Raw genomic sequence first — 110,950 nt, forward strand, 5'->3', positions numbered from 1 at the left:
GACGATGGCGACCACCATGGTGTCGTCGAGCTCCACGCGCTCGTCGACTTCCTTCTGCTTCATCGCGGCCAGCAGCAGGCGGATGGTGGCCAGGCGCTCCGAGTCCTTGGCGCGCATCGCCGTCTTCATGTCTTCGGTGATCTGTTCTTTGATAGTCATTCGGCAACCTTTCGGAAAAAACAAAGCCGCGGCAGGTTTCCCTGGCGCGGCTGAGGCAACGAGGCGACCGGGCCGACTTTCGTCTGGGGCCCGCCGCCGGGGTGTCGCTTAGTACAGCTTCTTGGGCAGCTGCATGCTGCGCACGCGCTTGTAGTGGCGCTTGACCGCGGCTGCCTTCTTGCGCTTGCGCTCGGCGGTCGGCTTCTCGTAGAACTCGCGGGCACGCAGGTCGGTCAGCAGGCCGAGCTTTTCGATGGTGCGCTTGAAACGGCGCAGTGCGACGTCGAAGGGCTCGTTTTCTTTAACGCGGATGGTGGTCATTGATGAATCGTTGAAATGAATTTGGCCTGGAGAGATCGAGGCCCCAAGCCGGGGTTCCTCAACTGAAAACTTTTGCGGCCGTTGAGGGGAGGCCAGAGTTAGCCCGCGATTATAGCACTCCCCCAGGCGGAAATGGCACTCCCCCAGGCTTCGCGCACTTCGTGTCGCTTCGCCAACCCCCTCGCCGGGGGCGACACCTGAGGCCCGGCAAAGCCGGTTCCTCGGTGTCTCTGAAGGGGGCGAGAAGGTCAGAGGGCCTGGGCGCACGCATGGGCGCTCGCCCAGGCCCACTGGAAGTTGTAACCGCCGAGCCAGCCCGTCACGTCGACCACTTCGCCGATGAAATACAGGCCTGGCTGCTTCGATTCCATGGTCTGCGACGACAGGTCGCGGGTGTCGACGCCGCCGGCCGTGACTTCGGCCTTTTTGTAACCTTCTGTCCCGCTGGGGACGATCTGCCAGCGCGCGATGCGCTCCGAAAGCGCCGCCAGCGCCTTGTCGGCCGCCTCGTTCACCGGCCGCTGCAGGGCAGGGTCCTGCCCGACCCAGGCATCGGCCAGCCGCGAGGGCACCAGCGCGGCCAGCTCGTTGGCGATGCGTTTCTTCGACCGCAGTTTCGCCTCGCCCAGCGCCTCGGCCACGTTCACGCCGGGGGCGAAATCGATGGTCAGCGGGGCGCCTGGCTTCCAGTAGCTCGAAATCTGCAGCACCGCCGGGCCCGACAGGCCCCGGTGGGTGAAGAGCAGGTCTTCGAGGAAGGCTGTCTTTTCCTTCTTCGCGCCGGTCTCGATGCGCACCGGCAGCGCCAAGCCAGCCAGTTCGGCATACGGCGCCCAGGCGTCGCCGCCGAAGGTCAGCGGCACCAGCGCGGGCCGGGGCGTGACCATCCGCAGCCCGAATTGCTCGGCGATGCGGTAGCCGAAGTCGCTGGCGCCGATCTGCGGGATCGACAGGCCGCCGGTGGCGACCACGATCTTCGGCGTCTCGACCGGCCCCCGATTGCTCTCGATTCGATAGCTGCCGGCTCCCGTCCCATCTGCATTACCGGCGAAAAATGCAATTTCGCCGATCCTGCACGGCTGCCAGCGCTCGACCCCGCCCGCCTCGCATTCGGCCAGCAGCATGTCGACGATCTGCTGCGACGAGCCGTCGCAGAAAAGCTGCCCCTTGTGCTTCTCGTGAAAAGCAATGCCGTGCTTCTGCACCAGCTCGATGAACTGCTGCGGCGCATAGCGCGACAGCGCCGAGCGGCAGAAATTCGGGTTGTCGCTGATGAAGTGCCGCTGCGGCGCGCGCACGTCGAGGTCGCGGTTCGTGAAGTTGGCGCGTCCGCCACCCGAGATGCGGATCTTCTCGCCCACCTTCTCGCTGTGGTCCACCAGCAGCACTTTCAGCCCGCGCTGGCCGGCCACGCCGGCGCAGAAGAGGCCCGCGGCCCCGGCGCCGATCACGACGGCGTCGAACTCCGCCGCGCTCAAGGTCCATCGGCCGCGAGCAGCGGCGGCGGGTTGTATTTCAGGTGGCCTACGTAGCGCAGCGGCTGCGTGGCGGCGATGGAGGGCACGTCGCCCTCGCGCATGTGCAGCAGGTCGGCCGGGCTCACCCAGCGCGGGTCGGCGTTGGTGATCGGCATGCCTGCCTGGCGGTAGGCCTCCAGCACGAACTGCGAGCAGAAGAACTGGTCGTCGCGGCTCGCGCCCAGCTGCACCATGGCCAGGCCGCTCATGCAGTAGTGGCTGACGGCGGTGGGCACCAGCGGCAGTTCGCACAGGCGCCGGTTCAGCACGAAGGGCGCGTTCAGCAGCACGCCCACGGTGTTGTAGCTGGTGCCGACCTGCGACAGCGCCCATTCGCGCATGCGCGCGGCGCCGGCGTCGTCCACGCCCGGCACGCGGAAGGCCACGACCATCTGTTCCTCGTCGACCACCTCCGAAAGCGGCCGCGCGCGCACGCCCGTGCCCACGGCCTCGGCGATCTGGCCGTTGCCCAGGTACAGCACCGCGTGGCTCACCGGCGAGAAGGTGCCCAGCCGGATGCCGAAGGAGTTCACCGTGGCGATGGAGGTCAGCAGGATGTCGCCCGGCGCCAGCGCGTCGGCGGCGATGAGCTCGCCGCCGTTGCCCGGCGCGATGACCGAGCTCTGCACGCGCAGGCGCAGGCCGGTGTCCTTGGTCGGCAGGTCGAGCCGTGTGGCGCAGGCCGACAGCAGCAGGGCGGCGCCCGCGGCAACAATGGCCGCGGCGGAACGGAAAGCGATGCGCATCAGCCCTTCCAGACGAACGGGAACTTCAGCTGCTTGAAGAAGCCGTTGGGCACGTAGTCGCCCAGCACGCCGTACTTCTCGGGCCAGAGCTTGGTGCTCTTCACGGCGGTGCCGAAGATGTAGTCGAGAAAGGCGTAGTGCGCCGCGTAGTTCTTGTCGAGCGCCTCCTGGTCCTGGCTGTGGTGCCAGTGGTGGAAGTTGGGCGTCACGATCAGGTAGCGCAGCGGGCCGAGCCGCACGCTCACGTTGCAGTGGTTGAACACCGCCTGGAAGCCCACCACCACGATGTAGGCGTCGATCACGTCCTTGCTGAAGCCCAGCACGTAGATGGGCGCCAGCACCAGCGTGCGCGTGATCAGCAGCTCCAGGATGTGCTGGCGCGAGCCGGCCATCCAGTCCATGCTCTTCACGCTGTGGTGCACCGCGTGCAGGCGCCACAGCACGGGCACCTCGTGGTAGGCGCGGTGCGTCCAGTACTGCACCAGGTCGGCCACCAGGATGATCAGCAGCAGCCCCGCCCAGAAGGGCAGGTTGCTCACCCAGCCCCGGATGCCGTCGTTGGCCGCCCAGCCGAAGAGCTTGTGCACCATCAGGTTGGTGGCCAGCAGCACGAAGCCCACGATCATGTGGTTCACCACGAAATGGTGGAAGTCGGTCTGCCACTCCTCGCGGAACACCGGCTGGTCCTTGCGCAGCGCGAACAGCTTCTCGATGAAGATGAAGATCAGCGAGGAGCCCAGCAGGTCGAGGATGAACCAGTCGAGCCCGATGTAGGGCGTGTTGTCCGCGAAGTCGTGCACCGGCACCTTGTGCCCGCCGAGCAGCGCCGAGGCCGCCACCAGCAGGAACGCGGCCGAGGAGAGCCAGCGCGAGCGGTTGAAGATGATGTTGACCAGCGAGAGCCCGCCCGAGACGACCAGCGCCGCCAGCAGGATCATGCGCATCACGTCGACGTTGTAGCTCTTGCGCAACTCCGGCGTCGTGAGGTACTGCGGGAAGTGGAAGGCCAGCACGCCCAGGAAGCACAGGATGGCCAGGCTCAGTGCGATGGTGCCGGTGACCAGGCCCTGTCCGCGGCGCAGCTCGCCGTGGTTCTGGGTGAATTCGTTGAGCTTGTCGATGTCCAGCATGCCCCGCCTCTCTCTCTTCTTGACTTTTGTGGGTGCGCGATTTTAGAGGCGCGGCGGGAAAATGCTCACCCCCTGCGCACGGAGCGCCGCCTCAGCAGGGCCGCCGTGCCCAGCGCCGCCGCCATCACCAGCAGCGACACCACGGTGGTCACCGTCCCCAGCGCATAGATCGAAGGCGTCGTCACCGTCGACGTCAGCCCCTGCAGTTCGAGCGGCAGGGTGTTCACGTCGCCGATGGCCTGGGAGGTGCGGGCGATCTCGTCCCACGACAGCGTGAAGCCGAACATGCCGATGCCGACGATCGACGGCCCGATCAGCGGCAGCACCACGAAGCGGAAGGTCTGCCAGGGCGTGGCGCCCAGGTCGCGCGCGGCTTCCTCGTAGGCGGGGTCGAAGCGGTTGAACACCGCGAACATGATGAGCAGCCCGAAGGGTAGTGTCCAGGTCAGGTGCGCGCCCAGCGCGGAGCTGAAGAGGCCGAGCGCCGTGCCGTAGCCTTCGAGCATCGAGGTGGCGTCCATCGCCGTCAGCACGCTCTTGATGCCGGTGTCGATCAGCCGGAACTGCAGGCCGATCCCCAGCGAGATGATGATCGACGGCATGATGAGGCTCGCGACCGTCACGAAGAAGAGGGCGTTGCTGCCCGCGAGCTTCTTGCGGAACGCGAGCCCGGCGAGCACCGACAGCACCACGGTGAAGGCCATCACCACTGCGCCCAGCGCCAGCGAGCGCCTGAAGGCCGCGCCGATGTCGACCGTGCCCAGGCCCTCGGCCAGCTTGTGGAACCAGTGCAGCGAGACGCCGCGCAGCGGAAAGGTCAGCCCGCCTTCGGGGCCCTGGAAGCTCAGCACGAAGATCGTGATCATCGGGCCGTAGAGAAACAGCACGAAGAGCCCGAACACGGTGGCCAGCGGCCAGAAGCCGGGGGCGCGCTGGGCGCCGATGGGTGTCTGCATTTCAGAGCTCCTTGCGGATGTCGACCATCCGGGTCAGGCCCCAGATGATCATCAGCACCACGGCCAGCAGGATCATGGCGTTGGCCGCCGCCAGCGGGAACTGCAGGTACGAGGTCTGCACCTGGATGATCTTGCCGATGGAGGCGATCTGCTGCCCGCCCATCACGCCGATGGTGACGAAGTCGCCCATCACGATGGTGATGACGAAGATCGAGCCGATGAGGATGCCGGTGCGCGACAGCGGCACCACCACGTTCCACAGCGTCTGCCAGCCCGAGGCGCCGGCGTCGCTGGCCGCTTCGAGCAGCGAGCGGTCGATGCGCATCATGCTGTTGAAGATCGGCACGATCATGAACATCGTGTACAGGTGCACGAAGGCCAGCACCACCGAGAAGTCGGAGAACAGCAGCCATTCGACCGGCTGGTTCACGAGGCCCATGCCCATCAGCGCCTGGTTGACCAGCCCGTTGCGCCCCAGCAGCGGCACCCACGAGATCATGCGGATCACGTTGGAAGTCCAGAAGGGGACCGTGCACAGCACGAACAGCACCGTCTGCATGGTCGACGAGCGCACGTGGAAGGCCAGGAAGTACGCCACCGAGAAGCCGATCACCAGCGTGATGCCCCACACCAGCAGGCAGAACTTGAAGGTGCTCAGGTAGGTGTTCAGCGTGACGCACAGGTCGCCGTTGTCGGTCAGCCGCGAGCAGCCCTCGAACAGGCTCAGGTAGTTGCGCAGCGTGACGGCAGGTATCAGCTCGTACTCGTTGAAATTCCAAAGGCTGACCATCGCGACCAGCGCCAGCGGAATCAGGAAGAACAGGAGAAACACCAGCGCGAACGGCGCCGCCTGCCACCAGGCCTTCACGGCGTGAACGGGAGCTGTGGCGGCATGGCCGGACGCGATGGGAGTACTCATGGATGGGAGCGAAAGACTGTGTCCAAGGGCGAGCAAAGCGATGCCCGTTCGTGGGACACCGCGGAACCGGCTTTGCCGGGCCGCAGGTGTCGCCCCCTTACAGGGGGTTGGCGAAGCGAAGCGCAGCCTGGGGGTCGAGTTCGTGGACTGCCGTCAGGCAGCCACGAACTCGTTCCACTTCCTCACCATGTATTCGTTCTCGTCCATCACGGCGTTCCAGCACGCGATGCCGCCCATGCGCTGCTCGTAGCTGCCGCCGTCGCGCACCGCGCCGGCCTTGGCGATCACGTCGCCCTGCGGGCTCTTGATGTCCTGGGCTGCGGGCTTGCCTTCCATCCAGTAGGCCCACTCGTACGCTTCCATCTTGGTCTTCGCGGTGTCGAGCACGGCGCTGTAGTAGCCCTGGCGGTTGAGATACGCGCCGGCCCAGCCGTCGAGGAACCAGTTGATGAACTCGTAGGCGCCGTCGAGCTTCTTGCCCGAGAGCGTGGCCGGCAGGCCGAAGCCCGAGGCCCAGGCGCGATAGCCTTCCTTGAGCGGCTGGAAGGTGCAGTCGATGCCCTTGCTGCGCACGGCCGTGACCGCGGGCGACCACATCGACTGGATCACCACCTCGCCCGAGGACATCAGGTTCACCGACTCGTTGAAGTCCTTCCACAGCGCGCGGAACTGGCCGGCCTTCTTGGCCTCGATCAGCGCCTTGATGGTCAGGTCGATCTCGGCCTTGGTCATGTTGCCCTTGTCGGCGTACTTGTGGATGCCCTTGGCCTCCACCACCATCGCGGCGTCCATGATGCCGATCGAGGGAATGTTCAGGATCGCGGCCTTGCCCTTGAACTCCGGGTTCAGCAGCTCCGCCCACGAGCCGATGGGACGCTTGATGAGGTCGGGGCGGATGCCCAGCGTGTCGGCGTTGTAGGTGGTCGGAATGAGCGACATGTACTGCGTGGCCGACTTGGCGAAGGCCTTGCTCTTCTCGCCTTCGAGGTAGATCACCTTCACCGGAGCCGTGCCCTGGTCGCCCACCTTCTTGCCGGCCACTTCGCCCTTGGTGAAGAGCGAGGTGATCTTGTCCGCGTTCTTCACGCGCTTGGTGTCGATGCCCTTCAGGTTGCCCGTGGGCACGATCTTCTTGAGCGAGAAGAACTCGGTGTCGATCAGGTCGAAGCTGTTGGGCGCGGTGACTGCGCGCTTGGTTACGTCGTCGGTGGTCACGGCCACGTACTGGATCTCGATGCCGGTGTCGGCCTTGAATTTCTCGGCGATCGCCTTGTCCTGGTTCACCGCGGTGCCGAGATAGCGCAGCACGACCTTCTCCTGTGCATGCACGAAGGGGGCGATGCCCGTGGCAAGAATGCCGGCGGTGCCTTGCAGCAGGGTGCGGCGCTTGAGGCCGTTGTTGTCGATGGAATCGGTCATGGGCAGGGTCTCCATTGCAGAAAGAAAAGGAAAGTGAAGGGGAACGAACGCGGAGAAAAGCGGGTGGCGGGGGCGCTCAGAAGGGAACGGCGAGCACGGCGGTGTCGTCCTGTCGGGCGGCTTCGGCCCCGGCGGGTGCCGGTGCCCGCTCACTCGGCGGCTTGGCGCCGGGGCCGAGTACACGCGCGTCGGCTTCGGCCCACGAGAGGTGCACTGCCTCGCCGTGCGCATAGGGGCGCGCGAGGAAAGCGGCTTCGCTGAGCAGCACCGAAACGTTCTGGCGTCCGGCGGCGGCGGCACCATCGAGCGCCAGCCCGAGCAGGACGTAGGTGCCCTGGTACTCGACGTCGGTGACAGTGGCTGCGAGGGCTCCATCCGTTGCTGCCTGCGCGGCGGCTGCGATCCGCATGCGGTCGTTGCGCACCGCGATCGGCCCGGCAGGCGTGTCGAACACGTTGTGGCCGCCCATGAAGCGCGCCACGAACTCGCTCGCCGGATGGTTGTAGACCGCGTGCGGCGAGCCGACCTGCTCGATCACGCCGTGGTTCATGACAACCATGGTGTCGGCCAGCGCCATCGCCTCTTCCTGCGAGTGCGTGACGTGGATGAAGGTCAGGCCCAGTTCCTTCTGCCAGCGCCGAAGCTCGGCGCGCATCTGGATGCGCAGGAAGGGATCGAGGGCGGAAAGCGGTTCGTCGAGCAGCAGCACGCGCGGCTCGGTGATGAGCGCGCGCGCCAGCGCCACGCGCTGCTGCTGGCCGCCGGAAAGCTCACCCGGCTTGCGCGCGGCAAGGTGGCCCATCGCGACACGCTCGAGCAGGTCGTTCGCACGCTTGTGGCGCTCGGCCTTGCCCACGCCCTTCATCTTGAGGCTGAAGGCGACGTTGTCGGTGGCCGAAAGGTGCGGGAAGAGCGCGAAGCTCTGGAACATCATCGCCGTGCCGCGCGCGGCGGCGGGCAGGTTCGTGATGTTGCGGTTGTCCAGCAGGATGTCGCCGCTGCTGACCGATTCGTGCCCCGCGATCATGCGCAGCGTGGTGCTCTTGCCGCAGCCCGAAGGCCCCAGCAGGCAGCAGTAGCTGCCGCTGGCGATGCGCAGGTCTATCCGGTCGACGGCGGCCGGCGTACCCGGGGCGTAGCGCTTGGTGAGAGCGACGATCTCGACGGCGGCGGGTTCAGGCGTGGCGGCTGCATTCATTGCCCATCGCTGAGCACGATCCATGCCACGTTGTGGTGCGCGGCGCTCGCGCCGCCTGCACCGGCGCCGCCCTGGTCAGGTGCGGTTCAGGTGCCGAACCTGGTCGCGCCCACCGCTGTCTCGGCCGCTGCCAGCCCGCGCAGCACGTCGCCCACCACGATCACCGCCGGGCTCGCGAGGCCGGCTTCGGCGATGCCGTGCTGCAGGCTGCCCAGCGCGGTCGCGATGTGCTTCTGGTGCGGCAGGCTCGCGTGCTGGATCACCGCCACCGGCGTGTCGGCCGGCAGGCCGTGCAGCAGCTCGCGCTCGATGTGCGCCGCGCCCGACACGCCCATGTAGATCACCAGCGTGAGCCGCGCGTTGTAGGCGGTCGCTGCCAGCGCGCGCCAGTCGGTCGGGTCTTCGGCCGCGCCGGCGCCGGTCTTGGCATGGCCGGTGACGAACACCACGCCCTGCGCATGGTCGCGGTGTGTGAGCGGCACGCCCAGCGTCGTCACGGCCGCGAGGCCTGCGGTGATGCCGTTGACCACCGTGCATTCGATGCCGGCTTCGCGCAGGTGCTCCACCTCCTCGCCGCCACGTCCGAAGATGAACGGGTCGCCGCCCTTCAGGCGCACCACCGTCTCGCCTTCGCGCACGGCGGTGATCATGAGCCGCTCGATGAAGGCCTGCGGCGTGCTCTTGCAGCCGCCGCGCTTGCCCACGTGCACGATGCGCGCCCCGGGCCGTGCGTAGGCCTGCACGATCTGGTCGTTCACGAGGTCGTCGACCAGCAGCACCGTGGCCGCCTGGATCGCCTTCGCGGCCTTGATAGTCAGCAGTTCCGGGTCGCCGGGGCCGGCGCCCACCAGCGTGCATCGGCCGGAGATGAGGGAGGTGGGGTTGTCGTTGTTCATGCGTGGGATGCCAATGCCAGTTGCGTGATGTGCCTGACCTGCGTCGCGATGGCCTCCGGCACGGGAAGCTCGCCGGCCAGCACGCGGCGCGTGTAGTCGGCGGTGGTGGCGACGTCGATTTCCTTCGGCAGCCCAGGCACCTCCGAGGCGGTGCCGGCCTGCTGCGACTGCAGCTCGGTGCGCGCGCCGCGCACGAAGCCGTCGATCTGCGCGGTGCGGCGCGGGTCCGACACCACTTCGCCTTCGAGGCCGCGCGAGAGCAGGGCGGTCATGCCCATGAGCTCGAAGGTCTCGGCCATGACGCGCGCGTATTCGGGGTGCGTGTAGCTGGCCACCACCACGCTCGGGCCCGCGGTGGGCTGCATCAGCTTCACCACGCTGTGGCCGGGGTTGCGCAGGCCGACCACGCGGCGCACGTCGAGCAGGCGCTTGAGCGCGGGATTCAGCAGCTCGGTGGAGGCAAAGGCCGCTTCGCCATTGGCGACGGCGCGGATGGCCGTCATCGGCGCGTGGCCCAGGGCGGCGAGCACGTTCGACGCCAGCACGCGCGATGTTTCGCTGGCGCTGCCGTGCACCAGCACCGGCAGGCCTTCGTGCGCCAGCAGCAGCGCCAGCAGCGGCGTGAGCACCGGCAGCTTGCGCGCGCCGTTGTAGCTGGGCAGCACGATCAGCGGGCGGTCGCCGGCGGGAACCATCCGGAGCCGCGCATGGGTGGCATCGAGAAAACCGGCCATCTCCTCGGGCGTCTCGCCCTTGATGCGCATGGCCAGGCAGAAGCCGCCGATCTCCAGGTCGGTCACGGTGCCGTCCAGCACCTGGCCGAACAGGTCGGTGGCCTGTTCGCGCGTGAGCGGCTTGGCGCCTCGCGCGCCGCGGCCGATTTCCTTGATGTATTGGCTGATTCCCATGGGTAGGCGGATTGTCCTGCAACGCTTATGCCGGAATGCGAGTCGGCTTATGCATTGGGTGTCTTGTCCCCTCTCCCGCTTGCGGGAGAGGGTTAGGGTGAGGGCAGCGGCCTTGCAACATGGCGCGGACGTCATTACCGCTCCCCCTCACCCCAGCCCTCTCCCCGAGGGGAGAGGGAGCAATGCAGACGGCGCATCACGGCAGCGCCTCCGCCTCGGCCGCCGTTGCCCGCACCATCCGCTTGAGCTCCGGAATGCACGAGCCGCAGTTGGTGCCGCATTTCAGCTCCCCCTGTAGCTTCGCCAGCCGCTCGTCCGGCGTGCCGGCACAGCGCGTCAGCTCGGCCTGGATCGCCCCATCCGCCACGTTGAAGCATGTGCACACCGTCTTGCCGCGCGACTGCACCGCCACCGGCGCCTTCGAGCCGGGCGACAGCAGCAGGCGGCCGTAGCTCTGGGCGGGCAGTTCCTCGCGCAGCAGCGTGGCGATCCATGCCTCGGCGCTGGTGTCGCCGCCCAGCAGGAAGGCCTCGAGGCCCGCGCTGCCGTCGGCGCGGCGCGCCAGCCGCGCCGAGCGGCGCTGGCCGCGGCGGCGGTCGGCGTAGCGCAGGGTGTCGGGCGTCTGCAGGCCGAGCAGGGCTTCGATCTTCCCGACCAGCGCGTCGTCGGGCGCGTCGTGCGCGGCGGCGCGAAAGAGCAGGCCGCTGCGTTCACCTCCCTGCGTGTTGCCGGAAAACGGCACGCAGGTTGCAAAAGGAAAGAGCGCCATCATCGGCTGCAGCGCGCGGTGCGCCGCCAGCGCCTCGCCGTCGGGCAGCCAGGCCATGGCCAGCAGCGACCAGGGCAGCTCGGCCTTGAGGATCTTCACCGCCGCGTGCTTCAGCTCGGGCTGCTTCGAGGTCGGGCAGAAGGCCGGCGTGGTGATCGCGTTGATGCCCGCCAGCCGCGTGCCGCTCGACGAGCAGCCGCTCAGGTACTCCTCGCCCCAGTGCATGGCGACGAAGGCCTGGCTCAGCCCCACCTCGGCGCTTGCGCGCGCGGGCAGCATGATCGAGCCCCGCTTCGAGGTCAGGTGCACCAGGTCGCCTTCGCCGATCTGGCGGCGGGCCATGTCCTGCGCGTTCATCTGCACCACCGGCTCGGGCACGTGGCCGAACAGGCGCCCGGCCGTGCCGGTGCGGCTCATGCCATGCCACTGGTCGCGCAGGCGGCCGGTGTTCAGCGAGAAGGGATAGCGGGCCTCGCGCGCCTCGGCCACCGGCTTGTAGGCGGTGTCGACGAAGCGGGCGCGGCCGTCGGGCGTGGGGAAAACGCCGTCTGCGTAGAGGCGCGCGCGGCCGATGCTTTCGCCTTCCTTCAGCGGCCACTGCTGCGGGCCGGCGCTCTCCAGCATCGCGTAGCTCAGCCCGGTGATGTCGAGGTCGCGCCCGCGCGTGGATTCGCGATGCTCGTTCCAGACCGATTCGGCCGTGTCGTAGGGGAAGAGCGAGAGGCCGCTGCCGGCCAGCGCTTCGAGCCGGTGCGCGAAGGCCACCGCGATCGACCAGTCGTTGCGCGCCTCGCCCGGCGCCGCAACGGCCGGGCGCACGCGCGAGATGCGGCGCTCGCTGTTGGTCACGGTGCCTTCCTTCTCGCCCCAGGTGGTCGCTGGCAGCAGCAGGTCGGCGAAAGCGCAGGTGGCGGTGGTGGCGAAGGCTTCCTGCACCACCACGAACTCGGCGCGCTCCAGCGCGCGGCGCACGGTCGCCTGGTCGGGCATCGACTGCGCCGGGTTGGTGCAGGCGATCCACAGCGCGCGGATCTCGCCGTCGGCCGCGGCCTGGAACATCTCCACCGCGGTCTTGCCCGGCTTCTCGGGCACCGAGGGCACGCCCCAGAGCGCGGCCACTTCGGCGCGATGGTCGGGGTTGGCCAGGTCGCGGTGCGCGCTCAGCAGGTTGGCCAGGCCGCCCACCTCGCGCCCACCCATCGCGTTGGGCTGGCCGGTCAGCGAGAAGGGGCCCGCGCCGGCGCGGCCGATCTGGCCGGTGGCCAGGTGCAGGTTGATGAGCGCCGCATTCTTCGCCGTGCCGCTGGACGACTGGTTCAGGCCCTGGCAGTACAGGCTCAGCGTGGCCGGCGAGGTGGCGAACAGCCGCGCGGCCTCGAGCAGGTCGTCCTTCGGGATGCCGCAGACCTGCGCCACCTTGTCGGGCGTGCACTCGCGCACCGTGGCCTTCAGCGCGTCGAAGCCGCTGGTGTGCGCCGCGATGTACTTCGCGTCGGTCCAGCCCTCCCACAGCATCAGGTGCAGCATGCCGTTGAAGAGCATCACGTCGGTGCCGGGCTGGATCGGCAGGAACAGGTCGGCGATCTCGACCGTGTCGGTGCGGCGCGGGTCTGCCACCACGATCTTCAGCGCCGGGTTCGCCGCCTTCGCGTCCTCGATGCGGCGGAAAAGAATCGGATGCGCCCAGGCCGTGTTGCTGCCCACGATGAAGAGGCACTGCGCGTGCTTCAGGTCGTCGTAGCAGGCCGGCGGGGCGTCTGCGCCCAGCGTCTGCTTGTAGCCGGCCACTGCGCTGCTCATGCACAGGCGCGAGTTGGTGTCGATGTTGTTGGTGCCGATCAGGCCCTTGGCCAGCTTGTTGAAGACGTAGTAGTCCTCCGTCAGAAGCTGGCCCGACACGTAGAAGCCGACCGCGTCGGGCCCGTGGTCGCGGACCACCTGCGCGAACTTGCCGGCGGCGTTGTCCAGCGCGGTGTCCCAGCTCACGACCTGGGGGGCCTCGCCGCGCGCGAGGCGCTGCATGGGCTGCAGCAGCCGCGTCTGGCGCGTGACCGTGGCGCTGGCCGTGAGGTGCAGCGTCGAGCCCTTGGTGCACAGCCGCCCGAAGTTGGCGGGGTGCGCCGGGTCGCCGCGCACGCCGGTGATCTGGTCGCCGGTCGACTCGATGATCACGCCGCAGCCGACGCCGCAGTACGGGCAGGTGGACCGGGTCTCCCGCATCATGGGTTTATTCCAGCGGAAGGACCGACAGCACCGCGAAAGGCTTCGGGCCCGCGCTCGGGCGCTCCAGGTCGATGGCGTGCGTCGCCAGCTCGGCCGCGTCCAGGTGCACCACGCCGTCTTGCACCTTCACCGCGAACTTCGGCGTGCAGCCCTCGTCGGGTGCCTTGGCGCAGCCGTCGTCCAGCCCGATGGCCCAGTTGTGCAGCGGGCAGGCCACGCTGGTGCCGAACACGATGCCCTGGCTCAGCGGGCCGCCCTTGTGCGGGCAGCGGTCGAGCAGCGCGAACACCTGATCCTCGGAATTGCGGAACACGGCCACGTCCAGCCCGGCCGGCCGCGTCACGCGGCGCGCGCCGAGCACAGGGATGTCGTCGATGCGGCAGATCACTTTCCAGTCGCTCATGGTGGGGCTCTTCTTTCTTTCGTTCCTTGTTGCGGTTCAGGCGGCCGCCGTCAGCGGCGTGAACTGCCGCACGTCCACCGAGGCCTGCGCCGACTCGAACCACGGATCGGGCTCGCCGTCGAGCGCGAACTGCAGGCGCTCCCACAGCGCCTTGCGGCCCTCGGCGTCGTCGAGGATCTTCTTCTTCACGTAGTCCAGGCCCACGCGGCCGATGTAGTGCACCGTGCGTTCCAGGTACCAGCCTTCCTCGCGGTACAGCTGCAGGAAGGCGCCCGAGTACTCCATCACCTCGGCGGCGGTCTTCACCTTCACCAGGAACTGCGCCACCTCGGTCTTGATGCCGCCGTTGCCGCCCACATAGAGTTCCCAGCCGGAGTCGACGCCGATCACGCCCACGTCCTTGATGCCGGCCTCGGCGCAGTTGCGCGGGCAGCCCGACACGGCCAGCTTGACCTTGTGCGGCGAGTACATGGCCCACAGCGCGCGCTCCAGGTCCTTGCCCATCTGCGTGCTGTCCTGCGTGCCGAAGCGGCACCACTCGCTGCCCACGCAGGTCTTCACCGTGCGCAGCGACTTGGCGTAGGCGAAGCCGCTGGGCATGCCGATGTCCTTCCACACGCCTTCCAGGTCTTCCTTCTTCACGCCCAGCAGGTCGATGCGCTGGCCGCCCGTGACCTTGACGGTCGGGATCTTGTACTTGTCGGCCGCGTCGGCGATGCGGCGCAGCTCGTCGGGCGTGGTGTGGCCGCCCCACATGCGCGGAATGACGGAGTAGGTGCCGTCCTTCTGGATGTTGGCGTGGCTGCGCTCGTTGATGAAGCGGCTCTGCGGATCGTCCTTCGCCTCCTTGGGCCAGGTGCTGATCAGGTAGTAGTTGATGGCCGGGCGGCAGGTGGAGCAGCCGTTGGGCGTGCGCCAGCCGAGGTTGCGGTAGACCTCGTCGTGCGTCAGGTAGTGCTCCTTGCGGATCGCGTCGCGCACGTCCTGGTGGCTCACGTCGGTGCAGCCGCACACCGCCTTCTTCTTGGGCGTGGCCGAGTAGTCGCCGCCCGCAGTGAACATCAAAATCTGCTCCACCAGCCCGGTGCACGAGCCGCAGCTCGCGCTGGCCTTGGTGTGCTTCTTCACCTCGTCGAGCGTGAACAGGCCCTTTTCCTTGATGGCTTTGCAGATGGTGCCCTTGTTCACGCCGTTGCAGCCGCACACCTCGGCGTCGTCAGGCATGGTGGCGGCCTTGTTGTGGCCCTCGTGGCCGGTGTCGCCGATGTTCGATTCGCCGAACATCAGCTTGTCGCGGATGTCATGCACGCTGCGGCCGTCGCGCAGCAGCTTGAAGTACCAGCTGCCGTCCACCGTGTCCCCGTAGAGGCAGGCGCCCACCAGCTTGTCGTCCTTGATGACCAGCTTCTTGTAGACGCCGCCGAAGGGGTCGCTCATGACGATCTCCTCCGTGCCTTCGCCGCCCATGAACTCGCCTGCCGAGAACAGGTCGATGCCCGTCACCTTCAGCTTGGTGGAGGTAAGCGAGCCCAGGTAGCGGCCGATGCCGAACTGCGCCAGGTGGTTGGCCGCCACCTTGGCCTGCTCGAAGAGCGGGGCCACCAGCCCGTAGGCGATGCCGCGGTGCGCCGCGCATTCGCCCACCGAGTAGATGCGCGCGTCGGTCACGGTCTGCATGGTGTCGGTGACGACGATGCCGCGGTTGCAGTGCAGACGCATCTTCTCGGCCAGCTCCACGTTGGGGCGGATGCCCACGGCCATCACCACCAGGTCGGCGGCGGTCTCGGTGCCGTCCTTGAAGCGGATGGCCTTCACGCGGCCATCTTCTCCACCCACCAGCTCCTGCGTCTGCGCGCCCATCATGAACTTCAGGCCGCGGTCTTCCAGCGACTTCTGCAGCAGCTTGCCCGCCACGTCGTCGAGCTGGCGCTCCATCAGCCAGGGCATGACGTGCACCACCGTCACGTTCATGCCGCGCAGCATCAGGCCGTTGGCGGCCTCCAGGCCCAGCAGGCCGCCGCCGATGACCACCGCGTTCTTGTGCGTGCGCGCGGTCTCGATCATGTAGTCGGTGTCGGCGATGTCGCGGTAGGCGATCACGCCCTTCAGGTCCTTGCCGGGCACCGGCAGCATGAAGGGGTTGGAGCCGGTGCACATCAGCAGGCGGTCGTAGGCGGCCTCGGTGCCATCCTCGGCGCGCACGATGCGTTTCACGCGGTCGACCTCCACCACTTTCTTGCCGGCGTGCAGCGTGATGTTGTTCTCGGCATACCACTCCCAGCTGTTGAGCACGATCTCGTCGATCGTCTGCTCGCCCGCGAGCACCGGCGACAGCAGGATGCGGTTGTAGTTGGGATGCGGCTCCGCGCCGAAGACGGTGATGTCGTACAGGTCGGGCGCGATCTTCAGAAGCTCTTCGAGCGTGCGCACGCCGGCCATGCCGTTGCCGACCATCACGAGTTTCATTTTCTTCATGGGGCTGGACCTTTCAGGGAAATCAAGCGGACTTGCGCCCGCAGCGCGCGTTCAGAATCGCGCCATGAGCTTTGAAGTGGATATCGGCTACAGCAGCCGTCGCGGACCGCGCGAGGTGAACGAGGACTTCGCCGGCGCGGTGCACGCGCCGCCCGGCGACGAGGCACGCGGGCTCATCGCGGCCATTGCCGACGGCGTGTCCAGCGGAGGCCGGGGCCGCGAGGCGGCGCAGACCACGGTGATGGGGCTTCTGGCCGACTACTTCGCCACGCCCGCCACCTGGGAGCCGACCGCCGCGCTCGACCGGCTGGTCGCCGCGCAGAACGGCTGGCTGGCCGACCACAACCGCCGCCGCCAGAGCAGGAGCAGCGAGGAAGGCGGCACGGCGCTGACCACGCTCACCGCGCTGGTGCTGCACGGCCAGGGCTACACGCTGGCGCACGTCGGCGACACCCGCGCCTGGCGCGTGCGTGCCGGCGGCGAAGCGGCCGTGCCGCTCACGCAGGACCATGCCTTCGACCATCCCGACATGCGCAGCCGCCTGACGCGCGCCATCGGCCTGGACGACCAGGTGCGCGTCGACTATGTGCAGGGCGACGTTCGCGTGGGCGACTGCTTCGTGCTCACCTCCGACGGCGTGCACGGCGTGCTCAAGCCCCAGCAGGTGGCCGCGCTGGCCCTGCAGGGCGACGACGCCGAGGCCGCCAGCGAGGCGCTGGTGCATGCGGCGCTCGACGCCGGCACGCGCGACAACGCGACCGCGCTGGTCATCCGTGTCGTGGGTTTGGACGCCCGCCAGCTCGACGACGAACTCGGCGACGGCCGCCGTCTCGCGCCGCCGCCCGCCCTGAAGGTGGGCGAGGTGCTCGACGGCTACGCCATCACCGCGCTGGTGGCCGACACCGGTGTCCATCTGCTGTACCAGGCGCGCCATCCGGCCACGCGCGAGCTGGTCGCGCTGAAGACGCTGCACCCCTCGCGCGCCGGCGATCCGCAGGAGCGCGCGATGCTGGCCCACGAGGCCTGGCTGGGGCTGCGCGTGGGCGGCAACGGTTTCGTCCGCGTGCATGAGCGCGCCGCGGACGCGAGCGCGCTGTACGTCGTGTTCGACTGGCACGGCGGGCGCACGCTCGAGCAGCTGCGCAAGGCCAACCCGCGCGGCGCGGTGCCCGAAGTGGTGGCCGCCGCCATCGAGCTCAGCCGCGCGCTCGGCCGGCTGCACCGCCAGGGCGTGATCCACCGCGACATCAAGCCCGGCAACCTGCACCTGGGCGAGGACGGGCGCTGGCGCATCCTCGACCTGGGCGTGGCGCTGTCGGGCAGAGAGGGTGCGGCCCAGCGCGAGCTGCATGCCGGCACGCCCAGCTACATCAACCCCGAGCAGTGGGAGGAGGGCGGCACGGCCGACGCGGGCAGCGACCTGTTCGCGCTCGGCGTCACGCTCTACCAGTGGCTCACCGGCCATCTGCCCTACGGCGAGATCGAGCCCTACCAGGTGGCGCGCTACCGGCGCGACCCGGTTGCGCTCTCGCGGTTGCGGCCCGACGTGCCCATCTGGCTCGACCACCTGGTGCGCAAGGCCGTCGCGCGCGATCCGCGAGAACGCTTCGAAACCGCCGAGGAGCTGCTGCTCGCGCTCGAACGCGGTGCATCCCGCCCGGTGAACGCGCCCGCCGCCACGCCGCTGATCCGCCGCGACCCGCTCGCGCTCTACCAGCTGGCGCTGGGCGTGTCGGTGCTGCTCAACCTCCTGTTGATCGTGTGGCTGCTCTTTTTGCCACGATGAGCGGAGGCGGGCCGGGCGGTTCATGACCGGGCAGCCTTCCGCGTGTTGTTGACTGCGGGCGAAGCATGTGCCGGCGCGATGCGCGCACGGCCACCCTTCTCGGCCCAGGTGCGGGTCCAGCGGATCTGCATCACGCGCATCACGCCCAGCATCACGAGCGAGAGCACCGCGAAGAAGATGAAACCCCAGAGGTAGCTGCCCAGGTACTGCTTCGACAGGCCCATGGCGTTGGGCACGAGGCCGCCGCCCAGGGCGCCGATCTCGCCGATCATGGAGCCGGCCACCGCGGTGCTCGCGGGCCAGCGCAGCGGCACCAGCTGGAACAGCGCGCCGTTGCCCGCGCCCAGCGCTGCGAAGCAGACGATCAGCGCCAGCGTGGTCACGGCCAGCGATGCCGACGAGACGCCCACCAGCACCAGGCTGGCGGTCACCACCAGCAGCACCACCGTGAGGGTGTTGACGCCGCCCCAGCGGTCGGAGATCCAGCCGCCCGCGACGCGCACCGCCGCACCCATGAAGGCCGCGAGCATGGTCAGCTGGCCGGCCTGCACCTTGCTCACGCCGAACTGGTCGTAGTAGTAGGAGGGCAGGAAGGTCGTGAGGCCGATGAAGCCGCCGAAGGTCACGCCGTAGATCAGGCTGAACACCCAGCCGTCCTTCTCGAACAGGCAGGCGATGTGCTCGCGGAAGCTCGAATGCGCGTTCACGTCCGGCGGCTCCTTGGCGAAGAGCACCATCACCACCATCGGAATCAGGATGGCGACGGCGGCCACGCCGTACACCGCCTGCCAGCCCAGCCAGTTGGCCAGCGGCGGCGCCACCAGCACCGACACGGCAGTGCCCACGTTGCCCGCGCCCACCAGGCCCATGGCCAGGCCCTTGTGCTGCGGCGGGAACCAGCCCGAGCCCAGCGACAGCGCCACGCCGAAGCTCGCGCCCGCGATGCCCAGCAGCACGCCCATGGCGAGCAGGTCGTTGAAGCTCTTCACGAAGAAGAAGCCGAAGAGCATCGCCACCGCGATCAGCGCCATCTCGACCAGGGTGGCCTTCTTGCGCCCGATGTACTGCGACAGGATGCCCAGCGGAAAGCGCATGAGCGCGCCCGCGATGATCGGCACCGACAGCATCAGGCCCTTCTGCGCCGGCGAGAGGCTGAAGGTTTCGCCGATGAAGGGCGCCATGGCGCCGTTGAGCACCCAGATGCAGCAGGAGAACGAGAAGTACAGGAAGGCCGCGAACAGTGTCGGACTGTGGCCTGACTGCAAGAAATTCCTGAAACCTGACATGGCGTTCAAAGATGCAAAAAGCCGCGGCGCGGCCCTGGGGAGGCCGTGTCGACGGACGGGGTTGGGAGCGGAGTGCCGGCAGCGGACGCTGTCGACGTGGGGGTGCGCGCGGCATGTGCGTTGCCGGGCCGGATGCAGGAGCCTGCAGCCTCTTCACCAAAGCGGTGCTTCGTTACACCGCGCCCTGTTTCATGCAAGAGGCGTGCCTGCGAATTCGCGCGGGCCTGGCCTATGCTCGCGGTGCGCTCCCGCACCGTTTCTTTTCCACGATGTCCCTTCTCGTTGTCCTGCCCGATGAAACCGCCGGCCTCGTGCTGCCAGAGGCGCTGGCGAAGGCCCTGTCCGGTGCGGGAATCGATGTGCTCGCGGTTGCCGATTGCGCCGGCTTCGCGCGGCAGGTCGAGGCGCTTTCCCCTCGGCAGGCGCTGATCTTCCTGTCTCTGCCCACACCCACATTGCTCGACACCTTGCGAGGCTGGGCTGGCGTACCGCCGTGCGCGCTGAGCCTTGTCAGCGAGCCGCTTGGCGCTGAGAAGCACGAGGAACTGGTCGCGCTCGGCGTGCACGCCTGGATGCCGGCCGGCGCCGTCGATGCCGGATCGCTCGTCGCATTGATGGCGCGCGCCTCGTGCCGCTGGCAGCGCGAAGCCGCGCTGCGCACCGAACTGGAGAACCTGCGCACCCGCATGGACGAGCGCAAGTGGGTCGATCGCGCCAAGGGCCTGCTGATGTCCGCGCGCGGCATCGGCGAGGACGAAGCCTTCGGCCTGCTGCGCGGTGCCGCGATGCACGCGAACCTGCGGCTCGGAGAGGTGTCGCGCTCGGTGATAGAGGCCGCGCAGTGGGCGGACGCCATCAACCGCGCCGGGCAGCTGCGCATGCTCTCGCAGCGGCTGGTGCGCGTGGCGGCGCAGCTGCTGGGCGGCATCGACGCGCAGCGCGCCCGGCTGCTGCGCACGCAGTCTTCCGAGCGGGTGCAGCAGAACCTGGATCATCTGGCGGCCCTCGGGCTTGGTGCTGCCGGCGTCGAGGCGCTCGCGCAGGCGCAGGCCGCGTGGCGCGGGCTGGCCGATGCGCTCACGGCGAAACCGACTGCTACAGGGCTGGCCGACATCGACCGGCGTGCCGAAGTGCTGCTGGGCGCCGCCGAGGCGCTGACCGAGGCGCTGGAAACCTCGGGCGCGCGCCGCGCGCTGCGCATCGTCAACATCTGCGGGCGGCAGCGCATGCGTGCGCAGCGGCTTGCGAAGGACGCGCTGCTCGCGGCGGCGCTGAAGGAAGAAGCGGCCAAGGCGCGGCTGGTGCCGACCATGGCCGAGTTCGAGGCCGCGCTGCTCGAACTGGAGAGCGCGCCGCTGAGCACCGCCGAGATCCGCGCCGCGCTGGCGAGCGCGCGCGACGAATGGCTGCGGCTGGTCGGCGGCGTGCAGGCGCTGGACAGCGCCGATGGCCGCGCCACGCTGGTGCGTTCCAGCGAGGCGCTGGTCGACACCTTCGAACGCCTCACGGCGTCGTACGAGCACAGCCTCCAGGTCATCATGTCGTGACGCCTCCGGTGCCGGCGCTCGGTCTGCGTCAGGCCGCGACCTTCTCCACGTGCGCCTGGCGCGTGTAGAGGAAGTCGATCACCGCCTTGCGCGCGTGCACGTAGATAGGGTCCTCGGCCAGTTCGACGCGGTTGCGCGGGCGGGGAATGTCCACCGACAGCACGTCGCCGATGGTGGCGGCCGGGCCGTTGGTGAGCATCACGATGCGATCGCTCAGCAGCACGGCCTCGTCCACGTCGTGCGTGACCATGACGACGGTGCTGTGCGTCTTCTGCACGATGGTCAGCAGCTCGTCCTGCAGCTTGGCGCGGGTGAGGGCGTCGAGCGCGCCGAAGGGCTCGTCCATCAGCAGCACCTTGGGCTCCATCGACAGCGCGCGCGCGATGCCCACGCGCTGCTTCATGCCGCCGGAGATTTCGCCGGGGCGCTTCTGCGCGGCGGCGGTGAGGCCCACCAGCGCCAGCGCGGCGTCGGTGCGCGCGCGAAGCTGCGCCTTGCTCTCGGTGGCCGCGAAAACGCGCTCGACCGCGAGGTAGACGTTCTCGAAGCAGGTGAGCCAGGGCAGCAGCGAGTGGTTCTGGAACACCACCGCGCGCTCGGGGCCGGGGCCCTTGATCTCCTTGTTGGCGCACAGCAGTGCGCCCTCGGTGGGCGTAGTGAGCCCGGCGATCAGGTTCAGCAGCGTCGACTTGCCGCAGCCCGAGTGGCCGATGAGCGTGATGAACTCGCCCTTGGCCACGTTCAGGTTCACGTCGCGCAGCGCGACGAAGCGGCCCTTGGGCGTCTTGAAGGCCTGCTCGACGCCGTGGATCTCGATGTACTTGGTGTCGTTCATGATGTGTGCTCCTGAATGCGGGGACAGAACGCAGAAGAAAGACAAAAACTACGCAGAAGTCGCAGAAGGAAGACCGAAGATTTCTTGTTTCTCTTCTGCGACCTTCGCGGAACCTTTGCGATTTCTGCGTTCGGCTGTCCGAATCTGTCTTCAGCTCAGCCCTTCACTTCGTCGAAGGTGAAGGCCGTCGCCAGCTTGATGAGCGCGAACTCCAGCACCAGGCCGACGATGCCGATCACGAAGATCGCGATGATGATGTTGGCGACGTTGAGGTTGTTCCACTCGTCCCACACCCAGAAGCCGATGCCCACGCCGCCGGTGAGCATCTCGGCGGCCACGATCACCAGCCAGGCGGTGCCCACGGCCAGACGCACGCCGGTCAGCATGTAGGGCAGCACGGCGGGGAACAGGATCTTGGTGAGGATCTTCCATTCGCTGAGGTTCAGCACCTTGGCCACGTTCATGTAGTCGGCGGGCACGCGCTGCACGCCCACGGCGGTGTTGATGACCATCGGCCAGATCGAGCAGATGAAGATGGTCCAGATGGCGGCGGGGTTCGCTCCCTTGAACACCAGCAGGCCGATGGGCAGCCAGGCCAGCGGCGAGACCGGGCGCAGCAGGCTGATGAGCGGGTTGAACATGCGCGAGAGGAACTCGAAGCGCCCTATGGCGAAGCCCGCCGGAATGCCCACCAGCGCCGCGAGGCCGAAGCCCAGCGCCACGCGCTGCAGCGAAGAGAGCACGTTCCAGCCCACGCCCTGGTCGTTGGGGCCCTTGCTGTAGAACGGGTCGCTGAACACCGTCACCGCCTGCTGCCAGGTGGCCGCGGGCGTCGGGAAGCCAGTGGTGCTCTTCATGGCCACCACCTCCCAGATCAGCAGCAGCAGGCCGAAGCCCGCCAGCGGCGGCAGCACGCGCATCCAGAAGGCGCGCAGGTCGATGGGCGCGCGCGCCCTTGGTTCGGGTGCAGGGGCGGGAGCCGGCTGAGGCGTGGCCACCTTGGAGGCGGCCGGCTTGGCCGGGGCGGAGGGCGCCGCCTGCGCGGCGGCCACATCGAGCGGCGAGTGGAAGACTGCGCTGACCATGGTGTTCTCCCTATGCATGGAGCTTGAAGGATTCGGCGTACTTCTTCGGGTCCTTGCCGTCCCAGACGGAGCCGTCGAAGAGCTTGCTGCTGCGCATCGCGTCCTTGGGCACCGGCGTCTGCGTGGCGGCGGCGGCCTGCTTGTAGATGTCGATGCGGTTGATCTCGGTGGCCACCTTCAGGTAGTCGGGGTGCTCCTTCAGCAGGCCCCAGCGCTTGTGCTGCGTGAGGAACCACATGCCGTCCGACAGGTACGGGAAGTTCACGGCGCCGCCGTTGTAGAACTTCATGTGGTTGGGGTCGTCCCAGCTCTTGCCCAGGCCGTTGGTGTAGCGGCCCAGGATGCGCTGGTTGATGGCGTCCACGCTGGTGTTGACGTAGCTCTTGTCGGCGATGGTCTCGGCCATCTTGTTCTTGTTCTGCAGGCCGGTGTCGATCCACTTGCCGGCCTCGAGGATGGCGGCGGTCACGGCGCGCGCGGTGTTCGGGTATTTCTTCGCGAACTCGGCCGTGGTGCCCAGCACCTTCTCGGGGTGGTCCTTCCAGATGTCCTGCGTGGTGATGGCGGTGATGCCGATGCCGTCCATGATCGCGCGCTGGCCCCAGGGCTCGCCCACGCAGTAGCCGTCCATGTTGCCCACGCGCATGTTGGCGACCATCTGCGGAGGCGGCACGGTGATGTTCTTCACGTCCTTGAACGGGTCGATGCCGGCCGATGCGAGCCAGTAGTACAGCCACATGGCGTGCGTGCCGGTGGGGAAGGTCTGGGCGAAGGTGTATTCGCGCTTCTCGGCGGCGATGAGCTTGGCGAGCGAGGCGGCGTCCACCGCGCCCTTGTCGGCGAGCTTCTTCGACAGCGTGATGGCCTGGCCGTTGTTGTTGAGGGTCATGAGCACGGCCATGTCCTTCTTAGGGCCGCTCAGGCCCAGGTGCATGCCGTAGACCAGGCCGTAGAGCACGTGGGCGAAGTCGAGCTCGCCGTTGGCCAGCTTGTCGCGCACGCCGGCCCAGCTGGCTTCCTTGCTGGGCACGATCTTCACGCCGTACTTCTTGTCGATGCCCAGCACCGAGGCCATCACCACGCTGGCGCAGTCGGTCAGCGGGATGAAGCCGATCTTCACTTCCTCCTTCTCGGGCTTGTCGGAGCCCTGGGCCCAGACGGCCGCGCGCAGGGCGGGGTCGATGCCGGCGGCGCCGATGGCAGCGGCTTGCAGCACGCGGCGTCGGCTGAGGCGGGTTTTGAGCAGGTCGGTCATGGGGCGGGGCTCCGGTTGAAGACAAACACAAAGAAGAAAGACAAAAACGAAAAGGCGTCCGCACCACGCACGGGCTGCTCGAAAACGAGCCCTTGCGGGATGGGGACGCCTTTGTCCGGTTTCGGTGGGAAGCACCCGCCGTTGGGTGCCGCCTGCCTGAAGGCCTTCGGGGCCTGCGAAACTTTCGCTTGCAAGCGGTGTGCCAGCCTTCGGGAACCGGGGCCGCTATCAGGAAAGTAGCTGCGCGTGGCCGAGGATCGCGGGGCAGGGGCCTTTCGTACGTACAGGGCCGGCGGGCGCGGTTGGCACGGTTGTTGTGCAGTGCACCAAGTTGAACGGCATTGCCCGCCACGGTTGCCTCAGCGCGGCGGTGCGCGGTCGAGCATGGGCAGGTAGTCGGCCATCGCGAGCATCGACTCGGCCACGTCCACCAGCCTGCGCTTCTGGTTCATGGCGGTCTGGCGCAGCATCTTGTGCGCCTCTTCCTCGCTGAGGCGGCGGTGCGCCATCAAGAGGCCCTTGGCGCGCTCGACGATCTTGCGTTCGTTGAGCGAGGCGCGCACGGTCTCGAGTTCGTCGCTCATGGCCTGCAGGCGCTGCGACTGCTCGCGGACCATGTCGAGCACCGAGCGCTCCAGGTGTCGGCCGAACTGGGCAGGTGCGGCCGCCTGCGCGTCGGCGTCGTCGAAGAAGAGGGCGCCGGCCTGCGGCGTGAGCGTGTCCAGCAGCTGGCGGTATTCGCGCAGTTCGCTGCGGGCCTGCGCGGTCTTGTGCTCGCACAGCGTGCGCAGGTCGCAGGCGAGGCGGTCCTCGACGGTCTTCATGGCGTCGATGCGGCGGGTGCAGCAGTCGAACCAGGCCTGGCTCAGCGGCACGTCGGCCGGCGCCGCGATGCCGCCGCGCCGGCGGATGCGTTCGAGCTCGGCCACCTCGGCGTCGGGCTGGCTGTCGCGCCAGAGCGCGAGCACCGCCTCGCCCGAGAAGTCGGTGAAAACCTGGAAGCAGCGTTCCTGCGATTCGATCAGGTGCAGCCACTGCAGGCGCTGCGCCTCGTCGCTGCGGCCCAGCGCGAGCGCTGCGGCGCCGAAGGCGCGCTCCTGGCCGGCGAACTCCTTGCCCTGCATGAAGTTGAACATCGCCACCAGCAGGCGCGAGATCTCGGGGTCGGTGGCGCCGTCGGCCGCCTCGAACACCACCGAGAGCAGGCCGGCGACCAGCTTGGCGAAGGCGGCGGTGGACTGGGCGGGCTTCAGCTCCAGCGCGTCGATGCGGCGGCGCAGGGCGGGCAGGGCGTCCAGGCCCGGCAGCACCCAGGCGATGCGGCTGAAGAGGCGCGCGTTGTTGCCGGCGTCGGCACCACGGTGGTAGTTGTCGGCTTCGAGCTGGTCGAAGCCAGCTCGCACTTCCTGCTCCAGCACGAGGCACTCGGCGATCTGCGGGCCGCGCTGCTCGGCGAAGCGGCTGCCGCGCGAGGTGAGGAACATGTTCGACATGCCGCGCTCGCGCTGCAGCGCATGGACCAGCCGCCCGATCACTCCCACCAGCTCGCTGGTGCGGGCGAGCCGGTCCAGCTCGTCGATTTCGCAGCGGCGGGCGGCGATGAGGAAGCTCAGTCCGGATTTCATGGTGGGGCGGTGCTCGAGAGCGTCATTGCAACATCCGTGCCGTTTGCCCCTTCGCGGGCGCCGGCCAGGGGGCGCCGCCTACACTCGGCGGCATGCTCTTGTTGGGAATCGAATCATCCTGCGATGAAACCGGCGTGGCGCTGGTCGAGTCGCAAGGCGACGCGCTGCCGGTGCTGCGTTCGCACGCGCTGCACAGCCAGATCGCCATGCACCAGGCCTACGGCGGCGTGGTGCCCGAGCTGGCCAGCCGCGACCACATCCGCCGCGTGCTGCCGCTGACCGAGACGGTCATGGCCGAAGCCGGCCGCTCGCTCGACGAGATCGACGTAGTGGCCTACACGCGCGGGCCTGGGCTGGCGGGCGCACTGCTGGTGGGCGCGGGCGTGGCCTGCGCGCTGGGCGTGGCGCTGGGCAAGCCGGTGCTGGGGGTGCATCACCTCGAAGGGCATCTGCTGTCGCCGTTCCTGAGCGCCGATCCGCCGGAATTTCCGTTCGTCGCGCTGCTGGTGTCGGGTGGCCACACGCAGCTGATGCGGGTGGATGGCGTGGGGCGCTACGAGCTGCTCGGCGAGACCATCGACGACGCGGCCGGCGAGGCTTTCGACAAGAGCGCCAAGCTGATGGGCCTGCCGTACCCGGGCGGGCCTTGGCTCGCGAAGCTGGCGGAAGGCGGCGATGCCGCGGCCTTCAAGCTGCCGCGGCCGCTGCTGCACAGCGGCGATCTCGACTTTTCCTTCGCCGGCCTGAAGACGGCCGTGCTCACGCAGGCCAGGAAGCTGGGCGACGAGCTCGAAGTGCGCAAGGCGGACCTAGCGGCGTCCACGCAGGCGGCCATCGTCGAGGTGCTGCTGAAGAAATCGCTCACGGCGCTCGACCAGACCGGCCTGAAGCGGCTGGTGGTGGCGGGCGGCGTGGGGGCCAACAGGAGCCTGCGCGAGCAACTGAACGCCGCGTGCGCCAGGCGCAAGGTGCGCGTGCACTACCCCGAGCTGCACCTGTGCACCGACAACGGCGCCATGATCGCCATGGCCGCCGCGATGCGCCTGCAGTCGGGGCTGTCGCAGGCGAGCGAGCGCTATGCGTTCGACGTCAGGCCGCGATGGCCCATGGCGTCGCTTTCGGTGCCTGAGACGGCGCTACCTGAGACTGCGTAATCGTTTGCTTAGACGGCCGGCCGACGGCCGGCAGCGGCAATACGTCCAGCACATTGCGCCAGAGCTGGCGCCATTGCGGCCAGTCGTGCCCGCCCTCGATCGTGAAGACCTGTTCCGGCGGCAGGGCGTCTGCCAGCAGCTTGTGGTTGCTCGCGAAGCGGTCTTCCAGCCCGAAGCCCAGGTAGAGCCGCGGCAGGTTCTTCGACGGCTTTGCCGACAGGTACTGCTGGAAGAAGGGCCAGAGCTTGCGGTCGGGTTCCTCGTCGGGCAGCGGACCGGTAGGCGCCTGCCAGGCACGCAGGCCGCCGGCCTTCTTGATCTCCGCGCCGAGCACGCGCCGGCCCAGGTAGGGCGCGAGCGCCACGATGCCGTCCACCGAGCCCGGCCGCGCCAGTTCGTGGATCAGCGCACCGAAGCCGCCGATGGAGATGCCCACGAGCCAGATCGACTTGTAGCCCTTGGCGCGCTGCGGCTCGATGACCTCGGTGTGCAGGCGGTCGCTCAGGGTCTGCTCGTAGTAGTAGGAGACGTCCGCGTCCACCAATAGCGCATCGGCCGCCAAGTGGCGTTCGCGCACGGCGGCGATGAAGCCCTCGCGCTCGAACTCGTCGGGCTTGAGGTACGCGCCCGGCAGGAACACCAGGAGCGTGTCGGATTGTTCGTTGGGATTTGCGGGCTGCAGATGAGTTTTCATGGTGCCTTGAGGGGGCACCCGAACCGCACCGTCGGGAAATCAGTGCGTTTACAAGACGCCCACGAAGAAGAAAGTTCTAAAAAAACGTCACATCATGTGACGTTAATCCAGCGCTATTGTGAATAAGGTGCTCGTTTAATGTCAAAAACGAGGTCTTACTAACATTTTCCTCTTGTGGGCTTAGGCCTGTTTAGTTGATTTGCAACTGCGTGGCCTGGCTCACCGGCACCAGCTTGCCGAGCTTCAGCGTGAGCACGCCGTTCTCGAGCTTCGCCTCGCTGGCGGCCACGTCGATGTCCTGCGGCAGCTCGTAGGCGGCCTTGAACTGGCGCTTGGCTTCGGCCTTGCTCTCGATGCGCAGCACGGCGCCTTCGATGCTGATGGCGAGGTCTTCACGCGCGAAGCCCGGCACGTCGAGAGAGAGGGTCCAGCTCTTGTCGTCCTGCTCCACCAGGGGCGAACGGCGGGTGCCTGCGAAGGCCTCTGCAGCGAAGCGCTCGAATGCGCGGTCGTAGGCGCGGGGAGCGAAGCGGGCGGTGCGAAGGGTGGGGGCGAAAAACATGGTGAAGAACTCTTGAATGAACACAATGGGGACAAGAAATGTGTGTCCCTTACACTGCGCGGCCGTTCCATCGTGAGTGCCGCTTGAGACCTCATCTAGGCGCAGCGGCACGCGTTTCAAGACAATGAATCCCCCCTTTAATTTGCGTCGCGAGACCTTGAAATTCGCGGCGCTGGCGCTATGCGCGAGGCCCTTCGCGGCGCTTGCTCAGACGCCTGCGGCACCCATTCGCCTGGCCCTCATCGAAAGCATGAGCGGGCCCTTCGCCAACACCGGGGAGGCCGTGTTCCGCAACCTGCTGTGGGCGGTGGAGCGCGTGAATGCGCGCGGCGGCGTCAAGCTGCCGGGCGTTCCAGGAGGCGCGCGGCCCCTGCATCTCGACCGCTACGACAGCAAGGGGCAGAACGAGGAAGCGCTCTCCGCGCTGCGCGCCGCGCTGGACGACGGCGCGCGCATCGTGCTGCAGGGCAACTCTTCGGCCACTGCCGCGGCATTGATCGACGCCATCGACAAGCACAACGAGCGCGACCCTTCGCGGCGCGCGATCTTCCTCAACTACGCGGCGGTCGACCCCGCACTCACCAACGAGCGCTGCAGCTTCTGGCACTTCCGCTTCGACGCGCATGCCGACATGCGCATGGCCGCGCTGATGGACGTGATGAAGGACGACGCGGCGCTCAAGCGCGTCTACCTGATCGGGCAGGATTACAGCTTCGGCCAGGCCGTGCTGCGCGAGGCGCGCCGGCAGCTGGGCGCGCAGCGGCCCGACGTGGAGATCGTCGGCGACGAGCTGCACCCCATGGGCAAGGTGAAGGACTTCGCGCCCTACGCCACGAAGATCATCGCCAGCGGTGCGCAGGCCGTGATCACCGGCAACTGGGGCAACGACCTCACGCTGCTGGTGAAGGCCGCTCGCGAGGCGGGTTTCGGCGGCAGCTTCTACACCTTCTATGGCAATGCGCTGGGCGCGCCGGCGGCCATCGCAGACGCGGGCATCGGGCGCGTGGTGGCCGTGGCCGACTGGCTGCCCAACGTGCAGACGGCGCAGTCGGAAGCCTTCTACCGGGCCTTCCGCGCACGCTTTCCGAAGCCTTCGGACGACTACGTGCATATGCGGCTGCAGCTCATGGTCGAGGCGCTCGCGCAGGCCATCGAGCGCGCGGGCAGCGCCGATGCGTTGCCCGTGGCGCGCGCTCTGGAGCAGGCCGACGTGAGCATGTACGGCCAGCGCGGGCGCATGCGCGCGGCGGACCACCAGTTCCAGCAGCAACTCGTGGTGGGCGTGATGGACAGGCAGGGCCGGCCGGGCGTGCAGTTCGACGTGGAAGGCTCGGGCTACGGCTTCCGCGTGGTCAAGACCATCGCCCCGGAGCGCGCCGAACTGCCGACCTCGTGCAAGATGAAGAGACCTTGAAGCTGATGACGAACAACAGGAACTGCCTACATGCGTGAAGCCATCCACAACCTCGAAGCATCGAAGATCCGCGAAGTCGCCAATGCCGGCATGGGCCGCGACGACGTGCTGGCCTTCTGGTTCGGCGAGAGCGACGAAGTCACCCCCGAGGTGGTCCGCCAGGCGGCCATCGAATCGCTGCAGCGCGGCGAGACCTTCTATGCCCACAACCTCGGCCTGCCCGAGCTGCGCGAAGCCATCGCGCGCTACACCAGCGCGCTGCACCCCGCCGTCGAGGCATCGCGCATCGCCGTCACTTCGGGTGGCGTGAGCGCGCTGATGCTGGCGGTGCAGGCGCTGGTCGATGCGGGCGACGAGGTGGTCGCCGTCACGCCGGTGTGGCCCAACCTCACGGCGCAGCCCGCGATCATGGGCGCGCACGTGCGCACGCTGCCGCTGGTGCCGGTGAACGGGCAGTGGACGCTCGACCTGCCGGCGCTGCGCGCGGCGGTCACCTCGAAGACCAGGCTGCTGATCGTCAACGCACCGAACAACCCGACGGGCTGGACCATGAGCCGCGACGAGCTGCAGGCCGTGCTCGACCACTGCCGCCAGACGGGCACGTGGATCCTGGCCGACGAGGTGTACGAGCGGCTCTATTTCGAGCCCACGCCCAACGCCTGCGCGCCGAGCTTTCTCGACATCTCGAAGCCGGACGACCGGCTCGTGGTCACGCACAGCTTCTCCAAGAGCTTCCTGATGACCGGCTGGCGCCTCGGCTGGTTGGTGCTGCCGCCGTCGATGGTGGAGGGCATCGGCAAGCTGATCGAGTTCAACACCTCGTGCGCCAGCGTGTTCACGCAGCGCGCAGCCATTGCCGCCATCGAGCACACCGCCGAGATCACGCCGCGCGTGGTGGCGCACCTGAAGCAGTGCCGCGATACGCTGGTGCCGCTGCTGGCCGCGCTGCCGGGCGTGCAGGTGGCGCCGGCCAAGGGCGGCATGTACGCCTTCTTCCGGCTCGAAGGCTTCGGCGACTCGCTCGAAGTGGCCAAGCGGCTGGTGGCCGAGGCCGGCCTGGGGCTCGCGCCGGGCAATGCCTTCGCGCCCGAGGCGCAGGGCTGGCTGCGCTGGTGCTTCGCGTCGAAGGATCCGCAGCGGCTGGTGAAGGGCGTGGAGCGGCTGCGCGACTGGCTGGCGCGGCAGAAGTAACACCGGCTGCAACACGGCCGGTCGGCCGGCTGCAATTTCGTTCAATACGCGGCGCGGCCGGGCCGCGAAGCTCGGGCTTTTCTCCACGAAGGCGGAAGGTCCGGGATGTCGCAACGGTTCAAGGGCATGGCGCTTTGTGCGCTGGCAATGGTCACGGTAGGCAGCACGGTGGTGGCCAGCAAGGTCATCGCGGCGGGGCTGCCGCCTTTCACCGCGACGGCGCTGCGCTTCGCGCTGGCGCTGCCGGTCTTTCTCGTGCTGCTGCGGTTGACCCGTACGCCATTGCCGCGGCCCGATCGGCGCGACCTGGCGCTGCTGGTGTGCCAGGCGGGGCTGGGGAGCGTGGGTTACACGGTGCTGCTGATCCTCGGCGTGCGCTGGGCGCCGGCCGCCAGCGCGGGCGTGGTGGCGGGCACCTTGCCGGCGGTGGCCGCGCTGGTGGCGGTGGTCGCGCTGCGGGAGCGGCCGGGGCGGTATCTGGTGGGCAGCATCGTGCTGGCGACGGTGGGGGTGCTGGCGATCAGCTGGCCCGGGGGCGGTGCGGCGGCTGGATCGAGCTCCCCGGCGGCGCTGGCAGGCAACCTGCTGGTGCTGGGTGCGGTGATCTGCGAGGCGATGTTCATCCTGCTCAACAAGCGGCTGCGGGTTCCGGTGCGGCCGCTGGCGCTTTCTACGCTGATGACGGCGTTCGGGCTGTTGCTTTCGCTGGTTCCGGCTCTTTTCGAGCGGGCCTGGGAGCGGCCTTTGCCCGCCGAGGCGCTGGCCGGCGTCGCCTACTACGCGCTGGTGCCCACGGTACTGGGCTTCGTACTGTGGTTTGCCGGGTCTTCCCGGCTGAACGGGGCAGAGGCGGCGCTGTTCACGGCCGTCCTGCCGGTCTCGGCGCTGGTGCTGGCGGCGCTGTGGCTGGGCGAAAGCATCAGCGCGGCGCAGATCGGCGGGGCGGCCTGCGTGCTGGGCGCGGTGGGGCTGGCGTCGCTCGACGGGAGGCCTGCCCGTGCTTCCAAGGGGGGTAAAAGAGCCGGGCGGGGCGGTCGGGCTATAATCCCAAGGCTTTGCATGCCGCAAGGCGCACGGCGAGGGCAGTTCCAGTCCTGGCCGCAAGTCAAACATCCAGGAACAAGGAAATCAACATGATCGCAGCCTCCATCAAGGCCGAAGTTGTCAAGGACAACGCCCGCGCCGCCAACGACACCGGCAGCCCCGAAGTGCAAGTCGCACTGCTGACCGCCCGCATCAACGAGCTCACCCCCCACTTCAAGACGCACGCCAAGGACCACCACGGTCGTCGCGGCCTGCTGCGCATGGTGAGCCGCCGTCGCAAGCTCCTCGACTACCTCAAGTCCAAGGACGCCGATCGTTACACCGCGCTGATCGCCAAGCTGGGTCTGCGCAAGTAATCCAAATCGCATGAAAAAACGCCTGGGTTAGTCCGCTAGCTCAGGCGTTTTTTACTTCGCGATCCACTTTCGGAGTGCCCAAACAGAGCGAAGCTGTGTCATTCCAATGAAGTTCGCCCCGAGCTTCGCTGGAATGGCATCGTGTTCTGAGAAGCCTCCGTCACCTGCGGACTCCGTGTGGTTCGCTATCAAAACAGGAGCAAAACATGAGCCTCTTCAACAAAGTCACCAAGTCGTTCCAATGGGGCGGCAAGACCGTGGTCATGGAAACGGGCGAGATCGCCCGCCAGGCCAGCGGCGCCGTGCTCGTCGACATCGAGGGCACCGTCATCCTCGCAACCGTGGTCGCCTCCAAGTCGGCCAAGCCCGGCCAGGACTTCTTCCCGCTGACCGTCGACTACATCGAGAAGACCTATGCCGCGGGCAAGATCCCCGGCAGCTTCTTCAAGCGCGAAGCCAAGCCCAGCGAGCATGAAACGCTGACCAGCCGCCTGATCGACCGCCCGATCCGTCCGCTGTTCCCCGAAGGCTTCCTGAACGAAGTGCACGTGGTCGTGCACACGATCTCGCTGAACCCCGAAGTCGACGCCGACATCGCCGCCATGATCGGCGTGAGCGCCGCCCTGTCGATCTCCGGCGTGCCGTTCAACGGCCCGATCGGTGCCGCCCGCGTGGGCTACATCAACGGCCAGTACGTGCTGAACCCGGGCCAGACCGCCCGCAAGGATTCGCAAATGGACCTCGTCGTGGCCGGCACGCAAGCCGCCGTGCTGATGGTCGAGTCCGAAGCCCTGCAGCTCAGCGAAGAAGTCATGCTGGGTGGCGTGGTGTTCGGCCACGAGCAGGCCAACATCGCCATCGACGCGATCCATGAACTCGTGCGCGACGCCGGCAAGCCGGTGTGGGACTGGCAAGCGCCCGCCGAAGACGAAGCCTTCGTCGCCAAGGTCAAGGGCCTGGCCGAAGACAAGCTGCGCGCCGTCTACCAGATCCGCAGCAAGCAGGCCCGCACCCAGGCCCTGCGCGAAGCCAACGCCAGCGTGCTTGAGGCCCTGAAGGCCGAAGGCGCCGAATTCGACTCCGGCAAGGTCTCCGACCTGCTGTTCGCCATCGAATCGAAGATCGTGCGCAGCCAGATCCTGTCGGGCGAGCCGCGCATCGACGGCCGCGACACGCGCACCGTGCGTCCCATCGAAATCCGCAACTCGGTGCTGCCCCGCACCCACGGCTCGGCCCTGTTCACGCGCGGCGAGACGCAGGCGCTGGTCGTGACCACGCTGGGCACCGAGCGCGACGCACAGCGCATCGACGCGCTGGCCGGCGAGTACGAAGACCGCTTCCTGTTCCACTACAACATGCCTCCCTTCGCCACCGGTGAGGTGGGCCGCATGGGCTCCACCAAGCGCCGCGAAGTGGGCCACGGCCGCCTGGCCAAGCGCGCGCTGGTCGCCGTGCTGCCGAACAAGGAAGAGTTCCCGTACACGGTCCGCGTGGTGTCGGAGATCACCGAGTCGAACGGCTCGTCGTCGATGGCATCGGTGTGCGGCGGCTGCCTCTCGATGATGGACGCCGGCGTGCCCATGAAGGCGCACGTGGCCGGCATCGCCATGGGCCTGATCAAGGAAGACAACCGCTTCGCGGTGCTGACCGACATCCTGGGCGACGAGGATCACCTGGGCGACATGGACTTCAAGGTGGCCGGTACGACCAACGGCATCACCGCCTTGCAGATGGACATCAAGATCCAGGGCATCACCAAGGAAATCATGCAGGTCGCGCTGGCACAGGCCAAGGAAGCGCGCATGCACATCCTCGGCAAGATGCAGGAAGCGATGGGCGAGGCCAAGTCCGACGTGTCGCAGTTCGCACCGCGCCTGACCACGCTGAAGATCAACCCCGAGAAGATCCGCGACGTGATCGGCAAGGGCGGCGCGGTCATCCGCGGCCTGCAGGAAGAAACCGGCACGACGATCAACATCGACGAAGACGGCACCATCACCATCGCCTCGACCGATCCGGAAAAGGCCGAGATGGCCAAGAAGCGCATCGAGCAGATCACGGCCGAAGTCGAAATCGGCAAGGTCTACGAAGGCCCGGTCACCAAGATCCTGGACTTCGGTGCGCTCATCAACCTGCTGCCCGGCAAGGACGGCCTGCTGCACATCAGCCAGATCGCGCACGAACGCGTCGAGAAGGTGACCGACTACCTGAGCGAAGGCCAGATCGTGAAGGTCAAGGTCCTCGAGACCGACGACAAGGGCCGCGTCAAGCTGTCCATGAAGGCCCTGACCGAACGTCCGGCCGGCATGGAGTTCAGCGAGCGTCCCCCGCGCGAAGACCGTGGTGACCGCGGCGAGCGTCGTGAACGCGGCGATCGTGGCGACCGCGGTGATCGCGGCGAGCGTGGTGGTGACCGCGGCGGCGATCGCGGCGAACGCGCGCCTCGCTTCAACGAACAGCAGCAACAGCCGCGCAGCGAAGCGCCGGCCGGCGAGCAGCCGCAGCAGCAAGCTCCGCGCGAGCCTCAGGAGTAAGAAGGGCGCGAGGGTGGCGGCTGTGCATGCAGCCGCCATTGCTGCCTCTTCATCTTTTGAACGTCAAGCTGCGCCCCATCTGCGGGCGCTGGAGGCCGAAAGACCATGAAAGCCATTGAAATCACTTCGTACGGCGCCCCCGAGGTGCTGCGCGTCGCCGAGCGTCCCGACCCCGTCGCGGGCGCCGGCGAACTGCTGATCCGCGTTGCGGCGAGTGGCGTCAATCGCCCCGACGTGTTGCAGCGCAAGGGGCACTACCCGGTGCCGCCGGGCGCGTCCGATCTGCCGGGCCTCGAAGTGGCTGGCGAGATCGTGTCGGGCGATGCCGCGGCGCTGGCAGAGGCCGGATTCAAGGTCGGCGATCGCGTCTGCGCGCTGATTGCCGGCGGTGGCTATGCCGAGCTGTGCGTGGCGCCCGTGGCGCAATGCCTGCCAGTGCCCAAAGGGTGGAGCGATCTCGAAGCGGCTTCGCTGCCCGAGACCTTCTTCACCGTCTGGAGCAACGTGTTCGAACGCGGCCGCCTCCAGAAGGGTGAGACGCTGCTCATTCAGGGCGGCTCGAGCGGCATCGGCGTCACGGCGATCCAGATCGCCAAGGCGCTCGGCGCGACCGTGATCGTCACGGCCGGCAGCGACGACAAGTGTGAAGCCTGCCTCAAGCTCGGCGCCGACCACGCCATCAACTACCGCACCAGCGACTTCGTCGAAGAGGCGAAGAAGCTCACGGACGGCAAGGGCGTGGACGTGGTGCTCGACATGGTCGCCGGCGACTACGTGGCGCGCGAGGTCGAATGCCTGGCCGAAGATGGCCGTCTGGTCATCATCGCGGTGCAGGGCGGCGTGAAGAGCGAGATCAATGCGGGTCTCGTGCTGCGCAGGCGGCTCACGATCACCGGCTCGACGCTGCGTCCGCGGCCCGTGGCGTTCAAGGGCGCCATTGCCAGGGCGTTGCGCGAGAAGGTGTGGCCGCTGCTGGAAAGCGGCGCGATCAAGCCCGTGATCCACAGCACCTTTGCCGCGGCGGGTGAGCCAAGCGGCGCGGCCCAGGCTCATGCGCTGATGGAATCGAACCAGCACATCGGCAAGATCGTGCTGACATGGTGACGAGAAGAACGCGATGACAACGAAGAAGAAACTGATCGCCGGCAACTGGAAGATGAACGGCGGCCTGGCTGCCAACGAGGCGCTGGTGAAGGCCCTCCAGCAGGGCCTGGCCGCGAGCCCGGCCGCCTGCGACGTGGCGCTGTGCGCGCCCGCTCCGTATTTCGCGCAGCTGCAGTCGCTGCTGGCGGCTTCGCCGGCCTTGGCGCTCGGCGCGCAGGATGTCTCGGCGCACCCGCAAGGCGCGTTCACGGGCGAGCAATCGGCCGCGATGCTGAAGGACTTCGGCGTGCGCTATGCGATCGTCGGCCACTCCGAGCGTCGCCAGTACCACGGCGAGAGCGACGAAGCGGTTGCTGCCAAGACCGCGGCTGCGCTGGCCAACGGCATCACGCCGATCGTCTGTGTGGGCGAGACCCTTGCGCAGCGCGAAGCAGGGCAGACCGAAGAGGTGGTCAAGCGCCAGCTGGCTGCCGTCATTCACGTGAACGGCCATTGCATCAGCGAGATCGTGGTGGCTTATGAGCCTGTCTGGGCCATCGGCACAGGCAAGACGGCCACGCCGGAGCAGGCGCAGGCAGTGCACGCGGTGCTGCGCGCGCAACTGCATCACGCGGCGAGCGAACATGCCGCAGGCATCCGCATTCTTTATGGCGGCAGCATGAATGCGGCGAACGCCGCGGAACTGCTCGCGCAGGCCGACATCGACGGCGGCCTCATCGGCGGTGCGTCGCTCAAGGCGCCCGACTTTCTGCAGATCATTTCCGCCGCTGCGCGTTGAACGCGCAACGGTTTGCATCAAATTAGGAGTAAGAACGAATGAACGTGGTCCTCAACCTTCTGGTCGGCGTGCAGATGCTGGCAGCCCTCGCGATGATCGGCCTCATCCTGATCCAGCACGGCAAGGGCGCCGACATGGGCGCGGCCTTCGGCAGCGGCAGCGCCGGCAGCCTGTTCGGTGCCAGCGGCAGTGCCAACTTCCTGTCGCGCACCACGGCAGTGCTTGCCGCGGTGTTCTTCGCTTGCACGCTGCTGCTGGCCTACTTCAGCCATGCGCGTCCTGCTGGCGGCGGCAGTCTTCTGGAGCGTGCCGCAGTGGGTGCGCCTGCTGCGCCGGCCTCTGGTGCTGCGAACGAGATCCCCGGTGCGGCAGCTCCGAATGCGCCTGCTTCGGCTCCTGCAGCCCCTGTTTCGGGTGCGGGGCAGATTCCGGGCAAGTAATCAACTCGTTTTCATGAGTTGCCCGTGAGAAATGGCTCCATTTCAGGGTAAACTCTAAATCTGTTCGGAAAGCCAAATTCCTCTTGCAGGTACCTCATGCCATCCGAGCAGCAAAAACCGCGGTCGTGGTGAAATTGGTAGACACGCTATCTTGAGGGGGTAGTGGCGAAAGCTGTGCGAGTTCGAGTCTCGCCGACCGCACCAAATCTCATCGGCGGAAAGCCTCATCCAGAGGTTCTTCCTGCCGGTGGCAAGCGGTGAAAAACTCTCGATGAATCTCGACTCCTACCTCCCCGTCCTTTTGTTCATTCTGGTCGGAGTCGGCGTAGGCGTCGCCCCTCAGGTCATCGGATACATTCTCGGCCCCAACAGGCCCGACACCGCGAAGAACTCCCCGTACGAGTGTGGCTTTGAGGCCTTCGAGGATGCGCGCATGAAGTTCGACGTGCGCTATTACCTCGTCGCGATTCTCTTCATCCTGTTCGACCTCGAAATTGCATTCCTCTTTCCATGGGCTATTGCGCTCAAGGAAATCGGCGCTGTTGGCTTCTGGGCCATGATGATCTTTCTCGCCATCCTCGTCGTGGGCTTCGCCTACGAGTGGAAAAAGGGCGCGCTCGACTGGGAATGACAAGGAAGAAACACGATGGCCATTGAAGGCGTTCTCAAGGAAGGCTTCGTCACCACGACCTACGATTCGGTCGTCAACTGGGCGAAGACTGGTTCTCTCTGGCCGATGACCTTCGGCCTTGCATGCTGTGCGGTGGAGATGATGCACGCGGGCGCCGCGCGCTATGACATCGACCGCTTCGGCATGCTGTTCCGCCCCAGCCCGCGCCAGTCCGACCTGATGATCGTGGCCGGCACGCTGTGCAACAAGATGGCTCCAGCCCTGCGCAAGGTCTACGACCAGATGCCGGAGCCGCGCTGGGTTCTCTCCATGGGTTCGTGCGCGAATGGCGGTGGCTACTACCACTACAGCTATTCGGTCGTGCGCGGCTGCGACCGCATCGTGCCGGTCGATGTCTACGTTCCGGGTTGCCCGCCCACCGCCGAGGCCTTGCTCTACGGCGTGATCCAGTTGCAGCAGAAGATTCGCCGCACCAACACCATTGCCCGCGCCTGAGGGACCGCCGACGATGACTGACTTTGCAATTTCGCCGGAGGTGCTGCGCGCCACCGTCGCCGAGACGCTCGGCGCCAAGGCCAAGAGCGTGACCGTCGCCCTCGACGAGGTGAACGTGGTGGTCGGCGCTGCCGACTACCTCGAGGCTGCACTGCTGCTGCGCGATGCGCCCGGCTGCCGCTTCGAGCAGCTGATCGACCTCTGCGGCATGGACTACTCCGACTACCGTGACGGCGAATGGCAGGGCGGGCGCTATGGCGTCGTCTCCCATCTGCTGTCGGTGAGTCTCAACCAGCGCGTGCGCCTGACGGTGCTCGCATCGAGCGACGACTTCCCCGTGGTCGACTCGCTGCAGTCCGTGTGGAACTCCGCCACCTGGTTCGAGCGCGAAGCCTTCGACCTCTATGGCATCGTGTTCGAAGGCCACGACGACCTGCGCCGCCTTCTGACCGATTACGGCTTCATCGGCCACCCGTTCCGCAAGGACTTCCCGGTGTCGGGCCATGTCGAGATGCGCTACGACGAAGAGCAGAAGCGCGTGGTCTACCAGCCGGTTTCCATCGAGCCGCGCGAAATCACCCCGCGCGTGATCCGCGAAGACAACTACGGCGGCGGTTTGCACTGACTGATATGGCCGAAATCAAGAACTACACACTCAACTTCGGTCCCCAGCACCCGGCAGCGCACGGCGTGCTGCGCCTGGTGCTCGAGCTGGACGGCGAGGTCATCCAGCGCGCCGACCCCCACATCGGCCTGCTGCACCGCGCCACCGAGAAGCTTGCCGAAACGCGCACCTTCATCCAGTCGCTGCCGTACATGGACCGTCTCGACTACGTGTCGATGATGAGCAACGAGCATGCCTACTGCCTGGCCATCGAGCGGATGCTGGGCCTCGAGGTGCCGGAGCGCGCGCAATACATCCGCGTGATGTTCGCCGAGATCACCCGCCTGCTGAACCACCTGCTGTGGCTCGGCGCGCACGGCCTCGACTGCGGCGCGATGAACATGCTCATCTACTGCTTCCGCGAGCGCGAAGACCTGTTCGACATGTACGAGGCCGTTTCCGGCGCGCGCATGCACGCGGCGTACTTCCGTCCGGGCGGCGTGTACCGCGACCTGCCCGACGCGATGCCGCGCTACAAGGTCAGCAAGGTCAAGAACGCGAAGGCCATCGAGAAGCTCAACGAGAACCGCCAGGGGTCGCTGCTCGACTTCGTCGATGACTTCTGCAAGCGCTTCCCGAAGATGGTCGACGAGTACGAGACGCTGCTCACCGACAACCGCATCTGGAAGCAGCGCACCGTCGGCATCGGCGTGGTCTCGCCGGAGCGCGCGCTGAACCTCGGCTTCACCGGCCCCATGCTGCGCGGCTCGGGCATCGAATGGGACCTGCGCAAGAAGCAGCCCTACGACGTCTACGACCGCATGCAGTTCGACGTGCCCGTGGGCAAGACCGGCGACTGCTACGACCGCTACCTGGTCCGCGTCGAGGAGATGCGCCAGGCCAACCGGATCATCCAGCAGTGCTCGGCCTGGCTGCGCGCCAACCCCGGTCCTGTCATCACCGACAACCACAAGGTCGCCGCGCCCGCGCGCGAATCGATGAAGGCGAACATGGAGGAGCTGATCCACCATTTCAAGCTCTTCACCGAAGGCTTCCATGTGCCCGAAGGCCAGGCCTATGCCGCCGTCGAGCATCCGAAGGGCGAGTTCGGCATCTATCTCGTGAGCGACGGCGCCAACAAGCCGTACCGCCTGAAGATCCGCGCCCCTGGTTTCCCGCACCTAGCCGCCCTCGACGAAATGTCGCGCGGTCACATGATCGCCGACGCTGTCGCGGTGATCGGCACGATGGACATCGTGTTCGGCGAGATCGACAGGTGAGAAAGAGCGAATGACTTCCTCGACCCACCATGACACGGCGCCCTCGGCGCCTTCTGCCCCTCTGGAGCCTGCGATCCTCGAGCGCTTTGCGCGCGAGGTGGCGAAGTACCCCGAAGCGGGCAAGCAGTCGGCCGTGATGGCCTGCCTGTCCATCGTCCAGCAGAACGAGGGCTACGTCAGCCTGCAGCGCGAGCGCGAGATCGCCGAGTACCTCGGCATGGCGCCCATTGCCGTGCACGAGGTGACGACCTTCTACAACATGTACAACCAGCATCCGGTGGGCAAGTTCAAGCTCAACGTGTGCACCAACCTGCCTTGCCAGCTGCGCGACGGCGTCACGGCTCTCGTGCACCTCGAGAAGAAGCTCGGCATCAAGATGGGCGAGACCACGCCCGACGGCCTGTTCACCCTGCAGCAGAGCGAATGCCTGGGCGCCTGTGCCGATTCGCCCGTGATGCTGGTCAACGACCGCACGATGTGCAGCTTCATGAGCAACGAGAAGCTCGACCAGCTGGTCGACGGCCTGCGCAACGCCGCGCCGGCCACCAAGGGGGAGGCTTCCTGATGTCACCCGAACAAGTGCTCCAGCAGTTCCAGGCGACGGGCGTCCAGACCTGTTTCCATGACCGCCATATCGAGCCGCAGATCTATGCCGGCCTCGACGGCACCAACTGGCGCCTGGCCGACTACGAGGCGCGCGGCGGCTACCAGGCCCTGCGCAAGATCCTGACCGAGGGCCTCACGCCCGACCAGGTGATCGCCGAAGTGAAGGCCTCCGGCCTGCGCGGCCGCGGCGGCGCGGGCTTCCCGACCGGCCTGAAGTGGAGCTTCATGCCCCGCCAGTTCCCGGGCCAGAAGTATCTCGTCTGCAACTCCGACGAAGGCGAGCCGGGTACGTGCAAGGACCGCGACATCCTGCAGTTCAACCCGCACATCGTGATCGAGGGCATGGCCATCGCCGCTTACGCGATGGGCATCAGCGTGGGCTACAACTACATCCACGGCGAGATCTTCCAGACCTACGAGCGCTTCGAGGAAGCCCTTGAAGAGGCGCGTGCCGCCGGCTATCTCGGCGACAAGATCATGGGCAGCACGTACAACTTCCAGTTGCACGCGGCCCACGGCTTCGGCGCCTACATCTGCGGCGAGGAAACCGCGCTGCTCGAATCGCTGGAAGGCAAGAAGGGCCAGCCGCGCTTCAAGCCGCCGTTCCCCGCCAGCTTCGGCCTGTACGGCAAGCCCACCACCATCAACAACACCGAGACCTTCGCGGCGGTGCCCTGGATCATCCGCAACGGCGGCCAGGCCTACCTCGAGTGCGGCAAGCCGAACAACGGCGGCACCAAGATCTACTCGGTGAGCGGCGACGTCGAGTTGCCCGGCAATTACGAAGTCCCGATGGGCACCCCTTTCTCCAAGCTCCTGGAGCTGGCCGGCGGCGTCCGCAAGGGCCGCACGCTGAAGGCGGTGATTCCCGGCGGTTCGTCCGCTCCGGTGCTGCCCGCGTCGATCATGATGGAATGCACGATGGACTACGACTCCATCTCCAAGGCCGGCTCGATGCTGGGCTCGGGCGCCGTCATCGTGATGGACGACAGCCGTTCGATGGTCGAGTCGCTGCGCCGCCTGTCGTACTTCTACATGCACGAGTCCTGTGGCCAGTGCACGCCGTGCCGCGAAGGCACCGGCTGGCTCTACCGCGTGGTGGACCGCATCCACAATGGGCAGGGCAGGGCGTCCGACATGGACCTGCTGAACTCGGTGGCCGACAACATCCAGGGCCGCACGATCTGCGCCCTCGGCGACGCGGCGGCAATGCCGGTGCGCGCCATGATCAAGCACTTCCGCCATGAGTTCGAGGCCCTGATCCCGGGCTACGTACCGAAAGCGCCCGTCAAGGCCTGAGCGCGAGAAATACACATATGGTTGAAATCGAACTCGACGGCAAGAAGGTCGAAGTCGCCGAAGGCAGCATGGTCATGCACGCTGCCGACAAAGCCGGCACGTACATCCCGCACTTCTGCTATCACAAGAAACTGAGCATCGCGGCCAACTGCCGCATGTGCCTCGTGGACGTGGAGAAGGCGCCCAAGCCGATGCCGGCTTGCGCCACGCCCGTCACGCAGGGCATGATCGTTCGCACCAAGAGCGAGAAGGCCATCAAGGCGCAGCAGTCGGTCATGGAGTTCCTCCTGATCAACCACCCGCTGGATTGCCCGATCTGCGACCAGGGCGGCGAATGCCAGCTGCAGGACCTGGCCGTCGGCTATGGCGGTTCCTCTTCGCGCTACGAAGAGGAAAAGCGCGTCGTCTTCCACAAGGACGTCGGCCCGCTGATCAGCATGGAAGAGATGAGCCGCTGCATCCACTGCACGCGCTGCGTCCGCTTCGGCCAGGAAGTGGCCGGCGTGATGGAGCTCGGCATGTCGAACCGCGGCGAGCACTCCGAAATCGAAACCTTCGTGGGCGACTCGGTCGACTCCGAACTCTCGGGCAACATGATCGACATCTGCCCGGTCGGCGCGCTCACGAGCAAGCCCTTCCGCTACAGCGCCCGCACCTGGGAACTGTCGCGCCGCAAGTCGGTAAGCCCGCACGACTCCACCGGCGCCAACCTGATCGTCCAGGTCAAGAACAACCGCGTGATGCGCGTGGTGCCGCTCGAGAACGAAGACGTCAACGAATGCTGGATCGCCGACCGCGACCGCTTCTCGTACGAAGCGCTCAACGGCCCCGAGCGCCTGACGCAGCCCATGCTGAAGCAGGGCGGCCAATGGCAGCAGGTCGACTGGCAGACGGCACTCGAGTACGTCGCCAACGGCCTCAAGCAGATCAAGGCCGACCACGGCGCGCAGAGCATCGGTACGCTGGTCAGCCCGCACAGCACGCTCGAAGAGCTGCAGCTCGCCGCCATGCTCACGCGTGAGCTCGGCAGCGACAACATCGACTACCGCCTGCGCAATGCCGAATTCGCCGCCTTCGAAGGCGTGCGCTGGCTCGGCACTTCCATCGCGTCGCTCACGCAGCTGCAGCGCGCGCTCGTCGTGGGTTCGAACCTGCGCAAGGAGCACCCGCTGTTCGCGCAGCGCATCCGCCAGGCCGTGCGCAAGGGCGCCGCGCTGTCGGTGATCACTTCGGCCAGCCTGATGGCCGACCGCGACGCCTGGGCCATCAACGTGGCGCAGTCGACCATCGTCGATGCCGGCGAGTGGGTCGAGGCGCTGGCCGCGGTGGCTGCAGCCATCGGCGAAACCAGTGGCGCGGCCGCTCCTCTGGCTCCGAAGAACGCACCGGACGACGTCGCCAAGGCGATCGCTGCCTCGCTGCTGAGCGGCGATCGCAAGGCCATCCTGCTCGGCAATGCAGCCGCGCACCACGCACAGGCCAGCAGCCTGCTGGCGCTGGCCAACTGGATCGGCGCGCAGACCGGCGCCACCGTCGGTTACCTGACCGAGGCGGCCAACACCGTGGGCGCGCAGATCGTCGGCGCGTTCCCGAAGAACGGCGGCCTCGATGCCGGCCGCATGCTCGCCGCTGGCTCGGGCCTGAAGGCCGTGATGCTGCTGAACACCGAGCCGGTGTTCGACTCGGCAGCCGGCGCAGCCGCGGCCGATGTCATCGGCAATGCGCAAATGGTCGTCACGCTGAGCCCCTTCAAGGCAAACCTCGAATTCAGCGACGTGCTGCTTCCGATCGCCCCGTTCAGCGAAACGCCCGGCACCTTCGTCAACGCCGAGGGCCGCGTCCAGGGCTTCCACGCCGTGGTGAAGCCCCTGGGTGAGACCCGTCCGGCCTGGAAGGTGCTGCGGGTGCTGGCCAACCTGCTGGGCCTGCCCGGCTTCGCGTTCGAGTCGACCGCCGAAGTGCTGGCCACCGTGGGTGAGAAGGGCGCCGTGCCCGCGAATGCGCTGAGCAACGCCACGTCCGCCACTGCGGTCGCTGCCGACGGCGCGGCTGCTGCGCCCGTGGTCGCGAGCATCTACCAGCTGGATTCGATCGTGCGCCGCGCACCATCGCTGCAACTGACCGCCGACGCGCGCAACGCATCGGCCGGCTCCAACGTGACGGCTGGTGCCGAGGAGGCATTGGCATGATCGTCGACACCATTCACGGCTTCGGCCAGGGCCTGGTGGCCGCGGGCTGGTGGACCGGCGTGATCTGGCCGGTGATCTGGACGCTGATCAAGATCATCATCGTGGTCATCCCGCTGATGCTGGCCGTGGCGTACCTCACGCTGTGGGAACGCAAGGCCATCGGCTTCACGCAGATCCGCATCGGCCCGAACCGCATCGGACCGCTGGGCCTGCTCCAGCCGATCGCCGACGCGCTCAAGCTGATGACCAAGGAAATCATTCTTCCGACGGTCGCCAACAAGGGCCTGTTCCTGCTCGGCCCGATCATGACCATCATGCCGGCGCTCGCCGCATGGGCGGTGATTCCCTTCGGCCCCGACGTGGCGCTGGCCAACATCAACGCCGGCCTGCTGTTCGTGATGGCCATCACCTCGCTCGAGGTGTACGGCGTGATCATCGCCGGCTGGGCGTCGAACTCGAAGTACGCCTTCCTTGGCGCGCTGCGCGCCTCGGCACAGATGGTGAGCTACGAAATCGCGATGGGCTTCTGCTTCGTCGTGGTGCTGATGGTCACCGGCAGCCTGAACATGACCGAGATCGTCAACGTGCAGGGCAAGGGCATGTTCGCGGACATGGGTATCAGCGTCCTGTCGTGGAACTGGCTGCCGCTGCTGCCGATCTTCGTCGTCTACTTCATCTCGGGCCTCGCCGAAACCAACCGCCACCCCTTCGACGTGGTGGAAGGCGAATCCGAAATCGTGGCCGGCCACATGATCGAGTACTCGGGCATGAGCTTCGCGATGTTCTTCCTGGCCGAATACGCCAACATGTGGCTCGTCTCGATCCTGACCGTGGTGCTGTTCCTCGGCGGATGGCTGCCCCCGTTCGAGTTCCTGAGCTTCATTCCGGGCTGGATCTGGCTGGGCCTCAAGACCTTCTGCGTGGTCACCATGTTCCTGTGGGTGCGTTCGACGTTCCCGCGCTTCCGCTATGACCAGATCATGCGTCTGGGCTGGAAGATCTTCATTCCCGTCACGCTCGTGTGGCTGGTCGTGGTCGGTGGCTGGATGCAGACGCCGTTCAACATCTGGAAATAACAGGGAGCGCCAACATCATGTCTGCTGCGCACACCGCAACACCATCCGCGCCTTTCTCGCTCAAGGACTTCCTGAGCAGCTTCATGCTGTTCGAGCTGTTCAAGGGCCTGGCCATCACCGGCAAGTACGCCTTCGCCCGCAAGATCACGGTGCAGTTCCCCGAAGAGAAGACGCCGCTGTCGCCGCGCTTCCGCGGCCTGCACGCGCTGCGCCGCTACGAGAACGGCGAAGAGCGCTGCATCGCCTGCAAGCTCTGTGAAGCCGTCTGCCCGGCGCTGGCGATCACCATCGAATCGGACGTGCGCGACGACGGCTCGCGCCGCACGACGCGCTACGACATCGACCTGACCAAGTGCATCTTCTGCGGCTTCTGCGAAGAGAGCTGTCCGGTCGACTCGATCGTCGAGACGCACATCTTCGAATACCACGGCGAAAAGCGCGGCGACCTGTACTTCACCAAGGACATGCTGCTGGCCGTGGGCGACCGCTACGAGAAGGAAATCGCAGCGAACAAGGCGGCCGACGCCAAGTACCGCTGACCCGGTTCAGCCCGAAACCCGTACCAATTCGAATTCCAATGGACGTCAAGACCGGTCTGTTCTATCTGTTTGCCGTGGTGCTGCTGTTCGCAGCATTCCGCGTCATCACCGCCCGCAACCCCGTGTACGCCGCGCTGTACCTGGTTCTGGCCTTCTTCCAGGCATCGGCCATCTGGCTGCTGCTGCGCGCCGAGTTCCTCGCGATTTCGCTCGTGCTCGTGTATGTGGGCGCCGTGATGGTGCTGTTCCTGTTCGTGGTGATGATGCTGGACATCAACGTCGACAGCTTGCGGGAGGGCTTCTGGAAGCACTTCCCGCTGGCGGCGGGCGTAGGTGCGCTGATCGCGCTCGAGATGGCGGCGGTGCTCATGGGCGGCTTCCGCCTGGGCGAGGCACCCCGCGCCGCGGCCAATGCGGCAGCGGCCAACACCTCCAATACGCTCGAACTGGGCAAGCTGCTCTACTCCGAATATCTCTATCCGCTGGAAATCGCCGCGGTCATCCTGCTCGTGGCCATCGTGGCCGCCATCGCACTGACGCTGCGCACCCGCAAGGACAGCAAGTACGTCAACCCGGCCGACCAGGTTCGCGTGAAGGCACGCGACCGCGTGCGCATCGTGCAGATGCCGGCAACGCGTGCCGCGGAGCCTGTGGTCGAAGCTGCGGACGCTGCAAAGGAAAACAAGGCATGACGCTCACGCTCGGACACTTTCTTTCGCTCGGCGCGATGCTTTTCGCGCTGTCCGTGATCGGCATCTTCCTGAACCGCAAGAACCTGATCGTCCTGCTGATGGCCATCGAGCTGATGCTGCTGGCGGTCAACATGAACTTCGTGGCCTTCTCGCACTTCCTGGGCGACATGCATGGCCAGATCTTCGTGTTCTTCATCCTGACGGTGGCCGCGGCCGAGTCGGCGATCGGGCTGGCGCTGCTGGTCCTGCTGTTCCGTAACAGGTCGAACATCAACGTCGACGAACTCAACTCGCTCAAGGGTTGACAGCAACATGAGCGCAACCCTTTCCGCATCCACACTGCTGGCCGTTCCGCTGGCACCCCTGGTCGGCGCAGCCCTGGCCGGCGTGTTCGGCACGAAGTTCGGCGGCAATCACATCGGCCGCAAGGTCACGCATTCGCTGACCATTCTCGGCGTGCTGGTCGCCTTCATCATCTCGGCGATGACGCTCAAGAGCGTGATAGCCGACGGTGCCCGCTTCAACCAGACCATCTACGAATGGATGGTGGTCGGCGGCCTGAAGATGGAAGTCGGCTTCATGGTCGACGGCCTCACCGCCATGATGATGTGCGTCGTGACCTTCGTGTCGCTGATGGTCCACATCTACACCATCGGCTACATGGAAGAGGACGACGGCTACAACCGTTTCTTCGCGTACATCTCGCTGTTCACCTTCTCCATGCTGATGCTCGTCATGAGCAACAACATGCTCCAGCTGTTCTTCGGCTGGGAGGCGGTGGGCCTGGTGTCGTACCTGCTGATCGGCTTCTGGTTCAACAAGCCGACCGCGATCTTCGCGAACATGAAGGCCTTCCTGGTCAACCGCGTGGGCGACTTCGGCTTCATCCTCGGCATCGGCCTGATCGCGGCCTACGCCGGCACGCTGAACTACACCGAAGCCTTCGCCAAGGCGGGCACGCTGGCCGGCATCACCTTCCCGGGCACCGAGTGGATGCTCATCACGGTGATCTGCATCTGCCTGTTCATCGGCGCGATGGGCAAGAGCGCGCAGTTCCCGCTGCACGTGTGGCTGCCCGACTCGATGGAAGGCCCGACCCCCATCTCGGCGCTGATCCACGCGGCGACCATGGTGACGGCCGGCATCTTCATGGTGGCGCGCATGTCGCCGCTGTTCGAGCTGAGCGACACGGCCCTGAGCTTCATCCTCGTGATCGGCGCCATCACCGCGCTCTTCATGGGCTTCCTGGGCATCATCCAGAACGACATCAAGCGCGTGGTCGCGTACTCGACGCTCTCGCAGCTCGGCTACATGACGGTGGCGCTCGGTGCCTCGGCCTACTCGGTCGCGGTGTTCCACCTGATGACGCATGCTTTCTTCAAGGCGCTGCTGTTCCTCGGCGCCGGCTCGGTCATCATCGGCATGCACCACAACCAGGACATCCGCTGGATGGGCGGCGTGCGCAAGTACATGCCGATCACCTGGATCACCTCGCTGCTGGGTTCGCTGGCCCTGATCGGCACGCCGTTCTTCTCGGGCTTCTACTCGAAGGACAGCATCATCGAGGCTGTGCACGAAAGCCACCTGTGGGGCGCGAACTTCGCCTACTACGCGGTGCTGGCCGGCGTGTTCATCACCGCGTTCTACTCGTTCCGCATGTACTTCCTGGTCTTCCACGGCAAGGAACGCTACGACCAGAACCCCGATGCACACCATGACGACCATGGCCACGGTCATGACGATCACGGCCATGGCCACGACCACAAGCCGCACGAGTCGCCCTGGGTGGTCTGGCTGCCGCTGGTGCTGCTGGCGATTCCTTCGGTGGTGATCGGCTTCATGACGATCGAGCCGATGCTCTTCGGCGAGTTCTTCAAGAACGCGATCTTCGTGGACGCTTCCAAGCATCACGCGATGAAGGAGCTGGAAGAAGCCTTCCACGGTCCGGTGGCCATGGCCATGCACGGCCTGCAGACGGCGCCGTTCTGGCTGGCGCTGGCCGGCGTGGTCCTGTCCTGGTACATGTACATGATCAACCCGGCGCTGCCGGCGGCGATCAAGCGTGCCTTCGGCCCGATCTACCGCCTGCTCGAGAACAAGTACTACATGGACTGGTTCAACGAGAACGTCATCGCCCGCGCCACGCGCGCCCTGGGTACCGGCCTGTGGAAGGGCGGCGACCAGGCCCTGATCGACGGTGCCGTGGTGAACGGTTCGTGGAAGGTCGTGGGCCGTATCTCTGGTGTGGTGCGCTGGATGCAGTCGGGCTACATCTATCACTACGCCTTCGCGATGCTGCTCGGCGTCTTCATCCTGATGACGTACTTCGTCTGGTTCAAACGCTGAGCCTAGCGCTGGAGAAAAAGAAAAATGGGTTTGTTGAGCCTTGCCATCTGGGTGCCGATCGCATTCGGTGCCGTGCTGCTGGCGTTTGGCCGTGACGAGCACGCCAGGGGCGTGCGCTGGGTCGCGCTCGTCGGTTCCATCGTGAGCTTCCTGGTCACGGTGCCGCTGTTCACGCGCTTCCAGAACGGCACCGCCGCGATGCAGTTCGTCGAGAAGACGGGCTGGATCTCGCGCTTCAACGTCAACTACCACCTCGGAGTCGACGGCCTGTCGCTCTGGCTGGTGCTGCTGACGTCGTTCATCACGGTCATCGTGGTGATCTCGGCCTGGGAAGTGATCACCGAGCGCGTGAACCAGTACATGGGCGCGTTCCTGATCCTGTCGGGCCTCATGATCGGCGTGTTCGCCGCGCTCGACGGCGTGCTGTTCTACGTGTTCTTCGAAGCCACGCTGATCCCGATGTACCTGATCATCGGCATCTGGGGCGGCCCGAACAAGATCTACGCGGCGTTCAAGTTCTTCCTCTACACCTTGCTCGGCTCGCTGCTGATGCTGGTGGCGCTGATCTACCTGTACAACAAGTCGGGCGGCAGCTTCGACATCCTGTCGTGGCACAAGCTGCCGCTGGGATCGACCGCGCAGACCTTCCTGTTCTTCGCCTTCTTCGCGGCCTTCGCCGTGAAGGTTCCGATGTGGCCGGTGCACACCTGGCTGCCCGACGTGCACGTCGAGGCGCCGACCGGCGGCTCCGCCGTGCTGGCCGCGATCATGCTGAAGCTGGGTGCCTACGGTTTCCTGCGCTTCTCGATGCCGATCGCCCCCGACGCCTCGCACGAATGGGCCTGGCTCATGATCGCGCTGTCGCTGATCGCGGTGATCTACGTGGGCCTGGTCGCGCTGGTTCAGCAGGACATGAAGAAGCTGGTGGCCTATTCGTCGGTGGCCCACATGGGTTTCGTGACGCTCGGCTTCTTCATCTTCAATGAGCTGGGCGTGTCCGGCGGCATCGTGCAGATGATCGCCCACGGTTTCGTCTCGGGCGCCATGTTCCTGGGCATCGGCGTGCTGTACGACCGCGTGCACTCGCGCCAGATCGCCGACTACGGCGGCGTGGTGAACACCATGCCCAAGTTCGCCGCGTTCGCGCTGCTGTTTGCCATGGCCAACTGCGGCCTGCCGGGCACCGCCGGTTTCGTGGGCGAATGGATGGTGATCCTGGGCGCCGTGAAGGCCAACTTCTGGATCGGCCTGGGAGCAGCCACCGCGCTGATCTTCGGCGCCGCCTATACCCTCTGGATGTACAAGCGCGTGTATCTGGGCCCGGTCGGCAACGACCACGTGAAGGAACTCAGCGACATCAATTCGCGCGAATTCCTGATGCTGGCGCTGCTGGCCATCGCCGTGCTGTGGATGGGCCTGTTCCCGAAGCCGTTCACCGACGCGATGGACGCCTCCGTGACCGAGCTGCTGCGCCACGTGGCAGTCTCGAAGCTGCCCTCCTGATGCCACGCTGAAGAAGAGAACGAGATGATTGACAAACTCAGCTGGGTCACGATCTACCCCGAAATCGTGTTGCTGGTCATGGCCTGCATCATTGCGCTGGTCGACCTGTCGGACACGAGCCCGCGCCGCACCCGTACCTATGTCCTGACGCTGCTCACGCTGGCCGTGGTCGCAGTGCTGTCGGGTCTGCAGGCTTCCGAAGCCAAGACCATCTACGGCTTCGGCGGCATGGTCGTCAGCGACCCGATGGGCAACTGGCTCAAGTGCTTCGCCACCGTCGCCCTGATGATCACGCTGGTCTACGGCCGTCCCTACGCGGCCGATCGCGAGATGCTGCGCGGCGGCGAGATGTTCACCATCAGCATGTTCGCGCTGCTGGGCATGTTCGTGATGATCTCGGGCAGCAACTTCCTGCTGATCTACCTGGGCCTCGAACTGCTCACGCTGTCGAGCTACGCGCTGGTGGCGCTGCGCCGCGACAACGCGGTGGCCAGCGAAGCCGCCATGAAGTACTTCGTGCTCGGCGCCATGGCCAGCGGTTTCCTGCTCTACGGCCTGTCCATGATGTACGGCGCCACCGGTTCGCTCGACGTGAACGAGGTCTTCAAGACCATCGCAACCGGCAAGGTCAACCACCAGGTGCTGGTGTTCGGCCTCGTGTTCATCGTCGCCGGCCTGGCTTTCAAGGTGGGCGCAGCCCCGTTCCACATGTGGGTGCCCGACGTCTACCAGGGCGCTCCGACGGCGATCACGCTGCTGATCGGCGCGGCGCCCGAGCTGGCCGCCTTCGCGATCATCATCCGCCTGCTGGTCGACGCGCTGCAGCCGCTGGCCATCGACTGGCAGCAGATGCTCGCCGTGCTGGCCATCGCCTCGCTGCTGGTCGGCAACCTGGCCGCCATCGCGCAGAGCAACCTCAAGCGCATGCTGGCCTATTCGACGATCTCGCAGATGGGCTTCATGCTCCTCGGCCTGGTCGCCGGTTCGGACCAGCAGGGCACCTACAACGCCCAGTACGCCTACAGCGCCGCGATGTTCTACATCGTGACCTACGTGCTGACCACGCTCGCGAGCTTCGGCATCATCCTGCTGCTGGCGCGCGAAGGCTTCGAGAGCGAGGAAATCACCGACCTCGCCGGCCTGAACCAGCGCAGCCCGCTGTACGCCGGCGTGATGTCGATCGCGATGTTCTCGCTGGCCGGCCTGCCGCCGCTGGTCGGCTTCTACGCGAAGCTGGCCGTGCTGCAGGCGCTGATCGCCTCGGGCCACGCCATCTACATCGGCCTGGCCGTGTTCGCGGTGATGATGTCGCTGATCGGCGCCTTCTACTACCTGCGCGTGGTCAAGGTCATGTACTTCGATGCGCCCGTCACGGCCACCACCGTGTCGGCACCGCGCGACGTGCGTACCGTGCTGACGATCAACGGCGCGCTGATCCTGATCCTGGGCATCGTGCCCGGCGGCCTGATGACGCTGTGCTACGACGCCATCGTGGCGACGCTGGCCCACTGACGCGGCCGACCTAGGGTGTCGCAGACCGCGTCCGTCTGGGTCGTTCTCCTGGTGGCCCTCGTGGCCGCCAACCTGCCGTTCTTCAACGACCGCCTGTTCGGCGTCGTGCCTCTGGCGACTGCTCCCAAGTCGCTCGCGGTGCGCCTCGCCGAACTGGTGGTCTTGTACTTTCTGGCCGGCGGCGTCGGGCTGCTGTTCGAGCGCAGGGCAGGGCAGATCGCCGCGCAGGGCTGGGAGTTCTATGCGGTGACCGGCGCGCTGTTCATCGTGCTGGCCTTTCCGGGGTTCACCTGGCGCTACCTGATGAAGCACAGGCACTGAAGAGGACGAGCGACCGACCATGACCACCAAGCCGACCGACACCTCCACCGCCGATTCGCACCTGAAGGAAGAGCTCCAGAGCCGCGAGGAGCTGTTCAACGGCAAGTTCCTGAAGGCCCGGCGCGACACCATCCGCCTGCCCGATGGCCACAGCGCCACGCGCGAGTATGTGGTGCACCCGGGCGCCGTGGTGGTCATTCCGCTGCTTGACGACGGCCGCATCGTGCTGGAGCGGCAGTTCCGCTATCCGGTCGGCCACGTGATGATCGAGTTTCCCGCGGGCAAGCTCGATGCGGGCGAGGATCCGTTCGACTGCGGCCGGCGCGAGCTGATCGAGGAAACGGGCTACACCGCGCGCGAGTGGGCGTATGCGGGTGCCATGCACCTCGCGGTGGCGTATTCGACCGAGATCATCCACATCTACTTCGCGCGCGGTCTCTCGCTCGGCGAGCGGCAACTCGACCACGGCGAATTCCTCGACGTGTTCACGGCCACTCCCGACGAGCTGGCCGGCTGGTGTCGCGAAGGCAAGGTCACCGATGCCAAGACGCTGACCTGCACGCTCTGGCTGCAGAACGTCCTTTCGGGCGCATGGGCACTGGACTGGCAGGCTGCGCCCGCGCAGGGCAGCGCGGGATAATCCGCGCCATGAAGGTTCTCGATCTCCGCTGCACCCACGGCCACGGCTTCGAAGGCTGGTTTGCCTCGAGCGAGGATTTCGAGACCCAGCTGGCATCAGGCCTGGTCGAATGCCCGGTCTGCGGCGACACCGCCATCGTCAAGCTGCTGAGCGCGCCGCGCCTCAACCTGGGCAACGCCAGGGCGCCGAAGGAGGCTGCTGCGGTTGCTCCAGTCGCTGCTGCTTCCAACGCTCCCGCCGATCCCTCGCCCGAAGCCCGCTGGATGCGTGCAGTGCGCGAGGTGCTGGCGAAGACGGAGGACGTCGGCGAGCGCTTTGCCGACGAAGCCCGGAAGATGCATTACGGCGAGACCCCCGAGCGCGGCATCCGCGGGCAGGCCACGCCCGAGCAGACCGAGGCGCTGCTCGACGAGGGCATTCCGGTGATGGCGCTGCCGATTCCGGCGGCACTGAAAGAAACCCTGCAGTAACTGGCTGAGTAGCGCGGCCTGTTCAGGCCGTGAACTGGAGTGCGGCCAGCCGCGCATACACGCCGCCCTGCGCGACCAGCGCCGCGTGCGTTCCCTGCTCGACGATCCCGCCGTGGTCCAGCACCACGATGCGGTCGGCTTTCTGCACCGTCGCCAGGCGGTGGGCGATCACCAGCGTGGTCCGGTTCTCCATCGCCGATTCGAGCGCGGCCTGCACCATGCGTTCGCTCTCCGCGTCGAGCGCGCTCGTGGCTTCGTCGAGCAGCAGCAGCGGCGGGTTCTTCAGGATCGCGCGTGCGATCGCGATGCGCTGTCGCTGTCCGCCCGAAAGCCGCACGCCGCGCTCGCCGAGGAAGGTGTCGTAGCCCTCGGGCAGCGCCTGCAGGAAGTCGTGGGCGAAGGCGGCGCGCGCTGCGGCCTGCACTTCCTCGGCCGTCGCCTCGGGGTTGCCGTAGCGGATGTTCTCGAGGGCGCTGGCCGAGAAGATCACCGCGTCCTGCGGCACGAGGCCGATGCGGGTGCGCAACTCGGGCAGGGACAGCGAGGCCAGCGGTGCGCCATCGAGCAGCACGCGGCCCGTTTGCGGGTCGTAGTAGCGCAGGAGCAGCTGGAACACGGTGCTCTTGCCGGCGCCGCTGGATCCCACCAGTGCCACGGTCTCGCCGGGTGCGACATCGAGGCTGAAGTCGCGCAATGCCGGTGTGCCGGGGCGGGAAGGGTAGTGGAAGGTCACCGCGTCGAACCTGATCGCGCTGCCCGCTACGGGGACGGGCGCAGCCGCTGGATTCGCGGGAGACACGATGGCCGCGGGCGCGTGCAGCAGCTCCATCAGCCGTTCGGTCGCACCGGCCGCGCGCAGCAGGTCGCCGTAGACCTCGCCGAGCACGGCGGTCGCGCTGGCGAGGATGGCGACGTAGACAACCGTCTGGCCCAGGTGTCCGGCGGTGATATCGCCGCGCAGCACGGCCTGCGTGCCCTGGTAGAGGCCCCAGAGCAGCGCCGCGGAGGTCGCGATGATGATGAAAGCCACCAGCACCGATCGGGCCCGGGTGCGGCGCACGGCGGTGCGGAAGGCGTTCTCGGTCGAGCCGCTGAAGCGCGCGGCCTCGCGGCTCTCGGCCGTGTAGCTCTGAACCACCGGAATGGCATTCAACACTTCGGCGGCGATGGCGCTGGAATCGGCCACGCGGTCCTGGCTGGCGCGCGACAGCTTGCGCACGCGGCGGCCGAAAACCATGCTCGGCAACACCACCAGCACGAGGATGCCCAGCACCTGCACCATCACGTAGGGGTTGGTCCAGATCAGCACCGCCAGGGCGCCCACGCCCATCACCGCGTTGCGCAGGCCCATGCTCAGCGATGAGCCGACGACCGACTGCACCAGCGTGGTGTCGGCTGTCAGGCGCGACAGCACCTCGCCGGTCTGCGTGGTCTCGAAGAAGGCGGGGCTCTGCCTGAGCACATGGCCGTAGACGGCGTTGCGGATGTCGGCCGTCACGCGCTCGCCCAGCCAGCTCACCGTATAGAAGCGCGCCGCCGAGAACACGCCCAGCGCCACGGCCACGGCGAAGAGGGCGCCGAAATGCTCGCGCAGCGCCATGGTCTGGGCGCCCTTGTCGGAGCTGATGAGGCCGTTGTCGATCAGGCTGCGCAAGGCGATAGGAAAAGCCAGCGTCGTTACCGCCGCCATCACCAGGAAGACGCCCGCCAGCACGATCTGCACACGGTACGGACGAAGAAAAGGGCTCAGGCCCGAGAGCGATCGGGGCGAGCCCTTGGCCATGGAAGACGTTGGGGAGGAAGCCATGCGCCAATTCTACCGATCCCTTGCCTCTACAAAGGTAGCCTTGACAATAATTGCCGAGGCAACTAATATTGCGGCCATGAGCGATGCCAACACCCCTCGGAACCCGCCGGCTTCCACCGGCGAGGAGCGTCGTGAGCCCGTCGCCTTCTACAGCCCGGAAACCTACCGCGCCGAGGAGAGCATCGGCTACCTCATGCGCCGCATCGTCACGGCGGTCGGCCAGTCGGTCGAAACCCGCATGTGCGAGCCGGGCAGCCCCACCTATCCGCAGTGGGTGCCTCTCTACAAGCTGCACGTCGGCGCGGCCACCACGGTGGCCGAACTGGCCAGGGCCTGCGAGCTCGACACCGGCGCCATGACGCGCCTGCTCGACCGCCTCGAGGCCAAGGGCCTGTGCCGCCGGGTGCGCTCGCTCGAAGACCGGCGCGTGGTCAACATCGAGCTCACCGACGAAGGCCGCGCGGCCGCCAAGGAAGTGCCGCACGTGCTCAGCAGGGTGCAGAACGAGCACCTCGCAGGCTTCACCACCGAGGAATGGGAACAGCTCAAAGGCTATCTGCGCCGCATCCTCGACAACGCCCAGGCCCTCGCGGCCCGTGGAGATAAAAATGACTGACTCCCTCGCCGTGCGCGCCATGCGCCGCACTCCCGTCGTGGCCGCCGCGCTGCTGGTGGTTGCACTCGCCGGCTGCGCCGACATGGCCGGAATCGGCTCGCAGGCAAAGCTGCGCGACGCCTCGTCGCTGGGCATCGCGCCCGACAGTGCCGCGGTGCCGGTGTCCCGCCTCGACAGCCAGTGGTGGCTCGCCTTCGGCGACTCGCAGCTCAACTCGCTCATCGACCAAGCCGTGGCCGGCAACCCCAACCTGCAGGTCGCGCAGGCCCGCCTCGCGCGCGCGCAGGCATCGGCCGACATCGCCGGCGCCGCGCTCAAGCCGCAGGTCAAGGGCGAGCTCGACCTGAACCGCCAGAAGTTCAACACCAACTACATCTACCCGGCGCCGCTGGGCGGCTCCACCCAGAACATCGGCCTGCTGCAGCTGGGCGCGAGCTGGGAGCTCGACTTCTTCGGCAAGAACCGCACCGCGCTGGACACCGCCATCGGCGCCGCAAATGCAGCCGCGGCCGATGCCGACGCGGCCCGCGTGCTGCTCGCGAGCAACGTGGCGCGCAGCTACTTCCAGTGGGCGCGCCTGAACGATCAGCTCACCGTTGCCAGGCGCACGCTGGCGCAGCGCGATGAAACGCTGAAGCTGGTGCGCGACCGCGTTTCCGCCGGCCTCGACACCCGCCTCGAACTGCGCCAGAGCGAAGGCGGCCTGCCTGAAGCCCGCCAGCAGATCGAAGCGCTCAACGAGCAGATCGCGCTGCAGCAGCACGCGCTCGACGCGCTCGTGGGCCAGCCGAACGTCACCGCCTCGCTCAAGCCGCCGGTGCTCGATGGCGTGAAGCCGATGGCGCTGCAGGCGAACATCCCGGCCGACCTGCTCGGCCGCCGCGCCGACATCGCCGCCGCGCGCTGGCGCGTCGAAGCTGCCACCAGCGACGTGGCCAACGCCAGGACGCTCTTCTATCCCAACGTGAACCTCACGGCCTTCGTCGGCTTCCAGAGCCTGGGCTTCGGCAAGCTGCTGAAGTCGGGCAGCGAGCAGTGGGGCGTGGGCCCGGCCATCAGCCTGCCGATCTTCGAGGGCGGCAAGCTGCGCGCCAACCTGCGCGGCAAGTCGGCCGACCTCGATGCGGCCGTCGAGAGCTACAACGCCACCGTGATCGACGCGGTGCGCGACGCGGCCGACCAGGTCACGAGTGCCCAGTCGATCACCCGACAGCAGGCCGAACAGCGCGCCGCGCAGACCGCGGCCGAAGGTGCCTACGACATCGCCGTGCAGCGCTACCGCGCGGGCCTCGGCAACTACCTCAACGTGCTGACGGCCGAAACGGCAGTGCTGGCCCAGCGCCGGCTCGCGGTCGACCTCGCGGCCCGCGCGCTCGACACCCAGGTGGGCCTGGCGCGCGCGCTCGGCGGCGGCTGGCAGCCGCCGACCACCGCCACGGCATCGGCATCGGCTCCCTCGGCCCCGCTGAACTGATCGGCACAGCGCAGATCCAGCCCGGCCCGACTCCTTCGTCTTCGGAAAGAACTTCATCATGAGCGACAACAACACTCCGACGCCCGCTGCAGCCGCAGCTTCCGCAGCCCCCGAGGCGCCCGCCGGGAACGGCAAGCGCCGCCGCGCACTCACCGCGCTCGCAGCGGTGGTCATCGTCGCCGGCGGCGGCTGGGGCCTCTACGAATGGCTGGTGGCCAGCCACTACGAGGACACCGACAACGCCTACGTCTCGGGCAACGTCATCCAGATCACGCCGCAGATCGGCGGCACGGTGATGGCCATCAACGCCGACGACACCGACTTCGTGAAGGCCGGCCAGCCGCTGGTGCAACTCGACCCGGCCGACGCCAAGGTGGCGCTCGAGCAGGCCGAGGCCGCGCTCGCGCAGGCGGTGCGCCAGGTGCGCACGCTGTACGCCAACAACGGCTCGCTGGCCGCGCAGGTCACGCTGCGCCAGGCCGACATCGTCAAGGCGCAGAGCGACATCGCCAAGGCCCAGGACGACCTGCAGCGCCGTCGCGCGCTGTCGGGCAACGGTGCCGTGTCGAAGGAAGAACTCAACCATGCCGAGACGCAGCTCGACACCGCCAAGAGCCAGCTCGCCGCCGCGCAGGCAGGCGTCGTGGCCGCGAAGGAAGCGCTGGTCAGCAACCAGTCGCTGACCGAAGGCACCAGCGTGGCCCAGCACCCGAGCGTGCTGGCCGCCGCCGCCAAGGTGCGCGAGGCCTACCTCGCCACACAGCGCGTGGCCATGCCCGCGCCGGTCGACGGCTACGTCGCCAAGCGCACCGTGCAGCTAGGCCAGCGGGTGGCGGCCGGTACGCCGATGATGTCCATCGTGCCGCTCAACCAGCTGTGGGTCGACGCCAACTTCAAGGAAGTGCAGCTGCGCAATATCCGCATCGACCAGCCCGTGAAGCTCACCGCCGACGTGTACGGCAAGAAGGTCGAGTACACCGGCAAGGTCGCGGGACTGGGCGTGGGCACCGGCAGCGCGTTCGCGCTGCTGCCCGCGCAGAACGCCACCGGCAACTGGATCAAGGTGGTGCAGCGCGTGCCCGTTCGCATCGCGCTCGACCCCGAGCAGCTCAAGGCCAACCCGCTGCGCATCGGCCTGTCGATGGACGCCGAGGTCGACATCTCGCAGAAGGGCGGCAAGATGCTCGCCGATGCGCCGCGTGCCACCGCGCTGGCGCAGACCGCGGTCTACAGCCAGCTCGACCGCGGTGCCGATGCCGAAGTGGAGCGCATCGTCGCCGCCAACATCGGCGGCAAGGGCGGCGCCACGGCTGCGGCACCCGCCAAGGCGCCAGCCGCGCCTGCCGGCAACACTTCCGTGGCCGTGCAGGGCCAGCCGGGCTGATCGCGCCAGCGTTCGTCCGGACCTTTCTTCCGTCCAGGTAAACAGCCCGCCCCATGGCCACCGCTGCTCCTGCATACGTTGCGCATCCGCCGCTCGAGGGCGCAGCCCGCGTCTGGGGCACGGTCGCGCTTTCTGCGGCAACCTTCATGAACGTGCTCGATTCGTCGATCGCGAACGTGTCGCTGCCTGCCATCTCGGGCGACCTGGGCGTGAGCACCACGCAGGGCACCTGGGTCATCACCAGCTTCGCGGTGGCCAACGCCATCGCGGTGCCGCTCACCGGCTTCATGACGCAGCGCTTCGGACAGGTGCGCCTGTTCATGGCCAGCGTGATCCTGTTCATGATCAGCTCGCTGCTGTGCGGCCTCGCGCCGAACATGACGACGCTGATCGCCTTCCGCGCGCTGCAGGGCTTCGTGGCGGGGCCGATGATCCCGCTGTCGCAGGCGCTGCTGCTGTCGAGCTATCCGCGCGCCAAGGCGGGCCTGGCGATGGCGATGTGGTCCATGACCACGCTGGTCGCGCCGGTGATGGGACCGCTGCTGGGCGGCTGGATCACCGACAACATCTCGTGGCCGTGGATCTTCTACATCAACATCCCGGTGGGCATCGTCGCTGCCGCCATCACCTGGGCGCTCTACCACAAGCGCGAGAGCGCCACGCACAAGGTGCCCATCGACGCCATCGGCCTCGCGCTGCTGGTGCTGTGGGTGGGCTCGCTGCAGCTCATGCTCGACAAGGGCAAGGAGCTCGACTGGTTCCACTCCGCGCAAATCGTCACGCTGGCGGTGGTGTCCGTGGTCGGCTTCGCCTTCTTCCTGGTCTGGGAGCTGACCGACAAGCACCCGGTAGTCGACCTGTCGCTCTTCAAGCGCCGCAACTTCTGGTCGGGCGCGGTGGCGACGGCGGTGGCCTACGGCCTCTTCTTCGGCAATGTGGTGCTGCTGCCGCTGTGGCTGCAGCAGTGGATGGGCTACACCGCCACGCAGGCGGGGATGATCATGGCGCCCGTGGGGCTGCTGGCGATCTTCTTCTCGCCGGTGGTGGGCCTCACGGTGGCCAAGATCGACCCGCGCCGCTACGCGACCTTCTCGTTCCTCGTGTTCGCGCTGGTGCTGTGGATGCGCTCGAACTTCAACACGCAGGCCGACTTCGTGACGATCATCATCCCGACGATCATCCAGGGCATCGCGATGGCGTTCTTCTTCATCCCGCTGGTGACGATCACGCTGTCGGGCCTCACGCCCGACCGCATCCCGGCCGCCTCGGGCCTGTCGAACTTCCTGCGGATCACCGCGGGCGCGATGGGCACGTCCATCACGACCACGCTCTGGGACAACCGCGCGACGCTGCACCACGCCCAGCTGGCCGAGACGATCAACCAGGGCAACAACGCGGCCACCAGCGCGATGGCCGGGCTGAACGCCAACGGCTTCGGCACCGACCAGGTGATGGGGCAGATCAATCGCCTCGTTGACCAGCAGTCATACATGCTGGCGACCAACGATATCTTCTATGCGTCGGCGATCCTGTTCCTGCTGCTGATTCCGCTCGTGTGGCTGGCAAGGCCGCAGAAGGGCGGAGCAGGCGGCGACGCCGCGGCCGGCGCGCACTGACCGCGCCAGACCCCCTCGCAACCCCCAGCCTCCGCAAGGAGCCTGGAGGTTCTTCTTTTTCGTTGCCGCTTCTACCTGCCCAACGCGCGCAGCACGTCGTGGCAAGCGCCCATGGTGTGATAGTCGGTCTTGCCTGCCGGACTCTTCTCGTCGCCGATCTTCCCGTTCGTCGGCGTGAGGATGCGATACCAGGCGCCGTGCCTGTGGTCGACGAAGTGCTCCCAGCTGTAGGCCCAGATGCTGTCGTACCAGTCCCAGTAGCCTGTTTCGCCGGTGCGCACCGCGAGCAGGGCGGCGGCCGCGAAGCTCTCGGCCTGCACCCAGAAGTACTTGTCGCCGTCGCACACCTTGCCGTCGGGGCCGAAGCCGTAGACCAGCCCGCCGTTGTCGGCGTCCCAGCTGCGGAACATGGCGGTGTCGAAGAAGTGGCGCGCGCGCGGCACGATCCAGCCGGCCTCGCGGTCTTCGGTGGCGAGGTGGCCTTCGAGCTGCAGCAGCAGCTTGGCCCATTCGGTCAGGTGGCCGGTCTGGAAGCCCCAGGGCTTGAAGATGTCGGTCTTGTTGCCGCGGTTGTAGTCCCAGTCGACCGACCAGTCCTCGCGGTAGTGCTCCCACACCAGCCCGTCGGCCAGAGAGGCCAGCCGGCCGGTCACCGATTCGGCCACCGCCAGCGCACGCTCGAGGTAGCGCGCCTCCTGCGTGGCCTCGAAGGCGGCCATCAGCGCCTCGCAGGCGTGCATGTTGGCGTTCTGCCCCCGGTAGGCACCGACGCGCCAGTCGGTCGTGGCCTCGTCGGCATAAAGCTGGTGCCGCGGCTCCCAGAAATGCGCGTCCATCAGCCGCCAGGTGTGATCCAGCCCCGGGTACGCCTCCTCGATGCCGGCCATGAGCGCATGCGCCTGCGCGAGCAGCACGAAGTCCAGGCCGTAGCAGCGGTTGGTGGCGTCCTGCACGGTGGCGCGCTGCTCGTGCCAGTCGAGCTGCCATGCATAGCCGCCGTCCTGCTGCCTGTGGGCATGTTCGATGAACGCGAGGCCGTGTCGCGCGGCCGCAAGGTCGGCAGGCTTGCCGAAGCGCCGGTAGGCCGTCGCGTGGTTGAACACGAAGCGCGTGCTGCTCACCAGGTGGCGCGTGCGCCGGTCGTACACCGTGCCGTCGTCCCTGAAGAAATGGAAGAAGCCGCCGGTGGCGTCGAGATTGCGCGTCTCGTAGAAGGCCAGCGTGTGCAGGATGTGGTCGGTCAGGAAGTCCGGAGAGCGGAAGTCGGGCATGTGCAGCGATGTCGTTGGTTCCATGGTCGCGGTCATGCCCGGCGCTTGCCGGTGCGGCCTTCGACGTGATGAGTCCCGGTCAGTTTAGGTTGGCACCCGCGAGACGGCGTGCCGTGATTTCCCCGACGGAAGTCGGCGCTGCCGGCGCAACATGCGTGCGATCTTTGCCGTGCTCCGGATTCCGCTTTGTCGTCGAGATGACAGTCATGGCGAACAAGCCCGCGGAGCCGTGAAATGGTTGCACTGCAGCATAGGCATTTGCCCCAGTATGCAAGCCGGAGGCACCCACGAACAATCGGTCCGCGCTCGATGGTTGGCGCATTGAGATGGACCGCATGACCCACATTCTTCACACGAACCCGGGCGACTTCGCGAGATGAGCGACGTCATCCTCGAAACACGCCAGCTCACCAAGGAATTCAAGGGGTTCACCGCGGTCAGCAAGGTCAACCTGTCCGTGGTGCGCGGCTCCATCCACGCGCTCATCGGCCCGAACGGCGCTGGCAAGACGACCTGCTTCAACCTGCTGACCAAGTTCCTCGAGCCCACCACCGGCACGATCCTCTTCAACGGCCAGGACATCACGCGCGAGCGCCCCGCGCAGATCGCGCGCCGCGGCATCATCCGCTCGTTCCAGATCTCGGCCGTGTTCCCGCACCTCACATTGCTGGAGAACGTGCGCCTGGGCCTGCAGCGCCGTCTCGGCACCTCGTACCACTTCTGGAAGAGCGAGAAGTCGCTCAAGCCGCTGGATGCCAGGGCCCGCGAGCTGCTGGCCGAAGTCGGCCTCGAAGAGCTCGCCGACGAACAGACCGTGAACCTGCCCTACGGCCGCAAGCGCGCGCTGGAGATCGCCACCACGCTGGCCATGGAGCCCGAACTGATGCTGCTGGACGAGCCCACGCAGGGCATGGGCCACGAAGACGTGCACCGCGTTGCCGAACTCATCAAGCGCGTGTCGGCCGGCCGCACCATCCTCATGGTGGAGCACAACATGAGCGTGGTCTCGACCATCGCCGACACCATCACGGTGCTGCAGCGCGGCGCTGTGCTGGCCGAAGGTCCGTATGCCGTGGTCTCGAAGAACCCGCAGGTCATGGAGGCCTACATGGGCACCACCGAAGGCCAGTTGCAGGGAGCCCACTGACATGACGGCTGCACTCGAAATCAAAGGCCTGCAAGCCTGGTACGGCGAATCGCATGTGCTGCACGGCGTCGACATGGTCGTGCAGCCGGGCGAGGTCGTCACGCTGCTGGGCCGCAACGGCGCGGGCCGCACCACCACGCTGCGCGCCATCATGGGCCTGACGGGCGCACGCAAGGGTAGCATCGAGGTCAACGGCCGCGAGACCGTCGGCATGCCCACGCACCGCATCGCGCATCTCGGCGTGGGCTATTGCCCGGAAGAGCGCGGCATCTTCGCCAGCCTCTCGTGCGAGGAAAACCTGATGCTGCCGCCCGAGCTGAAGGGGGCAGGGCAGGGCATGTCGGTCGAAGAGATCTACGCCATGTTCCCCAACCTCGCAGAGCGTCGCCACAGCCAGGGCACTCGCCTGTCCGGCGGCGAGCAGCAGATGCTGGCCGTGGCCCGCATCCTGCGCACCGGTGCCAGGCTGCTGCTGCTCGACGAGATTTCCGAAGGCCTCGCGCCGGTCATCGTGCAGGCGCTGGCGCGCATGATCACCACGCTGCGCGCCAAGGGCTACACCATCGTGATGGTGGAGCAGAACTTCCGCTTCGCCGCGCCGCTGGCCGACCGCTTCTACGTGATGGAGCACGGCCGCATCGTCGAGAAGTTCGGCGCCGCCGAGCTCGAAGCCAAGATGCCCGTGCTCACCGAACTGCTGGGCGTCTAAAACACATCGAGTCCACAAGACCTGTCCTTCCATCCCACAAAGATTTCTCCAGGAGACAACAGCATGAACAAGAAACTCGGCCTCATCGCAACCGCAATCGGCATCCTCGCCATGAGTGCAGGCGCCGCGCAGGCGCAGGAAAAAGTGAAGATCGGCTTCGTCACCGACCTGTCGAGCCTTTACGCCGACCTCGAAGGCAAGGGCGGCGCCACCGCCATCCAGATGGCCATCGACGACTTCGGCGGCAAGGTGCTGGGCCAGCCCATCGAACTGCTGACCGCCGACCACCAGAACAAGGCCGACATCGCCGCCTCCAAGGCCCGCGAGTGGATCGACACCGCCGGCGTGACCATGGTCTTCGGCGGCACCAATTCGGGCGTGGCGCTGGCCACCGCGAAGGTGGCCGAAGAAAAGAAGCGCGTGTACTTCAACAACGGCGCCGGCAGCTCGGTGCTCACCAACGAGCAGTGCAGCCCGTACACCATTCACTATGCCTACGACACCGTGGCCCTGGCCAAGGGCACCGGCGCCGCGGTGGTCGACCGCGGCGGCAAGAGCTGGTTCTTCCTGACGGCCGACTACGCCTTCGGCCACGCGCTCGAAGCCGACACCACCAAGGTCGTGAAGGAGAAGGGCGGCACCGTGGTGGGCGCCGTGCGCCATCCGCTGAACGCGTCGGACTTCTCCTCGTTCCTGCTGCAGGCGCAGAACTCCAAGGCGCAGATCCTGGGCCTGGCCAACGCGGGCGGCGACACCATCAACTCGATCAAGGCCGCCAAGGAGTTCGGCATCAACAAGACGATGAAGACCGCCGGCCTGCTGGTCTTCCTGAGCGACATCCACAGCCTGGGCCTGAAGAACACCGAAGGCCTGCTGCACACCACCAGCTGGTACTGGGACCTGAACGACGAGTCGCGCAAGTTCGCCAACCGCTTCTTCGAGAAGACCAAGCGCATGCCCACCGACGTGCAGGCCGCCGACTACTCGGCCACCATGACCTACCTGAAGGCCGTGGCCGCCGCCAAGACCACCGACTCCGACAAGGTGATGGCGCAGCTCAAGAGCATGAAGATCGACGACTTCTACGGCAAGGGCCAGATCCGCGCCGACGGCAGCTTCATCCACGACATGTACCTGGTGGAAGTGAAGTCGCCCGCCGAGTCGAAGAAGCCCTGGGACTACCTGAAGGTGCTGAAGACGCTGCCGGGCGACCAGGTCTTCACGACCAAGGCCGAGACCAAGTGCGCGGCCTGGAAGTGATCGCCTGACGCGGCAGCCCGGGTTCTCCTTCTCCTTTCTCTTCCCTCTTTCCTTCCACCGAAGTCATCACGAGGATCAAGCCATGAAACGCACGCTCATCGCCTCCGCCTGCCTTGCCGCCACCTGCCTCGTGGCGGTGGGGGCCGCTCAGGCGCAGGACAAGGTCAAGATCGGCTTCATCACCGACATGTCGAGCCTGTACGCGGACGTGGAGGGCAAGAACGGGGCGCTGGCGATCCAGATGGCCATCGACGACTTCGGCGGCAAGGTCAACGGCATGCCCATCGAGCTGCTGCAGGCTGACCACCAGAACAAGGCCGACATCGCCGCCTCCAAGGCGCGAGAGTGGATCGACACGCAGGGCCTGACCATGCTGTTCGGCGGCACCAGCTCGGGCACCGGCCTGGCCATGGCCAAGGTGGCGCAGGAGAAGAAGCGCGTGTTCATCGTGAACGGCGCGGGCAGCTCGGCGCTCACCAACGAGCAGTGCAGCCCCTACACCGTGCACTACGCCTACGACACCGTCGCGCTGGCCAAGGGCACGGGCAGCGCCGTCATCGCGCGAGGCGACAAGAGCTGGTACTTCCTGACGGCCGACTACGCCTTCGGCCAGGCCCTCGAAGCCGACGCGACCAAGGTCGTGAAGGAGAAGGGCGGCACGGTGCTCGGCAGCGTGAAGCATCCGCTGAACACCTCCGACTTCTCCTCGTTCCTGCTGCAGGCGCAGAACTCCAAGGCGCAGGTGCTGGCGCTCGCGAATGCGGGCGGCGACACGCAGAACGCCATCAAGGCGGCGCGGGAATTCGGCATCACCAAGAGCATGAAGATGGTCGGCCTGCTGGTCTTCGTGACCGACGTGCACAGCCTGGGCCTGAAGAACACCGAGGGCCTGCTGCTGACCACCAGCTGGGACTGGAACCTCGACGACAAGACGCGCGCCTTCGGCAAGCGCTTCTTCGAGAAGACCAAGCGCATGCCCACCGACATCCAGGCCGCCGACTACTCGGCCACTATGACCTACCTGAAGGCCGTGCAGGCCGCCAAGACGGTCGATGCCGACAAGGTGATGGAAACGCTCAAGTCCACCCCCATCGACGACTTCTATGCCAAGGGCAGCATCCGCGCGGACGGCCGCTTCGTGCACGACATGTACCTGGTGCAGGTGAAGTCGCCGGCCGAGTCGAAGCAGCCGTGGGACTACTACAAGGTGGTCCAGAAGCTCAAGGGCGAAGAGGTCTTCACGACCAAGGCCGAGAGCAAGTGCGCGTTATGGAAGTAACCCCCCAGGCTGCGCGCACTGCGTGTCGCTTCGCCAACCCCCCTTTGCAAGGGGGGCGGGCCGGCCGCTTCGGGCGGCCGTGCGCGGCGGCCCCCGCGAAAAAGAAGAAACGGCCTGTGGTGTCCTGAACTTTCTATGAACATTTCCCTTCCCGCCCTGTTGAGCCAGCTCCTGCTTGGGCTGGTCAACGGTTCCTTCTACGCCATCCTGAGCCTCGGGCTGGCGGTGATCTTCGGCCTGCTCAACGTCATCAACTTCGCGCACGGCGCGCTGTTCATGCTCGGCGCCGTCCTGACGTGGATGGCCATGGAGTATTTCGGCATCAACTACTGGGTGATGCTGATTGCCGCGCCGGTCGTCATCGGCATCTTCGGCGTGCTCATCGAGCGGCTGCTGCTGCGCTGGATCTACAAGCTCGACCACCTCTACGGCCTGCTGCTCACGCTGGGCCTCACGCTGCTGATCGAGGGCGTGTTCCGTTCGATCTACGGCGTCTCAGGCCTGCCCTACGACGCGCCCGACGCGCTGTCGAGCGCCACCGACCTCGGCTTCATGGTGCTGCCCAACTACCGCGCATGGGTGGTGGTGGCGTCGCTGGTGGTGTGCTTCGCCACCTGGTACGTGATCGAGAAGACCCGCATCGGCGCCTACCTGCGCGCCGGCACCGAGAATCCGCGCCTGGTGGAGGCCTTCGGCGTCAACGTGCCGCTGATGATCACGCTGACCTACGCCTTCGGCTGTGCGCTCGCCGCCTTCGCCGGCGTGCTCGCCGCGCCCGTCATCCAGGTGTCGCCGCTGATGGGGCAGAACCTCATCATCGTGGTGTTCGCCGTGGTCGTGATCGGCGGCATGGGCTCGATCATGGGCGCGATCCTCACCGGCCTCGGGCTCGGCGTGATCGAGGGGCTCACCAAGGTTTTCTATCCGGAGGCATCCTCCACCGTCGTGTTCGTGATCATGGTCATCGTGCTGCTCATCCGTCCGGCCGGCCTGTTCGGCAAAGAAAAATAAGGCGGACGGCATGAACATGAAAAAGATATCCACCGTCGTCTACGCGCTGCTGCTGCTCGCACTGGTCCTGGCACCGTTCTTCGGCGCCTACCCGGTGTTCGTGATGAAGCTCATGTGCTTCGCGCTCTTCGCGGCCGCGTTCAACCTGCTGCTGGGCTTCACCGGCCTGCTCTCCTTCGGGCACGCGGCATTCCTCGGCGGCTCGGCCTACGTGGCGGGCCATGCGATCAAGGTCTGGGGCCTCACGCCCGAGCTGGGGCTGATCGCGGGCACGCTCACCGGCGCCTTGCTCGGCTGGGTCTTCGGCGTGCTGGCCATCCGCCGCCAGGGCATCTACTTCGCGATGATCACGCTGGCGCTCGCGCAGATGATGTTCTTCGTCGCGCTTCAGGCCAAGTTCACCGGCGGCGAAGACGGACTGCAGGGCGTGCCGCGCGGCAAGCTGTTCGGCGTGATCGACCTGTCGAACGACCTCACCATGTACTACGTGGCGCTTGTCATCGTGGTCGTGGCCTTCCTGCTGATCGTGCGCACCATCCATTCGCCCTTCGGGCAGGTGTTGAAGGGCATCAAGGAGAACGAGCCACGCGCGCTCTCGCTGGGCTACGACGTGAGCCGCTTCAAGCTGCTGGCCTTCGTGATCTCGGCCGCGCTGTCGGGCCTGGCCGGCTCGCTCAAGACGCTGGTGCTGGGTTTCGCCACGCTTTCGGACGTGCACTGGACCGCCTCGGGCCAGGTCATCCTGATGACGCTGGTAGGTGGCCTGGGCACGCTCTCGGGTCCGCTGGTGGGCTCGGCGGTGGTGGTGCTGCTGGAGAACAAGATCGGCGAACTCGGCAACCTGCTCGCGCGCATCACCACGGTGGACTGGTTCAACACGCTGGGCGAGTCGGTGACCATGGTGACGGGCCTGATCTTCGTAATCTGCGTGCTGGCCTTCCGCAAGGGGATCATGGGCGAGATCATCGCGTTCATCGACCGGCGTCGGGCGAAGTAGCAAGACGCGGACAAAGAAAAAGGGAGCCTCTTCGGCTCCCTTTTTCGTTCCGGGCCCTGCGGGCCTGCGCCTCAGCAGTTGCCCTTCTTGGCCTGGCCGGGCGGGCAGAAATCGCCGCGATCGTGGCCGTGCCGGTGATCGCGCTCGTAGCGGTCATGGCGGCGGTCTTCTTCCCACTCGCGTTCGCGGCGCGCTTCACGGCGGGCCTCGCGGCGCCAGTCGCCTTCGGTCCAGCGCCAGCCGCCGCGGTCCTCGATCCAGCGGCCGGGCGCATAGACGTAGCCCGGACGCTCCGGCTGCCATCCGCCCGCGCGCCATGCATAGGCGCGGCCGTCCCAGATCCAGCGGCCCGGCACCCAGACGAAGCCGCCGCGAGGCGGGGGCAGCGGCTCGTAGCGTGGCGGGGGCGGCGCCGTCATTACCAGTCCGGGCACGTTGATGTTGACGGAGACCTGCGCGTTGGCGGCCAAGGGGCTCGCCAGGATGGAGAGCGCGCCGGCAGCGGCCAGCATTGCGATTCGGGTTTTCATGTTGGGGCTCCTCTGCTTCGGGATGATTATTTATGGGAAATTTTCCCAACGCATGTAGGAGGCTTTCGGTTGTCAGCCTCTGTCCGTGGCTACAACAGTTACAGCTTCAACGGAGCCGCGTAGCCGGTCATCTCGAGATAGCCGCGCCCCACGCGGCGGCCCTGCGCGTCGAGCAGGTCGCTCACGCCCTCCCAGTACACGCCGCCGGTGGAGCCGCGGCTGTCCAGCTCCTGGTCGTCGAGCAGGGCGCGCACCTCGAAGCTGCCGGCGGGCGTCTGTACTCGCCATCGCGTCGGATACTTCGCCTGCGTGCGGGGGCTGTCCCAGGTCTTGAGGCTCTCGAAGCGGACCTCGCCGTTACTGAAGATCCGGGCTGTGCCGTCTCGCTGCCGGTACGAGCCTCCGGCCCACAGCGCGGTGCCGTCGCTGCGCCGCAGGTGGAAGGCGGTGAGGGCGCTGCCATCGTCGAGGTTCATGCCGATCCAGTCCCAGCCCACGGCCTCGGGATGCATCAGCGCCTCGCTCCATTCATGGTCCAGCCATGCGGTGCCCGCGACGTCGAAGGCCTGGCCCTTCAGCGTGAGCTTGCCCTGTGCCTTGAGCTGCGGCTCGCTGTAGTAGTAGCTGGCCTGCGATTCCTCCGGCCCCTTGCGCGAGAGCCCGGCATTGCCTTGCAGCAGCACCGGCTGCGTGGGGGTGAAGCGCAGTTCGAGCATGAACTCGTTCGCCGGGATGCGCGCCACATAGATGCCGTTCTCGCGCACGAGAGACCAGTCGCGGATGCGCACGTCGGTGTCGTTCGCGGAAGCCTCGGCCACGCCGAAGCCCGCGCGCGCGATGCGCTGGTCGTGCAGCAGCACGCGGCCTTCGAGGTCGGTGACGGCCGCATGCGCGAACACCAGGTGCTTCGCCGCGAAGGCCGAGCGCATGCCCAGCGTGGCCTCCACGCGCGAGCGGAAGAAGGTGACCTGGAAGCCGAACTCGCGTCCGGCGGAAGTCTTCGCGTGGCCGGTGACGTACCACCACTCGGTATGCAGGTCGGGATGGCTGCCGAAGTCGCGCGGGAACTCGAGGCGGCGCTCGGGCAGTGCCCATGCGGCCAGCGGCCCCGATGCGAGCGCGGCGAGCAGCAGGTTTCGGCGCGAAAGAGGGAAGGAAGAGAGGGCTCGCTGCATGGTGTGCCAGTCTACAAGTCGCGCCTTGTAACGCCCACGAGCCGCGCAAATCGGGATACTGTTCGCTGCCACCCCTCTACGAACAACACAAGGCAGGAGACGAGGCCCATGAAAAGAACAAACCTGCGCCGGGCATCGCGGCGCTCGTTAGGTCAAAGGCATTCCTTTCGCGCAGTTGCGCTCGCATCACTCACCGCTCTCATGCTCGCGGGCTGCGCCTCGGGGCCGCCCGATGCGCAGCCGGGCACCACGCGGCCTTCCTCATCATTCGCCGTGCCCGGCCTCGAGAAACCGGCCGAGGTGCTCGTGGACCGATGGGGCGTACCCCACCTCTACGCGGGCACGCTCTATGACGCCTTCGTCGCGCAGGGCTTCATCGCCGCGCGCGACCGGCTCTGGCAGATGGACCTCTGGCGCAAGCGCGGCCTGGGCGAGATGGCGAAGGACTTCGGCCCCGCATGGGTGGAGAACGACCGCGCCGCGCGCGCCGTGCTCTATCGCGGCGACATGTACCGCGAGTGGCTGGCCTATGGCTCCGACGCCAAGCGCGTGGCCGAGGCCTTCACGGCCGGCGTGAACGCCTACGTGGCGCAGGTGCGCGCGAAGCCTTCGCTGCTGCCGCCGGAGTTCGCGCTCCTGGGCTATCAGCCGGCCACGTGGTCGCCCGAGGACGTGGTGCGCATCCGCCACCACGGCCTCACGCTCAACTTCACTTCCGAGATCGACCGCGCACGCGCCTTCTGCGCGGGCGGCCCCGGCATCAAGGCCGACTGGCTGCGGCGCGAGCTCGATCCGCCAATCAACCCGCGCGTGCCGCAGGGGCTGGACCCCTGCACCATTCCGACAGCCGAACTGCGCGCGGCCTACATGCGCGCGACCGAGGCACCGCAATTCAGCAAGACCAACACGCGGCTCGCGGCGCCCGTAGCGAGCCTGCCGAATCCGCAGCAGCCATCGCAGGGCGACCCCACGGCCGGCTACGGCAGCAACAACTGGGTGATCTCGCCGAAGCTCACCTCCACCGGCCGGCCCATCCTCGCCAACGACCCGCATCGCGCGCACGGCGCACCCAGCCTGCGCTACATGGCGCACCTGAGCGCGCCGGGCATGGATGTGATCGGCGCGGGCGAGCCTTTCCTGCCGGGCATCTCGATCGGCCACAACGGCACCATCGCCTTCGGCCTCACGCGCTTCTACATGGACCAGGAAGACCTGTACGTGTACCAGCTCAACCCGCGCAATCCCAACGAGTACCGCTACCAGGGCCGCTGGGAGCCGATGGTGCGCGTCACCGAGCGCATCGCGGTGAAGGGCGAGGGCGCGCCGCGCGAGGTGATCAACACCTTCACGCGCCATGGGCCGGTGCTGCTGTCCGAACCCGGCAAGCAGCGCGCCTTTGCGTTGCGCGCGGCGTGGCTGGAGCCCGGCATGGCGCCGTACTTCGGCTCCATGGACTACATGCGCGCGCGCAACTGGGACCAGTTCCGCGCCGCCATGAACCGCTGGGGCGCGCCGGGCGAGAACCAGGTCTACGCCGACAGCAGCGGCAATGTCGGCTGGATTCCCGGCGGCCTCACGCCCATACGTCCCAACTGGGATGGCCTGATGCCGGTGCCCGGCGACGGCCGCTACGAGTGGTCGGGCTTCCGCAACGGCGACGAGTTGCCCTCGGAGTTCAACCCGGCTCGCGGCTACGTGGTGACCGCCAACGAGAACAACATCCCGCCCGACCACCCTGCGGCGAAGAAGGGCGTGGGCTACGAGTGGAGCGACGCGGCGCGTGCCCGCCGGCTCAAGGAGCTGTTCGCCAGCAAGGTGGCGGCGGGCTCGCACTTCTCGCTCGAGGACTCGCAGCGCATGCAGAACGACATCGTCGCCACGCCCGCGCAGCGGGTGCTGAAGCTGCTCTCGGGCCTGCGCAGCGACGACGCCCAGACGGCCGCCGCGCTGCGCATGCTTCAGGGCTGGGACGGCACCATGGACCGCGACAGCGCCGCCGCGGCCCTCTACGAGGTGTGGAGCAGCAAGCCGCTGCGCGCCGCCGTGCTCAAGGCTGGCGCGGGCGATGCCGGCGCTGCGCTGGCCGCGCCCGGCGACAACACGCGCATGGTGCTGCTGCTGGAGAACCCCTTCGGCTGGGTCACGAACGAACAGCGCGACGCGCTGCTGCTCAAGACCTTGCCGGCCGCGATGCAGGAGCTGAGCGCCAAGCTCGGCCCCGACCCCGCGACATGGAAGTGGGGCGCGCTGCACCGCGCCGAGTTCCGTCATCCGCTGGGCGGCGTGGTCGATGCCTCCACGCGCAGGAAGCTCGACGTGGGTGACTGGCCGATGTCGGGTTCCTCCTTCACGCCGATGGCCGCCACCTACCGCGCGAGCGACTACAAGCTGACCTCCGGCGCGTCGTTCCGCATGGTGCTGGACGTGGGCAACTGGGACGCCTCGCGCGTCATCAACGCGCCGGGCCAGTCGGGCAACCCCGAGAGCCCGAACTACCGCGACCTTGCGCCGCTGTGGCTCGAAGGCAAGTACGTGCCGCTGGTCTACAGCCGGGCTGCCGTGGAGAAGGAGACGCTGGAAAGAATCCAGCTGACGCCGGCGCGCTGAAGTCGTGGGGCTGGCCTGCGGCCTACCAGTCTTCCTTTACCGCCAGCACCACATCCTTGCCGGCGGCGGCGCGGCCGGCCATCCACGCCGTGATGGTGCCGGCGGCGACCACCGCCGCGCACAGCGCCAGCAGCCGCGCCCACGGCACCAGCAGGTCCATGCTCCAGTGAAAGCTCTGCGGGTTCACCACCTTCACGAGCACCACCGACACCACCAGCCCCAGGCCGAGCCCGGCCACGGCGCCGATGGCGGTCCACGCGGCGCCTTCGCCGGCGACCACCGCGAGCACCTGCCGGCGCGTGAAGCCCAGGTGCGCGAGCAGGCCGAATTCCTTGCGACGCGCGAGCACCTGCGCGCTGAAGCTGGCGGCGATGCCGAACAGGCCGATGGCGATGGCCACCGCCTGCAGCCAGTAGGTGACGGCGAAGCTGCGGTCGAAGATACGCAGCGAGGTCGTGCGGATCTGGCCCACCGAAGCGATCTCCACCGATCCGGCCGAGCCATCGTTGTGGCGCGCGGCGAGTTCGTGCACAGCGACCTGCACGGCACCCTCCGACGCGCCGGGCGCGAGCCACAGCGCAACGTCGCTCACGTTGCGCTCGCCGGTGATGCGTTCGTAGTCGCGCGCGTCCATGGTTATGGCGCCGAACTGCCGCGCGTAGTCGCGCCACACGCCGGCCACGAAAAACGAGGCCTGCGCCCTGCCCATGGCGGCCGACAGCGGCGCGAACACCGTGCCCGGCTTCGCACCATAGAGCTCCACCATCGGCTCGCTCACGTAGATGCCGATCTGCCCTTCGGGCACCGGCAGTGCGCTGCCCACCAGCGGCAGAGACTGCGCGGCTCCGCCTTTGAGGCTGCGCGCGATCAGCGTCACCGCCGGCCGCGCCGCATCCAGCTGCAGCGGTTGCGTGCGCAGCGTGCCGGTGCGCGCCACGCCGGGCAACTGCGCCAGCGACTGGACGAAGGCCGGCGCGAAGGTGGCGGTGTCGGTGCTGCTTCCGCCGCCGCTGTTGCCGCCGCGTCCGCCCGAGGTGGCGCGCACGTACAGGTCGGCAGGCAGCACCACGTCGAGCCAGTGCGTCACCGAATCTCGGAAGCTCGCGACCATCACCGTGAGCGCGACCGCAAGGCTCAGGCTCGCGACCACGCCGCTGACCGCCACGGCCGCCGTGCCGCGCATGCGCCGCGCGCGCTCCACCGCCAGCATCGGCAGCACGCGCTGCGAGAACAGCGGCGCCACGCGGTCGTACAGCAGCGCGATCAGCCAGGGCAGGGCGGTGATGCCACCCACCAGCAGGCAGGCGACCGAGAGATACGCCGCCACCGGAATGCCGCCGATGGCCGGCAGGTTGGCCAGCACCGCGCCCAGAGCGACCAGGCCCAGCGCCAGCCAGTGGCTGTTGCCCTGCGTGGGCGCCGCACCAAGGCCCTTGAGCGTCTGCGCCTCGGGCAGCGACTGCGCCGCGCGCGCGGGCCACCAGCCGCCGACCAGGGCGGCCAGCACGCCGAGCCCGCCGTAGAGCAGGGCGGCGCCTGCGCTCCAGTGCAGCGTGGGTGCCACGCCCTCGAAGTAGCCGCCACCCAGGTCGCCGCCCAGCACGCGCAGCGCGAAGGCCGCCAGCGCCGTGCCCAGCGCGAGGCCGGCCAGGCTTCCGATCAGGCCCAGCACCAGCGATTCGGCCAGCACCAGACGCAGCCGCTCGCGCGGCGTGAGCCCGAGCACGCCCAGCAGCGCGAACTGCTGCGCGCGCTTGGCCACGCTCAGCGCCAGCACCGAGAACACCAGGAAGGCGCCCGTGAAGAGCGCCACCAGCGCCAGCACCGTGAGGTTCACGCGGTAGGCGCGCGACAGGTTGCTCACGCGCTGCGCCGCGTCGCCGGGCTCGGCGAACTGCACGCCTGCGGGCCAGCCGGGTGCGCGCTGCAGCGAGGCCATGAACGCGGCCCGGTCTGTACCGGGCGCGAGGCGCAGGTCGATGCGGCTGAGCTCGCCGATGCGGCCGAAGAGCTCCTGTGCCGCCGCGATGTCCATCACCGCGAGCGCCTTGCCGCCCGCGGCCACGTGGCCGGCCACCGAGAGGCTGTGCCAGGCGTCGCCGCTGCGCAGCTGCACTTTCTCGGCCCTGCCGTCGGCCGGCGCCTGCGCGGGCAGCCCCAGCGCATCGCGAGCCGCGAGGTTGAGGAACACATGGCCCGGCGCAAAGAGGGCGAAGCGGTCGGCACCCGCCGCGGCCTGCGGCATCAGCGCGGGTGCGATGGTCGGCAGCGCCAGCGCGTCGATGCCGATCACGCGGATCGGCACTTGCTGCCCGCCGGCAAGCGCCAGGCCCTGCACCTCGACCACCGGACTCGCCAGCGCCACCTGCGGATGGCGGGCGAGTTGCGCGAACACGGCCTCGTCGAAGCCGCCCTGCACGGCGCGCACTTCCAGGTCGGGCTCGCCGTTGACCGAGCGCACCGCGCTCGAGAACTCGTCGAGCGCCGAGGCGTTGATCAGCTGTACCGAGAAAGCGAGCGCAACGCCGAGCATCACGGCCAGCACGGCCGCCGCGTTGCGCCAGGGGTGGTGGCGGAGTTCCTGCCAGGAGAAGGTGCCGAGCAATGCGCGCATCGGCCGATTGTCGTCGCGGCGCGCGAGGGGGACTCCGGACGTGGCAGGATTGCGGCTCTTCGAACGCCTGAGGAATCCGACGATGCGGCTCATGCCCCATGCCTTGCTGTACCGCTCCTGGCTTGCGGCCTGGCTTTTCGTCCCTCTGCTGGCCGGCAATGCCCTGGCGCAACTGCAGCCGCCGCAGCAGCAACAACAACAGCCCCTGACGCTGGCAAGCGATCCGGCCGTTCTTGCGAGAGCAGCCCTCGGCACCGAGCGGGGCACGATGGTGGTGGGCACGCTGCACGACGGGCAGATGGCCTACGGCGCCGCCTACAACCCCGAGCCGCCGTCGCAGCCACGCGCCATCGCATCGGGCAGCGCAGAGCAGCCGATGTTCGAGATCGGATCCGTCACCAAGGTGTTCACCGGCCTGCTGCTCGCGCAGGCGGTGCAGCGCGGCGACCTGAAGCTCGACGACACGGTCGGCAGGCTGCTCGCTGGCAAGGTCGCCGGCCTTTCGCCCGCGGTGGCCTCGGTCACGCTGCGCCAGCTCGTCACGCACACCGGCTGCATGCCCGTGATGGCCGACGGCGTGACCGGCGGCGCGCCGCTCGTCGAGCAGTTCCACGCCTACGACAAGGCCATGTTCTGGGCCGCGCTCGCTCGCATCAGGCTCACGGCCGCCGCGCCGCCTTGCGAAGGCGCTTACAGCAACTTCGGCATGGCGCTGCTTGGCCAGCTGCTCGCCGAGCACTACGACACCTCGTGGGGCGAGCTGGTGCGCGCGCGCATCACCGAGCCGCTGGGCATGAACGACACCGTCATCACGCTGGGCGACAAGGCCTCGCGCATGGCCCCGGCCTTCGCGGGCGACCGTCGCCAGCCGCTGTTCGACATGCAGGCCTACGCGCCGGCCAGCGCGCTGCGCTCCACCGCCGCCGACATGATGACCTTCAGCCGCGCCATCCTCGCGGGCGCCGCCGGCCCGCTGGGCCCGGCCGCCGCGCGCATGCTCACGCCGCTGGCGCGCTACGAGGGCGCCGAGATCGGCTATGCCGTGATGGTGCGCGGGCCCGAAGGCGGCCGGCGCACCTACTATCACGCGGGCGTCACCGAGGGCTACCGCACGCTGTGGCTGCTCGCGCCCGACACCGGCGAGGCGATGATCGTGCTCAGCAGCAACGCGCGCGCGCCGATGCAATCGGTGATGCTGGCCATCGGCAAGAGCCGCTATCCGGTGCCGACCGCCGAAGTGCCGATCGATGCGAAGCGGCTGGACGAGTACCGCGGCGAATACCGCGTGACCAGGAACAAGTCGCTGAGCTTCACCGTGCGCAGCGGCAGGCTGCTGGTGCGCGAGACGGGCCGCGGCTACAGCGCGCTCACGCCCACGGGCAACGACCGCTTTGCTGTGACGGCCATCGGCGCGCAGGTCATGTTCAGGCGCGATGCGGCGAATGCGGTGGTGGGAGTGTCGCTGGCGCAGGGCGGCAGCCAGCTCGATGCGCGGCGGGTGGGGGACGCGGCCGTGCAGCCTGAGTAGTCGCCGGGCTTCGTCAGCCGGCCAGCGCGAGGAGCTGCCCGGCCATCTCTTCGATTTCCGCGCGCATCACGAGCTTGTCGAGCCAGTCCCGCGGGATGCCTGCGACGCCGTAGAAAGCTCCTGCCAGCTGGCCGCAGATGGCTGCAGTGGTGTCGGCGTCGTCGCCGAGGTTGGCGGCGGCGAGCACGGCTTCCTCGAAGGAGCCGGTGTTCGCGAAACACCAGAGCGCCGCTTCGAGCGATTCGACGCAGTAGCCCGATCCCTTGATCTGCCTGGCGCTCTTCGAGGCATGGTCGTTCCGCGCCAGGGCCGTGACCTTCTCGCTCAGAGGCGTCAGCGGTTCGGTCGAGAGGATCGCAGCCTTGCCCTTGCCAAGCAGGGCCGAACGCAGCTGCAATGCGAAGAGCCGCGAGCATTCGATGGCCTCCAGCGCGCCGTGCGTCGTGCGCGTGCTTTCGCCGGCCTGCTTCCAGGTGGCCTCGGCGCTCGCCGCGTAGAACATCGGCACCGGCGCGAGCCGCATCAGCGCGCCGTTGCCGGCCGTGCGCGGATCGGGATCTCCGGCGAAAGGATCGCCCGAGGCCAGGTAGCGGGTGAGAGCCCCCGACACCGTCAGGCCGATGTCGAAGCAACTGCCGGTGCTGCTCATGTAGCCCACGCTGCGCCAGTTGCAGTAGCGGTTCATCTGGTCGATTGCGTCGAAGCCCTTGCAGTGGATCAGGCTCGCGGCGAGGCACAGGGCCATCGAGGTGTCGTCGGTCCACTCGCCCGCGACGAGCCCGAAGGGCCCGCCGCCGTGCATGCCCGTCACCGGCGCGAAGCTCCCGCGCGTGCGGAACTCGACCGTGGTACCCACCGCGTCGCCGCAGGCCAGACCGAGCAGGCAACCCCGATAGCGCTCGATCACGTTCATGGCCGCTGCCTCAGCGCCTCGCGCGCGGCCATGAGCGCGAAGCCCAGCAGGTTGAGCCCCTTCCATTCGCGCGGGTCCTGCGCGAGCGGATCGTTGGCGGCACGTCCGATGCCCCAGATCGGATCGACAGGGCTGGCCTCCACCAGCACATGGTGGCCCGTGCCGAGCAGGAAGGCGCCGAGTTCCGCGTTCTGCGAGAACTTGGCGATGTTGCCCTGTGTCACGATGTCCAGCCGGGCGGCCACCCATGCGGCCTCGTCGAAGCCGCGTATCTCGCGGCCCAGCTTCTTGGCCTCGCCGGGCGTGCGCGCGGCGAGGATGCGAACGCAGATTTCTTCATCGCCGAACAGGCGCGCCTTGCCGGCCATCATGAAATGCTCGGCCGTGCGGTACCGGACGCCGTCGACGGTGAACGCGGCTTCGAACCACTGGCTGAAGCAGCTCTTGTTCACGCCGGTCTTCGGCGCCTGATGGCCCCAGAAGAGAAGGAACTCCGGGCGATGGCCCTGCGCGAAGTAGGCGGGCAGCTCGCGGGTGCTGCGGGGTGTGACAGCGGTGTTCATTTCGTTTTCCTTGTTCTTGTCTTGACTACGATCTTGTGTGAGTTGCTCTGTGCAACTAAATGAGGGTTGTATAGTACAACTAATAAACCAGCAGTCAAGTTCTCAAGTGAGTACTCCATCTTCCGGATTTCCGCCACTGACCTTCCCGCGCCCGCTGGTCACCGTCGACATCGTGATGTTCACCGTACTCGGCGACGCCCTCCAGGTGCTGCTGGTGAAGCGGCCCGCCGACACCGACGAGCCCTTCCCGGGCAAGTGGGCCTTGCCCGGCGGCTTCGTGAACATCGACGAAGACGCCACGCTGCTCGACTGCGCGCTGCGCAAGCTGCGCGAGAAGACGGGCGTGGTCACGCCCTACCTGGAGCAGCTGGGCAGCTGGGGCGGCGCGCAGCGCGATCCGCGGGGCTGGTCGGCCACGCATTGCTTCTACGCGCTGATCCCCGCGCAGGCGATGCAGCTGCGCAGCGGCGCGAACGCGACCGAGGTGGCGTGGTTCGAGGTCGATGCCGCCTCGCGCAAGCGGCTGGCCTTCGACCATGGCGAGCTGCTCGATGCGGCCGTGGCGCGGCTGCGCGGCAAGGTCGAATACACCTCGCTGCCGGCCTTCCTGCTGGAGGAGCCGTTCACGCTGCCGGCGCTGCAGCACACCTACGAGGTCGTGCTGGGCAGGGCGGTCGACAAGAGCGCCTTTCGCAAGCGCATGCTCGACGGCGGATTCATGGAAGAGGCCGGCATGGTCACCGGCAGCCTGGGGCGGCCGGCCATGAGCTACCGGCTGCGCGACCGCTCGCAGGCTGCGCTGTTTCCGCGCACCTTCAACGCGACGAAGTAGCTGGGCGACGGCTCAGAGCCGGTCCGACATCGCGTGCAGGTACGCACGCACCGCCGCGTTGGAACTCAGCCCGATGGCCCGGTCGAACGCCTGACGGGCGGCGGAGCGCGCACCACCGGCCGCGAGCAGATGCGCTCGTGCAGCCCAGTACGGCTGGTAGTTCGCCACGTCCTGCGCGGGAATGGCTTCCAGCGCCCGCAGGCCGATCTCCGGGCCGCGCGCGTTCGCGAGCGCGCAGGCGAGGCTGACCTGCGCGCCGATGCTGGTCCGCAGCGCCAGCAGTCCCTCGTACAGCGACACCAGCGCCTCGGGCGGCACCGGTGCGCCGACGCGGCGTTCGCAGTGGGCCGACTGGATCGCGGCTTCGAGCTGGTAGGCGCCGAGCGACTTCATTTCGGACGCGCGGCGCAGGCAGAGCTCGGCCTCGGCGAGCAGGTCGGGGTTCCAGCGCAGCGGGTCCTGCTGGTCGAGCGGCACGTAGGCGCCGGTGTCGCTGCGGCGCGCAGGCATGCGGGCCTCGCAGAAGAGCATCAGCGCCAGCAGGCCCAGCGGCTCGGGTTCGGTGGGCATCAGGCCGCAGAGGATGCGGCACAGGTCGATGGCCTCGGTGGTGAGGCCGCGCGGCAGGGCGTCGGCGCCGTCGATGTCGTCCCAGCCGGTGCCGTAGGCGGCGTAGATGCCATCGAGCACGTCCTGCAGCCGCTGCGGCAGGTCGCGCGCCTGCGGGTATTCGAAGGGAATGCCGGCTGCCCGGATGCGGGCCTTGGCGCGCACCAGCCGCTGCCCGAGGGTGGAAGGCGCGGTGAGGAAGGCGCCGGCCATGCGCGCCGCGTCGAGGCCGAGCACGGTCTGCAGCATGAGCGGCGCACGTGCCGGGGCATCGACGGCCGGGTGCGCGCACACGAAGAGCAGGCGCAGCCGCTCGTCGGGAATGGCGCCGGCGCCGTCGGCGGCGTCGTCGACTTCACCCGCGAGCAGCAGCAGGGTCTGCGTGGCCTGGTCCTGCACGCGGCTGTGGCGCCAGGCGTCGAGTTTGCGGTGGCGCGCCACGCTCAGCAGCCAGGCGTCGGGCTCGGCCGGAATGCCGTCGGCGGGCCAGCGTTCGAGCGCGCGGGCGAAGGCGTCGGCCAGTGCGTCTTCGGATGCGGCGATGTCGTGGGTGCGCGCGGAGAGGATGGCCAGCAGCCGGCCGTACGACTCGCGCGCCGCCCGCTCGGCGGCCCAGTGAACCGCCGGGTCGCTCATGCAGCAGCCAGGGCCGTGGTCACGAAGACGGGCCGCACCTCCACCCCGCCGCTGGTCGCGCAGGGCGCACGCGCGGCCCATTCGAGCGCGGCGTCGAGGTCGGGAACGTCGATCACGAAGTAGCCGCCGAGTTGCTCCTTGGTGTCGGCGAAGGGGCCGTCCTGCACCTGGCGCCTGTCGCCGCGCACGCGCAGCGTGGTGCCGGTCATGGGCGGGAAGAGGCCGTGGCCGCCGAGCGAGATGCCCGACTGGCGCACGGCGTCGGCATATGCGACCCAGCTGGCGCGGTAGGCCTGCGCGGATGCGTCCTCGCGTTGCTCGAATTCGGCCGCGGGCTGATAGAACATCAACATGTACTGCATGGTGTCTCTCCGTCGTGGAAAAGCTTGCTGAGCAGGATCGCTCACCACAATGACGGCCCGCCGGCGGTCATTTCGACACGGGTCTCGTGTCGAGCAGAACATTTTTTACGTGGAAGCCGCCCGGTGCAACGGTGGCTGCACCGAAGCGAAAAGTTCTCGGCCCGCCTCCTTCAGGCGGCCTCTGCCTGCGCCGCGGGCGCGAACAGGGCTTCCATCTCGTTGCGCAGCTTGTAGGCCGCGGTATTGGTGTCGATGGCCACGTCGGCCCAGCTCAGGCTCTGGCCCTTCTTCACCGGGCGCACCAGCCTGATGTTGTGCGCCAGCCCGAGCGGCAGGCCGCCCAGGCGCAGCGAGCGCCCGGCCGGCAGCAGCTTGCCCCAGACGGTGTAGCCGCCTTCTCCGTCGAGCATCTCGCCGGCGGCCAGGTCGCGCTTGGCGGTGGCGACCACGTCGGCGTTCCAGCAGGTGGCCACGCCGGTGGCCTCGCCGCGAAGCGCCACGCTGGCCACCGACATGCCGACCTCGAGCCCGATCAGGTGCCAGCGCTTGTAGAGCGTGAAGTAGCGCCCGCTCGGGTCGGTGTGGGCGTTGTATTCCTCGAAGCAGTTCTTGATGTATTCGGTCTCGGCCTCGACCGTGACCCACACGCCCATGCGGATGTCGTACGGGATCTTCCGTCCGTCGGCTTCCAGTGAAGAGACCACCTCGACCATGCCCTTGCGCTCCAGCACGCCGCCTTCGCTCCTGGGCCGGGTGACGAAGGGAATGTCTTCCACGCTCGCGGGCGGGTAGAGCAGGCCGTCCGATGGCACGGCGAGGCCGGTGGCGTTGGCCACCGCCGAGCTTTCGATGGAAGGCTTGGAGCCGTCGAGGAAGCTGTTGAACATCTTCGGATTGAGCCCGCCGCGTTTCGCCTGCTCGGGCGTGAGGCCGTAGTTGCCCCACACCGTCTCGGGCGTCGATTCGGTGAAGTGCGGCAGCCACTTGTGACCGCGCCCGGCCGCCACCACCGGAAAGCCGCAGGTGCGCGCCCAGTCGACCAGGTCGCAGATCAGCGCGGGCTGGTCGCCGAAAGCCAGCGAATAGACCACGCCGGCCTGTTGCGCCCTGCGTGCGAGCAGCGGGCCGCAGAAGGCATCGGCCTCCACCGTCACGTTCACCACGTGCTTGCCGTGCGCGAAGGCATCCAGGCAGTGGTCCACCGCCGCGATGGGGTTGCCGGTGCACTCGACCACGATGTCGATGGAGGGCTCGCGCGTCACGGCCTGCCAGTCGTCGGTGATCCAGGTGGTGCCTTGCTTCAGCGCCTCCTGCACCGATGCGGCGGCGGCACGGCCGGGCTCCCAGCCCACGCGTTCGAGATTGACGCGGGCCGCGTCCGGCGACAGGTCGGCAATCGCCACCAATTGCACGCCGGGCGTGCGCGGAATCTGCGCGAGGTACATCGAGCCGAACTTGCCGGCGCCGATCAGGCCGATGCGGATGGGGCGGCCTTCGGCTGCGCGCTGCTGCAGGCGGGCGTGGAGGCTCATGTCGTCAGGCCTCCACGGTGTCGAGCACGTCGGGCGAGGTGCGCAGCGCGCTCTCGGGCAGGCCGTTCTTCCACGGCACATCCACGGGGTAGGGCTTCAGCAGGCAGTCGTCGGGCAGCAGCTCGATGGGCGTGAAGTCGCGGTGCGCGATGTACTCCGGGCGCTTGTGGCGGCGGATGTGGTTGCTGACGGCGCACAGGCTCAGGTACACGGCCACTCGGTTGAAGGGCGAGAGATTGCTGCCCGAGGCATGCACCAGGCAGCTGTGGAACAGGATCATCGACCCGGCCGGCCCCTTGGGCGAGACGATGCCGCCCTGCTTGCCGCCGGCGCGGTCCACCAGCTGGTGGATCAGGTCATTGTCGACGGTCCACAGCGGGTAGCTGGTGGTGGTGAGGTCATGCTTCGCATCCACCACGCCCTTGCGGTGGCTGCCCGGGATGAACATCAGCGGGCCGTTGTGCTCGTTCACGTCGTCCAGAAAGATTGCGACGTTCATCGCGCGCTCGGTGGGCATCAGGTCGTCGTTGAGCCAGGTACCGTAGTCCTGGTGCCACTGCCACACGTCGCCTTCGAAGGCCATCTTTCCGTTGATCTTGAACTGGTGCATGTACACGTCTTCGCCGAAGAGATCGGTCACCGGTTCGACCATGCGCGGATGGCGCGCGAGCCGCGCGAAGGGCTCGCTCACGAGGTGCGCGGCGAAGTTCGTGCGCACGGCGTCGGAGCCTTTCTCGCGCACGTTGAAGGCCTCGCGCTTCGCGTAGAGATCGGGCACCGCGTCGGTCAGCACCTTGGTTTCTTCGGCCGAGAAGTGGCCGGGGAAGAACAGATAGCCGTCGCGCTCGAACTGCGCGCGCTGCTCGGGGTTGAGCTTCATGCCTTGTCTCCTTTTTGCTTGGGGGGAATGGCGGTGTGGGTGGATGCGGCATGCGCCAGCAGCCGTTCGCTCAGTGCCTCGCTGGCCCGCGAGACGTGTTCCTCGCTCAGGCGCGCGGCGCGGTCCGCGTTGCCTGCCGCGATGGCGTCGGCAATGGCCTCGTGCTCGTCCCACAGCGTCTCGCGCTGGGGCTCGGCCTGCAGCACCGCGCCCATCGCGCGGCGCAGGTGGCGCCAGTGCGGATCGGCGCTCTGCGCGATCAGCGGATTGCCCGATGCCTCGTAGATGGCCTGGTGGAAGGCCACGTCGGCATCGATCATGGCCTCCACGTTGCGCCCGCGCGCGGCGCGCCGGCCACGCTCGATGAGCTTCGGGTCGATGCGAAAGCGCTGCCGCGCCGCCAGCCGCGCGGCCAGGGCATCGAGCGCACCGCGCACCTGGTAGACCTTGCGCATCGCCTCCGCTTCGAGCGGGGCTACAAGCACGCCACGGCCGGGCGCGTCGAGCACGAAGCCGTCCTTCTTCAGCAACCGCAGCGCCTGCAGCACCGGCTGGCGCGACACCGAGAGGCGCTGCGCGATGTCTTCCTGCGTGATGCGCTCGCCGGGTGCGAGCGTGCCGCTGCTGATGGCGCCGAGCAGGGCGCGGTAGACCTGGTCGACGAGGTCGGGCGCGACCTCGATGCTGACGAGCTGGGCGGGCACGGTTGTCTCCTTGCGCCGGGTTCTTTGAACTCTGTATACAGAGTACGGAGTTCAGGGCTGCCGCGGCTAGCGGGTTTTTACCCATTGGTGCTGCAAAAGAACGGAAGCCGCCGCTAAGCTCGACCCCATGCAACTACCCACCTACGACGACGTCATCGCCGCAGCCGCGCGGCTCGAAGGCCATGCCCACCGCACGCCGGTGCTGCGCTCCACCACTGCCAACGAGCGCTGGGGTGCCGAGTTCTTCTTCAAGTGCGAGAACTTCCAGCGCATGGGCGCCTTCAAGTTCCGCGGCGCGTTCAACGCGCTGTCGAAGTTCGATGCCACGCAGCGCAAGGGCGGCGTGATCGCCTTCTCGTCGGGCAACCACGCGCAGGCCATCGCGCTGTCGGCGCGCCTGCTGCAAATGCCCGCCGTGATCGTGATGCCCAAGGACGCGCCGGCCGCCAAGGTCGCGGCCACCAAGGGCTACGGCGCCGAGGTGGTGATGTACGACCGCTTCACCGAGGACCGCGAGGCGCTGACGAAGAAGCTGGCGCAGGAGCGCGGCATGACGATGATCCCGCCCTATGACCACCCCGACGTGCTCACCGGCCAGGGCACGGCGGTGAAGGAACTGATCGAGGAAACCGGCCCGCTCGACCATCTGTTCGTATGCCTCGGCGGCGGCGGGCTGCTCTCGGGCTCGGCGCTGTCGGCACGCGCGCTGTCGCCGGACTGCAAGGTCTACGGCGTGGAGCCCGAGGCGGGCAACGACGGCCAGCAGTCCTTCCGCGCCGGGAAGATCGTGCACATCGAGACGCCGAAGACCATCGCCGACGGCGCGCAGACGCAGCACCTGGGCGAGTACACCTTCGGCATCATCCGCCGCGACGTGGACGACATCTTCACCGTCACCGACGAGCAGCTCGTCGACGCGATGCGCTTCTTCGCCGAGCGCATGAAGATGGTGGTGGAGCCCACCGGCTGCCTCGCCTTCGCGGGCGCGATCGCGGCGGGCAAGGCGATCGCGGGCCAGCGCGTGGGCGTGCTGATCAGCGGTGGCAACGTCGACCTGTCGCGTTTCGCGGCGCTGATCGCACCGCAGTAACTCTCGGCCTCGTTCAGGCCCGGATTCCGCTGGCCGTGAGGTGCAGCAGGCGATCGGCCTGCGCGGCCGCGCTTTCCGAGTGCGTCACCAGCACCAGCGAGGCACCGTGCTCGCGGGTCTGGCCGATCAGCAGCTCCATCACCTTCGCGGCGGTGGTGGGGTCGAGGTTGCCCGTGGGCTCGTCGGCCAGCAGCAGGGCGGGGCGGTGTACCAGCGCGCGTGCGATGGCCACGCGCTGCAGCTGGCCGCCCGACAGCGTCTGCGGCAGCCGCGTACCCATGCCGGGCAGGCCCACCGCCTCGAGCATGTGCGCGATGCGGCCTTCGCTGTCCTTCTGCTGCCCCAGCAGCATCAGCGGCAGCGCCACGTTCTGCGTCACGTCCAGGTGCGGCAGCACGTGGAAGGCCTGGAACACGAAGCCGACATGCCGCCGCCGCCAGAGCGCGCAGGCTTCGCCGTCGAGCGCGCCGATGTCGACGCCGTCGTGCGTCACCGTGCCCTGGTCCCAGCTGTCGAGGCCGGCCATGCAGTTGAGCAGTGTCGACTTGCCCACGCCCGATTCACCCACGATGGCGACGAACTCGCCGGGCTCCACGGTGAGCGTCACGTTCTCGAAGACAGGCGCATCACCGTAGTGCTTGCCGAGGTTGGAAATACGCAGCGTCATCTGGGAGCGACGGCCTTGGCCATGAGTTGAACGGCGGCCTGCACCGCGTCGGGAGCGTCGCAGGCGATCACGGTGCGCTGCGGCATGCTGCGCAGCCAGGTGATCTGCCGCTTGGCGAGCTGACGCGTGGCGGCGATGCCGCGCTCGCGCAGCTCGGCCATCGCCCTGGCGTCGGGCGCCGCGCTGCCGGCCGCATCGAGCGTTTCCCAGGCTTGCCGGTAACCGACGCAGCGCATCGAGGGCAGGTCGGTCGAAAGATCGCCGCGTGCGCGCAGGGCACGCACCTCGTCGAGGAAGCCTGCGGCGAGCATGGCGTCGAAGCGCTCGGCGATGCGGCCGTGCAGCCACGAGCGGTCGGCGGGCTCCAGCGAGAACAGCGCGCCGCCTTCGACAGCGCCGGCTGCCTTGTTGTCGCTCGCATGGAAGCTCGACAGTGGCTGGCCGCTGCTCTCCCACACTTCGAGCGCGCGCTGGATGCGCTGGCTGTCCTGCGGCGCGAGCCGTGCGGCCGTGACCGGATCGACCTGCGCGAGCCGCGCGTGCATGGCGGGCCAGCCAAGTGCGGCCGCGTCGGCATCGATGCGCGCGCGCACCGCGGCATCGGCCGCGGGCATGGCGTCGATGCCGTCGAACAGCGCCTTGAAATAGAGCATGGTGCCGCCAACCAGCAGCGGCAGCGCGCCGCGCGCGCGGATCTCGCCGATGAGCCGCGTGGCGTCGGCCACGAAGGCGGCGGCGCTGTAGCTCTCGCGCGGATCGAGGATGTCGATCAGATGGTGCGGCACGGCGGCCTGCTCGGCGAGCGTGGGCTTGGCGGTGCCGATGTCCATGCCGCGGTAGACCAGCGCCGAATCGACCGAGACGATCTCCACCGGCAGCAGGCGCGCGAGCGCCAGCGCAGCGGCCGTCTTGCCCGAGGCGGTGGGACCTGCGAGCGCGATGTAGCGCGGTGGAGCCGGGGAGGGCGCGGCATCGGGCGATGCGCGGGTGGCGGCCTTCGCGGCCGCGTCGGAACTGGGAGACATGGTGCGCCGAGCGTAGCAAATGGCGCGGGCCCGGCAGCGTGCCGGGCCTTGGGTGGAGGCGGGGGAGGTGGGGAGGTGGCCGCCCTCAGATGGCGGCGGGCACTGGCGGCTCGACCTTGCCGCTCACGTCCTGCGGCGTGAGCGGGGCCGAGGCAGCCGGCGGCGCGAGGCGCGGCGTCGGCCGCACGCCGGCGTTGCTGGCGACCATGTTCTCCGGCTTCATGCGGAACAGCTGGGTCAGCGCCGCGCGGTACTGCGCCTCGCCGATGGAATTGGTGTTGTGGTGCGAGCCGCCCTCGACCAGCACGAACATCTTGGGCCCGGTGGCCGCGTCGTACAGCTTGCGGCCCAGCGTCGGGTTGATGAGGCTGTCGGCCGTGCCGTGCACCACGAGCAGCGGCGAGCCGATGTCCTTGACCGCGTTGATCGCCTCGAAACGCTGCGTGATGAACGGGCCGAAGGGCAGCCAGCCCCACTTGAAGCCGCTGACCACGTCGGCGATGGAGGTGAAGGTGCTCTCGACGATGGTGCCGCTCTCGTCCTTCACGTGCGCCGCGAGATCGATGCCGATGGCGCCGCCGAGCGAGTGGCCGAAGATGTAACGGTGCTGCCTGGGGTGGCGAGCGGCCAGCCAGGTCCAGGCGGCGCGGGCGTCCTCGCGGGCCGATTCTTCCGAGGGCAGGCCCTTGGAGCTCTTCCCGAAGCCGCGATAGTCGATGGCCAGCACAGAGAAGCCCAGCTCATGCATGCGCTGGATGCGTGGTGCCGAGCCGGCCACGTTGTAACGGGCTCCGTGCAGATACAGCAGGACAGGAGTGGCGGTGGTCTCGGGCGCGCCGCCCAGCCACAGGCCGTGCAGGCGCGCGGGCTCGCCGGTAAGGGAGGACTGGAAGTCGATCCACACGTCCTCCATGCCCTGGGCCATGGAGGCGGTGTTGCCCCAGCTGCGGTCGCTGGGCTGGAAGATCCATTCGCGTTGCTGCTCGTCGAGCGTCGAGCAACCGGCGGCAAGCAGTGCACACAGCGAGAGGACAGACGCGAGGAGGGTCCAGCGTTTCATCATGGGTTTGAGGGACAGCGGAGTCGGCTCGAAAGTTCACCTGCTTTCACCTTGATGCGCCGACACAGCAGCAAGGTAACTCCCTGAAACAGTGCTCGCCGGCACTTTACCGAGCACATGCAACGGATGTGCCTGGGATTTCGCCGACTGCGGAAAACCCTAGAAAAAAGGCTTAAAAATGTCCGAAAACCGCGGATCGGCCGGGGGTTCGCTGCTTATCGGCCACGCATGAAGAGCGAATCCAGCTCGCGCACCGAAAGCTGGCGCCAGGTCGGCCGGCCGTGGTTGCACTGGTCCGAACGCTCGGTGGCCTCCATCTGGCGCAGCAGCGCGTTCATCTCGTCGATGGTGAGCTTGCGGTTGGCCCGCACCGCGCCGTGGCAGGCCATGGTGGAGAGCAGTTCGTTCTGGGCGCGCTGCACCACCGTGCTGGCGTCGTGCTGGCCCAGTTCGGCCAGCACGCTGCGCGCGAGCTCCGCCGGATCGCCGTCGGCCAGCGTTCCGGGCACGGCGCGCACCGCGAGCGTGCGCGCCGAGAAGGGCGTGATCTCCAGCCCCAGCGTCGGCAGCACCTCGGCGCAGGCCTCCGCCGTGGCCACTTCCTGCGGCGTGGCAGCGAAGGTCGCCGGAATCAGCAGCGGCTGGCTGCTGATGGCAGCGCCGTCGAGTTGCGTCTTGAGCCGCTCGTAGACGATGCGCTCGTGTGCCGCGTGCATGTCGACGATCACCAGGCCTTGGCTGTTCTCCGCCAGGATGTACACCCCCTGCAGCTGGGCCAGCGCGCGGCCCAGCGGCCAGGCCTCGTCGTTGTTGGCGATGGACTGCGTGCCAGGGCTCGGCGCAAGGGGAAGTCCGCTCGGAGCCTGGAAGCTTGCCGGCGCCGCGCTGGCAGCGGGCCAGGGTGGCGGCGCGGAAGGTTCCGCCGCATGCAGCGCAACCTGCCGCGGCTGCTCGCTGCGCTGGGGCCACATGGCTTCGAAATCGCCGGTGCCGCGTTCGCGCGGCGTGAAATCCATGGCCGGCTGGGCCCAGCTTGCGTTCGGGGGCAGCGGCGCCTGCTTGAAGAAGGGCTGCGGCGCGCCTGCCGGCGCTGTCGCGTCATTGGCGCGCGGAGCCGCCAGCGCGTCCTCGACGGCATGGCGTACGGCCTGGTGCACCTCGCGCCCGTCGCGAAAGCGCACTTCGATCTTGGTCGGATGCACGTTCACGTCGACGCGCGACGGATCGATTTCGAGGTACAGCGCATACACCGGCTGGCGCTGGCCGTGCAGCACGTCTTCATAGGCGCTGCGCACCGCGTGCGACAGCACCTTGTCGCGCACGAAGCGTCCGTTGACGTAGAAGAACTGATGATCGCCGCGCGAACGCGCCGCGTCGGGAATGCCCGCGCGGCCGACCACGCGCACCGCGCCGCCTTCGCGCGCGACGGCCACGCTCTGCGACACGAACTCGTCGCTCAGCGCATCGGCCAGCCGCTGCTCGCGCGTGGCGGCTGCGCGCCACTGCTCGACCAGCTTGCCGTCGTGCCAGATCGAGAAGCCCACCTCGGGCCGCGCCAGCGCATGGCGGCGCACCGCCTCGATGCAATGGGCCAGCTCGGTGGCGTCCGTCTTCAGGAACTTGCGGCGCGCGGGGGTCGCGAAGAACAGCTCGCGCACTTCGACGGTGGTGCCGGTGGAGCGGGCCACGGGCCGCAGCTCGCCGGTGCGCCCGTCGAGCGCGAAGGCCGAATCGGAGCCCGCGAAGCGCGAAAGAATGCTGAGCTCGGCAATCGCATTGATGGCGGCCAGCGCCTCGCCGCGAAAGCCCATCGTGCCGACCGTCTCCAGGTCGTCGAGGCTGGCGATCTTGCTGGTCGCGTGGCGGCGCAGCGCCACCGTGAGTTCCTCGCGGGGGATGCCCAGGCCATCGTCTTCCACGGAGATCAGCCGCACGCCGCCGGAGGCCAGCCGCACCGTGATCTGGCCGGCACCTGCGTCCAGCGCGTTGTCCAGCAGCTCGCGCACCACCGAGGCCGGACGCTCGACGACTTCGCCGGCGGCGATCTGGCTGATCAACTCGTCGGGAAGCTCGCGGATCGGGCGGCGTTGTGGGGGGGAGATGGTGGTGGGGAGGGCGCTCACCGGGGCATTCTAAAAGCGCGGGTTCCGAGGCGTCCGCTCAGGGCTGCTGCAGATGCTTGAACATCACGTAGGCATCCACGAAGCCGTGCCGCGGATGCCTGAACGCGCCCGGCAGCGTGCCGACGATCTCGAAGCCCATCTTGCGCCACAGGCGCACCGCGCCTTCGTTGGTGGACACGACGAAGTTGAACTGCATCGCGCGAAAACCCATGCGCAGGGCCTCCTGCTGCGAGTGTTCGCACAGGGCCGATGCGACACCCATGCCGCGCGCCGCGTCGGACACGACGTAACCGCAATTGCTTACGTGCGAGCCCTGGCCCGGCTGGTTGGGTCGCAGGACGTAGGTGCCGAGCACCGCACCCTGGTCGTTGCAGGCGACGAAGATCGCCGTTGGCACCTTCATCCACGAGTGGCGTGCCTGTTCCTCGGTCACGTCGGGCGCATACGTGTAGGTGTCCGCGCGGCGGAAGGTGGGTTCCAGGACTGACCAGATGGCGGGCCAGTCCGCATCCGTGGCGGCGCGTATGTGCAGCATGGGGTGATTCGCGAGTGCGTCGAGGTCGAGCAAGGATAATCCGCGCCCATGGAAATCATCAGCTTTCTCGTCGACTTCATCCTTCACGTCGACAAGCACCTCGAGGCCTTCGTCATCGCCTACGGCCCCTGGGTCTATGCCTTGCTGTTCCTCATCGTCTTCGTGGAAACCGGCGCGGTGGTGATGCCGTTCCTGCCGGGCGACTCGCTGCTCTTCATCGTCGGCGCGCTGTGCGGCGCGGGGCTCATGAACTATCCGCTGGCGTGCGGCATCCTGATCGCGGCCGCGATCCTGGGCGACCAGTGCAACTACTCCATCGGGCGCTACTTCGGGCCGAAGGTGTTCCAGTGGGAGAACTCGCGCTTCTTCAACCGCAAGGCTTTCGACCAGGCCCATGCCTTCTACGAGCGCTACGGTGGCATCACCATCATCCTCGCGCGCTTCATGCCCTTCATCCGCACCTTCGCGCCCTTCGTGGCCGGCGTGGCCGAGATGAACCGCGCGAAGTTCACGATGTTCAACGTGGTGGGCGGGCTGATCTGGGTGCTGGGCATCGCCACCGCCGGCTACTTCTTCGGCAACCTGCCTTTCGTGCGCCAGCATCTGGACAAGATCATCTGGGCGCTGATCTTCGTACCGGGCCTTCTGGCGATCTACGGCGCGTGGCGCGCCTCCAAGGCCGAGAAGGCGCGGGAGGCCCAGGCCTCGCAGGCCTGATCCGACTTCGCCAACCAATGAAAAAGCGCGCCCGGGGGACGCGCTTTTTTCATTCAGGCCCGTTGTTCAGACCGTGCATCAGTAGTTCGGCCCGTTGCCCGGGTAGTAGCCGCTGCCGCGCGGATAGCGTTGCTGGTTGTAATAGTTGCGTTCATCGGCATTGCGGCCGACCTGGTTGCCGATGAGGCCGCCGATGGCCGCGCCGCCCACGGTGCTCGCGGTGTTGCCGCCGATGGCATTGCCCACCAGAGCGCCGCCCACGGCGCCTACGCCGGTCCCGAGGTTCTGATTGGGACCGCTTGCGCAACCCGCAATGGTCATGACCGAAGTGGCTGCGGCTGCAGCGATCCAGAGACGTGTGTTCATGATGTCCACCTTTCGATGAGTGATGGTTCATCATGTCCAAAGCACCCAGGTGCGCCGTGTAGGAACCAGCCGCACGTGCCTGTGCGGCCTCGCGGGGCGCACTGCGTGGGACAGGAGTGCATGCTTTGGCCCTACAGCCGGAAGCGGCGGGGCCGGAGCGCGATCAGAGCTGCCGGCTGCGCGCCAGCGGCGGGTTCTGCGCGAAGTAGCGCTGGATGCCGCGCATCAGTGCGTCGGCCAGGTTTTCCTGGTAGTCGACGCGGCGCAGGTTGGCTTCTTCTTCCGGGTTGCTGATGAAGGCGGTTTCCACCAGCACGCTCGGAATGTCGGGCGCCTTCAGCACGGCGAAGCCGGCCTGTTCGACCTGGCCCTTGTGCAGCCGCGCGCCGATGCCCTTGATTTCGCCGAGCATCGCGCCGCCGAGCTTGAGGCTGTCGTTGATCTGCGCGGTGGTGCTCATGTCGAGCAGCGCTCGCTGCACCTGGGCCTCGTGGTTGCCCACGTTCACGCCGCCGACGCGGTCGGCGTCGTTCTCCTTGTTGGCGAGCCACCGTGCGGCGCTGCTGGAGGCGCCGCTCTGGCTCAGCGCGAACACGCTGGCGCCGCGCGCGGCGGGCGTGGTGAATGCGTCGGCGTGGATGCTCACGAACAGGTCGGCCTGCACGCGCCGCGCCTTCTGCACGCGCACGCCCAGCGGCACGAAGAAGTCGGCGTCGCGCGTGAGGAAGGCGCGCATGGGGCTGCCGTTCACGCTGCTCGCGTTGATGCGCTGGCGCAGGCGGTGGGCCACCTGCAGCACGATGTCTTTCTCGCGCGTGCCGTTGGGGCCGATGGCGCCGGGGTCTTCGCCGCCGTGGCCGGGGTCGAGCGCCACGATGATGATGCGGTCGGTGCGATTGGCCGTGGCTGCAACCGGTGGTGGGGGCGGCACGGGCGGTGCTGACGGCGCAGGGGGCCTGGCAGGCGCGGCGGCCACCACGGGAGGCGGTGGCGGCGTCACAGGCCTTTCGCCGCCGGCCGTTGCGGCGGGAGGCGGCGATTGCGGGCCGGGTCGCATCGACTGCTGCGCCATCAGGTCGCCGAGCGGATCGGCGGCCGGTGCAGGCGCGGTTGGCGGCGGCGCGACGGCGACTGCGGAGCCGCCGCCCGAAGCGCGCGGCGCATCGCGCAGGCGCTCGGCGATCAGCGCTTCCATCGGGTCGATCGCCTGCTCGGGGTACAGGTCGAGCACCAGCCGGTGCTTGTAGGCGGCCACGGGCGCGAGCGAGAACACCTGCGGCACCACGGCCTGCTTCAGGTCGAACACGATGCGCACCACCTTCGGTGCGTTCTGCCCCACGCGCAGGCCGTTGATGTACGGGTCGCCGGGCTTGATCTTGCCGACCAGCTCGCGCAGTTCGGGGTTGAGGTCGATGCCCTCGATGTCGACCGCGAGCCGAGGCGGGCTGCCCACCACGAGCTGCTGCGAGTTCAGGCGTACGTCGGATTCGATGGTCACGCGCGTGTAGTCGGCGGCGGGCCACACGCGCACTGCGAGGATGGTGGCTCCGCGCGCGATCTGGTGCACGCCGAGCATCAGCGCAATGCTGCCGCCCTGCAGCAGCACGCGCCGTTTGAGGCCGGCCGCCTTCATGCGGCGATGCGCGCCAGCAGATCGCTGCCGCGAGCGGTGTTCGCCAGGAGGGTCACGCTGCGTGTGTCGTCAGTCATTGCTTCTATTTTAATAGCGAGGTCGGCAATTGGCGTACGGCCCGCGGCGTTGTCCGGCCACTCGGCCAGCTTGAGGCCCGGCCCGGCGAAGATGTCGCGGAAGCCGGCGTCGTCCCATTCGCGCGGATCGGCGAAGCGATAGAAGTCGAAATGGAAGATCTGCAGCCCGTCGGGCGCCTCGTGGGGCTCGACCACCGCGTAGGTGGGGCTCTTGATGCGCCCGGTGATGCCCAGGGCGCGAAGCAGGTGGCGTACGAAGGTGGTCTTGCCGGCGCCGAGGTCGCCATGCAGTTCGATGAAGGCGTCGCGCAATGCGGGTGATGAGGCCAGCGCCTGCGCGAAGGCTTCGGTGTCGGCTTCGCTGCACCAGCGCAGGCTGCGGGTGCTTTTGTGCGTTTCTACAATCGGCAAGTGATCGTCAGCCATCCACTCGTTGTTCGTATTCAGGCCTTGGCCAGGGAACTCGGATTCTCCCAAATCGGAATCGCGGGCGTCGATTTATCGAGCGCCGAGGCCGGTCTGATGCAATGGCTGGCCCATGGGTTCCATGGCGAGATGCAATACATGGAAACGCACGGCACGCGCCGTGCGCGGCCGGCCGAGCTGGTGCCGGGCACGGTCAGCGTGATCACCGCGCGCATGGACTACCTGCCGCGCAGCACCGAGCCCGAGTGGCAGGCCATCGAGTTCGACCGGCTGGAGCGGCCCGGCGAGGCCATCGTGTCGGTCTACGCCCGGGGCCGCGACTATCACAAGGTGCTGCGCAACCGTCTCGCGAAGCTGGCCGAGCGCATCGCCGAGGAGGTCGGCCCCTTCGGCCATCGCGCCTTCACCGACTCGGCCCCCGTGCTCGAGGCAGAGCTGGCCTCGCGCAGCGGCCAGGGCTGGCGCGGCAAGCACACGCTGGTGCTCGACCGCGACGCGGGCTCGATGTTCTTCCTCGGCGAGATCTACGTCGACATGGAACTGCCGCCGAGCGAGCCCGTCACCGCGCACTGCGGCAGCTGCAGCGCCTGCATCGACGTGTGCCCGACGCAGGCCATCGTGGCGCCGAAGCGGCTCGATGCGCGCCGCTGCATCTCGTACCTCACCATCGAGCACGCTGGGCCCATTCCGGTCGAACTGCGTCCGCTGATGGCCAACCGCATCTACGGCTGCGACGACTGCCAGCTGATCTGCCCCTGGAACAAGTTCGCCAAGAAGAGCACGCTGCCCGACTTCGACGCGCGCGAAGAGCTCACCGGCCGCACGCTGGCCGATCTCTTCGCGTGGACCGAACAGGACTTTTTGCGCCGCACCGAAGGCAGCCCGATCCGCCGCATCGGCCACGAGCGCTGGCTGCGCAACATCGCGGTGGCGCTGGGCAACGCGGCACGGGTGGGCGAGGGCGGTGCGAAGGAAGCGCTGGCGACGCGGGCAGAGTACCCGAGCGAACTGGTGCGCGAGCACGTCGCCTGGGGCCTGGCGCAACGCGCAGACTGAGCCTCAGGCCGGCAGGATCTCGCGCACCCGCTCCCACGGCCGGCACATCAGCGTGCCGCGCGGCGAGACCACGATGGGCCGCTGCAGCAGGATCGGGTGCTCCACGATGAAGTCGAAGATCTGGTCGTCGGTCCATTTCGGATCGGCGAGGTTCAGCTCCTCGTAGGGCGCTTCCTTGGTGCGCAGCAGGTCTCGCGCGCCCATGCCCATGGCCTTGGAGAGCTCGCGCAGCTTCTTCTTCGAGGGCGGCGTTTCAAGATAGAGAACGATCTCGGGCTCCACGCCGCTTTCGCGGATCAACTGCAGCACGTTGCGCGACGTGCTGCAGTTGGGCTTGTGGTAGATCGTCATCGGGTAGGCGGTGGTGGGGGTGCGTGCGGTCATGGTGCCGATGATAGGAAACAGGCGCCGCTCAGCTTTCCTGTGCGTCCATCGAGAACGGAAAGCGCGCCTCCCAGAATTCCGCCAGGCGCGGATCTGCATCCACGCGGCGCACCACCTGCGCCATGCGCGGCGCCACGCGATAGAAGCGCCTGCGGCGCGGCGTCCAGCGCGACACCACTGTCACGTACAGGTCGAGCATGCTGATCTTCTCGCCCAGCAGGTAGGGCGCGGGCTCGTCGATCTGCGAATCCATCAGCTGCCAGCAATGCGCGATGCGCTCGGCGGTGCGTTCGAGCATCGCCGGCTGCGCCGCGGGGTCGGGCACGAGGCGCGAAGGCTCGTCGCGCACCCAGAACATCGAATAGATGGCGGCCGGCAGGTAGACCATCCAGCGCAGGTAGCGCGCACGCAGGGGGTCGTCGGGCGCGGGGCAGAGTTGGGCCTCGGGATAGCGGTCGCCCAGCCAGAGCAGGATGGCCGCGCTCTCGGTCATCACCTCGCCCGAAGGCAGCACGAGCGCCGGCACCTGCCGCATCGGGTTGACGCCGGCGACCCGCTCGCGCTCGGCATCGCCCTCCCACGGGGCGATGTCGACGGTCTCGACCTGCGCGCCGATCAGCGTGAGCGCGGCGTGCACGGGCGTGGCGCCCGAGCCGGGGGCGCCGTAGAGGGTGTAGCGGTCTTCGCGGGCGGAGGTGGATGGCGTAGTCATCCGCGCAGGTTACTCAGGCCCGCCCCCGATGTCACGTAGGTCAGGCGGCCAGAAGCGCGTCCACCTTCTTCAGCCCTTCGAGCGTCTTCACGCAGGCTTCGGCCACTTCCGTGCCCTTCACCGCGAAATGGCGGTGGAAGTACTTGCGGTGCTCCACGTGCTCGTGGAAGTGGTGCGGCGTGAGCACGGCCGAGAAGATCGGCACGTCGGTTTCCAGCTGCAGCGACATCAGCGTGCTGACCACCGTGTTCGCCACGAACTCGTGGCGGTAGATGCCGCCGTCGACCACCAGCGCGCAGCCGACGATGGCCGCGTACTTGCCCGAGTTGGCGAGCCGCTTGGCGTGCAGCGGAATCTCGAAGGCGCCCGGCACGTCGAAGATGTCGATGAGGTCGCGCGCCACGCCCTGGCGCTCCATCTCCTCGAGGAAGGCGTCGCGCGCCTGGTGGACGATGTCGGAATGCCACTGCGCCTCGACGAATGCGATGCGCGTGCCGCGCGGCGAACCCGACGCGGTGACGGCGGAGAGGGGAAGGTCGTTGATCTGACTCATGGTGTGCCTCTTGAAGAAAGCAGGTTTCCTGAATCAGGGCGCACGAAACAGCGAGCCCGCTCGCGCGCCGGTTCGCCTGAAAAAGCGCAGCGCGCGGGCCGACCCGCATTTCGCGCTCTCTTTCATCCGGACTGTGACCGTCGGCTTCGGAATCGCACCGAAATCTGCTGACCCTGGAGCTCATTGCGAGCCCCAGGCGCTCGCGGGCTTGTGCTGCCTTTCCTTCCGGAACATGCCGCCATCACCGCCGGTGGGGAATTTCGCCCCGCCCTGAGAACGCTTGCCGCGCGGCGAACCGCGCAGCGGGGGCGATTCTAGGTGGCACCCACGGTGCCGGCCTGTCGCCCCCGCGCCAGACCTTCGCCCGGACAAGGATTTTCTTCAGAAGCGATACGTGGCCGCCGCAGTCACGGTACGGCGCTGGCCGTAGAAGCAGTCGCCGCGCGCGAGGCAGGTGGTCAGCTGAACCTTGTCGGTCAGGTTGCCCACGTTGAGCGACAGGCGCAGCGGGCCGTTGTCCCAGGCGAACATGGCGTCCAGCAGGGTGACCGAGGGCACCGGGTTGGCGTCCATGCCGTCGTACGACTTGCCGAGGTAGCGCACGCCGCCGCCCAGCGAGAAGCCGGGCACGCCGCCGATGGAGAAGCGCCGCATCAGCCAGGCCGAGGCGGTGTGCTTCGGCACGCCCGAGATGCGCTTGCCCAGGTCGGAGCCGGTGCTGCGCGACACGCGCGCATCGGTGTAGGCGTAGGAGGCGACCCAGTCCCAGTCGCGGCCGATGCTGCCCTTGTATTCGAGCTCCAGCCCCTTCACGTGCACCTCGCCGAGCTGCACGCTGTTGAGCGGATTGGTCGGGTCGGTGGTCTTGCGGTTGGTGTCGCGCAGGTCGTACACCGCCGCCAGGAACGAGGTGCGCTGGCCTTCGGGCTCCCACTTCACGCCGGCTTCCCACTGCTTGCCGCGCTGCGGCTTGAAGGGCTTGTTGTTCACGTCCGCGCCGCCCAGCGGCAGGAACGACTCGGCATAGCTCAGGTAGGGCGCCCAGCCGCCATCGGCCAGGTAGACGAGGCCGGCGCGCTTGGTGGTGGCCTTGTCGTCGACCGCCACCGCAGGGCGGCCTTCGGTGTCGGTGGTGGCCTTGTCGTGGCGCAGGCCCAGCAGGCCGATCCAGCGGCCGTACTTGACCTGGTCCTGCACGTAGATGCCGGCCTGCTTCTGCAGCACCGCGGGCTGCCGCGTGAGGAAGGTGGGCGCGGTGTAGTTGCCGTACACCGGCGCGTACACGTCGAGCGCGCCCGCGCGGCCGCGGCCGGTGAGCTGCGAGGTCTCGTTGCGCTGGAAGTCCGCGCCGACGAGCAGCGTGTGCTCCGCCGCGCCGGTCTTGAAGTGCGCCTCGGCCTGGTTGTCCAGCAGCAGCATCTTGCCGCCGTTGAGCTGCACGATCAGGTCGCGCTCGATGGTGCGCTGGTCGGCATTGAACACCGGCCGTGCCGGGCGCCCCGTGAGCCGGTTGGCAGTGAAGCTGGTGTACGAGGAGTTGTAGACCACCTTGCTCTCGGTCGAGCGCAGGTTCTGCCTGAAGGTCCAGGTGTCGTTGAAGCGGTGGCTGAACAGGTAGCCCAGCGAGGTGTTGCGCGTGTCGTAACGGTCGAAGCCCGGCTCGCCGGTGAAGGTCGAGGTGGGAATCTGTCCGTAGAGCGAGGGCAGCAGCGTGCCCTGCCACGGGAAGAAGCCGATCAGCGAGCCGCTCTTGTCCTTCTGGTAGAGCGCCTGCAGCGTGAGCGAGGTGTCGGCGCTCGGGCGCCAGGTGAGCGAGGGCGCCAGCAGGATGCGGTCGTCGGGCACATGGTCGACCTGCGTGCCGCTGTCGCGGTTGACGGCCACCAGGCGGTAGAGCCACTTGCCTTCGGTGTCCAGCGGCCCGGTGAAGTCGGCCGCGACCTGCTTGCGGTTGTGGCTGCCCAGCTGCACCTGCACCTCGCGCTGCCGCTCGGCCTGCGGCCGCTTCGACACCAGGTTCAGCACGCCACCGATTCCGCCCTGGCCGTAGAGCACCGAAGAGGGCCCGCGCAGCAGCTCGACGCGTTCCAGCATGTACGGATCGACACGCGTGGTGTTGTACACACCGTAGCTGCGCTGCAGCCCGTCGAGGTACTCGATGGCATCGCCGCCGCGCACCTTGAAGCGGTCGACGCGGCTGTCGAAGTTGCTCGACACCACGCCCGCCGTGTAGTTGGTGGTCTCGCGCAGCGTGAGCGCGCTCTGCGCCTCCATCTGGTCGCGTGTCACCACCGAAATGGCCTGCGGCGTCTCGATCAACGGCGTGTCGGTCTTGGTGGCGGTGCCGCCGCGCCTGGCGACGAAGCCGGTCACCGGGCCGGTCGCGCTCTCGACCGCGTCACCGGTCACGGTGATGGTCGGCAGGGCCTTGCGGGTCTCGGCGGCTTCGTCTTTTTCCTCGGCGTAGGCTGGTATGGAGGCGCCCAGCGCCATGGCGGTTGCGGCGAGCGTGGCGCGGCGGGTATGCGAAATGCGCCAGGTGGGGCGCCAAGCCGGGCGCCGATGCTTCTTCGATGTCATGTGCAGCTTCTCCTGTGTCCTGCGTTTGGGGGGAGTGGCTGCGGCGTGCGCCGGATGTGGGCGCGCCATGGCTTCTCGTCTCTGATCCGGTGATTCCGTCGATCCGGACGAGCGCAACCGGCGGCTCGCTTCGGGCTGGCGGCCGGTGTGTTTTGTGGGTTCTTGTTGCGTCGTCGCGGGCAGCTTTTTCGGCTGCGGTCTTCGTTCCTTCGAAGACGGCTGGCGCCCGTTGCGGGCGGCTGGCTGAGGCCGGCGATTATAGGAAGAAAGACGTCAGCGCCCGGCGAGAAACAGCGTCATGCGCTGCAGTTCGTCGTCGAGCGCCGCGCGGAACTCCGCGTCGCGCGGCCTCTTGTCGGCATAGCCGAACACCGGCTTCAGCCGGCCCTCGGGCGAGCTGCCGAAGTTGGCCCAGCCGATCACGCGGTCATGCCACAGCATCGGCAGCGCGTAGTAGCCGAACTGGCGCTTCGGCGCGGGCGTGTAGGCCTCGAACTTGTAGGTCCAGCCCCAGAGCAGCTCGAAGCGGCGGCGGTCCCACACGACAGGGTCGAAGGGCGCGAGCAGGCGCACCGCGTCGTCGGGCGCGTGGCGGCGCGAGGCCGGGTTCTCGTCGGCGGGCCAGAACCAGGTGGTGCCGTCGATGCTGCAGCTGGCGAGCTCCTCGCGCGCGATGCGCAGCGCGGCCTGTGTCTGCGCCGCGAGGTGCGGCGCGCCGTAGCCGAGCAGCCGCACGAGATACGTGAGGCTCGATGCCGGCAGCGGCGCGTACTTGCGCACCACCAGCTCGATGAGCGCCGCCGCGCGGCGCGCGCGCCCGGCAGGACTGTCGTCCGCGGGCACGTGCGTCACCGCCTCGTAGACGCGCGTGCCGCTGTCGCGCCGCACCACGCGCAGCATGCCGCGGTAGTGCATGCCGTCGAGCAGATGCGTGGTCGCGTTGCTGGAGCCGCCCCAGTAGTTCTTGACGCGGCCGTGCGCGAAATGCTGCTCGACCTGGCGCGGATGCACCGGGCCATGCTCCTGCACGTAGGCGAGCACGTCGGCCGCCTTGCGCCGTGTATCGGCGTCCCATGCCTGCCTGGCCTCGCGCGGATGCATCAGCGCCAGATGCTCGCGCGGCAGGAAGCCGTAGTTGACGAGGCAGTCTTCCTCGACGGCGAGGCGCGTGTAGCGGTTTTCGAGATCACCCGCGCGGTAGTCCTTCACGCGGTGGCGCAGCGTGAGGTCTTGCGCGCGTGCCGGGGCTCGGATCGGGTCGGCCTGCACGAAGCCGAGCCGGCGGATGGCGGCGGGCAGGGTCGTTGGCTTGAAGAGGGTGCGCGCCACTGCGTAGCGGCGCAGGTCGTCGAGGGTCGGGGCAGGCATCGGCGGATTGCAGCACAGGCGGGGCGGTTTCGCTTTGCTGGGTTTGTTTGTTGGCGCTGTTGTTCGGGGCGCGCTCACGCCGACGGGGTACCTTGCTCCGCGAATGTCCTCCGCCCTTCAGGCTCCCCCTTTATTTCGCTGCGCAAGGCACCCCATCGGTGTGAGCGTTCAGCACCGCTGCGGCATTGGCTCATGGGCCTACGCATGGCGCATTGCGGAAGCTGCATTTGTTGGCAGTCTGCGCGACTTCGTGCTGTGGCAGCGGCTACTTCGCCGGGTTCTTCTCTAGAGTGAATGCCCCTGTCACTCGATACCCCACCAAGGGGACCAGAAAGGCGCCACCCACTCAAGCCACCCAGATGTTCAAAGGCTGCTTGCCTCGCGGCAGGTCGTCGGTGCGAAAGCAGCGACGCAGATGCGAGGTATCAAAAGGCGACGGCCAGGGTGTTACTAGCACCCCAGCCGTCTAACCAAGTTCGTGCAACACCTTGGAAGGACCGCACAAAAATGGCTACCAAGACTATAGCCCGGCCTCGCACGCCGGTAGCTTCCGCAGAAACCGCCCAACAAGACCCGGCGGATCTTCTTGAAAACACCCTTACCCAACTCGAAGCTTTGCTGTGGGTCTGCCACGGGGAAGAGATCGACTGGTGCAGCGGGGACGGGCCTCGACGACTGGACAACCTGCTTTGGCTTGCGGCTGAAATGGCTCGCAAGGCTGGGGAGCTGTTTCAGATGAGCGAGAAGGCGCGACGTGGGGCGCCTGAGACCGGCGGTTAGCGGCTGGTCTGCGGGCCGCGGGTTTCGCGGCCTGCCTGAAGGCCCGGTGGTGAAGGGAATTCGGTTCGATTGAGGTTTGCGACACAGGGCTCCATGGCGACTATGTGTTCCAGGTTGACCACTGGCTGGCAATGCGCGCCCCCGCTTTGCAGCGATGCCGGCGATGGTTGTGGCGAGGTGGATGGTTCTACCGACCCGGACCTGACGCTCACGACCGTACGGCTCACGTGCCCAGGTCTAAGGATTGCCTGAGCGGCGAGGCCTACGCCAAGGGCGTTTCAGCCTTTTCGCATGGTGATCGCATGAAAAGGGCAAGTCACTGCGCAATCGCTGCACCCTGTGCACCGATTCGCGTCTTGGAGGGTGGACGACTTCCTCCATTGCTTGACTTCGAGGCTGAGAAGGTGGAGGTCGCACGCGGCGACGCACCAACCGCAGCCCGTGCAGCGCGCGACGTCGACAACTGGCAGCCAACCCGGTCGGTGCGGGCGGCGAGGTGGGTGTGCGTCCATCTATGATTCGAACGAGCGTATCGGCGCGAAAGGTAGCATGCCGCTGGCTCCGGCCGGCCAGGACCGGACGCCCCCGACCTCTCCTGCCAATTCGCCTGCAGATGCCAACAGCATGCCCATTGAAGCTGACCTCAACATCGCTGAGATTCCCTACGACTCAGGAGCCATCAGATTCCGTTATGCGCGGGTGATGGCACCAGACCGAACGCGCTGGATTCGGCACGGCCTCTTTGTTGAGTACCACGAGAATGGCAAATTGGTTTCCGAAGGCCAGTACGTGGATGGCAAGGAAGACGGGCTCTGGCGCGACTTTCATGCGAACGGCCAACTTGCAGCAGAGGGGCGCTATCGCGCGGGCAAGGAGGTTGGCGTGTGGCGGTTTTGGAGTTCCGCTGGAATCGAAGAGCCGAGCACGAATTTCAACTGACGGCTAGGAGCTGAAGTCCGCCAAGCCCTCAAATCCTTCATGAATCTTCGTTCAAAAACTATGGATCGCTGGGTTCCGATTTCTCGTGACGAACTGGAGGAACTGGTGTCCGCCCAGCTCACCGAGTGTTCACCAGAGCAAGCCGACCAATTTGCCCGTCTTCGCGTCTCGTTTCGTGCCGCACCGATCATGCGTGCCGGTGTGAGCGAATCGGTCTTCATCGTGGCACAGCTTGGGGAAATGGCTATTTACTACGAAGACGTTGAAGATGGGTTCAACGTTTCGGAGGTTGCACCTGATGGCTCGATTGCCACCCCTGGCTTCGAACAGTGGACTATCGCGGATGCGATCCAGCATCTTCTGGCTTTTCCGTGCGATCCCATTCGCCGTGGGGCTGCATCCTCTCTTCTTTGACAGGCAAAGTTAGGCCAGATGTAGTCGCTCTTCAGCAGAGCTCAGTCTTTGATTCAACAAAGGGGCGGGGAAAATGCAGACTCCGAAGAGTCAGTCGATGTGGGGAAGACTCATCAAACGCCTCAAGCTGGCGCTACTTCGGAGCGGGGCGAAGATTGACTGAGTCCGGCCAACACCGGACATTCGCAGTGCATCGCTAATTTCTGAACATGCAGCCAAAGCACCTCACCATCGACCGCATCGAGCGGCCTTTTGCAGACGACGAAGAGGCTGATGTAACGCTCTCCAGCGAAGAGAGCACGGTGGTTGCTTTCTGCCACCCATGCGCTTATGTCGTCGGCCAGCTCATCCCGAATCAATTGCACCCTTTCGGGGTTACCGAACTGCGCGCCCCATATCTTGAGGATTGGCCTGCAGACGAAAAGGCTCGGCTCAGCGGTGAGCGACTCGAGCAGTACGGGCAGTTTGGATACCGCGGATGCGGCAGAGTTGTCGACCGAACCGCTGGGCTTGTCGGAGTCCTCGGGTTCGTTCTCGATTTCGGTGACCTACCGGCTTCGGATGTGGTCGAATTTCAGTTCGACCGACTCGACCTGAGGTGAGCAGCCAAAGGCTACGCTGCGGTGTACGGGAAGGCTACAGTCGGCCAAGACCGATCGGTCGGCCGAGCCTCAGAATTCGCGATATGCCGGCATGGTGAATGCCGTCTCGACCAGACACCTCTACCATTTGTCGTTCGGACTTGCCTGATGTTTACCCTTCACGCTTTCATCGCTTCAGCCGCGGACGTCCAGTCGCTAGAGGCCTTGGAGCCAAAGCTCACCAGAATCTTTCAGGGTCAACATAGCGCTCCACCCGACGTCTCGTCGAACACCTTGCCGTTCAAAAACACGGCCCGCCTGCTCTATCACTGGCCAACATGGAGTTTCTCAGTGACCTGCGAAAGCGGCGCGGAAGTTGCGACTGATGCAAAGTTCGTCGCGCAAGAGACCGGCGTTGTCTTCCCTGGTCGCGTCCCCGTCGACCGCATACGTATCGTTTTCGCGCAAGACGAACATTGCGACTTCACGAATCACATCATCTGGATCACTGACTGGCTGAAAGAAGAAATCCCAAGCGTGGTGCTCTACGATGAAATGAGCAAATGTCTTTGCTGACGGCGGGGCAGAATGCGGCCAACTTCGGACATTCAACGGCGGCGCCTAGTTTCGAGCTTTGAGGACGCGGCCAAGGCCAAAGGAGTCAGAATGCTGACACCAACAACTCGGAGGACGGCGCTTGCAACAAGACATCACTCTGAATATCCCATACGACCTGTCCGAGCAAGAGTGGTTGAAGGTTTCGGCTGTATATGAGTCGTTGGATGGTTGGCTAGGCGATAGGGATGGGCCAGCTTGGTACGGCCAGGAGGGTGATGCACGATACATCTGGGCTTCAGTCGAACCCAGCGGCATCCAGTTCTGCGGCGAAGTCGAGACGCCAATTTGGATAGCTTGGCTCACGGTACTGTGCTCCAGGATGAGCCTGGCTCTCGGGCGTGAAGTTCGCGACGCCAGTGCTTGATCGAGGCATGACTCGTAGCGCCGCCTCCGGCCAGGAGCAGCCGTTCGGGGTTCCGTTCCAATCGAATTGATCTATGCAAACTAGCTTCTACTACGTGTTCACCCCCACGGCGGAGTTAACTGAGGCTGCACGACTGGCCAAGGTTGAATCGGAGATCGGGATGACTGTTTGGTCGGATGAAAACAGTGATCGCGTGGGAAGGCGGTACTCCAGAGATACCATTGAAAACAGCTTCTGGAATCTATTCCTCGCACAACTTCTCTATGCCGACCCAGAGCCTGAAAATGTTCAAGAATTTCGGAGTCGCTGTGTCGAGCTCGGGTTTCACGGTTGCTGGTTAGTCGCGGAGACATGGAAAGGCGGAGACGCCTCCGATTTCGTTGAAGAGAGTACAGCTGAGGCCATTCCGTTCTTGGTCAAGCATGCCCAACGATTCAAGTTATCTGCGTGAGTGGCCATGATCGAGACCTCGTTGGAGAGGGCTCGACCCGGCGAGACACAGCGAGCCGGTCACACCAGAACTCGGGGGCCAGCGAGGGCCCTTTCGCCGACAGGTTTGTGGCAGCAGGCGGCCATCACAAGCAGCCGCTCGATAATGGTTGTATGCAGCGCATTCAAGAAATCGACGGCGAACTCACGAAACTTTTTCGCGGCTTTGAGCAAACAGCGCAGCGCCTCGAGTTTCAGCCGTTGGGAGATCTCCTCCAAGTTGACTTGGAGTCCATCCAGTTTTCCGGGCTTTACTTCATCGAAGTGTGGTCTAGCCCCTATGGCGCCGCAGCGCTGGATGACTGGTTCTCTTGCTTCACGGCGACGTGGAATCAGGAGGAATTCAAGAAGTCATTCGTGCCCTCGTGTCAGAAGGCGCGTATGGCGAAACATACGGCAGTTCACGAGTGGATGCCGTTGTACTTGGGCAAATCCGAAAAGGTCGGAAAGCGCGTTGGGGAGCACCTCTATCTGGCAGCGGATACGCGCACATTCGCCTTGAAACTGAAGGCGCGCAATCTTCTAGAGGGAAATAGATATCGCCTGTCCGTGCTACGCCTGGACGTGGCGAACTATCCCGTGCTCGCGCCCAAGATCGAAGCGGCGCTGCGCCGAAAGCACTTGCCACTAGTCGGACGGCAGTAGGAATTCCTAGGCTCTCGAAGGACTGCTTTGAGACAAAGCGACCGTCTGCTCGGGGCCCTTTGCAGTCATCGTGCCGATTTCCGCATGACTCACGACCAGCAAATGGTGCGTGTCGCTAACCTATGCAGGCAATCATGTCCGCATAGACGTGCTCACCGGAAGAGAAGTGAGCACCCATAGCGACACCTGCCGCATCCCGTCGCCATTCAACACAACTTGGCGAATGGCTCGATGCATCCTAAAGGGATGCGCGTACACGCACCGGATGCTCAAGCCGAGTATTTCGCAATCCTCGCATCTGAGTTCGCATCGTCCGGATCTGATGGCTCAGGATGGAATTGCCGTCACTCATGGTGACGTCGCATGATCAGAGGGAGCCTTCGTGATATTCGCCGCCGAATTGAAGCTCTAGCGATTGGATGATTTCGTTGTCGATCAACGTCCGATAGTGGAAAAAATCATGAAGTTGGGCCTGGCGGAGATGTTGCAGAAAAGCAGTTCCATCGACGAGCTGCATTGCTGTTCCCAGACGAGACGCTCTCTTGGCGGTTTCCTCGCATCCGGATTGAAATCTGGATGTTGTGACGAATACACCTTGGGTATGGCCATTAAGGACCATCGCACCGAGAAATTCCCGAATCGCTGAAACCTCGATTGCACCTCTATGTCGCTTGACTTGGACTGCAGTCGCTTGATTCTGGGCGTTGCGCAGGACGATATCGATGCCTCCATCCGACGAATACTGGGTCACTTCGGAATCGAGCCCATGACTAGCGAATACGCTAGCTACGACTTCTTCGAAGCAGCGGGGATTCACGAGGTAGCGCTTCTCGTATCTAGCGGCTAGGTATTGGCGAACTTCATTCACAGGAGCGCAGATATCAATGTCGCCAAACTTGCGCAGCGAAGCGGCTGCGCCGAACTCGACGAACCAGCTTCTCGCGCCTGTTTCGAGGTAGATTTCCTTGGAGACATTCCACCAGCCGCAAAGAGGGCAGATGCAGAGGCAGGCAGGTTCCTCGCGAGGTGGAGCTGTGTACTCCAGATCGCGAAGGAGGAAATCGCCGTGGCACTCTGCCATGGCGAGGATGTACTCCCGATGTTGTCGCTCGTACGTATTTGACACACCAATCCATCGGTCTTCGATCTCTTCTCTGACGAGTTGAGTCTTGCAAAAGCGACAGTGCGCGCCGCATATTTCTCCGATCGATGGCGTAGCTCCTTGCTCTCCGTGCACCCAAATCGACACTTGATGTCTCCTGTAGATGAAGGAGTGCTCGCTATGGCCTGTGCGCGAACCTCGAACAAAGGTCGGATCTAGACCGCCTGCTTGTGCCGCTCGATACAGACGTCCAGCGTCTCAGCCCCAGGCCGCTGCCACCAGTCGAGATTCGAAAAAATCTCCACCTCGCTGAACCCCGCAAAGCCCGCGTCTTCCACCCACCCGCGGATCTTCTTCAACTCGACTACACCATCACCCATCATCCCGCGATCGGAGAGCAGATCGCGCGTAGGCGTAAGCCAGTCGCAGACGTGATAAGCCAGCAGCCGCTCGCGGCCGGCTCGGGCGATCTGCTGCTGCAGCTTCGGGTCCCACCACACGTGGTAGATGTCCAGGGCCACGCCCAGCATGCCGCTTTTGCCCGCATCGAGTTCGTCGCACAGGTCGAGCGCATGTTCGAGCGTGTTGATGCATGCGCGGTCGGCCGCCTGCATCGGGTGCAGGGGCTCGATGGCGAGAGGCATGCCGACCTCGCGGGCGTATTCGAGCGAGGCGGCGATGCCATCGCGCACCTCGGCGCGCGCGCGGCCGATGTCCTTGTAGGCGGCTTTGCCTTCGAGCGCGCCGGGCAGTGCGCCGACGACCAGCACGAGGCAGGGCGCATCCAGCGTCTTGGCCTCGTCGATGGCGCGGCGGTTGTCGTCCAGCGAGGCCTTCAGGCCGGCGGCGTCGGCAGCCGGAAAGAAGCCGCCGCGGCAATAGCCCGAGAGGCCGATGCCGTGCGCCTTCAGCTGCTTCGCCACCTTGTCGAGCCCGACGGCTGCCACCTGGTCGCGCCACGGGCTGATGGCGCGGATGCCGCGTTCGGCGCACTGGTCGATGATGCGGTCCAGCGGCATCTCGGCGCCCGACTGCTTGCGCACTGTGGCGGTGTTGATCGAGAGCCAGTCGTGGTTCTGCGAGAAATCGCGCATGCTCGTCTTCAGCCTTCCACGCCGTGCAAAGCCAGCAGCGTCTTCATGCGCCGCACCGCCAGCTCGGGCTGCTCCAGCAGGTTGGCCGCGTCGGCCAGCCTGAACAGCTCGGCGAAGTGCTGCAGCGAGCGCGTGCTCTGCTGGCCGCCGACCATGGTGAAGTGCTTCTGGTGGCCGTTGAGCCAGGCCATGAACACCACGCCGGTCTTGTAGAAGCGCGTGGGGGCGGCAAAGATGTGGCGCGACAGCGGCACCGTGGGGCCGAGGATGTCGTGGAACTTCTTCTCGTCGCCCTGTGCCAGCGCACCGAGGGCCGCGCTCGCGGCGGGCGCGATGGCGTCGAAGATGCCCAGCAGCGCGTCGCTCTTGCCGTGCGTGGGCTCGCTGCCGAAGCCGTCGCCTGCGATCAGCTCGGCGTAGTTGAAGTCGTCGCCGGTGTACATGCGCACGCCCGGCGGCAGGCGGCGGCGCATCGCGATTTCCTTGTCCTTGTCGAGCAGGGAGATCTTGATGCCGTCCACCTTGTCGGGGTGGGCGGCGATGATGCCCAGCGCGGTGTCCATGGCCGCATCGACGTTCTTCGTGCCCCAGTAGCCCGCCAGCGCCGGGTCGAACATGTCGCCCAGCCAGTGCAGCACCACCGGCTGCTTCGCCTGGCTCAGGATGCGGTCGTACACCCGCTCGTAGTCGGCCGGGCTCTTCGCCACGCGGGCCAGCGCGCGGCTGGCCATGACGATCAGCTTGCCGCCCAGCGCCTCGATGGCGGCCATCTGCTCCTCGTAGCCGCGGATCACGTCGTCGACGCTCTTCACGCCGTCGATGTCCAGGTGGTCGGTGCCGCAGCCCGAGGCGACCAGCGCGCCGGGCACGTCCTTCGCTGCGTCGAGCGAACGGCGGATCAGCTCCAGCGAGGTGGGCCAGTCCAGGCCCATGCCGCGCTGCGCGGTGTCCATGGCCTCGGCCACGCCCAGGCCCAGCGAGAACAGGTGGCGACGGTAGGCGATGGTGGTGTCCCAGTCGACCGCGCACTGCAGCCACGGGTCGATGGCGGCCATCGGGTCGGCCACCACGTGGGCGGCCGAGTAGGCGATGCGGTTGAACTTGACGCCCGCATCGGGCTTCACCGGTGCGGTGCCGCGCAGCGCGTAGGGCGCGAGCGTGCCGCCGGCGGTGGGGAGGTTCAGCGAGAGTGCCATGTCAGACCTTCAGCGTGGGCACGTCGACCCAGCGGCGGTCTTTCCACGACTCGAGAGCGGCCTCGACCAGCTGCACACCCTTGGCGCCTTCGGGCAGCGTCCACTTGTAGGGCGCGTCTTCCACCACGTGGCGGATGAAGTGTTCCCACTGGATCTTGAAGCCGTTGTCGTAGAACTGCGAGTCCGGAATCTCCTGCCACTGGTCGAAGAAGTTCATGGTCTGCTTCTCGTCGGGGTTCCACACCGGGCGGGGCGTGGCCACGCGCGACTGGGCGCGGCAGCTCGACAGGCCGGCCACGGCCGAGCCGTCGGTGCCGTCGACGTGGAAGGTCACGAGGTCGTCGCGGCGCACGCGCGTGACCCAGCTCATGTTGATCTGCGCGATGACGGGCTCTCCGTTGTGGCCGGTGAGTTCGCAGGTGGCGTAGGCCGCGTCGTCGGCGGTGGCCTCGTAGGGCTTGCCGGCCTCGTCCCAGCGTGTCGGGATGTGGGTGGTGCCCAGGCAGCTCACCGACTTCACCTCGCCGAACAGGTTGTCCAGCACGTAGCGCCAGTGACACATCATGTCCAGGATCATGCCGCCGCCGTCTTCCTTGCGGTAGTTCCAGCTCGGGCGCTGGATGGGCTGCAGGTCGCCCTCGAACACCCAGTAGCCGAACTCCAGGCGCACGCTGAGCATGCGGCCGAAGAAGCCGGCGCGGCGCAGCATGTCGAGCTTGCGCAGGCCGGGCAGGAAGAGCTTGTCCTGCACGGCGCCGTGCTTCAGGCCCTTGGTCTTCGTGGCTTCCTCGGCCAGGCGGGCGATCTCGACGGCCTCGTTGAGGTTGGTGGCAATGGGCTTTTCGCAGTAGACGTGCTTGCCGGCGCGGATGGCCTTGGCCAGCAGGGCGGGGCGCATCTGCGTGGTGCCGGCGTCGAAGAAGATGGTGTCGTCCTTGTTCTCCAGCGCCTTGTCGAGGTCGGTGCCCCAGCGCGGGATGTTGTGGGCCTTGGCCAGCGCTTCCATCTTCTCGGCATTGCGGCCGATGAGGATCGGGTCGGGCATGACCTTGTCGCCGTTCGACAGCGTGACGCCGCCCTGGGCGCGGATGGCGCAGATCGAGCGGATCAGGTGCTGGTTCATGCCCATGCGCCCGGTGACGCCGTGCATGATGATTCCTAGACGTTGGGTGGCCATCGTTTTCTTCCTTGGGTGCGAGAGATTGGTGCGGGCAGGACGCGCGCTTCAGTAGACGGAACGCATCGCGTCCCACGAGATGCCGGCGCCTGGCTTGCCGGTGGCGAAGCCGGGTGCGGCGTTGAGCGAGGACAGGTCGAGCTGCCCTTCGCGGATGGCGAGGCGCACTGCGCCGTCGCTGGTTTCGTAGAGGCCCGGGTGGGCGCGCAACAAAGCCTGCTGCTCGGCCTCGGGCGCCGCCGCGAGGCCGTTGACGTAGTGGTGGCCGTTGCGCTCGACATGCGAGAGGCCGAGCCAGGAGACGAGTGCCAGGTCTTGCTGCACGCCGATGCCGGCCTGCATGGTCAGGTCTTCGCCGGAGAGGAAATAGCGCGGCTTCTCAGACGCGGCATTCCACTGCGCGCAGCGCGCGGCGTTGATCACCGACTTGTAGAAGCCCTTGCAGCTCTTGCTCGACACGCCGGTGTAGCCCAGCGCGCGGGCCTGCACGAAGGCGTCGAGCGTGGCGTCCGATTCGTCGATGAGCAGCGGAATGCGCTTGCCCAGCGCCGACACGTCGCGCTGCAGCGCCGCGTCGCGGCGGATCGGCTGCTCGACGAAGACCGTCTTCTGCGCGAGCTTCCACAGCGTCGGCGTGGAGAGCATGCGGTCGAGAAAAGTGGCGAAGTCGTCGGCGTCCGCGTACTGCTCGTTGCCGTCGAGCGTGACGAGCTGGGCCTGGCCGTCGATCACGCGAGCGATGCGCTGGAGCCGGTCGATGTCCTGCGCGGTGTTGCCGCACAGCTTGAGCTTGAAGTGGGTGTGGCCGTAGCGTTGCACGGCGGCCTGCAGCGTCGTGGGCAGGCCGTCGGTGGGGGCATCGGGCGAGGCGTCGTGCTCGTCGATGGCGTCCGCCAGCCCGACTGTGTGGCGGGCGGCGATGCGGCTACGCGGCGACTGCTTCGCGAGGAAGGCCTGCATGTCGAAGCCCGCGAGGTCGTCGGCCAGGCCGCTGCCGGCGATGTCGATGCTGCAGAGGTTGCCGCTCATCGCCGCCGCGAAGCTCGTGCCGTTGTGCAGGCACAGCGCGTCGAGCAGGGCCCGGTCGATCAGCGCGGGGCCGTAGCTGGCGACCAGCGGCTGCAGGCCCTTCGCCCGAGCACGCGACTGCAGTGCTGCGCAGTTGGAAGCGAAGTGTGTCCAGGCGGTCTGCGCGTCGGGCTCTGCGGTGTAGGCCTCGCGGGCGTCGCGCAGCGCGAAGCGCAATTGCTCGAAGTTCTGTTCGTTGGTGAGCGCCGGGTTCTTGTCGAACCACTTCGGAATCATCATCTCCGCCGCACAGCCCTCGGCCGTGCGGCCGTCGGCGAAGCGGATGCGCGCCTTCACATAGACCTGCGGGCAGGCCGTGACGGTGGCGGCGCCGAAGCGGAAGGGCAGCCGCAGCGCCACGTTGCGCTCGGCGAAGCGGATCTCCTCGACGTGAAAGCGGATCGCGTCCATGGCCGGCTCTCGCTCTTCAGTGGTCCAGGATGCCCTGCGAATAGAAATGCGCGCGCACCAGCTTGGTGTAGGCGCCGAACTCGGGCGAGGACATGACGTCCAGCGTGCGCGGGCGCGGCAGGTCGATGTCGTACACGGCGGCGATGGAGCCGGGGCGCTCGCTCATCACCATCACGCGGTCCGACAGGAAGATGGCCTCGGGAATGCTGTGCGTGATGAGCATCACCGTCTTCTTCGAGGTCATCCAGATGCGCTGCAGCTCCAGGTTCATCTTCTCGCGCGTCATCGCGTCGAGCGCGCCGAAGGGCTCGTCCATCAGCAGCACCGACGGGTCGTGCAGCAGGGCACGGCAGATCGACGCGCGCTGCTGCATGCCGCCCGAAAGCTGCCACGGGTACTTGCCCTCGAAGCCCTTGAGGCCGGCCATCTCCATCAGCTCGCGGGCCCGGGCCCTGGCCGCGTCCATGGGCATGTGGCGCATCTCGGCCTGCAGCAGGATGTTGTCTTCCACGCTGCGCCAGGGCAGCAGCACCGCGCTCTGGAACACGATGCCCACGTCCTTCTGCGCGCCCTTGATCGGCTTGCCCGCCAGCGTGAGGCTGCCACCGCTGATGGGCAACAGGCCCGCCACCATCTTCAGCAGCGTGCTCTTGCCGCAGCCCGAGGGACCGACGACGGAGACGAACTCGCCTTCCTTGATGGCGAAGTCGAG

103 protein-coding genes, 1 tRNA gene and 1 riboswitch (2 of these 105 only partly in view) are annotated in these 110,950 nt (G+C 67.2%); of the genes, 51 read left to right on the forward strand and 53 right to left on the reverse strand.

Annotation, left to right across the window (positions count from 1 at the left end; genetic code table 11):
* The 14 genes from ABL843_RS11390 to nirB all read right to left on the reverse strand — a co-directional run.
* A protein-coding gene (locus ABL843_RS11390; RefSeq protein ID WP_184636494.1) for a GatB/YqeY domain-containing protein crosses the window boundary here: on the reverse strand, positions 1-159 show its start. The gene continues 291 nt to the left of window position 1, outside the view; 159 of the gene's 450 nt are visible here — the first part of the coding sequence; its start codon is at positions 157-159; the stop codon falls past the left edge of the window.
* Between the two features lie 108 nt (positions 160-267).
* Complete coding sequence (gene rpsU / locus ABL843_RS11395; RefSeq protein WP_007833691.1) at positions 268-480, reverse strand: 30S ribosomal protein S21; 213 nt, start codon at positions 478-480, stop codon at positions 268-270.
* 248 nt (positions 481-728) lie between these two features.
* Positions 729-1,958: an NAD(P)/FAD-dependent oxidoreductase gene (locus tag ABL843_RS11400; protein ID WP_418119938.1), complete on the reverse strand. Its 1,230-nt coding sequence runs from the start codon at positions 1,956-1,958 to the stop codon at positions 729-731.
* Complete coding sequence (locus ABL843_RS11405; RefSeq protein WP_369658654.1) at positions 1,955-2,743, reverse strand: YaeF family permuted papain-like enzyme; 789 nt, start codon at positions 2,741-2,743, stop codon at positions 1,955-1,957. The genes ABL843_RS11400 and ABL843_RS11405 overlap by 4 nt, the downstream gene beginning before the upstream one ends.
* Positions 2,743-3,873, reverse strand: a complete 1,131-nt coding sequence (locus tag ABL843_RS11410) for a sterol desaturase family protein (protein ID WP_184636500.1) — start codon at positions 3,871-3,873, stop codon at positions 2,743-2,745. Before ABL843_RS11410 ends, ABL843_RS11405 begins: the two co-directional genes overlap by 1 nt.
* A 65-nt stretch (positions 3,874-3,938) precedes the next feature.
* Positions 3,939-4,829, reverse strand: a complete 891-nt coding sequence (locus tag ABL843_RS11415) for an ABC transporter permease (RefSeq protein ID WP_418119939.1) — start codon at positions 4,827-4,829, stop codon at positions 3,939-3,941.
* Between the two features lies 1 nt (position 4,830).
* A complete protein-coding gene (locus ABL843_RS11420; protein ID WP_418119940.1) occupies positions 4,831-5,748 on the reverse strand; it encodes an ABC transporter permease in 918 nt (305 codons plus the stop codon).
* A gap of 153 nt (positions 5,749-5,901) precedes the next feature.
* Positions 5,902-7,167 (reverse strand): ABC transporter substrate-binding protein, encoded by a 1,266-nt coding sequence (locus tag ABL843_RS11425; protein WP_418119941.1) that lies wholly within the window; start codon positions 7,165-7,167, stop codon positions 5,902-5,904.
* Between the two features lie 76 nt (positions 7,168-7,243).
* The gene (locus ABL843_RS11430) at positions 7,244-8,365 is read right to left on the reverse strand and encodes an ABC transporter ATP-binding protein (RefSeq protein ID WP_418119942.1); all 1,122 of its coding nucleotides are present in this window, start codon (positions 8,363-8,365) and stop codon (positions 7,244-7,246) included.
* 86 nt (positions 8,366-8,451) lie between these two features.
* Positions 8,452-9,261, reverse strand: coding sequence for a uroporphyrinogen-III C-methyltransferase (gene cobA / locus ABL843_RS11435; RefSeq protein ID WP_418119943.1), 810 nt, complete (start codon positions 9,259-9,261; stop codon positions 8,452-8,454).
* Complete coding sequence (gene ybiB / locus ABL843_RS11440; RefSeq protein ID WP_418119944.1) at positions 9,258-10,169, reverse strand: DNA-binding protein YbiB; 912 nt, start codon at positions 10,167-10,169, stop codon at positions 9,258-9,260. Before ybiB ends, cobA begins: the two co-directional genes overlap by 4 nt.
* Before the next feature lie 196 nt (positions 10,170-10,365).
* The gene (locus tag ABL843_RS11445) at positions 10,366-13,158 is read right to left on the reverse strand and encodes a molybdopterin-dependent oxidoreductase (protein ID WP_418120459.1); all 2,793 of its coding nucleotides are present in this window, start codon (positions 13,156-13,158) and stop codon (positions 10,366-10,368) included.
* Positions 13,159-13,165: 7 nt separating this feature from the next.
* Positions 13,166-13,564 carry a nitrite reductase small subunit NirD gene (gene nirD / locus ABL843_RS11450; protein ID WP_418119945.1) on the reverse strand — a complete coding sequence of 133 codons (399 nt, stop codon included), beginning with the start codon at positions 13,562-13,564 and terminating at the stop codon, positions 13,166-13,168.
* A 36-nt stretch (positions 13,565-13,600) separates the two neighbouring features.
* Positions 13,601-16,039 (reverse strand): nitrite reductase large subunit NirB, encoded by a 2,439-nt coding sequence (gene nirB / locus ABL843_RS11455; protein WP_369658648.1) that lies wholly within the window; start codon positions 16,037-16,039, stop codon positions 13,601-13,603.
* Between the two features lie 64 nt (positions 16,040-16,103).
* Between nirB and ABL843_RS11460 the strand changes: the two genes are divergently transcribed.
* Positions 16,104-17,825 (forward strand): bifunctional protein-serine/threonine kinase/phosphatase, encoded by a 1,722-nt coding sequence (locus ABL843_RS11460; RefSeq protein ID WP_126018262.1) that lies wholly within the window; start codon positions 16,104-16,106, stop codon positions 17,823-17,825.
* Positions 17,826-17,845: 20 nt separating this feature from the next.
* On the opposite strand, the gene ABL843_RS11465 is transcribed toward ABL843_RS11460, so the two are convergent.
* Complete coding sequence (locus tag ABL843_RS11465; protein ID WP_126018264.1) at positions 17,846-19,111, reverse strand: MFS transporter; 1,266 nt, start codon at positions 19,109-19,111, stop codon at positions 17,846-17,848.
* Positions 19,112-19,380: 269 nt separating this feature from the next.
* On the opposite strand from ABL843_RS11465, the gene ABL843_RS11470 reads away from it, so the two are divergent.
* Entirely contained in the window at positions 19,381-20,658 is a 1,278-nt protein-coding gene (locus tag ABL843_RS11470; RefSeq protein WP_418119946.1) for an ANTAR domain-containing response regulator, read from the forward strand.
* A 28-nt stretch (positions 20,659-20,686) separates the two neighbouring features.
* Here the strand turns inward: ABL843_RS11470 and ABL843_RS11475 are convergent, their stop codons facing one another.
* The 4 genes from ABL843_RS11475 to ABL843_RS11490 form a co-directional block, all read right to left on the reverse strand.
* On the reverse strand, positions 20,687-21,493 hold the full coding sequence (locus ABL843_RS11475; RefSeq protein ID WP_418119947.1) for an ABC transporter ATP-binding protein: 807 nt from the start codon (positions 21,491-21,493) through the stop codon (positions 20,687-20,689).
* 155 nt (positions 21,494-21,648) lie between these two features.
* Positions 21,649-22,578, reverse strand: a complete 930-nt coding sequence (gene ntrB / locus ABL843_RS11480) for a nitrate ABC transporter permease (RefSeq protein WP_418119948.1) — start codon at positions 22,576-22,578, stop codon at positions 21,649-21,651.
* A 10-nt stretch (positions 22,579-22,588) separates the two neighbouring features.
* Positions 22,589-23,833: a CmpA/NrtA family ABC transporter substrate-binding protein gene (locus tag ABL843_RS11485; protein WP_184636526.1), complete on the reverse strand. Its 1,245-nt coding sequence runs from the start codon at positions 23,831-23,833 to the stop codon at positions 22,589-22,591.
* A 359-nt stretch (positions 23,834-24,192) separates the two neighbouring features.
* Positions 24,193-25,458, reverse strand: a complete 1,266-nt coding sequence (locus ABL843_RS11490; protein ID WP_184636528.1) for a nitrate regulatory protein — start codon at positions 25,456-25,458, stop codon at positions 24,193-24,195.
* Between the two features lie 92 nt (positions 25,459-25,550).
* On the opposite strand from ABL843_RS11490, the gene tsaD reads away from it, so the two are divergent.
* Positions 25,551-26,612 (forward strand): tRNA (adenosine(37)-N6)-threonylcarbamoyltransferase complex transferase subunit TsaD, encoded by a 1,062-nt coding sequence (gene tsaD / locus ABL843_RS11495; RefSeq protein WP_418119949.1) that lies wholly within the window; start codon positions 25,551-25,553, stop codon positions 26,610-26,612.
* Here the strand turns inward: tsaD and ABL843_RS11500 are convergent.
* Complete coding sequence (locus tag ABL843_RS11500; protein ID WP_184636532.1) at positions 26,548-27,306, reverse strand: alpha/beta fold hydrolase; 759 nt, start codon at positions 27,304-27,306, stop codon at positions 26,548-26,550. The genes tsaD and ABL843_RS11500 overlap by 65 nt on opposite strands.
* 190 nt (positions 27,307-27,496) lie before the next feature.
* Positions 27,497-27,868, reverse strand: coding sequence for an Hsp20/alpha crystallin family protein (locus ABL843_RS11505; protein ID WP_126018280.1), 372 nt, complete (start codon positions 27,866-27,868; stop codon positions 27,497-27,499).
* A gap of 124 nt (positions 27,869-27,992) precedes the next feature.
* Between ABL843_RS11505 and ABL843_RS11510 the strand changes: the two genes are divergently transcribed.
* The 26 genes from ABL843_RS11510 to ABL843_RS11635 all read left to right on the forward strand — a co-directional run bounded on the left by ABL843_RS11510 (position 27,993) and on the right by ABL843_RS11635 (position 52,932).
* The gene (locus ABL843_RS11510; protein ID WP_418119950.1) at positions 27,993-29,282 is read left to right on the forward strand and encodes a branched-chain amino acid ABC transporter substrate-binding protein; all 1,290 of its coding nucleotides are present in this window, start codon (positions 27,993-27,995) and stop codon (positions 29,280-29,282) included.
* Positions 29,283-29,312: 30 nt separating this feature from the next.
* A complete protein-coding gene (locus ABL843_RS11515; RefSeq protein ID WP_418119951.1) occupies positions 29,313-30,473 on the forward strand; it encodes a pyridoxal phosphate-dependent aminotransferase in 1,161 nt (386 codons plus the stop codon).
* Positions 30,474-30,578: 105 nt separating this feature from the next.
* Entirely contained in the window at positions 30,579-31,610 is a 1,032-nt protein-coding gene (locus ABL843_RS11520; RefSeq protein WP_418119952.1) for a DMT family transporter, read from the forward strand.
* Positions 31,607-31,873: a 30S ribosomal protein S15 gene (rpsO, locus tag ABL843_RS11525; protein WP_007837783.1), complete on the forward strand. Its 267-nt coding sequence runs from the start codon at positions 31,607-31,609 to the stop codon at positions 31,871-31,873. Before ABL843_RS11520 ends, rpsO begins: the two co-directional genes overlap by 4 nt.
* Positions 31,874-32,079: 206 nt before the next feature.
* Positions 32,080-34,407 (forward strand): polyribonucleotide nucleotidyltransferase, encoded by a 2,328-nt coding sequence (pnp, locus tag ABL843_RS11530; protein ID WP_418119953.1) that lies wholly within the window; start codon positions 32,080-32,082, stop codon positions 34,405-34,407.
* 105 nt (positions 34,408-34,512) lie between these two features.
* The gene (locus ABL843_RS11535; RefSeq protein WP_369658638.1) at positions 34,513-35,511 is read left to right on the forward strand and encodes an NAD(P)H-quinone oxidoreductase; all 999 of its coding nucleotides are present in this window, start codon (positions 34,513-34,515) and stop codon (positions 35,509-35,511) included.
* Between the two features lie 13 nt (positions 35,512-35,524).
* On the forward strand, positions 35,525-36,289 hold the full coding sequence (gene tpiA, locus ABL843_RS11540; RefSeq protein ID WP_184636544.1) for a triose-phosphate isomerase: 765 nt from the start codon (positions 35,525-35,527) through the stop codon (positions 36,287-36,289).
* 38 nt (positions 36,290-36,327) lie between these two features.
* Complete coding sequence (gene secG, locus ABL843_RS11545; RefSeq protein WP_126018292.1) at positions 36,328-36,729, forward strand: preprotein translocase subunit SecG; 402 nt, start codon at positions 36,328-36,330, stop codon at positions 36,727-36,729.
* Positions 36,730-36,848: 119 nt separating this feature from the next.
* A tRNA-Leu gene (locus ABL843_RS11550) sits at positions 36,849-36,933 on the forward strand.
* 67 nt (positions 36,934-37,000) lie between these two features.
* Positions 37,001-37,360, forward strand: coding sequence for an NADH-quinone oxidoreductase subunit A (locus tag ABL843_RS11555; protein ID WP_026346262.1), 360 nt, complete (start codon positions 37,001-37,003; stop codon positions 37,358-37,360).
* Positions 37,361-37,375: 15 nt separating this feature from the next.
* Complete coding sequence (locus ABL843_RS11560) at positions 37,376-37,855, forward strand: NuoB/complex I 20 kDa subunit family protein (protein ID WP_007837763.1); 480 nt, start codon at positions 37,376-37,378, stop codon at positions 37,853-37,855.
* A gap of 13 nt (positions 37,856-37,868) precedes the next feature.
* Entirely contained in the window at positions 37,869-38,480 is a 612-nt protein-coding gene (locus ABL843_RS11565; protein WP_126018294.1) for an NADH-quinone oxidoreductase subunit C, read from the forward strand.
* A 5-nt stretch (positions 38,481-38,485) separates the two neighbouring features.
* Entirely contained in the window at positions 38,486-39,739 is a 1,254-nt protein-coding gene (locus ABL843_RS11570) for an NADH-quinone oxidoreductase subunit D (protein ID WP_126018296.1), read from the forward strand.
* Positions 39,740-39,749: 10 nt separating this feature from the next.
* Positions 39,750-40,304 carry an NADH-quinone oxidoreductase subunit NuoE gene (nuoE, locus tag ABL843_RS11575; RefSeq protein WP_240650452.1) on the forward strand — a complete coding sequence of 185 codons (555 nt, stop codon included), beginning with the start codon at positions 39,750-39,752 and terminating at the stop codon, positions 40,302-40,304.
* A complete protein-coding gene (gene nuoF, locus ABL843_RS11580) occupies positions 40,304-41,644 on the forward strand; it encodes an NADH-quinone oxidoreductase subunit NuoF (protein WP_369658637.1) in 1,341 nt (446 codons plus the stop codon). Before nuoE ends, nuoF begins: the two co-directional genes overlap by 1 nt.
* A 17-nt stretch (positions 41,645-41,661) precedes the next feature.
* Positions 41,662-43,833, forward strand: coding sequence for an NADH-quinone oxidoreductase subunit NuoG (gene nuoG / locus ABL843_RS11585; protein ID WP_369658636.1), 2,172 nt, complete (start codon positions 41,662-41,664; stop codon positions 43,831-43,833).
* On the forward strand, positions 43,830-44,909 hold the full coding sequence (gene nuoH / locus ABL843_RS11590; protein WP_418119954.1) for an NADH-quinone oxidoreductase subunit NuoH: 1,080 nt from the start codon (positions 43,830-43,832) through the stop codon (positions 44,907-44,909). The genes nuoG and nuoH overlap by 4 nt, the downstream gene beginning before the upstream one ends.
* 17 nt (positions 44,910-44,926) lie before the next feature.
* Positions 44,927-45,448 carry an NADH-quinone oxidoreductase subunit NuoI gene (nuoI, locus tag ABL843_RS11595; RefSeq protein WP_019653385.1) on the forward strand — a complete coding sequence of 174 codons (522 nt, stop codon included), beginning with the start codon at positions 44,927-44,929 and terminating at the stop codon, positions 45,446-45,448.
* Positions 45,449-45,486: 38 nt separating this feature from the next.
* Positions 45,487-46,140 carry an NADH-quinone oxidoreductase subunit J gene (locus ABL843_RS11600; protein ID WP_126018304.1) on the forward strand — a complete coding sequence of 218 codons (654 nt, stop codon included), beginning with the start codon at positions 45,487-45,489 and terminating at the stop codon, positions 46,138-46,140.
* Positions 46,137-46,445, forward strand: a complete 309-nt coding sequence (gene nuoK, locus ABL843_RS11605; RefSeq protein WP_093204819.1) for an NADH-quinone oxidoreductase subunit NuoK — start codon at positions 46,137-46,139, stop codon at positions 46,443-46,445. The genes ABL843_RS11600 and nuoK overlap by 4 nt, the downstream gene beginning before the upstream one ends.
* 7 nt (positions 46,446-46,452) lie before the next feature.
* Positions 46,453-48,486 (forward strand): NADH-quinone oxidoreductase subunit L, encoded by a 2,034-nt coding sequence (gene nuoL / locus ABL843_RS11610; RefSeq protein WP_418119956.1) that lies wholly within the window; start codon positions 46,453-46,455, stop codon positions 48,484-48,486.
* Positions 48,487-48,510: 24 nt separating this feature from the next.
* Positions 48,511-49,989 carry an NADH-quinone oxidoreductase subunit M gene (locus ABL843_RS11615; RefSeq protein WP_184636550.1) on the forward strand — a complete coding sequence of 493 codons (1,479 nt, stop codon included), beginning with the start codon at positions 48,511-48,513 and terminating at the stop codon, positions 49,987-49,989.
* A gap of 24 nt (positions 49,990-50,013) precedes the next feature.
* Complete coding sequence (gene nuoN, locus ABL843_RS11620) at positions 50,014-51,501, forward strand: NADH-quinone oxidoreductase subunit NuoN (RefSeq protein ID WP_418119957.1); 1,488 nt, start codon at positions 50,014-50,016, stop codon at positions 51,499-51,501.
* 15 nt (positions 51,502-51,516) lie between these two features.
* Complete coding sequence (locus ABL843_RS11625; RefSeq protein ID WP_126018312.1) at positions 51,517-51,822, forward strand: DUF2818 family protein; 306 nt, start codon at positions 51,517-51,519, stop codon at positions 51,820-51,822.
* 19 nt (positions 51,823-51,841) lie between these two features.
* Complete coding sequence (locus tag ABL843_RS11630) at positions 51,842-52,462, forward strand: NUDIX domain-containing protein (protein ID WP_126018314.1); 621 nt, start codon at positions 51,842-51,844, stop codon at positions 52,460-52,462.
* Positions 52,463-52,470: 8 nt separating this feature from the next.
* The gene (locus ABL843_RS11635) at positions 52,471-52,932 is read left to right on the forward strand and encodes a DUF1178 family protein (RefSeq protein ID WP_418119958.1); all 462 of its coding nucleotides are present in this window, start codon (positions 52,471-52,473) and stop codon (positions 52,930-52,932) included.
* A gap of 22 nt (positions 52,933-52,954) precedes the next feature.
* Here ABL843_RS11635 and ABL843_RS11640 read toward each other — a convergent pair whose 3' ends face one another.
* Positions 52,955-54,739, reverse strand: coding sequence for an ABC transporter transmembrane domain-containing protein (locus ABL843_RS11640; protein WP_418119959.1), 1,785 nt, complete (start codon positions 54,737-54,739; stop codon positions 52,955-52,957).
* A 76-nt stretch (positions 54,740-54,815) separates the two neighbouring features.
* Between ABL843_RS11640 and ABL843_RS11645 the strand changes: the two genes are divergently transcribed.
* From ABL843_RS11645 to ABL843_RS11660, 4 genes are read left to right on the forward strand one after another with little or no spacing between them, the layout of a single operon-like run.
* Positions 54,816-55,355, forward strand: coding sequence for a MarR family winged helix-turn-helix transcriptional regulator (locus tag ABL843_RS11645; protein ID WP_418119960.1), 540 nt, complete (start codon positions 54,816-54,818; stop codon positions 55,353-55,355).
* The gene (locus ABL843_RS11650) at positions 55,348-56,829 is read left to right on the forward strand and encodes an efflux transporter outer membrane subunit (protein WP_418119961.1); all 1,482 of its coding nucleotides are present in this window, start codon (positions 55,348-55,350) and stop codon (positions 56,827-56,829) included. Before ABL843_RS11645 ends, ABL843_RS11650 begins: the two co-directional genes overlap by 8 nt.
* A 58-nt stretch (positions 56,830-56,887) precedes the next feature.
* Positions 56,888-58,213: an efflux RND transporter periplasmic adaptor subunit gene (locus ABL843_RS11655; protein WP_184636558.1), complete on the forward strand. Its 1,326-nt coding sequence runs from the start codon at positions 56,888-56,890 to the stop codon at positions 58,211-58,213.
* A gap of 53 nt (positions 58,214-58,266) precedes the next feature.
* Positions 58,267-59,829 (forward strand): DHA2 family efflux MFS transporter permease subunit, encoded by a 1,563-nt coding sequence (locus tag ABL843_RS11660; RefSeq protein WP_126018326.1) that lies wholly within the window; start codon positions 58,267-58,269, stop codon positions 59,827-59,829.
* Positions 59,830-59,900: 71 nt separating this feature from the next.
* Here ABL843_RS11660 and ABL843_RS11665 read toward each other — a convergent pair whose 3' ends face one another.
* On the reverse strand, positions 59,901-61,136 hold the full coding sequence (locus ABL843_RS11665; protein ID WP_418119962.1) for an AGE family epimerase/isomerase: 1,236 nt from the start codon (positions 61,134-61,136) through the stop codon (positions 59,901-59,903).
* Between the two features lie 340 nt (positions 61,137-61,476).
* Between ABL843_RS11665 and ABL843_RS11670 the strand changes: the two genes are divergently transcribed.
* The 6 genes from ABL843_RS11670 to ABL843_RS11695 all read left to right on the forward strand — a co-directional run bounded on the left by ABL843_RS11670 (position 61,477) and on the right by ABL843_RS11695 (position 67,503).
* Entirely contained in the window at positions 61,477-62,247 is a 771-nt protein-coding gene (locus ABL843_RS11670; RefSeq protein ID WP_126018330.1) for an ABC transporter ATP-binding protein, read from the forward strand.
* A 1-nt stretch (position 62,248) separates the two neighbouring features.
* A complete protein-coding gene (locus ABL843_RS11675; protein ID WP_418119963.1) occupies positions 62,249-62,956 on the forward strand; it encodes an ABC transporter ATP-binding protein in 708 nt (235 codons plus the stop codon).
* A 63-nt stretch (positions 62,957-63,019) separates the two neighbouring features.
* Complete coding sequence (locus ABL843_RS11680; RefSeq protein ID WP_184636562.1) at positions 63,020-64,216, forward strand: ABC transporter substrate-binding protein; 1,197 nt, start codon at positions 63,020-63,022, stop codon at positions 64,214-64,216.
* 82 nt (positions 64,217-64,298) lie between these two features.
* On the forward strand, positions 64,299-65,495 hold the full coding sequence (locus tag ABL843_RS11685; protein WP_184636564.1) for an ABC transporter substrate-binding protein: 1,197 nt from the start codon (positions 64,299-64,301) through the stop codon (positions 65,493-65,495).
* Between the two features lie 135 nt (positions 65,496-65,630).
* Positions 65,631-66,506, forward strand: coding sequence for a branched-chain amino acid ABC transporter permease (locus tag ABL843_RS11690; protein ID WP_184636566.1), 876 nt, complete (start codon positions 65,631-65,633; stop codon positions 66,504-66,506).
* A 10-nt stretch (positions 66,507-66,516) separates the two neighbouring features.
* Positions 66,517-67,503 carry a branched-chain amino acid ABC transporter permease gene (locus tag ABL843_RS11695; RefSeq protein ID WP_184636568.1) on the forward strand — a complete coding sequence of 329 codons (987 nt, stop codon included), beginning with the start codon at positions 66,517-66,519 and terminating at the stop codon, positions 67,501-67,503.
* A gap of 71 nt (positions 67,504-67,574) precedes the next feature.
* On the opposite strand, the gene ABL843_RS11700 is transcribed toward ABL843_RS11695, so the two are convergent.
* Positions 67,575-68,033, reverse strand: a complete 459-nt coding sequence (locus tag ABL843_RS11700; protein ID WP_184636570.1) for a YXWGXW repeat-containing protein — start codon at positions 68,031-68,033, stop codon at positions 67,575-67,577.
* A gap of 98 nt (positions 68,034-68,131) precedes the next feature.
* Entirely contained in the window at positions 68,132-69,208 is a 1,077-nt protein-coding gene (locus ABL843_RS11705; protein ID WP_418119964.1) for a lipocalin-like domain-containing protein, read from the reverse strand.
* A gap of 108 nt (positions 69,209-69,316) precedes the next feature.
* On the opposite strand from ABL843_RS11705, the gene ABL843_RS11710 reads away from it, so the two are divergent.
* A complete protein-coding gene (locus ABL843_RS11710) occupies positions 69,317-71,815 on the forward strand; it encodes a penicillin acylase family protein (RefSeq protein WP_418119965.1) in 2,499 nt (832 codons plus the stop codon).
* A 22-nt stretch (positions 71,816-71,837) separates the two neighbouring features.
* Here the strand turns inward: ABL843_RS11710 and ABL843_RS11715 are convergent, their stop codons facing one another.
* Positions 71,838-74,429, reverse strand: coding sequence for an ABC transporter permease (locus tag ABL843_RS11715; RefSeq protein WP_369658629.1), 2,592 nt, complete (start codon positions 74,427-74,429; stop codon positions 71,838-71,840).
* An 82-nt stretch (positions 74,430-74,511) separates the two neighbouring features.
* Between ABL843_RS11715 and ABL843_RS11720 the strand changes: the two genes are divergently transcribed.
* Entirely contained in the window at positions 74,512-75,957 is a 1,446-nt protein-coding gene (locus ABL843_RS11720) for a serine hydrolase domain-containing protein (protein ID WP_369658628.1), read from the forward strand.
* Between the two features lie 13 nt (positions 75,958-75,970).
* Here ABL843_RS11720 and ABL843_RS11725 read toward each other — a convergent pair whose 3' ends face one another.
* Positions 75,971-76,870, reverse strand: a complete 900-nt coding sequence (locus tag ABL843_RS11725; RefSeq protein WP_418119966.1) for an ADP-ribosylglycohydrolase family protein — start codon at positions 76,868-76,870, stop codon at positions 75,971-75,973.
* Entirely contained in the window at positions 76,867-77,433 is a 567-nt protein-coding gene (locus ABL843_RS11730) for an NADAR family protein (protein WP_418119967.1), read from the reverse strand. Before ABL843_RS11730 ends, ABL843_RS11725 begins: the two co-directional genes overlap by 4 nt.
* A 175-nt stretch (positions 77,434-77,608) precedes the next feature.
* On the opposite strand from ABL843_RS11730, the gene ABL843_RS11735 reads away from it, so the two are divergent.
* Complete coding sequence (locus ABL843_RS11735; RefSeq protein ID WP_240650515.1) at positions 77,609-78,265, forward strand: NUDIX hydrolase; 657 nt, start codon at positions 77,609-77,611, stop codon at positions 78,263-78,265.
* 12 nt (positions 78,266-78,277) lie between these two features.
* On the opposite strand, the gene ABL843_RS11740 is transcribed toward ABL843_RS11735, so the two are convergent.
* The 5 genes from ABL843_RS11740 to ABL843_RS11760 all read right to left on the reverse strand — a co-directional run bounded on the left by ABL843_RS11740 (position 78,278) and on the right by ABL843_RS11760 (position 82,988).
* Positions 78,278-79,510, reverse strand: coding sequence for an RNA polymerase sigma factor (locus ABL843_RS11740; protein ID WP_418119968.1), 1,233 nt, complete (start codon positions 79,508-79,510; stop codon positions 78,278-78,280).
* A complete protein-coding gene (locus ABL843_RS11745; RefSeq protein ID WP_184636585.1) occupies positions 79,507-79,872 on the reverse strand; it encodes a YciI family protein in 366 nt (121 codons plus the stop codon). Before ABL843_RS11745 ends, ABL843_RS11740 begins: the two co-directional genes overlap by 4 nt.
* 170 nt (positions 79,873-80,042) lie before the next feature.
* Positions 80,043-81,404: an NAD(P)H-dependent oxidoreductase gene (locus ABL843_RS11750; RefSeq protein WP_418119969.1), complete on the reverse strand. Its 1,362-nt coding sequence runs from the start codon at positions 81,402-81,404 to the stop codon at positions 80,043-80,045.
* 4 nt (positions 81,405-81,408) lie between these two features.
* The gene (locus ABL843_RS11755) at positions 81,409-82,284 is read right to left on the reverse strand and encodes a phytanoyl-CoA dioxygenase family protein (protein WP_418119970.1); all 876 of its coding nucleotides are present in this window, start codon (positions 82,282-82,284) and stop codon (positions 81,409-81,411) included.
* The gene (locus tag ABL843_RS11760) at positions 82,281-82,988 is read right to left on the reverse strand and encodes a GntR family transcriptional regulator (protein ID WP_418119971.1); all 708 of its coding nucleotides are present in this window, start codon (positions 82,986-82,988) and stop codon (positions 82,281-82,283) included. The genes ABL843_RS11755 and ABL843_RS11760 overlap by 4 nt, the downstream gene beginning before the upstream one ends.
* 127 nt (positions 82,989-83,115) lie before the next feature.
* Between ABL843_RS11760 and ABL843_RS11765 the strand changes: the two genes are divergently transcribed.
* The gene (locus ABL843_RS11765) at positions 83,116-84,078 is read left to right on the forward strand and encodes a threo-3-hydroxy-L-aspartate ammonia-lyase (RefSeq protein ID WP_418119972.1); all 963 of its coding nucleotides are present in this window, start codon (positions 83,116-83,118) and stop codon (positions 84,076-84,078) included.
* A gap of 13 nt (positions 84,079-84,091) precedes the next feature.
* Here ABL843_RS11765 and ABL843_RS11770 read toward each other — a convergent pair whose 3' ends face one another.
* The 5 genes from ABL843_RS11770 to ABL843_RS11790 form a co-directional block, all read right to left on the reverse strand.
* Complete coding sequence (locus ABL843_RS11770) at positions 84,092-84,745, reverse strand: ABC transporter ATP-binding protein (protein ID WP_126018370.1); 654 nt, start codon at positions 84,743-84,745, stop codon at positions 84,092-84,094.
* Positions 84,742-85,770, reverse strand: coding sequence for a tRNA (adenosine(37)-N6)-dimethylallyltransferase MiaA (gene miaA, locus ABL843_RS11775; RefSeq protein ID WP_418119973.1), 1,029 nt, complete (start codon positions 85,768-85,770; stop codon positions 84,742-84,744). Before miaA ends, ABL843_RS11770 begins: the two co-directional genes overlap by 4 nt.
* Positions 85,771-85,855: 85 nt before the next feature.
* Positions 85,856-86,830 (reverse strand): alpha/beta hydrolase, encoded by a 975-nt coding sequence (locus ABL843_RS11780; RefSeq protein ID WP_418119974.1) that lies wholly within the window; start codon positions 86,828-86,830, stop codon positions 85,856-85,858.
* Between the two features lie 215 nt (positions 86,831-87,045).
* Complete coding sequence (mutL, locus tag ABL843_RS11785; protein ID WP_418119975.1) at positions 87,046-88,953, reverse strand: DNA mismatch repair endonuclease MutL; 1,908 nt, start codon at positions 88,951-88,953, stop codon at positions 87,046-87,048.
* A gap of 37 nt (positions 88,954-88,990) precedes the next feature.
* Complete coding sequence (locus tag ABL843_RS11790) at positions 88,991-89,488, reverse strand: N-acetyltransferase family protein (RefSeq protein ID WP_418119976.1); 498 nt, start codon at positions 89,486-89,488, stop codon at positions 88,991-88,993.
* Positions 89,489-89,536: 48 nt separating this feature from the next.
* Here ABL843_RS11790 and ABL843_RS11795 point away from each other — a divergent pair, with 48 nt between their 5' ends.
* The gene (locus ABL843_RS11795; RefSeq protein WP_126018377.1) at positions 89,537-90,205 is read left to right on the forward strand and encodes a DedA family protein; all 669 of its coding nucleotides are present in this window, start codon (positions 89,537-89,539) and stop codon (positions 90,203-90,205) included.
* A 78-nt stretch (positions 90,206-90,283) separates the two neighbouring features.
* Here ABL843_RS11795 and ABL843_RS11800 read toward each other — a convergent pair whose 3' ends face one another.
* The 3 genes from ABL843_RS11800 to tsaE form a co-directional block, all read right to left on the reverse strand.
* Entirely contained in the window at positions 90,284-90,571 is a 288-nt protein-coding gene (locus ABL843_RS11800; RefSeq protein ID WP_126018379.1) for a glycine zipper domain-containing protein, read from the reverse strand.
* 163 nt (positions 90,572-90,734) lie between these two features.
* The gene (locus ABL843_RS11805; protein ID WP_418119977.1) at positions 90,735-92,204 is read right to left on the reverse strand and encodes an N-acetylmuramoyl-L-alanine amidase; all 1,470 of its coding nucleotides are present in this window, start codon (positions 92,202-92,204) and stop codon (positions 90,735-90,737) included.
* Complete coding sequence (tsaE, locus tag ABL843_RS11810) at positions 92,201-92,707, reverse strand: tRNA (adenosine(37)-N6)-threonylcarbamoyltransferase complex ATPase subunit type 1 TsaE (protein WP_418119978.1); 507 nt, start codon at positions 92,705-92,707, stop codon at positions 92,201-92,203. The genes ABL843_RS11805 and tsaE overlap by 4 nt, the downstream gene beginning before the upstream one ends.
* Between tsaE and queG the strand changes: the two genes are divergently transcribed.
* Positions 92,693-93,763: a tRNA epoxyqueuosine(34) reductase QueG gene (queG, locus tag ABL843_RS11815; RefSeq protein WP_418119979.1), complete on the forward strand. Its 1,071-nt coding sequence runs from the start codon at positions 92,693-92,695 to the stop codon at positions 93,761-93,763. The two genes, tsaE and queG, sit on opposite strands and share 15 nt — an antisense overlap.
* Positions 93,764-93,766: 3 nt before the next feature.
* Here queG and arsC read toward each other — a convergent pair whose 3' ends face one another.
* The 6 genes from arsC to ABL843_RS11845 form a co-directional block, all read right to left on the reverse strand.
* Positions 93,767-94,147 (reverse strand): arsenate reductase (glutaredoxin), encoded by a 381-nt coding sequence (arsC, locus tag ABL843_RS11820; protein ID WP_126018385.1) that lies wholly within the window; start codon positions 94,145-94,147, stop codon positions 93,767-93,769.
* A gap of 28 nt (positions 94,148-94,175) precedes the next feature.
* Positions 94,176-94,859, reverse strand: coding sequence for a glutathione S-transferase family protein (locus ABL843_RS11825; RefSeq protein WP_126018387.1), 684 nt, complete (start codon positions 94,857-94,859; stop codon positions 94,176-94,178).
* A 40-nt stretch (positions 94,860-94,899) separates the two neighbouring features.
* Positions 94,900-95,412, reverse strand: coding sequence for a 6,7-dimethyl-8-ribityllumazine synthase (locus ABL843_RS11830; RefSeq protein WP_369658612.1), 513 nt, complete (start codon positions 95,410-95,412; stop codon positions 94,900-94,902).
* 110 nt (positions 95,413-95,522) lie between these two features.
* A riboswitch (FMN riboswitch) is annotated at positions 95,523-95,694 on the reverse strand.
* 99 nt (positions 95,695-95,793) lie between these two features.
* Positions 95,794-97,992, reverse strand: coding sequence for a TonB-dependent siderophore receptor (locus ABL843_RS11835; protein ID WP_418119980.1), 2,199 nt, complete (start codon positions 97,990-97,992; stop codon positions 95,794-95,796).
* A gap of 273 nt (positions 97,993-98,265) precedes the next feature.
* Positions 98,266-99,360, reverse strand: a complete 1,095-nt coding sequence (locus tag ABL843_RS11840) for a DNA glycosylase AlkZ-like family protein (protein ID WP_418119981.1) — start codon at positions 99,358-99,360, stop codon at positions 98,266-98,268.
* Positions 99,361-100,418: 1,058 nt separating this feature from the next.
* Entirely contained in the window at positions 100,419-100,652 is a 234-nt protein-coding gene (locus ABL843_RS11845; protein WP_184636617.1) for a 4Fe-4S dicluster domain-containing protein, read from the reverse strand.
* A gap of 112 nt (positions 100,653-100,764) precedes the next feature.
* Here ABL843_RS11845 and ABL843_RS11850 point away from each other — a divergent pair, with 112 nt between their 5' ends.
* The 6 genes from ABL843_RS11850 (at position 100,765) to ABL843_RS11875 (ending at position 104,190) form a co-directional block, all read left to right on the forward strand.
* Complete coding sequence (locus ABL843_RS11850) at positions 100,765-101,079, forward strand: toxin-antitoxin system YwqK family antitoxin (protein ID WP_184636619.1); 315 nt, start codon at positions 100,765-100,767, stop codon at positions 101,077-101,079.
* Between the two features lie 39 nt (positions 101,080-101,118).
* Positions 101,119-101,493 (forward strand): hypothetical protein, encoded by a 375-nt coding sequence (locus ABL843_RS11855; RefSeq protein ID WP_184636621.1) that lies wholly within the window; start codon positions 101,119-101,121, stop codon positions 101,491-101,493.
* A 209-nt stretch (positions 101,494-101,702) separates the two neighbouring features.
* On the forward strand, positions 101,703-102,095 hold the full coding sequence (locus tag ABL843_RS11860; protein WP_418119983.1) for a hypothetical protein: 393 nt from the start codon (positions 101,703-101,705) through the stop codon (positions 102,093-102,095).
* A gap of 147 nt (positions 102,096-102,242) precedes the next feature.
* On the forward strand, positions 102,243-102,650 hold the full coding sequence (locus ABL843_RS11865) for a hypothetical protein (protein ID WP_418119984.1): 408 nt from the start codon (positions 102,243-102,245) through the stop codon (positions 102,648-102,650).
* Positions 102,651-103,129: 479 nt separating this feature from the next.
* The gene (locus ABL843_RS11870) at positions 103,130-103,507 is read left to right on the forward strand and encodes a hypothetical protein (RefSeq protein ID WP_418119985.1); all 378 of its coding nucleotides are present in this window, start codon (positions 103,130-103,132) and stop codon (positions 103,505-103,507) included.
* A 152-nt stretch (positions 103,508-103,659) separates the two neighbouring features.
* Entirely contained in the window at positions 103,660-104,190 is a 531-nt protein-coding gene (locus ABL843_RS11875) for a hypothetical protein (protein WP_418119986.1), read from the forward strand.
* Between the two features lie 367 nt (positions 104,191-104,557).
* On the opposite strand, the gene ABL843_RS11880 is transcribed toward ABL843_RS11875, so the two are convergent.
* The 6 genes from ABL843_RS11880 to ABL843_RS11905 form a co-directional block, all read right to left on the reverse strand.
* Positions 104,558-105,439 (reverse strand): restriction endonuclease, encoded by an 882-nt coding sequence (locus tag ABL843_RS11880; RefSeq protein WP_418119987.1) that lies wholly within the window; start codon positions 105,437-105,439, stop codon positions 104,558-104,560.
* A gap of 68 nt (positions 105,440-105,507) precedes the next feature.
* The gene (locus ABL843_RS11885) at positions 105,508-106,386 is read right to left on the reverse strand and encodes a sugar phosphate isomerase/epimerase family protein (RefSeq protein ID WP_418119988.1); all 879 of its coding nucleotides are present in this window, start codon (positions 106,384-106,386) and stop codon (positions 105,508-105,510) included.
* A gap of 8 nt (positions 106,387-106,394) precedes the next feature.
* Positions 106,395-107,582: a dihydrodipicolinate synthase family protein gene (locus ABL843_RS11890; RefSeq protein ID WP_418119989.1), complete on the reverse strand. Its 1,188-nt coding sequence runs from the start codon at positions 107,580-107,582 to the stop codon at positions 106,395-106,397.
* A 1-nt stretch (position 107,583) separates the two neighbouring features.
* The gene (locus ABL843_RS11895) at positions 107,584-108,759 is read right to left on the reverse strand and encodes a Gfo/Idh/MocA family protein (RefSeq protein WP_418119990.1); all 1,176 of its coding nucleotides are present in this window, start codon (positions 108,757-108,759) and stop codon (positions 107,584-107,586) included.
* Between the two features lie 48 nt (positions 108,760-108,807).
* Positions 108,808-110,238: an enolase C-terminal domain-like protein gene (locus ABL843_RS11900; protein WP_418119991.1), complete on the reverse strand. Its 1,431-nt coding sequence runs from the start codon at positions 110,236-110,238 to the stop codon at positions 108,808-108,810.
* A 16-nt stretch (positions 110,239-110,254) separates the two neighbouring features.
* Positions 110,255-110,950, reverse strand: the 3' portion of a protein-coding gene (locus ABL843_RS11905) for an ABC transporter ATP-binding protein (protein ID WP_369658604.1). The gene runs 84 nt beyond the window's last position; the window shows 696 of its 780 coding nt (coding positions 85-780); its start codon lies off the right edge, out of view; it ends in the stop codon at positions 110,255-110,257.

It is taken from the genome of Variovorax sp. 350MFTsu5.1 (assembly GCF_048302515.1).
GTDB classification, from domain to species: domain Bacteria; phylum Pseudomonadota; class Gammaproteobacteria; order Burkholderiales; family Burkholderiaceae_C; genus Variovorax; species Variovorax guangxiensis.

Excerpts from the sequence above, each read along its gene's own strand:
- rpsU (WP_007833691.1), bottom strand. The coding sequence starts at position 480 with ATGACCACCATCCGCGTTAAAGAAAACGAGCCCTTCGACGTCGCACTG.
- ABL843_RS11405 (WP_369658654.1), bottom strand. The coding sequence starts at position 2,743 with ATGCGCATCGCTTTCCGTTCCGCCGCGGCCATTGTTGCCGCGGGCGCC.
- ABL843_RS11410 (WP_184636500.1), bottom strand. The coding sequence starts at position 3,873 with ATGCTGGACATCGACAAGCTCAACGAATTCACCCAGAACCACGGCGAG.
- ABL843_RS11415 (WP_418119939.1), bottom strand. The coding sequence starts at position 4,829 with ATGCAGACACCCATCGGCGCCCAGCGCGCCCCCGGCTTCTGGCCGCTG.
- ABL843_RS11420 (WP_418119940.1), bottom strand. The coding sequence starts at position 5,748 with ATGAGTACTCCCATCGCGTCCGGCCATGCCGCCACAGCTCCCGTTCAC.
- ABL843_RS11425 (WP_418119941.1), bottom strand. The coding sequence starts at position 7,167 with ATGACCGATTCCATCGACAACAACGGCCTCAAGCGCCGCACCCTGCTG.
- ABL843_RS11430 (WP_418119942.1), bottom strand. The coding sequence starts at position 8,365 with ATGAATGCAGCCGCCACGCCTGAACCCGCCGCCGTCGAGATCGTCGCT.
- cobA (WP_418119943.1), bottom strand. The coding sequence starts at position 9,261 with ATGAACAACGACAACCCCACCTCCCTCATCTCCGGCCGATGCACGCTG.
- ybiB (WP_418119944.1), bottom strand. The coding sequence starts at position 10,169 with ATGGGAATCAGCCAATACATCAAGGAAATCGGCCGCGGCGCGCGAGGC.
- ABL843_RS11445 (WP_418120459.1), bottom strand. The coding sequence starts at position 13,158 with ATGCGGGAGACCCGGTCCACCTGCCCGTACTGCGGCGTCGGCTGCGGC.
- nirD (WP_418119945.1), bottom strand. The coding sequence starts at position 13,564 with ATGAGCGACTGGAAAGTGATCTGCCGCATCGACGACATCCCTGTGCTC.
- nirB (WP_369658648.1), bottom strand. The coding sequence starts at position 16,039 with ATGAAGAAAATGAAACTCGTGATGGTCGGCAACGGCATGGCCGGCGTG.
- ABL843_RS11460 (WP_126018262.1), top strand. The coding sequence starts at position 16,104 with ATGAGCTTTGAAGTGGATATCGGCTACAGCAGCCGTCGCGGACCGCGC.
- ABL843_RS11465 (WP_126018264.1), bottom strand. The coding sequence starts at position 19,111 with ATGTCAGGTTTCAGGAATTTCTTGCAGTCAGGCCACAGTCCGACACTG.
- ABL843_RS11470 (WP_418119946.1), top strand. The coding sequence starts at position 19,381 with ATGTCCCTTCTCGTTGTCCTGCCCGATGAAACCGCCGGCCTCGTGCTG.
- ABL843_RS11475 (WP_418119947.1), bottom strand. The coding sequence starts at position 21,493 with ATGAACGACACCAAGTACATCGAGATCCACGGCGTCGAGCAGGCCTTC.
- ntrB (WP_418119948.1), bottom strand. The coding sequence starts at position 22,578 with ATGGTCAGCGCAGTCTTCCACTCGCCGCTCGATGTGGCCGCCGCGCAG.
- ABL843_RS11485 (WP_184636526.1), bottom strand. The coding sequence starts at position 23,833 with ATGACCGACCTGCTCAAAACCCGCCTCAGCCGACGCCGCGTGCTGCAA.
- ABL843_RS11490 (WP_184636528.1), bottom strand. The coding sequence starts at position 25,458 with ATGAAATCCGGACTGAGCTTCCTCATCGCCGCCCGCCGCTGCGAAATC.
- tsaD (WP_418119949.1), top strand. The coding sequence starts at position 25,551 with ATGCTCTTGTTGGGAATCGAATCATCCTGCGATGAAACCGGCGTGGCG.
- ABL843_RS11500 (WP_184636532.1), bottom strand. The coding sequence starts at position 27,306 with ATGAAAACTCATCTGCAGCCCGCAAATCCCAACGAACAATCCGACACG.
- ABL843_RS11505 (WP_126018280.1), bottom strand. The coding sequence starts at position 27,868 with ATGTTTTTCGCCCCCACCCTTCGCACCGCCCGCTTCGCTCCCCGCGCC.
- ABL843_RS11510 (WP_418119950.1), top strand. The coding sequence starts at position 27,993 with ATGAATCCCCCCTTTAATTTGCGTCGCGAGACCTTGAAATTCGCGGCG.
- ABL843_RS11515 (WP_418119951.1), top strand. The coding sequence starts at position 29,313 with ATGCGTGAAGCCATCCACAACCTCGAAGCATCGAAGATCCGCGAAGTC.
- ABL843_RS11520 (WP_418119952.1), top strand. The coding sequence starts at position 30,579 with ATGTCGCAACGGTTCAAGGGCATGGCGCTTTGTGCGCTGGCAATGGTC.
- rpsO (WP_007837783.1), top strand. The coding sequence starts at position 31,607 with ATGATCGCAGCCTCCATCAAGGCCGAAGTTGTCAAGGACAACGCCCGC.
- pnp (WP_418119953.1), top strand. The coding sequence starts at position 32,080 with ATGAGCCTCTTCAACAAAGTCACCAAGTCGTTCCAATGGGGCGGCAAG.
- ABL843_RS11535 (WP_369658638.1), top strand. The coding sequence starts at position 34,513 with ATGAAAGCCATTGAAATCACTTCGTACGGCGCCCCCGAGGTGCTGCGC.
- tpiA (WP_184636544.1), top strand. The coding sequence starts at position 35,525 with ATGACAACGAAGAAGAAACTGATCGCCGGCAACTGGAAGATGAACGGC.
- secG (WP_126018292.1), top strand. The coding sequence starts at position 36,328 with ATGAACGTGGTCCTCAACCTTCTGGTCGGCGTGCAGATGCTGGCAGCC.
- ABL843_RS11555 (WP_026346262.1), top strand. The coding sequence starts at position 37,001 with ATGAATCTCGACTCCTACCTCCCCGTCCTTTTGTTCATTCTGGTCGGA.
- ABL843_RS11560 (WP_007837763.1), top strand. The coding sequence starts at position 37,376 with ATGGCCATTGAAGGCGTTCTCAAGGAAGGCTTCGTCACCACGACCTAC.
- ABL843_RS11565 (WP_126018294.1), top strand. The coding sequence starts at position 37,869 with ATGACTGACTTTGCAATTTCGCCGGAGGTGCTGCGCGCCACCGTCGCC.
- ABL843_RS11570 (WP_126018296.1), top strand. The coding sequence starts at position 38,486 with ATGGCCGAAATCAAGAACTACACACTCAACTTCGGTCCCCAGCACCCG.
- nuoE (WP_240650452.1), top strand. The coding sequence starts at position 39,750 with ATGACTTCCTCGACCCACCATGACACGGCGCCCTCGGCGCCTTCTGCC.
- nuoF (WP_369658637.1), top strand. The coding sequence starts at position 40,304 with ATGTCACCCGAACAAGTGCTCCAGCAGTTCCAGGCGACGGGCGTCCAG.
- nuoG (WP_369658636.1), top strand. The coding sequence starts at position 41,662 with ATGGTTGAAATCGAACTCGACGGCAAGAAGGTCGAAGTCGCCGAAGGC.
- nuoH (WP_418119954.1), top strand. The coding sequence starts at position 43,830 with ATGATCGTCGACACCATTCACGGCTTCGGCCAGGGCCTGGTGGCCGCG.
- nuoI (WP_019653385.1), top strand. The coding sequence starts at position 44,927 with ATGTCTGCTGCGCACACCGCAACACCATCCGCGCCTTTCTCGCTCAAG.
- ABL843_RS11600 (WP_126018304.1), top strand. The coding sequence starts at position 45,487 with ATGGACGTCAAGACCGGTCTGTTCTATCTGTTTGCCGTGGTGCTGCTG.
- nuoK (WP_093204819.1), top strand. The coding sequence starts at position 46,137 with ATGACGCTCACGCTCGGACACTTTCTTTCGCTCGGCGCGATGCTTTTC.
- nuoL (WP_418119956.1), top strand. The coding sequence starts at position 46,453 with ATGAGCGCAACCCTTTCCGCATCCACACTGCTGGCCGTTCCGCTGGCA.
- ABL843_RS11615 (WP_184636550.1), top strand. The coding sequence starts at position 48,511 with ATGGGTTTGTTGAGCCTTGCCATCTGGGTGCCGATCGCATTCGGTGCC.
- nuoN (WP_418119957.1), top strand. The coding sequence starts at position 50,014 with ATGATTGACAAACTCAGCTGGGTCACGATCTACCCCGAAATCGTGTTG.
- ABL843_RS11630 (WP_126018314.1), top strand. The coding sequence starts at position 51,842 with ATGACCACCAAGCCGACCGACACCTCCACCGCCGATTCGCACCTGAAG.
- ABL843_RS11635 (WP_418119958.1), top strand. The coding sequence starts at position 52,471 with ATGAAGGTTCTCGATCTCCGCTGCACCCACGGCCACGGCTTCGAAGGC.
- ABL843_RS11640 (WP_418119959.1), bottom strand. The coding sequence starts at position 54,739 with ATGGCTTCCTCCCCAACGTCTTCCATGGCCAAGGGCTCGCCCCGATCG.
- ABL843_RS11645 (WP_418119960.1), top strand. The coding sequence starts at position 54,816 with ATGAGCGATGCCAACACCCCTCGGAACCCGCCGGCTTCCACCGGCGAG.
- ABL843_RS11650 (WP_418119961.1), top strand. The coding sequence starts at position 55,348 with ATGACTGACTCCCTCGCCGTGCGCGCCATGCGCCGCACTCCCGTCGTG.
- ABL843_RS11655 (WP_184636558.1), top strand. The coding sequence starts at position 56,888 with ATGAGCGACAACAACACTCCGACGCCCGCTGCAGCCGCAGCTTCCGCA.
- ABL843_RS11660 (WP_126018326.1), top strand. The coding sequence starts at position 58,267 with ATGGCCACCGCTGCTCCTGCATACGTTGCGCATCCGCCGCTCGAGGGC.
- ABL843_RS11665 (WP_418119962.1), bottom strand. The coding sequence starts at position 61,136 with ATGACCGCGACCATGGAACCAACGACATCGCTGCACATGCCCGACTTC.
- ABL843_RS11670 (WP_126018330.1), top strand. The coding sequence starts at position 61,477 with ATGAGCGACGTCATCCTCGAAACACGCCAGCTCACCAAGGAATTCAAG.
- ABL843_RS11675 (WP_418119963.1), top strand. The coding sequence starts at position 62,249 with ATGACGGCTGCACTCGAAATCAAAGGCCTGCAAGCCTGGTACGGCGAA.
- ABL843_RS11680 (WP_184636562.1), top strand. The coding sequence starts at position 63,020 with ATGAACAAGAAACTCGGCCTCATCGCAACCGCAATCGGCATCCTCGCC.
- ABL843_RS11685 (WP_184636564.1), top strand. The coding sequence starts at position 64,299 with ATGAAACGCACGCTCATCGCCTCCGCCTGCCTTGCCGCCACCTGCCTC.
- ABL843_RS11690 (WP_184636566.1), top strand. The coding sequence starts at position 65,631 with ATGAACATTTCCCTTCCCGCCCTGTTGAGCCAGCTCCTGCTTGGGCTG.
- ABL843_RS11695 (WP_184636568.1), top strand. The coding sequence starts at position 66,517 with ATGAACATGAAAAAGATATCCACCGTCGTCTACGCGCTGCTGCTGCTC.
- ABL843_RS11700 (WP_184636570.1), bottom strand. The coding sequence starts at position 68,033 with ATGAAAACCCGAATCGCAATGCTGGCCGCTGCCGGCGCGCTCTCCATC.
- ABL843_RS11705 (WP_418119964.1), bottom strand. The coding sequence starts at position 69,208 with ATGCAGCGAGCCCTCTCTTCCTTCCCTCTTTCGCGCCGAAACCTGCTG.
- ABL843_RS11710 (WP_418119965.1), top strand. The coding sequence starts at position 69,317 with ATGAAAAGAACAAACCTGCGCCGGGCATCGCGGCGCTCGTTAGGTCAA.
- ABL843_RS11715 (WP_369658629.1), bottom strand. The coding sequence starts at position 74,429 with ATGCGCGCATTGCTCGGCACCTTCTCCTGGCAGGAACTCCGCCACCAC.
- ABL843_RS11720 (WP_369658628.1), top strand. The coding sequence starts at position 74,512 with ATGCGGCTCATGCCCCATGCCTTGCTGTACCGCTCCTGGCTTGCGGCC.
- ABL843_RS11725 (WP_418119966.1), bottom strand. The coding sequence starts at position 76,870 with ATGAACGTGATCGAGCGCTATCGGGGTTGCCTGCTCGGTCTGGCCTGC.
- ABL843_RS11730 (WP_418119967.1), bottom strand. The coding sequence starts at position 77,433 with ATGAACACCGCTGTCACACCCCGCAGCACCCGCGAGCTGCCCGCCTAC.
- ABL843_RS11735 (WP_240650515.1), top strand. The coding sequence starts at position 77,609 with ATGTTCACCGTACTCGGCGACGCCCTCCAGGTGCTGCTGGTGAAGCGG.
- ABL843_RS11740 (WP_418119968.1), bottom strand. The coding sequence starts at position 79,510 with ATGAGCGACCCGGCGGTTCACTGGGCCGCCGAGCGGGCGGCGCGCGAG.
- ABL843_RS11745 (WP_184636585.1), bottom strand. The coding sequence starts at position 79,872 with ATGCAGTACATGTTGATGTTCTATCAGCCCGCGGCCGAATTCGAGCAA.
- ABL843_RS11750 (WP_418119969.1), bottom strand. The coding sequence starts at position 81,404 with ATGAGCCTCCACGCCCGCCTGCAGCAGCGCGCAGCCGAAGGCCGCCCC.
- ABL843_RS11755 (WP_418119970.1), bottom strand. The coding sequence starts at position 82,284 with ATGAAGCTCAACCCCGAGCAGCGCGCGCAGTTCGAGCGCGACGGCTAT.
- ABL843_RS11765 (WP_418119972.1), top strand. The coding sequence starts at position 83,116 with ATGCAACTACCCACCTACGACGACGTCATCGCCGCAGCCGCGCGGCTC.
- ABL843_RS11770 (WP_126018370.1), bottom strand. The coding sequence starts at position 84,745 with ATGACGCTGCGTATTTCCAACCTCGGCAAGCACTACGGTGATGCGCCT.
- miaA (WP_418119973.1), bottom strand. The coding sequence starts at position 85,770 with ATGTCTCCCAGTTCCGACGCGGCCGCGAAGGCCGCCACCCGCGCATCG.
- ABL843_RS11780 (WP_418119974.1), bottom strand. The coding sequence starts at position 86,830 with ATGAAACGCTGGACCCTCCTCGCGTCTGTCCTCTCGCTGTGTGCACTG.
- ABL843_RS11790 (WP_418119976.1), bottom strand. The coding sequence starts at position 89,488 with ATGCTGCACATACGCGCCGCCACGGATGCGGACTGGCCCGCCATCTGG.
- ABL843_RS11795 (WP_126018377.1), top strand. The coding sequence starts at position 89,537 with ATGGAAATCATCAGCTTTCTCGTCGACTTCATCCTTCACGTCGACAAG.
- ABL843_RS11800 (WP_126018379.1), bottom strand. The coding sequence starts at position 90,571 with ATGAACACACGTCTCTGGATCGCTGCAGCCGCAGCCACTTCGGTCATG.
- ABL843_RS11805 (WP_418119977.1), bottom strand. The coding sequence starts at position 92,204 with ATGAAGGCGGCCGGCCTCAAACGGCGCGTGCTGCTGCAGGGCGGCAGC.
- tsaE (WP_418119978.1), bottom strand. The coding sequence starts at position 92,707 with ATGGCTGACGATCACTTGCCGATTGTAGAAACGCACAAAAGCACCCGC.
- arsC (WP_126018385.1), bottom strand. The coding sequence starts at position 94,147 with ATGACCGCACGCACCCCCACCACCGCCTACCCGATGACGATCTACCAC.
- ABL843_RS11825 (WP_126018387.1), bottom strand. The coding sequence starts at position 94,859 with ATGACTACGCCATCCACCTCCGCCCGCGAAGACCGCTACACCCTCTAC.
- ABL843_RS11830 (WP_369658612.1), bottom strand. The coding sequence starts at position 95,412 with ATGAGTCAGATCAACGACCTTCCCCTCTCCGCCGTCACCGCGTCGGGT.
- ABL843_RS11835 (WP_418119980.1), bottom strand. The coding sequence starts at position 97,992 with ATGACATCGAAGAAGCATCGGCGCCCGGCTTGGCGCCCCACCTGGCGC.
- ABL843_RS11840 (WP_418119981.1), bottom strand. The coding sequence starts at position 99,360 with ATGCCTGCCCCGACCCTCGACGACCTGCGCCGCTACGCAGTGGCGCGC.
- ABL843_RS11845 (WP_184636617.1), bottom strand. The coding sequence starts at position 100,652 with ATGGACGCACACCCACCTCGCCGCCCGCACCGACCGGGTTGGCTGCCA.
- ABL843_RS11850 (WP_184636619.1), top strand. The coding sequence starts at position 100,765 with ATGCCCATTGAAGCTGACCTCAACATCGCTGAGATTCCCTACGACTCA.
- ABL843_RS11855 (WP_184636621.1), top strand. The coding sequence starts at position 101,119 with ATGAATCTTCGTTCAAAAACTATGGATCGCTGGGTTCCGATTTCTCGT.
- ABL843_RS11860 (WP_418119983.1), top strand. The coding sequence starts at position 101,703 with ATGCAGCCAAAGCACCTCACCATCGACCGCATCGAGCGGCCTTTTGCA.
- ABL843_RS11865 (WP_418119984.1), top strand. The coding sequence starts at position 102,243 with ATGTTTACCCTTCACGCTTTCATCGCTTCAGCCGCGGACGTCCAGTCG.
- ABL843_RS11870 (WP_418119985.1), top strand. The coding sequence starts at position 103,130 with ATGCAAACTAGCTTCTACTACGTGTTCACCCCCACGGCGGAGTTAACT.
- ABL843_RS11875 (WP_418119986.1), top strand. The coding sequence starts at position 103,660 with ATGCAGCGCATTCAAGAAATCGACGGCGAACTCACGAAACTTTTTCGC.
- ABL843_RS11885 (WP_418119988.1), bottom strand. The coding sequence starts at position 106,386 with ATGCGCGATTTCTCGCAGAACCACGACTGGCTCTCGATCAACACCGCC.
- ABL843_RS11890 (WP_418119989.1), bottom strand. The coding sequence starts at position 107,582 with ATGGCACTCTCGCTGAACCTCCCCACCGCCGGCGGCACGCTCGCGCCC.
- ABL843_RS11895 (WP_418119990.1), bottom strand. The coding sequence starts at position 108,759 with ATGGCCACCCAACGTCTAGGAATCATCATGCACGGCGTCACCGGGCGC.
- ABL843_RS11900 (WP_418119991.1), bottom strand. The coding sequence starts at position 110,238 with ATGGACGCGATCCGCTTTCACGTCGAGGAGATCCGCTTCGCCGAGCGC.